Annotated in this window: 106 protein-coding genes, 1 pseudogene, 1 riboswitch and 1 other annotated feature; of the genes and pseudogenes, 84 read left to right on the forward strand and 23 right to left on the reverse strand. The window is 29.7% G+C overall.

The features are described 5' to 3' along the window. The first annotated feature begins 53 nt into the window (after positions 1-53). From PTZ02_RS01355 to dapF, 3 genes are all read left to right on the forward strand, one after another. Positions 54-563 (forward strand): hypothetical protein, encoded by a 510-nt coding sequence (locus PTZ02_RS01355; protein WP_274226034.1) that lies wholly within the window; start codon positions 54-56, stop codon positions 561-563. A gap of 143 nt (positions 564-706) precedes the next feature. After that, positions 707-1,210 (forward strand): hypothetical protein, encoded by a 504-nt coding sequence (locus PTZ02_RS01360; RefSeq protein ID WP_274226035.1) that lies wholly within the window; start codon positions 707-709, stop codon positions 1,208-1,210. A 95-nt stretch (positions 1,211-1,305) separates the two neighbouring features. Next, a complete protein-coding gene (dapF, locus tag PTZ02_RS01365; RefSeq protein ID WP_274226036.1) occupies positions 1,306-2,172 on the forward strand; it encodes a diaminopimelate epimerase in 867 nt (288 codons plus the stop codon). Positions 2,173-2,255: 83 nt separating this feature from the next. Here the strand turns inward: dapF and PTZ02_RS01370 are convergent, their stop codons facing one another. After that, positions 2,256-2,501, reverse strand: a complete 246-nt coding sequence (locus tag PTZ02_RS01370) for a DUF3243 domain-containing protein (RefSeq protein WP_274226037.1) — start codon at positions 2,499-2,501, stop codon at positions 2,256-2,258. A 125-nt stretch (positions 2,502-2,626) separates the two neighbouring features. Next, positions 2,627-2,799: riboswitch (Lysine riboswitch) on the forward strand. A gap of 79 nt (positions 2,800-2,878) precedes the next feature. Here PTZ02_RS01370 and dapA point away from each other — a divergent pair. The 16 genes from dapA to PTZ02_RS01450 all read left to right on the forward strand — a co-directional run bounded on the left by dapA (position 2,879) and on the right by PTZ02_RS01450 (position 17,068). Next, positions 2,879-3,748, forward strand: coding sequence for a 4-hydroxy-tetrahydrodipicolinate synthase (dapA, locus tag PTZ02_RS01375; RefSeq protein ID WP_274226038.1), 870 nt, complete (start codon positions 2,879-2,881; stop codon positions 3,746-3,748). Between the two features lie 115 nt (positions 3,749-3,863). Beyond that, positions 3,864-4,598, forward strand: coding sequence for a CAP domain-containing protein (locus tag PTZ02_RS01380; RefSeq protein ID WP_274226039.1), 735 nt, complete (start codon positions 3,864-3,866; stop codon positions 4,596-4,598). Between the two features lie 164 nt (positions 4,599-4,762). Then, positions 4,763-5,290: a dihydrofolate reductase family protein gene (locus PTZ02_RS01385; protein WP_274226040.1), complete on the forward strand. Its 528-nt coding sequence runs from the start codon at positions 4,763-4,765 to the stop codon at positions 5,288-5,290. 220 nt (positions 5,291-5,510) lie between these two features. Further along, entirely contained in the window at positions 5,511-5,993 is a 483-nt protein-coding gene (locus tag PTZ02_RS01390; protein ID WP_274226041.1) for a prolyl-tRNA synthetase associated domain-containing protein, read from the forward strand. 10 nt (positions 5,994-6,003) lie between these two features. Beyond that, a complete protein-coding gene (locus PTZ02_RS01395; RefSeq protein ID WP_274226042.1) occupies positions 6,004-6,801 on the forward strand; it encodes a lipid II flippase family protein in 798 nt (265 codons plus the stop codon). An 8-nt stretch (positions 6,802-6,809) separates the two neighbouring features. After that, on the forward strand, positions 6,810-7,379 hold the full coding sequence (locus PTZ02_RS01400; protein WP_274226043.1) for a metallophosphoesterase family protein: 570 nt from the start codon (positions 6,810-6,812) through the stop codon (positions 7,377-7,379). Between the two features lie 160 nt (positions 7,380-7,539). Further along, positions 7,540-8,172, forward strand: coding sequence for a hypothetical protein (locus tag PTZ02_RS01405; RefSeq protein ID WP_274226044.1), 633 nt, complete (start codon positions 7,540-7,542; stop codon positions 8,170-8,172). A gap of 20 nt (positions 8,173-8,192) precedes the next feature. Then, positions 8,193-9,209 (forward strand): adenosine deaminase, encoded by a 1,017-nt coding sequence (gene add, locus PTZ02_RS01410; RefSeq protein WP_274226045.1) that lies wholly within the window; start codon positions 8,193-8,195, stop codon positions 9,207-9,209. 291 nt (positions 9,210-9,500) lie between these two features. Then, positions 9,501-9,929, forward strand: coding sequence for a GAF domain-containing protein (locus tag PTZ02_RS01415; protein WP_443112619.1), 429 nt, complete (start codon positions 9,501-9,503; stop codon positions 9,927-9,929). A gap of 13 nt (positions 9,930-9,942) precedes the next feature. Beyond that, positions 9,943-10,131 (forward strand): DUF4250 domain-containing protein, encoded by a 189-nt coding sequence (locus PTZ02_RS01420; protein ID WP_274226047.1) that lies wholly within the window; start codon positions 9,943-9,945, stop codon positions 10,129-10,131. Positions 10,132-10,279: 148 nt separating this feature from the next. Next, the gene (locus PTZ02_RS01425; protein WP_274226048.1) at positions 10,280-11,359 is read left to right on the forward strand and encodes an ABC transporter ATP-binding protein; all 1,080 of its coding nucleotides are present in this window, start codon (positions 10,280-10,282) and stop codon (positions 11,357-11,359) included. After that, entirely contained in the window at positions 11,356-12,219 is an 864-nt protein-coding gene (locus PTZ02_RS01430) for an ABC transporter permease (protein ID WP_274226049.1), read from the forward strand. The genes PTZ02_RS01425 and PTZ02_RS01430 overlap by 4 nt, the downstream gene beginning before the upstream one ends. Continuing rightward, a complete protein-coding gene (locus PTZ02_RS01435) occupies positions 12,220-14,064 on the forward strand; it encodes an extracellular solute-binding protein (RefSeq protein ID WP_274226050.1) in 1,845 nt (614 codons plus the stop codon). It abuts the gene before it with no gap. Between the two features lie 225 nt (positions 14,065-14,289). Next, positions 14,290-14,526, forward strand: a binding site (T-box leader). An 81-nt stretch (positions 14,527-14,607) separates the two neighbouring features. Further along, the gene (locus tag PTZ02_RS01440) at positions 14,608-15,132 is read left to right on the forward strand and encodes a tryptophan transporter (RefSeq protein WP_274226051.1); all 525 of its coding nucleotides are present in this window, start codon (positions 14,608-14,610) and stop codon (positions 15,130-15,132) included. A gap of 138 nt (positions 15,133-15,270) precedes the next feature. Beyond that, complete coding sequence (locus PTZ02_RS01445; RefSeq protein WP_274226052.1) at positions 15,271-15,909, forward strand: hypothetical protein; 639 nt, start codon at positions 15,271-15,273, stop codon at positions 15,907-15,909. A 139-nt stretch (positions 15,910-16,048) separates the two neighbouring features. Next, on the forward strand, positions 16,049-17,068 hold the full coding sequence (locus PTZ02_RS01450) for an N-acetylmuramoyl-L-alanine amidase (RefSeq protein WP_274226053.1): 1,020 nt from the start codon (positions 16,049-16,051) through the stop codon (positions 17,066-17,068). Between the two features lie 56 nt (positions 17,069-17,124). On the opposite strand, the gene PTZ02_RS01455 is transcribed toward PTZ02_RS01450, so the two are convergent. Further along, the gene (locus PTZ02_RS01455) at positions 17,125-17,613 is read right to left on the reverse strand and encodes an amidase domain-containing protein (protein WP_274226054.1); all 489 of its coding nucleotides are present in this window, start codon (positions 17,611-17,613) and stop codon (positions 17,125-17,127) included. A gap of 34 nt (positions 17,614-17,647) precedes the next feature. Continuing rightward, entirely contained in the window at positions 17,648-18,343 is a 696-nt protein-coding gene (locus PTZ02_RS01460; protein ID WP_274226055.1) for a polysaccharide deacetylase family protein, read from the reverse strand. A 241-nt stretch (positions 18,344-18,584) separates the two neighbouring features. Between PTZ02_RS01460 and PTZ02_RS01465 the strand changes: the two genes are divergently transcribed. The 4 genes from PTZ02_RS01465 to PTZ02_RS01480 all read left to right on the forward strand — a co-directional run bounded on the left by PTZ02_RS01465 (position 18,585) and on the right by PTZ02_RS01480 (position 25,555). Next, on the forward strand, positions 18,585-18,845 hold the full coding sequence (locus PTZ02_RS01465) for a hypothetical protein (protein WP_274226056.1): 261 nt from the start codon (positions 18,585-18,587) through the stop codon (positions 18,843-18,845). Between the two features lie 33 nt (positions 18,846-18,878). Beyond that, positions 18,879-24,125, forward strand: coding sequence for a diguanylate cyclase (locus PTZ02_RS01470; RefSeq protein WP_274226057.1), 5,247 nt, complete (start codon positions 18,879-18,881; stop codon positions 24,123-24,125). 86 nt (positions 24,126-24,211) lie between these two features. Continuing rightward, positions 24,212-24,790, forward strand: a complete 579-nt coding sequence (locus tag PTZ02_RS01475; protein WP_274226058.1) for a SpaA isopeptide-forming pilin-related protein — start codon at positions 24,212-24,214, stop codon at positions 24,788-24,790. Positions 24,791-24,955: 165 nt separating this feature from the next. Beyond that, positions 24,956-25,555, forward strand: a complete 600-nt coding sequence (locus PTZ02_RS01480; RefSeq protein WP_274226059.1) for a dUTP diphosphatase — start codon at positions 24,956-24,958, stop codon at positions 25,553-25,555. Positions 25,556-25,620: 65 nt separating this feature from the next. On the opposite strand, the gene PTZ02_RS01485 is transcribed toward PTZ02_RS01480, so the two are convergent. After that, positions 25,621-27,540 (reverse strand): ABC-F family ATP-binding cassette domain-containing protein, encoded by a 1,920-nt coding sequence (locus PTZ02_RS01485; RefSeq protein WP_274226060.1) that lies wholly within the window; start codon positions 27,538-27,540, stop codon positions 25,621-25,623. A 162-nt stretch (positions 27,541-27,702) separates the two neighbouring features. Between PTZ02_RS01485 and PTZ02_RS01490 the strand changes: the two genes are divergently transcribed. The 3 genes from PTZ02_RS01490 to PTZ02_RS01500 are packed head-to-tail and all read left to right on the forward strand — an operon-like array spanning position 27,703 to position 30,818. Next, entirely contained in the window at positions 27,703-28,866 is a 1,164-nt protein-coding gene (locus tag PTZ02_RS01490) for an efflux RND transporter periplasmic adaptor subunit (protein WP_274226061.1), read from the forward strand. A gap of 29 nt (positions 28,867-28,895) precedes the next feature. Next, positions 28,896-29,588: an ABC transporter ATP-binding protein gene (locus PTZ02_RS01495; RefSeq protein WP_274226062.1), complete on the forward strand. Its 693-nt coding sequence runs from the start codon at positions 28,896-28,898 to the stop codon at positions 29,586-29,588. 24 nt (positions 29,589-29,612) lie between these two features. Next, complete coding sequence (locus tag PTZ02_RS01500) at positions 29,613-30,818, forward strand: ABC transporter permease (protein ID WP_274226063.1); 1,206 nt, start codon at positions 29,613-29,615, stop codon at positions 30,816-30,818. A 96-nt stretch (positions 30,819-30,914) separates the two neighbouring features. Here PTZ02_RS01500 and PTZ02_RS01505 read toward each other — a convergent pair whose 3' ends face one another. Together PTZ02_RS01505 and PTZ02_RS01510 are read right to left on the reverse strand one after the other, a co-directional pair. Then, positions 30,915-31,571 carry a DUF4397 domain-containing protein gene (locus PTZ02_RS01505; RefSeq protein ID WP_274226064.1) on the reverse strand — a complete coding sequence of 219 codons (657 nt, stop codon included), beginning with the start codon at positions 31,569-31,571 and terminating at the stop codon, positions 30,915-30,917. 10 nt (positions 31,572-31,581) lie between these two features. After that, entirely contained in the window at positions 31,582-32,013 is a 432-nt protein-coding gene (locus tag PTZ02_RS01510; RefSeq protein ID WP_274226065.1) for a hypothetical protein, read from the reverse strand. Between the two features lie 130 nt (positions 32,014-32,143). Between PTZ02_RS01510 and PTZ02_RS01515 the strand changes: the two genes are divergently transcribed. Continuing rightward, the gene (locus PTZ02_RS01515) at positions 32,144-33,439 is read left to right on the forward strand and encodes an aminotransferase class V-fold PLP-dependent enzyme (RefSeq protein ID WP_274226066.1); all 1,296 of its coding nucleotides are present in this window, start codon (positions 32,144-32,146) and stop codon (positions 33,437-33,439) included. Positions 33,440-33,534: 95 nt separating this feature from the next. Here the strand turns inward: PTZ02_RS01515 and PTZ02_RS01520 are convergent, their stop codons facing one another. After that, positions 33,535-34,758: a 6-phosphofructokinase gene (locus tag PTZ02_RS01520; protein WP_274226067.1), complete on the reverse strand. Its 1,224-nt coding sequence runs from the start codon at positions 34,756-34,758 to the stop codon at positions 33,535-33,537. A gap of 281 nt (positions 34,759-35,039) precedes the next feature. Here PTZ02_RS01520 and PTZ02_RS01525 point away from each other — a divergent pair, with 281 nt between their 5' ends. Together PTZ02_RS01525 and PTZ02_RS01530 are read left to right on the forward strand one after the other, a co-directional pair. Continuing rightward, positions 35,040-35,585 (forward strand): manganese efflux pump MntP, encoded by a 546-nt coding sequence (locus PTZ02_RS01525; protein WP_274226068.1) that lies wholly within the window; start codon positions 35,040-35,042, stop codon positions 35,583-35,585. A 140-nt stretch (positions 35,586-35,725) separates the two neighbouring features. Then, positions 35,726-36,142: a Fur family transcriptional regulator gene (locus PTZ02_RS01530; protein WP_274226069.1), complete on the forward strand. Its 417-nt coding sequence runs from the start codon at positions 35,726-35,728 to the stop codon at positions 36,140-36,142. 46 nt (positions 36,143-36,188) lie between these two features. On the opposite strand, the gene PTZ02_RS01535 is transcribed toward PTZ02_RS01530, so the two are convergent. From PTZ02_RS01535 to PTZ02_RS01545, 3 genes are all read right to left on the reverse strand, one after another. Further along, positions 36,189-36,980: a metal ABC transporter permease gene (locus PTZ02_RS01535; protein WP_274226070.1), complete on the reverse strand. Its 792-nt coding sequence runs from the start codon at positions 36,978-36,980 to the stop codon at positions 36,189-36,191. Continuing rightward, positions 36,981-37,640, reverse strand: a complete 660-nt coding sequence (locus PTZ02_RS01540; RefSeq protein WP_274226071.1) for a metal ABC transporter ATP-binding protein — start codon at positions 37,638-37,640, stop codon at positions 36,981-36,983. A 116-nt stretch (positions 37,641-37,756) separates the two neighbouring features. Then, the gene (locus tag PTZ02_RS01545) at positions 37,757-38,188 is read right to left on the reverse strand and encodes a hypothetical protein (RefSeq protein WP_274226072.1); all 432 of its coding nucleotides are present in this window, start codon (positions 38,186-38,188) and stop codon (positions 37,757-37,759) included. A 120-nt stretch (positions 38,189-38,308) separates the two neighbouring features. Here PTZ02_RS01545 and PTZ02_RS01550 point away from each other — a divergent pair, with 120 nt between their 5' ends. From PTZ02_RS01550 to PTZ02_RS01560, 3 genes are all read left to right on the forward strand, one after another. After that, positions 38,309-38,707 (forward strand): DUF6762 family protein, encoded by a 399-nt coding sequence (locus PTZ02_RS01550; RefSeq protein ID WP_274226073.1) that lies wholly within the window; start codon positions 38,309-38,311, stop codon positions 38,705-38,707. A gap of 84 nt (positions 38,708-38,791) precedes the next feature. Beyond that, entirely contained in the window at positions 38,792-40,594 is a 1,803-nt protein-coding gene (gene pepF / locus PTZ02_RS01555; RefSeq protein ID WP_274226074.1) for an oligoendopeptidase F, read from the forward strand. 136 nt (positions 40,595-40,730) lie between these two features. Continuing rightward, positions 40,731-41,627, forward strand: coding sequence for a rhomboid family intramembrane serine protease (locus PTZ02_RS01560; RefSeq protein ID WP_274226075.1), 897 nt, complete (start codon positions 40,731-40,733; stop codon positions 41,625-41,627). Between the two features lie 41 nt (positions 41,628-41,668). On the opposite strand, the gene PTZ02_RS01565 is transcribed toward PTZ02_RS01560, so the two are convergent. After that, positions 41,669-43,414, reverse strand: coding sequence for an ATP-dependent metallopeptidase FtsH/Yme1/Tma family protein (locus PTZ02_RS01565; RefSeq protein WP_274226076.1), 1,746 nt, complete (start codon positions 43,412-43,414; stop codon positions 41,669-41,671). Positions 43,415-43,585: 171 nt separating this feature from the next. Between PTZ02_RS01565 and PTZ02_RS01570 the strand changes: the two genes are divergently transcribed. From PTZ02_RS01570 to PTZ02_RS01590, 5 genes are all read left to right on the forward strand, one after another. Next, positions 43,586-44,587, forward strand: a complete 1,002-nt coding sequence (locus PTZ02_RS01570; RefSeq protein WP_274226077.1) for a DUF1232 domain-containing protein — start codon at positions 43,586-43,588, stop codon at positions 44,585-44,587. A gap of 39 nt (positions 44,588-44,626) precedes the next feature. After that, a complete protein-coding gene (locus PTZ02_RS01575; RefSeq protein ID WP_274226078.1) occupies positions 44,627-45,526 on the forward strand; it encodes a ribonuclease H1 domain-containing protein in 900 nt (299 codons plus the stop codon). Positions 45,527-45,657: 131 nt separating this feature from the next. Continuing rightward, positions 45,658-45,828, forward strand: a complete 171-nt coding sequence (locus PTZ02_RS01580) for a hypothetical protein (RefSeq protein WP_202767788.1) — start codon at positions 45,658-45,660, stop codon at positions 45,826-45,828. Between the two features lie 216 nt (positions 45,829-46,044). Then, positions 46,045-47,346, forward strand: a complete 1,302-nt coding sequence (locus PTZ02_RS01585; RefSeq protein ID WP_274226079.1) for a helix-turn-helix domain-containing protein — start codon at positions 46,045-46,047, stop codon at positions 47,344-47,346. 19 nt (positions 47,347-47,365) lie between these two features. Next, positions 47,366-48,628 (forward strand): helix-turn-helix transcriptional regulator, encoded by a 1,263-nt coding sequence (locus tag PTZ02_RS01590; protein ID WP_274226080.1) that lies wholly within the window; start codon positions 47,366-47,368, stop codon positions 48,626-48,628. Between the two features lie 459 nt (positions 48,629-49,087). On the opposite strand, the gene PTZ02_RS01595 is transcribed toward PTZ02_RS01590, so the two are convergent. Beyond that, a complete protein-coding gene (locus PTZ02_RS01595; protein ID WP_274226081.1) occupies positions 49,088-51,154 on the reverse strand; it encodes a helix-turn-helix domain-containing protein in 2,067 nt (688 codons plus the stop codon). A gap of 154 nt (positions 51,155-51,308) precedes the next feature. Here PTZ02_RS01595 and clpB point away from each other — a divergent pair, with 154 nt between their 5' ends. Together clpB and PTZ02_RS01605 are read left to right on the forward strand one after the other, a co-directional pair. After that, on the forward strand, positions 51,309-53,906 hold the full coding sequence (clpB, locus tag PTZ02_RS01600) for an ATP-dependent chaperone ClpB (protein ID WP_274226082.1): 2,598 nt from the start codon (positions 51,309-51,311) through the stop codon (positions 53,904-53,906). A gap of 136 nt (positions 53,907-54,042) precedes the next feature. Beyond that, positions 54,043-54,948, forward strand: coding sequence for a transposase (locus PTZ02_RS01605; RefSeq protein ID WP_274226083.1), 906 nt, complete (start codon positions 54,043-54,045; stop codon positions 54,946-54,948). A gap of 121 nt (positions 54,949-55,069) precedes the next feature. Here PTZ02_RS01605 and PTZ02_RS01610 read toward each other — a convergent pair whose 3' ends face one another. The 5 genes from PTZ02_RS01610 to PTZ02_RS01630 form a co-directional block, all read right to left on the reverse strand. Then, the gene (locus tag PTZ02_RS01610; RefSeq protein WP_274226084.1) at positions 55,070-55,648 is read right to left on the reverse strand and encodes a response regulator; all 579 of its coding nucleotides are present in this window, start codon (positions 55,646-55,648) and stop codon (positions 55,070-55,072) included. After that, positions 55,648-57,462 carry an ATP-binding protein gene (locus PTZ02_RS01615; RefSeq protein ID WP_274226085.1) on the reverse strand — a complete coding sequence of 605 codons (1,815 nt, stop codon included), beginning with the start codon at positions 57,460-57,462 and terminating at the stop codon, positions 55,648-55,650. The genes PTZ02_RS01610 and PTZ02_RS01615 overlap by 1 nt, the downstream gene beginning before the upstream one ends. 111 nt (positions 57,463-57,573) lie before the next feature. Continuing rightward, entirely contained in the window at positions 57,574-57,765 is a 192-nt protein-coding gene (locus PTZ02_RS01620; protein ID WP_202767782.1) for an alpha/beta-type small acid-soluble spore protein, read from the reverse strand. 211 nt (positions 57,766-57,976) lie between these two features. Then, positions 57,977-58,945: a P1 family peptidase gene (locus PTZ02_RS01625; protein ID WP_274226086.1), complete on the reverse strand. Its 969-nt coding sequence runs from the start codon at positions 58,943-58,945 to the stop codon at positions 57,977-57,979. 53 nt (positions 58,946-58,998) lie between these two features. Continuing rightward, on the reverse strand, positions 58,999-59,580 hold the full coding sequence (locus PTZ02_RS01630) for an ECF transporter S component (RefSeq protein WP_238882366.1): 582 nt from the start codon (positions 59,578-59,580) through the stop codon (positions 58,999-59,001). A gap of 379 nt (positions 59,581-59,959) precedes the next feature. Here PTZ02_RS01630 and PTZ02_RS01635 point away from each other — a divergent pair, with 379 nt between their 5' ends. The 6 genes from PTZ02_RS01635 to PTZ02_RS01660 all read left to right on the forward strand — a co-directional run bounded on the left by PTZ02_RS01635 (position 59,960) and on the right by PTZ02_RS01660 (position 65,300). Continuing rightward, a complete protein-coding gene (locus PTZ02_RS01635; protein WP_274226087.1) occupies positions 59,960-60,745 on the forward strand; it encodes a YhfC family intramembrane metalloprotease in 786 nt (261 codons plus the stop codon). Between the two features lie 78 nt (positions 60,746-60,823). After that, positions 60,824-61,468 carry an HD domain-containing protein gene (locus PTZ02_RS01640; RefSeq protein WP_274226088.1) on the forward strand — a complete coding sequence of 215 codons (645 nt, stop codon included), beginning with the start codon at positions 60,824-60,826 and terminating at the stop codon, positions 61,466-61,468. Positions 61,469-61,718: 250 nt separating this feature from the next. Then, positions 61,719-63,182 carry a threonine synthase gene (gene thrC / locus PTZ02_RS01645; protein WP_274226089.1) on the forward strand — a complete coding sequence of 488 codons (1,464 nt, stop codon included), beginning with the start codon at positions 61,719-61,721 and terminating at the stop codon, positions 63,180-63,182. Position 63,183: 1 nt separating this feature from the next. Continuing rightward, on the forward strand, positions 63,184-64,074 hold the full coding sequence (gene thrB / locus PTZ02_RS01650) for a homoserine kinase (RefSeq protein WP_274226090.1): 891 nt from the start codon (positions 63,184-63,186) through the stop codon (positions 64,072-64,074). Positions 64,075-64,079: 5 nt separating this feature from the next. Beyond that, positions 64,080-64,517 (forward strand): ACT domain-containing protein, encoded by a 438-nt coding sequence (locus PTZ02_RS01655; RefSeq protein WP_274226091.1) that lies wholly within the window; start codon positions 64,080-64,082, stop codon positions 64,515-64,517. Between the two features lie 90 nt (positions 64,518-64,607). After that, positions 64,608-65,300 carry a TVP38/TMEM64 family protein gene (locus PTZ02_RS01660; RefSeq protein ID WP_274226092.1) on the forward strand — a complete coding sequence of 231 codons (693 nt, stop codon included), beginning with the start codon at positions 64,608-64,610 and terminating at the stop codon, positions 65,298-65,300. 151 nt (positions 65,301-65,451) lie between these two features. On the opposite strand, the gene PTZ02_RS01665 is transcribed toward PTZ02_RS01660, so the two are convergent. Beyond that, positions 65,452-65,937 (reverse strand): hypothetical protein, encoded by a 486-nt coding sequence (locus PTZ02_RS01665; protein ID WP_274226093.1) that lies wholly within the window; start codon positions 65,935-65,937, stop codon positions 65,452-65,454. Between the two features lie 299 nt (positions 65,938-66,236). On the opposite strand from PTZ02_RS01665, the gene PTZ02_RS01670 reads away from it, so the two are divergent. The 12 genes from PTZ02_RS01670 to hisE all read left to right on the forward strand — a co-directional run bounded on the left by PTZ02_RS01670 (position 66,237) and on the right by hisE (position 76,238). Beyond that, positions 66,237-67,376 (forward strand): cysteine desulfurase family protein, encoded by a 1,140-nt coding sequence (locus PTZ02_RS01670; protein WP_274228051.1) that lies wholly within the window; start codon positions 66,237-66,239, stop codon positions 67,374-67,376. Beyond that, positions 67,373-68,527 (forward strand): tRNA uracil 4-sulfurtransferase ThiI, encoded by a 1,155-nt coding sequence (gene thiI / locus PTZ02_RS01675; RefSeq protein ID WP_274226094.1) that lies wholly within the window; start codon positions 67,373-67,375, stop codon positions 68,525-68,527. The genes PTZ02_RS01670 and thiI overlap by 4 nt, the downstream gene beginning before the upstream one ends. 184 nt (positions 68,528-68,711) lie before the next feature. Next, positions 68,712-69,854 carry an ATP phosphoribosyltransferase regulatory subunit gene (gene hisZ, locus PTZ02_RS01680; RefSeq protein ID WP_274226095.1) on the forward strand — a complete coding sequence of 381 codons (1,143 nt, stop codon included), beginning with the start codon at positions 68,712-68,714 and terminating at the stop codon, positions 69,852-69,854. A 39-nt stretch (positions 69,855-69,893) separates the two neighbouring features. Then, a complete protein-coding gene (gene hisG, locus PTZ02_RS01685; protein WP_274226096.1) occupies positions 69,894-70,517 on the forward strand; it encodes an ATP phosphoribosyltransferase in 624 nt (207 codons plus the stop codon). Between the two features lie 9 nt (positions 70,518-70,526). Further along, the gene (gene hisD / locus PTZ02_RS01690; RefSeq protein WP_274226097.1) at positions 70,527-71,813 is read left to right on the forward strand and encodes a histidinol dehydrogenase; all 1,287 of its coding nucleotides are present in this window, start codon (positions 70,527-70,529) and stop codon (positions 71,811-71,813) included. 1 nt (position 71,814) lies between these two features. After that, complete coding sequence (gene hisC / locus PTZ02_RS01695) at positions 71,815-72,885, forward strand: histidinol-phosphate transaminase (RefSeq protein ID WP_274226098.1); 1,071 nt, start codon at positions 71,815-71,817, stop codon at positions 72,883-72,885. Next, the gene (gene hisB / locus PTZ02_RS01700) at positions 72,866-73,459 is read left to right on the forward strand and encodes an imidazoleglycerol-phosphate dehydratase HisB (protein WP_274226099.1); all 594 of its coding nucleotides are present in this window, start codon (positions 72,866-72,868) and stop codon (positions 73,457-73,459) included. The genes hisC and hisB overlap by 20 nt, the downstream gene beginning before the upstream one ends. A gap of 11 nt (positions 73,460-73,470) precedes the next feature. Further along, positions 73,471-74,079, forward strand: a complete 609-nt coding sequence (gene hisH, locus PTZ02_RS01705) for an imidazole glycerol phosphate synthase subunit HisH (protein WP_274226100.1) — start codon at positions 73,471-73,473, stop codon at positions 74,077-74,079. Beyond that, positions 74,079-74,792, forward strand: coding sequence for a 1-(5-phosphoribosyl)-5-[(5-phosphoribosylamino)methylideneamino]imidazole-4-carboxamide isomerase (gene hisA, locus PTZ02_RS01710; RefSeq protein WP_274226101.1), 714 nt, complete (start codon positions 74,079-74,081; stop codon positions 74,790-74,792). Before hisH ends, hisA begins: the two co-directional genes overlap by 1 nt. Positions 74,793-74,807: 15 nt before the next feature. Beyond that, complete coding sequence (hisF, locus tag PTZ02_RS01715; RefSeq protein ID WP_274226102.1) at positions 74,808-75,569, forward strand: imidazole glycerol phosphate synthase subunit HisF; 762 nt, start codon at positions 74,808-74,810, stop codon at positions 75,567-75,569. A gap of 10 nt (positions 75,570-75,579) precedes the next feature. Beyond that, entirely contained in the window at positions 75,580-75,915 is a 336-nt protein-coding gene (hisI, locus tag PTZ02_RS01720; protein ID WP_274226103.1) for a phosphoribosyl-AMP cyclohydrolase, read from the forward strand. Then, the gene (gene hisE, locus PTZ02_RS01725) at positions 75,912-76,238 is read left to right on the forward strand and encodes a phosphoribosyl-ATP diphosphatase (protein ID WP_274226104.1); all 327 of its coding nucleotides are present in this window, start codon (positions 75,912-75,914) and stop codon (positions 76,236-76,238) included. Before hisI ends, hisE begins: the two co-directional genes overlap by 4 nt. A 60-nt stretch (positions 76,239-76,298) precedes the next feature. Here hisE and PTZ02_RS01730 read toward each other — a convergent pair whose 3' ends face one another. Beyond that, positions 76,299-76,766, reverse strand: a complete 468-nt coding sequence (locus tag PTZ02_RS01730; RefSeq protein ID WP_274226105.1) for a GtrA family protein — start codon at positions 76,764-76,766, stop codon at positions 76,299-76,301. Positions 76,767-77,082: 316 nt separating this feature from the next. On the opposite strand from PTZ02_RS01730, the gene PTZ02_RS01735 reads away from it, so the two are divergent. After that, on the forward strand, positions 77,083-78,267 hold the full coding sequence (locus PTZ02_RS01735) for a DegT/DnrJ/EryC1/StrS family aminotransferase (protein WP_274226106.1): 1,185 nt from the start codon (positions 77,083-77,085) through the stop codon (positions 78,265-78,267). A gap of 57 nt (positions 78,268-78,324) precedes the next feature. Here PTZ02_RS01735 and PTZ02_RS01740 read toward each other — a convergent pair whose 3' ends face one another. Then, positions 78,325-79,089, reverse strand: a complete 765-nt coding sequence (locus tag PTZ02_RS01740; RefSeq protein WP_274226107.1) for a histidinol phosphate phosphatase — start codon at positions 79,087-79,089, stop codon at positions 78,325-78,327. A 287-nt stretch (positions 79,090-79,376) separates the two neighbouring features. On the opposite strand from PTZ02_RS01740, the gene PTZ02_RS01745 reads away from it, so the two are divergent. The 19 genes from PTZ02_RS01745 (at position 79,377) to PTZ02_RS01835 (ending at position 99,569) form a co-directional block, all read left to right on the forward strand. Then, positions 79,377-79,700, forward strand: a complete 324-nt coding sequence (locus tag PTZ02_RS01745; protein ID WP_274226108.1) for a hypothetical protein — start codon at positions 79,377-79,379, stop codon at positions 79,698-79,700. Positions 79,701-79,715: 15 nt separating this feature from the next. Continuing rightward, positions 79,716-80,942 carry a TcaA 3rd/4th domain-containing protein gene (locus PTZ02_RS01750; protein ID WP_274226109.1) on the forward strand — a complete coding sequence of 409 codons (1,227 nt, stop codon included), beginning with the start codon at positions 79,716-79,718 and terminating at the stop codon, positions 80,940-80,942. A 156-nt stretch (positions 80,943-81,098) separates the two neighbouring features. Beyond that, positions 81,099-81,620 carry a peroxiredoxin gene (locus PTZ02_RS01755; RefSeq protein WP_274226110.1) on the forward strand — a complete coding sequence of 174 codons (522 nt, stop codon included), beginning with the start codon at positions 81,099-81,101 and terminating at the stop codon, positions 81,618-81,620. A 198-nt stretch (positions 81,621-81,818) separates the two neighbouring features. Beyond that, the gene (locus PTZ02_RS01760; RefSeq protein WP_274226111.1) at positions 81,819-82,301 is read left to right on the forward strand and encodes an NADH-quinone oxidoreductase subunit NuoE family protein; all 483 of its coding nucleotides are present in this window, start codon (positions 81,819-81,821) and stop codon (positions 82,299-82,301) included. Positions 82,302-82,315: 14 nt separating this feature from the next. After that, positions 82,316-84,208: an NADH-quinone oxidoreductase subunit NuoF gene (locus PTZ02_RS01765; protein ID WP_274226112.1), complete on the forward strand. Its 1,893-nt coding sequence runs from the start codon at positions 82,316-82,318 to the stop codon at positions 84,206-84,208. Between the two features lie 15 nt (positions 84,209-84,223). Continuing rightward, entirely contained in the window at positions 84,224-85,957 is a 1,734-nt protein-coding gene (locus PTZ02_RS01770) for an NADH-dependent [FeFe] hydrogenase, group A6 (RefSeq protein WP_274226113.1), read from the forward strand. 386 nt (positions 85,958-86,343) lie between these two features. Next, positions 86,344-87,543, forward strand: coding sequence for a murein hydrolase activator EnvC family protein (locus PTZ02_RS01775; RefSeq protein WP_274226114.1), 1,200 nt, complete (start codon positions 86,344-86,346; stop codon positions 87,541-87,543). A gap of 429 nt (positions 87,544-87,972) precedes the next feature. Beyond that, positions 87,973-88,134 (forward strand): hypothetical protein, encoded by a 162-nt coding sequence (locus PTZ02_RS01780; protein ID WP_274226115.1) that lies wholly within the window; start codon positions 87,973-87,975, stop codon positions 88,132-88,134. A 178-nt stretch (positions 88,135-88,312) separates the two neighbouring features. Beyond that, a complete protein-coding gene (locus tag PTZ02_RS01785) occupies positions 88,313-89,140 on the forward strand; it encodes a hypothetical protein (RefSeq protein ID WP_274226116.1) in 828 nt (275 codons plus the stop codon). A 148-nt stretch (positions 89,141-89,288) separates the two neighbouring features. After that, positions 89,289-90,578: a trigger factor gene (gene tig / locus PTZ02_RS01790; RefSeq protein ID WP_274226117.1), complete on the forward strand. Its 1,290-nt coding sequence runs from the start codon at positions 89,289-89,291 to the stop codon at positions 90,576-90,578. A gap of 175 nt (positions 90,579-90,753) precedes the next feature. Then, positions 90,754-91,353: an ATP-dependent Clp endopeptidase proteolytic subunit ClpP gene (gene clpP / locus PTZ02_RS01795; protein WP_202767751.1), complete on the forward strand. Its 600-nt coding sequence runs from the start codon at positions 90,754-90,756 to the stop codon at positions 91,351-91,353. A 27-nt stretch (positions 91,354-91,380) separates the two neighbouring features. Beyond that, the gene (gene clpX, locus PTZ02_RS01800) at positions 91,381-92,673 is read left to right on the forward strand and encodes an ATP-dependent Clp protease ATP-binding subunit ClpX (RefSeq protein WP_274226118.1); all 1,293 of its coding nucleotides are present in this window, start codon (positions 91,381-91,383) and stop codon (positions 92,671-92,673) included. 301 nt (positions 92,674-92,974) lie between these two features. Further along, positions 92,975-94,657, forward strand: coding sequence for an ATP-dependent protease LonB (gene lonB / locus PTZ02_RS01805; RefSeq protein ID WP_274226119.1), 1,683 nt, complete (start codon positions 92,975-92,977; stop codon positions 94,655-94,657). A 178-nt stretch (positions 94,658-94,835) separates the two neighbouring features. Next, complete coding sequence (gene lon / locus PTZ02_RS01810) at positions 94,836-97,163, forward strand: endopeptidase La (protein WP_274226120.1); 2,328 nt, start codon at positions 94,836-94,838, stop codon at positions 97,161-97,163. 1 nt (position 97,164) lies between these two features. After that, positions 97,165-97,773 (forward strand): ribosome biogenesis GTP-binding protein YihA/YsxC, encoded by a 609-nt coding sequence (gene yihA / locus PTZ02_RS01815; protein WP_274226121.1) that lies wholly within the window; start codon positions 97,165-97,167, stop codon positions 97,771-97,773. 171 nt (positions 97,774-97,944) lie between these two features. Continuing rightward, positions 97,945-98,349: a hypothetical protein gene (locus tag PTZ02_RS01820; protein ID WP_274226122.1), complete on the forward strand. Its 405-nt coding sequence runs from the start codon at positions 97,945-97,947 to the stop codon at positions 98,347-98,349. Between the two features lie 54 nt (positions 98,350-98,403). Next, positions 98,404-98,622 (forward strand): ground-like protein, encoded by a 219-nt coding sequence (locus tag PTZ02_RS01825; RefSeq protein WP_202767745.1) that lies wholly within the window; start codon positions 98,404-98,406, stop codon positions 98,620-98,622. 52 nt (positions 98,623-98,674) lie between these two features. Next, positions 98,675-98,929, forward strand: coding sequence for a hypothetical protein (locus PTZ02_RS01830; RefSeq protein WP_274226123.1), 255 nt, complete (start codon positions 98,675-98,677; stop codon positions 98,927-98,929). Between the two features lie 118 nt (positions 98,930-99,047). Beyond that, positions 99,048-99,569 (forward strand): hypothetical protein, encoded by a 522-nt coding sequence (locus PTZ02_RS01835; RefSeq protein ID WP_274226124.1) that lies wholly within the window; start codon positions 99,048-99,050, stop codon positions 99,567-99,569. Positions 99,570-99,703: 134 nt separating this feature from the next. Here the strand turns inward: PTZ02_RS01835 and PTZ02_RS01840 are convergent, their stop codons facing one another. Next, a complete protein-coding gene (locus PTZ02_RS01840; RefSeq protein ID WP_274226125.1) occupies positions 99,704-100,639 on the reverse strand; it encodes a VCBS repeat-containing protein in 936 nt (311 codons plus the stop codon). Between the two features lie 114 nt (positions 100,640-100,753). Between PTZ02_RS01840 and PTZ02_RS01845 the strand changes: the two genes are divergently transcribed. Beyond that, complete coding sequence (locus PTZ02_RS01845; RefSeq protein ID WP_274226126.1) at positions 100,754-101,974, forward strand: ABC transporter substrate-binding protein; 1,221 nt, start codon at positions 100,754-100,756, stop codon at positions 101,972-101,974. Between the two features lie 32 nt (positions 101,975-102,006). Here PTZ02_RS01845 and PTZ02_RS01850 read toward each other — a convergent pair whose 3' ends face one another. Further along, positions 102,007-102,420, reverse strand: a complete 414-nt coding sequence (locus tag PTZ02_RS01850) for a Fur family transcriptional regulator (RefSeq protein ID WP_202767740.1) — start codon at positions 102,418-102,420, stop codon at positions 102,007-102,009. A gap of 307 nt (positions 102,421-102,727) precedes the next feature. On the opposite strand from PTZ02_RS01850, the gene PTZ02_RS01855 reads away from it, so the two are divergent. Then, positions 102,728-103,054, forward strand: coding sequence for a hypothetical protein (locus PTZ02_RS01855; protein WP_274226127.1), 327 nt, complete (start codon positions 102,728-102,730; stop codon positions 103,052-103,054). Positions 103,055-103,203: 149 nt separating this feature from the next. After that, positions 103,204-103,413 carry a hypothetical protein gene (locus tag PTZ02_RS01860; RefSeq protein WP_274226128.1) on the forward strand — a complete coding sequence of 70 codons (210 nt, stop codon included), beginning with the start codon at positions 103,204-103,206 and terminating at the stop codon, positions 103,411-103,413. 24 nt (positions 103,414-103,437) lie between these two features. Here PTZ02_RS01860 and PTZ02_RS01865 read toward each other — a convergent pair whose 3' ends face one another. After that, entirely contained in the window at positions 103,438-104,907 is a 1,470-nt protein-coding gene (locus tag PTZ02_RS01865; protein ID WP_274226129.1) for a nicotinate phosphoribosyltransferase, read from the reverse strand. A gap of 179 nt (positions 104,908-105,086) precedes the next feature. Here PTZ02_RS01865 and PTZ02_RS01870 point away from each other — a divergent pair, with 179 nt between their 5' ends. The 4 genes and pseudogenes from PTZ02_RS01870 to PTZ02_RS19680 form a co-directional block, all read left to right on the forward strand. After that, the gene (locus tag PTZ02_RS01870; protein ID WP_274226130.1) at positions 105,087-107,066 is read left to right on the forward strand and encodes an ATP-dependent helicase; all 1,980 of its coding nucleotides are present in this window, start codon (positions 105,087-105,089) and stop codon (positions 107,064-107,066) included. A 267-nt stretch (positions 107,067-107,333) separates the two neighbouring features. Next, positions 107,334-113,930, forward strand: a complete 6,597-nt coding sequence (locus PTZ02_RS01875; RefSeq protein WP_274226131.1) for a DNRLRE domain-containing protein — start codon at positions 107,334-107,336, stop codon at positions 113,928-113,930. A gap of 12 nt (positions 113,931-113,942) precedes the next feature. Then, positions 113,943-114,599: a hypothetical protein gene (locus PTZ02_RS01880; protein ID WP_274226132.1), complete on the forward strand. Its 657-nt coding sequence runs from the start codon at positions 113,943-113,945 to the stop codon at positions 114,597-114,599. A 177-nt stretch (positions 114,600-114,776) separates the two neighbouring features. Beyond that, a pseudogene (locus PTZ02_RS19680) lies at positions 114,777-114,863 on the forward strand (3'-5' exonuclease); the annotation flags it as partial. Positions 114,864-115,343: the final 480 nt, after the last annotated feature.

Raw genomic sequence — 115,343 nt, forward strand, 5'->3', positions numbered from 1 at the left:
GATATAATTTAATAAATAGATAATTTTACTTATATTAAGGCGAGGTGATTGTATTGGATGTTAACAGTGTTATGAACAATTATACCATGTCCTCCTTATGGAAAAGTATTAATCCAAATTCAAATACTGTATCAGCTACAGTTCCATTAATTGAAAATGTTGATTCAAGTGTTAATAATAACTATCTAAAAAATAATTATTTCGGTGGAACAACAGATTCGGAATTGACGAGTATTTATAAGCAAGTTGAACCTGATTATGGTATTCCTTTGGTATATAGTAAATCGGGTGATTTAAGTATTCCAAATGATGTGGCACCAAATACAAATGGTGTATCCATAGAAGATTCAAATATACTAGCTCTTCTTCAAAGCAATTCATCTAATGGAGATCCTATAGATACAAATATTTTGGGACAATATGAATCAATAGAAAATGGTACATATAAAAATTCTGTTTCAAGTATACTAAATACAAACCCTTATGATATGTATAGCAGTGTGGATACCCTTACTTCAGGAACATCAGATAATTCAGGCAACTACATAAATTCTAACGTATAACATATTTCAATAAGTAACTAAGATATAAGAAAGATTTTCTCGTATTTTAGTTACTTTTTTCTTAATTATGTCAAAAATAAATGAATGTATAAATTATCATGATATAATACATAGGTATATTAAAATAAATGGAGGCAATAACAATGGGATTAAGCGCTGATAATATTATAATAGCCTTGGTAGCTATCGTATTTTTATTTTTGGCAATAAAATTTATAAGAGGAGTAATAAAAGGAATTATAGTAGTATTATTGATATTAACCTTAGGTGTAAGTGCTTATAATATTTTTATTACAAAAAAATCTATAGGCTACGAAGTAAACAGATATAAGACAGATTATTTATATTTTAAGAGCATTAGCTCAATTTCCTCTCATGCAATAGAAAATATAGATGCTATTAAAGAAGGAAAAAACATTAAAGAAAATACTGATGAACTTATAATACTTAAAAATCATGCAGAGACATTAGAACATAGTAGTGAAATAAATGGAATACATAATAACTATATTAGGGGACTAGATACGGTGATTGTTGCAGCAAAAGGATATAAAACTGCTAATGAAGCTAAAGAGCAAGCAGATAAGTTACAAGAGGCTTCAAACTCACTGAATATAAGTTTGAAGGATATATTAAGTGGACAATAGAAACGTTGAAGAAGTTAAAATTATGGAAATGACAGTTTTATTAATTTTTGAAATTTGATATAATTTTAATAATATTTAAGAAAAGGAAGATGAAGATGAAAGATAATTTTTTTGTTAAAACTCATGGCTTGGGGAATGAATACATAGTTTTAGAAGAAGATAGAATTGATTTCACTCTTATTGATAGGGCTATTAAAAGAATTTGTAATGTTAATTTTGGTATAGGTTCTGATGGAATTTTACTTAAAGTAAAATCAGAAAAAGCTGATTTTGGATTAAGAATATATAATCCAGATGGCTCAGAAGCTGAAAAAAGTGGCAATGGTTTAAGAATATTTTGCAAGTATATTTATGATTATGGTTTTACTAATAATGAAGTTTTCACAGTTGAGACAAAAGGTGGAATAGTTAAGGCTAATATTGTTGAAACATCTAATTCAAAGGCCAAATTAATTACAGTTGATATGGGAAAAGCAATTTTTAAAGCAAGTGATATTCCTACAAACTTTAAAAGTGAAGAAGTTATAGGTGAAAAAATCACACTTAATAATAAGGAATTTGAAATAAATTGTGTTTCCTTAGGAAATCCACATTGTGTAATAATAAAAGAGGAGTTAGACATTGATGAAATAAAAACCTTTGGGCCATTAATTGAGAATTACAAGGAGTTTCCAAATAGAATTAATACTCAATTTGCAAAAGTGATTTCTAAGGATGAGGCTCAAATACTAATATGGGAAAGAGGAGCTGGATTTACGCTAGCTTCAGGAAGTTCTTCTTGTGCAGTTGCCTCTGTTTTAAGAAAAAGAGGATTAATTAATGATAAAGTTAAAATAAAGATGCTAGGTGGAGAACTAATTATTGAAATTGATGACAACTGGAATGTAAGAATGACAGGGGAAGTTAGAGAAATCGCAAAAGGAAATTTAAGTTCAGAACTTGTTGAAGATTTAAATAAATAATATATATTTAAAGCATTATGTAAGTAGTGGGAAAGAACTATAAAAATAGTCTTTCCCATTTTTTGTATAAGAAGATTGATTACTTATTTATCAGAAATTTTTACAACAAGTTTAGCTAATGTATTTCTATCATTTTCATCAGCTGCATCCCACAATTCTTTAAGAAGCCTTTCCTCATGATTTCGTGGATCTACGTTATTTGAAAGAAATGTACCTACCTTTTCAGCAACTCCAGTAATAGTTTTATCAGAAAGTCCTACAGTTTCGCCAGCATCAATAGCTTTACCTAAGGTAGCTTTCCAAGAATCCCAGTCTTTTAATGTATCCATGTTATAAAACCTCCCTAAACTATTATTTACTCTATTATTATTTATAATTTTCAAATAAACTATGTAAAAATAAACCCTTGATAAATGTTAAATATAAAGGTATAATTAACAAAAAAGTTAATATTTTTTGAGATAGAGGCGCGATGTTTAAAAGTACCATTACTGAGGTAAGCACATAGATGTTTTGGAAAAGGAACCATCGCCGAAGTGTATAGCTGATGCTTTAAGGCTATATTGCTGGTTTTGTATAAAATATATGCAAGACTGTCACAAGTTTTTGTGGAGTGCTATACATGGAAATTTATTCGATTAAATAAATTAAGAATAATTTAACCTTGGTATTCTCCAAGGTTTTTTTTAATTTTAGGAGGTATATTATGTCAGTTCAAGGAGTTTTTGTCCCATTAATAACGCCATTTAAAAATGATGAATTAGATTTAGTATCATATAAGAAAATGGTAGAGTATTATCTAGCTAAAGGTGTTAGTGGTTTTATGCCATTAGGAACAACTGGAGAAAGTCCAACTATTGAGGATAAGGAATATGAAACTATAGTAGAAAAAACAATGGAATATGTTAATAATGCAGTTCCAGTATATTTTGGTTTAGGTGGAAACAATACTAAAAAGGTTAAGGAAAAATTAAAGATAGTTGAAAAATATAATGTAGATGGTATATTATCAGTTTCACCATATTATTCAAGACCTGATCAAAGGGGAATATATGAACATTTTAAGAGTATTTCTGAAGCAACTGATTTAGATATAATTTTATATAATATTCCATATAGAACTGGTAGAAATATTGAGAATAGTACTATTTATAAATTAGCTGAATTAAAAAATATTGTAGGAATAAAAGATGCATCAGGAGATATAAAGCAAACTACAGATCTTCTTATTAATCCGCCAAAGGATTTTTCAATTTTGACAGGTGAAGACAGCTTTTTCTATACTACACTAACCCTTGGAGGACATGGTGGAATATTGGCTTCATCTCATCTTCATACAGAAAGCTTTATAGAGGTATATAATAAGGTTAAAGAAAATAACCATGAAGAAGCTTTAAGAATATGGAAAGAACTATATCAATTTGTTCCTATGCTATTTGCGGAACCTAATCCAGCACCACTTAAATATATTTTAAATAAGATAGGATTAATTGAATCCCCAGAACTAAGACTTCCACTCACTCAAATAAGCGATGAATTAAAAGAAAAATTAAACGAAATTTTAAAATTAAAATAAAAAATTAGGGAGATCAAAGAAAATAACTTTTTGCTCTCCTTTTTTTTACTCAATTACCTCTAAGTTATTATTTTATTATTCTTAAATTTGCTCAAAATAATCATGAGGTGATTATATGAAAAAGTTTATTTCAGTAATATTAAGTTTTTCAATTTTAAGTTTTACTGTAATAGGTTGTCAAAAAGGAACTTCTCCAATTAAACCACAAGTAGTTCCTAATCAATCTGGCGGAAATGATACAACAGGAGATACAACTGGTACAACAGGAGATCAAAATAATACAAATGGTACATTGAATCAGCCTAATACAAATCCAGGGGATGGAAATGTACAAAATACAAATCCTCCAAACTCAAATAATAATCCAAAACCTCCAACTAATAATAATATTCCTGAAGGAACTAATCCATCAGGAAACCCTAATACTCCTAACAGTGGAAACCCAGGTGTTACTACTGGAGATGTTGTAAATGATATATTAACAAATACAAATGCAGAAAGAACAAAACAAGGACTACAACCACTTAAGCTTAATGCAGGAGTATCAAAATTAGCAGCAATGAAAGCTAGAGATATGTATGATAAAAACTATTTTTCTCATACATCACCAACTTATGGAGATCCAGGACAAATGCTTACTAATAATGGATTTAAATATGCAACTATGGGTGAGAATATATACACATCTACAGGAATGACACCAAATGGTGCAAATACTGTAACTCAATGGATGAATTCTCCTGGACATAGAGCAAATATACTTAACAGTGCATTTAAAGAAATAGGAATAGGAATATATTATAGTAATGGTAGATACTATGCTACTCAAATGTTCTATACACCTCAATAGAAGAGGAAAAACTCGAAGTCTTCGAACTAACTGAGGTATTTAATAATATATTTTTAGCTAAAAGTAGAAAACAGATAGAAATATCTGTTTTTTACTTTTTATAAAACACATCAGGTAATTTGTGGTATAATCTTATAAATATTATTAACTAAGGAGGAAATTACATGAGTGACAGAAACGTAGTTTTATATATAGCAATGAGCTTAGATGGCTATATAGCAACAAAAGAAGATGATATTAGCTGGCTATCACAGGTTGAAGTGGATGGAGAAGACTATGGATATGCAAAGTTTATAGACAGAATAGATACTGTAATAATGGGCAGAAAGACTTATGATAAAGTATGTTCTTTTGGAATTGAGTTTCCTCATAAAGATAAAAAATGCTATATAATTTCTAGAAAGAAAAAAGAATCTAATGGGGTTGAATACTATTCTGGAGATATAAAGAAGCTTATAGAAGAATTGAAAAATAAAGATGGAAAGGATATTTTTGTTGACGGAGGAGCTGAAGTAGTAAATGAAATTCTTAGGGAAAATCTTTTTGATGAATATATAATATCTATAATTCCAATATTATTGGGAGATGGAAAGAGGCTATTTCAAGATGGGCGTCCTACTAAGGAAGTTCTATATGTAGGAAGTAAGTCTTATTTTTCTGGGCTAGTACAAGTACATTATAAAAATAAGTAAAATAAAAATAACCTAAGGTTATCTTTTAGGTTATTTCTCTAGTCAACGGTTTCTAAACATTCATTTATAAGTTCAGAAGAATATTTAATTTGAACTTCCATAATTTTCACTCCTTTCAGTATCCTACAGACTATTCTATCACTTATAAATAAATTATCAACCAAAATTTAGCTATTTTAACATAGATATCAAAAAATAAATAATTAAAGAAGGGAAGAGTATGAGCAAAATATATGATATATTAAATAATTTGAATATTACCTTTGATGAATATAAGCATAAAGCAGTATTCACAGTAGAGGAAACTAAGGAAATACCAATGAAAATTCCAGGCCAGCATTGTAAGAACTTATTTTTGAAGAATAGAAAAGGGGATCAATATTATTTACTTATAGTTGATGATAGTAAGAGAGTTGATATAAAACATATAACAAATGAGATAAATGAAAAGTCACTTTCTTTTGCGTCTGAGGAAAAATTAAAGTCAATACTTGGGCTAACACCTGGATCAGTAACTCCCTTTGGATTAATAAATGATATAGACAAACATGTTAAGGTACTAATAGATAAGGATTTAGAATTATGTAATTATATAACATTTCACCCAAATGTAAACACTTCCACGCTACTTTTAAGTTATAATGATTTTATTAAATTTTTAGGATATTGTGGTAATGAATTTACGTATGTAAATATTACTTAGTGGAGGATTTATGGATATTAGAGTAATTATTGTATTAGTAATGAATTTTATCATTACATTAATTGGGACTTTAGGATACTCAGTAAGGCTTGTGGGAGTAAGAACTGGTAAAATTGCAATTTCATTTGCTCTTTTCAATATTGTTATGCTAGTTTCTAGAATTGCAGTTTCTATACAAACGCCAGTCTTAACAAGTTATGTAGAATTTAGCACAAATAGCTTTGAGGTACTCAAGGTATTTTATATAATTATTGTGATTTCAACAATAGCTACAATTGTAGGTGCATTTCTTATTCCTACTTTTCAAAAGATATTAGCTAAAGGTGTAATTGCATTTTCTGTAGATAAATCAGTTTCTAAAATAGTACTACATGGCTTTTCAAAAGCTGGGGTTAAACATATAAAAAATTCAATTGCTATACCAGTTAAGGAGAGCGTAACAAGTATTGAGTTTAAAAAGTTACCTAAAAAGTTATTGCTAACTAATGCAATAATAGTAGCTATTTCTACAGCAGGAGCACTATCACCAATTTATGCTGGTATGTTAGCACCTAGTTATGGGAGAACTTGTCTTGCATTAGCTGGAATTATTAATGGAATTGCTACACTGCTATTGACCATGTTTACTGATCCACATTTATCAATAATGACAGATGACGTTATTGATGGTAGAAAATCACCAGAAGAATTTAGAACTTGTGTTATTGGAATGGTAGGAAGCAAAGCTATTGGTACTCTAATGTCAGTTACATTACTAGTTCCAGCAGCATATATTATAGTATATGTGGCTGGAATAATAAAAGGTTAGGTGAAATTATGAAATTTGCTATAGTTTCAGATATTCATGGAAATATAAAGGCACTAGAAGCATTTATAAAATATATAGATGATGAAAATATTGAGAAAATACTTAACCTTGGAGATATTTTGGCAGGGGAGTATCCTAGAGAAGTATTTGAGAAGGTTTTTAGTGATAAAAGATTTATAAATATTAGAGGGAATCATGAAAATAAGTTTTCAGCATACCTATATGAGCAATATGGGGGAGAAATAGTAAGAGAATTAAATAAGCTAGAAATAAAAAAGATTATAGATATAAATGGTAAAAGTTTTTTAATGGTACATTCTAGAGAAACTTCTAATATAGATATACCTCTTTTATATAACGGGGAATCTTTAGAAAAGTTTTTAAAGGATTACGATGATTCTGTAGATTATGTCTTAATTGGTCATACTCATTTACCATTAATGGTGACAAGTTATGGAGAAAAAACAATCATAAATCCTGGCTCTCTAGGGTTGACTGTCGATGGATATGCTTACTTTTGTATTGGAGAATTTACAAATGAAGAAATATCCTTTAATTTTAAAAAAATAAAAGTTTAAATATGAAATAATTTAGATAAAATAGGAATTTAATTTCAAAAATTAACCACACTAATAATGTAACTATAGGGTTTTAAGTGCAACTAATAATTTATTTGTTTAAGAATAAATTAAGTTTCCTATAAAAACCATGTATATATTGCATTAAGGGGTGAGTTTTTTGAAAAACAAATTAATCCTCATATTATTAATACTTTTACTTAGTTTAATTCCTGTTACAGTTATGATTAACTATAAAAAAGAAAATGAAGCGATTAATAATGAAGAAACTCAGGAGATATTCTGGCCCTTTGAAAATATAGAAAAGAGAAATAAAGTTTTAAATGAAGAAAATGAATTCAACTACAAAGAAATATTAGAGCAAAAGAGAACTTTAAAGGAAGGTATTGATAAGGCTTGGGAACAAAAGTTAAATAATAGAAGTAAATCTAGAGAATTATTAAATAAATATATTAATGATGTAGCTGAAAAGGTTAAAAAAGGGCTACTATCTAATAATGATGCAAAAAACCAAATAGATAAAACTAAAAAAGAAGAGGAAGAGTACTGGGAGAATTCAAGTAAGTATATTGAAGCTAGTTTAAAAGAAATTGAATCTAAAATGGACTTAAAGCAAAAAGAAATAGATGTTCTAAAGGGAGAACTAGACACCTTAATAGATATTGGTAAAGAACAAGAAGTAGAAATAAAAGCAAAGGAATATATCAAAGCTTTAAAAGACGAAAATGAATTATTAAGTAATAAGGAATATGTTATAAAAAAGGGCGGCGAATTGCCAACTATTTTTAATTAATTATAGAAGAGGTAGCAATAATGAATATAATAAAAGATATACAAAAAATACCTAAAATTGAATTACATCTACACTTGGATGGAAGTGCAAGAAAAGAGACAATATGGGAACTACTTAATGAATTAGGTGAAAATCCCTTCAAGAGCTATGAAGAATTAAATAATATATTAAGTATTGAAGGTAAATGTGAATCACTAAAAGAATATTTAAAAGCATTTTATTTCCCAGTAAAGGTAATGCAGACAAAAGAGGCATTAACAAGAGTAAGTAAAGAGTTGGCTCAAGATCTTGCAAAAGAGGGAGTTATTTATAGTGAAATAAGATTCGCTCCATATTTCCATCAAGAAAAAGGATTGAGTATAGAAGAAGTTATAGAAGCTGTGCTAAAAGGATTCTCCGAAGGGGAGAGAAAATATAAAGTTAAAAGTAGGTTAATCATATGTGCCATGAGAGGTTTTCCTATTGAAAAAAATATAGATTTAGTTAAAAGAGCAGCTGCTTTTTTAAACAAAGGTGTTGTTGCTATAGATTTGGCAGGGAATGAACATGATTTTCCCCCTGAAGAAAGCAAAGAAGTTTTTAAACTCGCAAAAAGTTTAGGCTTTCATATAACTGTGCATGCGGGGGAAACCGGAAAAGAAGAAAATATAGAAAAAGCAATAAATATACTGGGAGCTGAAAGAATTGGACATGGAGTGTTTGCATATAAGAATCCTAATATATTAAGACTTATTAAGGAAAAAGATATTTTCCTTGAAATGTGTCCAACCAGTAATTTAAATACTAATGCAGTAAAAAGCTTATCGGAACATCCTATAAAAACATATTATGATAATGGGTTAAAAGTTACTATAAATACTGATAATAGAACAGTTTCTAATGTGAACTTATCAATTGAAATGAACAATATAATTAATGAATTAGGATTTTCTTTTAAAGATTTTGAGAGGATTACTCAATATGCAGTGGAAGCAGCATTTTGTAGTAGTGAGGATAAAGAGTGGTTAAAAAATAAAATTGAAAATTATTATATTTAATAAAATAGAGTAATTAGTTTAAAAATATTTTTTTATTGTTAACTTTATAATGAATAATACTATAGCAATATGATAAAAATATCAAAGGAACTAATAAAACATAGCTTTGCCATAAGCCTGTTATAAGTATCCTCATTAAACTCCTGGTATCAGGGGTTTTTTTCTTTTGAAAACAAATGCTTTTTTTATAAATAACTTTAAGTTAATATAATAATAGAAGAGTAAATTAAAGGAGGAGTTATTTTGAAGGAACTTAAGAACTCAGAAAAAACAAGCGAAACTTTAGGATTTATGGTATCAGCATGTATAGAACAGCTAAAGGATGAGAAAGATGTAATAGCTAACCTTTCAAATATTTCATCATTTATTAATTTTTATATGGATAGATGTAATTGGGTAGGATTTTATCTATTTAAAGAAAATGAATTAGTTTTAGGACCATTTCAAGGATTGCCAGCCTGCATAAGAATTCCATTAGGAAAAGGTGTATGCGGAACAGCCGCATTAGAAAAGAGAACTTTAAGAATTGAAAATGTACATGAGTTTCCAGGTCATATTGCTTGCGATGCAGCATCAAACTCAGAAATTGTAATCCCAATAATAAAGAATGGTGAAATTTATGGAGTTTTAGATATAGATAGTCCCGAATTATCTAGATTTACTGAATTAGAGGAAGAATATCTTACTAAAATAGTAAAGGAAATTGAAAAATATATTTAGGAGATGAGTAGTTTTGGATAGAGAAGAAATATTTAATAGAGATCCTATTATACTATTAAGTATGGTTAATATGAAATTGAGAGATTTTTATAGTTCTCTAGATAATTATTGTTATGAAGAAGAAATAGATCAACAAGCATTAATTGAAAGATTAAAAGAAGCTGGATACGAGTATAATTCCAGTAGAAATGCATTTGTATAAAAAAAATTTTAAATAATGGAAAAAAATATTTGAATATATAAATATATTATGGTATATTTTTCTTGACCTAAAAACGAGACTCTTTCTATCTAGCAAATTGGATAGGAAGGGTTTTTAATTTTTAAAATTTGGAAGGAGTTGTTAAGGTGTGACCGTGAATGCATTTGTTCAGCTAGTGAATGTTTCAAAGAGGTTTGATGGAGATAAAAAGTTAGTTCTAGATAACCTGAATCTAACAATTAATCAAGGAGAGTTTCTAACGATGCTAGGACCTAGTGGCTGTGGGAAAACCACAACACTAAGAATAATAGCAGGCTTTGAGAAACCAACAAATGGAGAGGTTATAATTCAAGATGAGAATGTAACTTTAAAAGATCCAAATGAAAGATGTGTAAATACTGTATTCCAAAACTATGCACTTTTTCCTCATATGAATATTTATGATAATATTGCCTTTGGTCTTAGAATGAAGAAGGTAAGGAGTGAGGAAATAGATGAAAGAGTTAAAAAAATGCTTAAAATGGTTAAGATGGAGGAATACACAAATAGGATGCCTTCAGAATTAAGTGGAGGGCAAAAGCAAAGGATTGCTATAGCCAGAGCGGTTATCAATAATCCAAAAGTATTATTGTTAGATGAGCCATTAGGAGCTCTAGATCTTAAACTTCGTAAACAGATGCAGTTTGAACTAAAGCATTTGCAAAAAGAGTTAGGGATAACATTTATTTTTGTTACCCATGATCAGGAAGAAGCATTAACAATGTCAGATAGAATAATAGTAATGAATGAAGGAGTTGTAGAACAAATAGGAACTCCTTATGAAATATATGAAAAACCATCAACAAAATTTGTAGCAGACTTTATTGGAGAGGCAAATATTTTAGAAGCTGTAGTTAAGGAATTAAAAGATAACCAAGCTTTACTATCAATTAATACAGGTGAGGAAATATTAATAGAGAATAAAAATTATGAGGTTAACGAAAAGTTATTTTTAGCTATAAGACCAGAAAAATTAAGCCTATCCAATTATGAAAATAAACTTATGTCTTTAAAGGTAGCATATAAAGAAAAAGTTTATACTGGTGTAACTCAAAGAACCATAGTTACTCTTGAAAGTGGACAAGAAATACAAGTTCTAGAATCAACAGACGATAATTTTGATTTTGATAATAAAACCAATGTATATGTTACTTGGAAGCAAGATAATCTAGTGGTGATGAAGTCATGATAAAGAAGAGAAAAATAAATATTGGTGCACTTGCTACATTAAGTCCAGTAACTTTTTGGATGATAATTTTTTTCTTAATACCAGCCCTCTCAATACTCGTTATTAGTTTTTGTGTTAGAGGTGAGGTAGGTGACATACAATATAAATTTACTTTAGATAACTATAGAAAGTTATTTAATCCACTTTATATAAAAATATTCTTTAACTCCTTAATGATTGCAGTTTCATCAACAGCTTTATGTTTAATTTTTGGATATCCATTTGCTTATATAATTGCAAGAGCACATAAGAAGTTGAAACCTATTCTTGTTATGCTTGTTATATTGCCATTTTGGACTAACTCCTTAGTAAGAACCTATGCAATGATTATATTGCTCAGATCAGAAGGTATCTTAAATACTATTTTATTAAAATTGCATATTATAAACGTGCCGATAGAGATTATGTATACCAATGTTGCAGTAATGATAGGTATGATTTATATGATGATACCATTTATGGTGCTTCCGCTCTATTCCTCAATTGAGAAGGTTGATGAGTCTTATATAGAGGCCGCAAGAGACTTAGGTGCAAGCAAAACCAGTACTTTTATAAATGTTATATTACCATTAACTAGAGCAGGTATAGCTTCAGGTAGTCTATTAGTATTTATTCCGACCTTAGGATTATTCTTTATAAGTGATCTTATGGGAGGAAGTAAGGTTGTTTTAATGAGTAATCTTATTAAAAATCAGTTCCTAACAGCAAGAAATTGGCCATTAGGTTCAGCTATTTCAGTAGTACTAATAGTAGTAATGTTAATTTTTATGGCTTTATCAAGACGTGGAAGCGGTGAGTCCATAAGAAAAGAGGTGCTATAGATGAAGAAAAATAGGGGTGGAATTCTTAAAATAATTTACGGATTACTTATGTATTCATTCTTATATATACCTATTATAGTTTTAATTGCTTTTTCTTTTAATGAATCAAAACTTAACGTAACTTGGACAGGTTTTACCTTAAAGTGGTATAGAAGTTTGCTAGAAAATCAAGGAATACTTGTAGCGACTAAAAATAGTTTTATTATTGCATTGGTAAGTTCAGTGTTTGCAGTAATTATAGGAACCTTGGCAGCTGTAGGTATGTATAAATATAAATTTAAAGGAAGAAATCTTTTAGAAGGATTATTATATATTCCAGTTATTATACCTGAGATAGTGTTAGGTATATCACTACTTACATTTTTCTCATATACAGGAATACCTCTTGGTATGGTAACATTAATACTTGCACATATAACATTTTCAATAGCCTATGTAGTAAGTACAGTAAAAACAAGGTTAGATGATTTTGATAAATCAGTTGAAGAGGCAGCAAGGGATTTAGGGGCTACAGAAACCCAAACTTTTTTCAAAATCACCCTTCCGATAATAATGCCAGGTGTTATGGCTGGAGCACTTTTAGCCTTTACATTATCTTTAGATGATATGATAATAAGTTTTTTTGCAGCCGGGCCAGAAAGTGTCACCTTGCCACTTAAGATATTCTCAATGGTGAAATTCGGAGTAACTCCAGAGATAAATGCTCTTTCAACACTGATGCTTTTATTTACTATAATTATAATCTTATTATCTGCATTACTTAGAAATAATCAAATAAATATGAAAAGGGTAGGAGCAATACTTTTAAGTATTACAGTATGCGTGTTATTTATAAGTGGAGGAATATTTAGGTTTGTTAAAGGCCCAAGTGAAGAAAAAAGAGAATTAAATGTATTCAACTGGTCGGAGTATTTACCACAGTCAGTTATAGATAAGTTTGAAGAAAGATACAATTGTAAAGTAAATTATAGTACCTTTTCTTCAAATGAAGAAATGCTTGCGAAGATTATGGCAGGAGGAGCTAATTATGACCTTGCTGTAGCCTCAGATTATATGGTAGAAATTCTAAAAAAACAAAATTTAATAGAGCCAATTAATAAGAATAAGTTATCTAATATAGGGAACTTAGGAGATGAATTTATGAATCTTCCTTTTGATAGGGGAAATGAATACTCTATTCCATATATGTGGCTTGCAGGAATCATAGGCGTAGACTCTTCAAAAGTTGATCCAAGCACAATAACTAGCTATGATGATTTATGGAAACCAGAGTTTAAAAATTCTCTTGTAGTATTGGATGATGAGAGAGTAATCATTGGCTTAACCTTAAAATCTTTAGGTTATTCATTAAATGAGACTTCACCAGAAGCACTTGAAAAAGCTAAAGAAAAATTAATTAAATTAAAGCCTAACATAAAGGCCTATGATAGTGATTCACCTAAAACTATGCTTATAAACGGTGAAGCAAAAGCCATATTTGCTTGGGGGGCTGAAAGCAGTTTAGCAAAAAGAGAAAATAAAAATATTCAAATGGTATTGCCTAAGGAGGGGTTATTTTTACAACAAGATAACTTTGTTATTCCTAAAGGAGCTAAAAATAATGATTTAGCACATGAATTTATAAACTTTATTTTGGAACCAGAAATAAGTGCTGAAATATCAGAAGCGTTTCCATATGGAAATCCAAATAAGGCAGCCTATCCTTTAATTGACCCAGACATTATAGCAGATAAAGCAGTATATCCTCCTAGTGAAGAAGTTAAAAAAGGAGAATATTTAAAAGATATTGGAGATAAAATTAAGATTTTTGATGATATTTGGACATCAGTAAAACAAGAAAATTAACTTTTCATTGAATTACAGTTATTTCATATTTATAATAGAAATAAGTAAAATAGATGGGAAGTGATCTTTTTGGCACTAAAAAATAAAGGAAAAGCAACAATATTATCATTAGCGGTAGCAGCATTAATTGCGTCATTAATAAAAGATAAAAAATCTAATGAGGATAAGATATAAATATATTGACTTTAGAAATTTGTTAGTATAATATAAATACAAAGAGAATATTTAAATCCTTTGATAAGGAAGAGTAGTTATAATAAATTGTTAAAGAGAGTTGAGGGTGGTGGAATCTCAACACATGGAGTTATAATGAATGGGCCTTTGAGGAATAAGGTGAAATCTAGTGAGAGTAGCTGAATCGTAGTTTCTACGTTAAGAGAAATAAGGTATGTTAGTACCTGATTTAAGTGGCGTTTTATACGCAATTTAGGTGGCACCACGGATTTAATCTCCGTCCTATTAATATAATAGGACGGAGTTTTTTTATTTTCTTTTAATTATAAAGGGCTATTTTAAAAATTATTTATTAAGGGGGAGTTCGTAATGAACACAAAAAAATTAACATTAAATGCAATTCTTTTAGCAATAGGCTTAATGCTTCATCAATTTACACCAGCTTTAGGATTTCCAATGCAACCGGATTTTGCTTTAGCAACACTATTTATAATAATGATGATAAATAAAGATTTTAAAACTGTATTAACAGCTGGAATAATAACTGGTATATTTACTGCGTTAACAACAAAATTCCCAGGAGGACAAATTCCTAATATTATTGATAAAGTAGTAACTGTTACTATAGTTTATGGCTTGCTAAGTTTAATAAGAAATAGATTAAATAAAAATATTGTACTAGCATTAATACTTCCAATAGGAACATTAATCAGTGGAACTATATTTTTAACAGCTGCTTTATATATTGTAGGATTACCGGCTCCATTTAGTGCTTTATTTATTACAGTAGTTTTACCTGCTACAGTTATAAATTTAGTTGCTGGGCTTGTATTATTCAAAATATTCGAGGCATCATTAAGAAGAAGTGGCGCTGCTAAATCATTTGATTTATAAGATTATAATTTTAATCTTATGAAAAAGGCTGGAGAAAAATCTCTCCAGCCTTTTCAATTTGTAACACATGTTACTGATAAATATATATAAAGTGTTTATAATAAGAACATAATAGAAAAAACGAAAGAGGTTGAAAAAATGAGTTTATTTTTAGGAAAAATACATTACTGGTTATTTAATAAAATTACATGGTTTGAAGGCATAGAAGAAGAAATTCAAAATATGCTTGAGAGTAAAGGTTATAAAGTAGATGAGTGGGTAGCTGAAATATACAATAAGTATGGGGAACCAACAGAAAAGAAACCATTAGAAGATATGATAGATACATCTAACATTCATGGGTGGCTACAAGAGAAAATAACTTCTGCTGAGAGCAGACAGGCAGCATTAATTACTAAGGGAGTTAAGGAAATTGGAGATTCTTTCTTAGAATCAGTAAAAGAAATTTACATTGAAAAAGGAAAGAAGAACGCAGAAGAATATTTAAATGAAGGAAATAGTATAGAATCACCAGCAGAAGCATTTACAGCTGTTAATAATTTTATACTTGATGGTATGCCTTGTGATAGAGTAAATGAAATAGTAGAAAATTCAGAAGAACATATTGTATGGCAATCAACAATGGATATTCATGGACAATATTGGAACGTTGTAGGCGGCAATGTAAATAGCTTTTATGAATTAAGAGATGAATGGATAAAAGCTTTCGTTGAAAATTTAAGAGCAGATTACAAATTTAATAAAATATCCGAAGACACAAGAGAAATTTCACAATAAGAAAAAATAGAACATATACATATCAAAATACAGCTAGAAAGTTTGTATTGGATTATGTATATGTTCATTTTTTATTTCATAAATTCCTTTGTCTGCATATTATATAGAGATATAACTTAGGATAAAGGAGTGATAGGATATGTTAAGTAAAGGAAGTATCATAAGCGGAGATGCTGGGCATAATGCTTATCCAGACACTGGTGCCATTGGTATAAGGATTGAAGATAATTGTACTAAAGATGTATGGAAAGCTATAATGCTTAAGTTAAATGATTTAGGATATTTGGTGAAAGATTGTACTCCTTGGGATCAAAAATTTACATCAGTAAATGGTTCACTAGGATATAGGGTAAAAGAAGCTAATAGTAGTGGTTCAGCTCTTCATTTATGTATACATTTTAATATAGGTGGAGGAACTGGAGTAGAAGCTTGGATATCCGGAAGAGGCGGTCAAGCAGAAGTTTATGCAAATGAAATATGCAGTGAGATGAATAAAATAGGATATTATAATAGAGGTGTAAAAGTCGGAAATCTTTTTATCCCGAAATATACTTCTATGCCATGCGTTCTTGTTGAATGCGCTTTTTTGGATTCTAAAGAAGATATGAATAGATATAATGTTAATTCAATTGCAAATGCAATAGTTAAGGCTGTAACTGGAAGCACTTCCAATGCTAATTATGATCCTTCAGGTTCAAACCCTTCAACCCCAACATCTCCTTCGACACCTGGAGATTCAGGGAATACAAATAATTATACGCCGAATGCAAGAGTTAGATATGATTGGTTGTATGTAAGAGATGCTAAAGGAGAAATTATTCCGAATAGAAGAGTGGATATTGGGGACAAGATAAAAGTTTTAGATGTATCTTATTCTAGACAACTTGCATATATAATTTATCCTACACCAACTGGAAGTAGATATGCATATGTTAAAGTTGGAGGTTGGATTCAATATTTAAATCCATATAACGCTACTATTCTACAAGATTTAGACGTTTATTCAAATGCAAATGGAAGTGTAATTGGCAGAGTATTTAAAGATGAAAAAGTAACAATTTTAGAAGAACAAGATTCATGGTTAAATATTGTGTATACAACAGATAAAGGAGAATTTACAAAGTCTGGATGGGTTAAAAAAGAATTAGTTAAATATTAGTTAAGTTATATTATATTATATAATGAGGTGACTATAATATAAACTATAGTCACCTATTAAATATAAACTTCAATAAAATACATATTAAGAAAGTAATAGTTAGGGTTTATCTCTTTATTTAGAGCATCTACACTATGCTGAGAAATAAGTGGCTCACCACGTTTATTAAAAGAAGTAACAATTGCAGAATGAAAAATAAAATTGTTTTTCTTTTGGAAGAAAACTAAATTTCCTGGAACAATTTCACTTTTATCAATTATTCTCCCTTTAGGTCCTTTTAGGTTATGTCTATAGTTTTCTAGTAAGAGCCAATATAAACCATGAGCTGTAGCCCAGGATATGGAATAGTCATTTTTATTTCTATAGTACCACAAAGGATTATTAAAATTCATGGGTGAGCCGGCATAATGAATACTTTGAGAAACAAAATTAGCACAGTCACTTCCTCCAGAAGATATATTACCTAAGTAGCTAAAGGTTTTATTTCCATAAAGAGCATATTCATAGGCATAATCAACAATTTTGATTTTATCTACTTCTATCATAAAATCTCCAAAATAATATTATAAAATTAGTATACTATTTTAGTACCCTAAATTGTTCATCAGTATTAGAATCTATTGTTTTAAAGGTATATCCTTTTTCTTTATAATACCTTATTATAGATGGAAGCGCTTTAACAGTATTTTTGTTATTAGTACTACAGTGAAGCAGTAATATTATTCTATTTTTATCACTTTTAGAATTTTTAAGAATGTCATATGATGAAAGACCTTGAATTGCTCCATCTTTACTATCAACATTCCAATCATATATCTTTAAACCTTCACTATGAAGCATATCTACCATTTTAGTATCAATTTTATACATATTATTGTTACATCCAAAAGGAAATCTTAATATTGTAGACTTATAACCAGTAAGTTCCTCAAGCTCATTTTGAGTTTTTTTCATTTCACTTAAAAAAGAACTTCTGCTGCTATAAATCTTATCTCTTTTATGACTATAAGAATGTAATCCAATACTATGGCCATTCTCATACATTCTGAATACAACATCTCTATTTCTTTGAATTTGTTCGCCAATTAGAAAAAAGGTTGCTTTTACTCCATTTTCATCTAAAACATCAAGAACCTTATTACTCACCTTAGTAGGCCCGTCATCAAAAGTAATATATATTACTTTTTCTTCACTTTCTATTCCATAGCAAGGAATAAAATTTAATGTGAATAATAAGAATAAAGTTATAAAAAAAGTAAATTTAGACTTCGTCATTTCAATCAGCTCCTTTTCACAAGTATTATTTGCTATAAAACAAAAAATATTAAATATTTATTAAGTAATAAAAGGAGTTAATGCAATATTCTACTAATTTGTAAAATATAAAAGTGTGAGTTTACTCGATATTTTATGAAGATAAAATTATAAAAAATAAATAAAAATTAAGAAGTTAAGAAATTGAAATTATGTTATAATGTATGTAATTAAAAAAAAGCTTATGAAAAGGATGAGTAATATGGGAAAAGGTTTAAATACATTGATTTATTTAGTAGTAACAATATTCATAATTGTTGGTGTAATAGCCTTATTATCTTGGATTTTACCTTATGTGTTAATTGTACTAGTTATATTCTGGGCTTATAGATACATAAAGAATAATATGTTTAAAAGTAGAAAGCATAATAATGTTAATAGATATTCAACTACTTATAAAGAACAGGAAGATTATGCAGATGGGAATGTTATAGATGTAGATTATGAGGATGTTAAAAAGTAGAGGGATTTATTTGATATAGGTAGGAGAAATAAAATGAAGTTAATTAATTCTAGGTATAGAATAGAAAAAACTATTTCTATGGGTGATGAAATTAATAGTTACTTAGTTAAAGATTTAGAAGATTTAAAAGTATATGTATTAAAAGTAATTGAAACTAAAGTCTTAAATGAAAGAATAAAAGAACATATTTTATCAAATATAACCTGGATTAAAAATTTAAACTTTCCAGGTTTAGTTAATGTACATGAATTTTTAACTATTGAGAATATAGATGGTATTGTTTTGGAAAATAGAAAATATGCGTATCTTATAGATCCAATATACGAAGATGTTATTAAATCAAAAATTTTAGTGAAAAGCACTTTTGATTTTAAGCTGAATCTATTTGCAAAGGTACTGAATATAATTAATACATTAAGTATTAAAGGATACAAGTATAGAAACTTATCTTTGGACAATGTATATTATAGTGAAGATGAGGTTAAGTTAACTGATATTTTAACTATGGAAATAGAAAAAATAAGCGTTATAAATAAAAACAGAGAAGTGGACATACTTGGAAGTAGTCATGAAATTCAAGAGTATGATTTTAATCATATTGAAATTTCAAATATTTATCATGGAATTTTTGAAGATGAGTTAGAAAATAGAAGTATTAATAGTAGTAAAATTTTAGTTTTATATAAAAATATAAGAGATAAAATGTTTATTTCTCTAAATGAGTGTATAGATTATATAAATATACATTTTGAAAAAGAGTATAGTAGGTTCGACTATAATTCTTTAAATAAAATAATAGAAGATGTTGAAGTTATAGGAAGAGATTATGAAATTAAGAGATTTTCTCAAGTTGTGGATAATTTAGTTTCTAAAAGAAATAAATTTTCTATAATAGGGATTGATGGAGATGAAGGTAGCGGAAAGACAAAATTATTAAATTATTTTAAAACCTTAATCTATAATAAATTTGATTATAATGCGAATTTAATTGTTGCAGATGATATAAAGAGAAATTCTGGTGGACAAATTAAGCAAAAGGATATTTTTGAGTATTTTTTGGGCTTTATAGATAAAAACTTAATAGAAAAGTACGGACAGTATTTGGAGGAATTTTGTAGGTTACTAGCTCTCCCTCATGATGATAATGAGATAAGTAAAAGCAATAGGGAATTACAAACAATTAACAGAGTTGCAAAATTACTTTCTGAAATAACTAGAAATAAATTCACTGTTTTATTTGTTGATAACATAGAAAGCAGTAGTACAATTTTTAAATTACTTTTAAAATATTTATTTCTTTCAGAATCTCAGTTTGAAAACCTGCTTATTGTCATAACATATAATCAAAATAAATTAAAGAAACATGAGGATATAGAAGAATTAATATATAATTGTAAATTAACAGAGCGTTATGAAGAATACAAAATATCCTATTTAAATGAAATTTTATCTAGACAATTAATAAGAAATATTATGAATACATCATCTGAACTTTATGATTTTTCTAATAAGATATATAAAGAAACACTGGGAAATCCAATGTATATAATTGCAGTTGTAAAGAAATTATTTGAAGATAAATTACTTTTTGTATCAGAACAGACAGGAAGATGGAAATTAAACTTACAACAGCAAGAAATTGCACTTCCAAGAAACATCGAATTAGAAATTGAGAGAAGCTTAAATCAGATTTCAACTAAGGAATATGAAATCATGAAGAAGATGTCTGTTATAAATGGTGCAGTTGAAGAAGATTTCTTATTTAAAGCAAATGTATTAGATAAAAATAATTATGATGAATTTTATTTATTGCAAAACAAAGGTTATATTTCTGAAAAAATTTCTGATAGGGCAATACTCTATGAAATAAATAATAATCTTGTGAAGAAGATTGTATCTAAGAGTATAGATGAAAAAGAGAAAAAAGAACTACACAGGGAAATCTCAAAATTATTAGAGCATGAAATTGAATTAGGACATGACTATAATGATGAACTTATATATCAATTTGATGTTTTAGGTGAAACAAAAAAACTTATATACTTTTGTAAAAATAGAGGTAGACAAAAGTTAGAGTCTTGGGACAATACCAGAGCGATTTATTACTATAAAAAGGCATTAGAAGCAGAAGAAATTTCTAATGAAGAATATATTGAAATTGCTTTAATTTTAGCAGATTTATACTATAGACAAGGGGAAATTAAAGAGTCAACAAACTATTATTTTAACGTAATAGAAAAAACTGATAGTCAAGAGGATAAATCCCTTTGCTATTCAGGTTTAGCTATAGTTGGATATAGAATTGATGGAATAAAAGAAACAGAATATTATTTGAAGAATTCAAGAGGTATTTTAAACAACCTTGATTATAAGTATGGTGAAGGTATATATAATTTAGCCTTACTAAAACATCTTTGCTTTATTGGTAAATATTCTGAAGCTATTGAAGCAGGAGAGAGTGCACTTGAGATATGTAGAAGTGAAGATTTTGACCTAAAAGGCTATTTAAACCTATATATTGGATATTGTTATCTCAATATTTCTCAAGGTAAAGAAGCTATTGATTGCTTAAATAAGGCAAAAAATCTATTCAATAAGACTTTTAACCTTAGAGGAGTAATTTCATCGAACATCTATTTAGGAACAACACTATTTGAAATAGAGGAAAATCTAGAGGGTGCTTTGAGCTTTTTTATAAATGCTCAGAAGGCTTCAGACAAATATCAAATTAAGGATTTAAATTTACTTTCGGAAATAAATGTTGCAGCAGCTTTAATGTCTCAGCGAAAATTTGCTGAGTCAGAAGATCTCTTATTAAAAGCATTAGAAAAGGCTAACGAATGGAATCATGAGTTCTATAAGGGAATAGTCCTTTCCTATCTTAGCAGCTGTTATTTACACTTGGACAAGCTTCAATTAGCACATAGATATTTAGAAGCATCATTATTAGTAACTTCTAAGTATAATATTGGCGAAGTTTTCAAAAAGTCATTAAAGAGTAATGAGGCTAGATACCTATACAAAATTAAAGATTATCATATGGCTTTAGATATAATGTCCTCGGTTATTGAAGAAAGTTCTGGCCTTACAGGACAGTTACTAAGTAAATTAAGATGTCAGTATCATTTCTATAATCTAAGAAGTTGTAAGAACTTAGAAGATATAATAAGTGAAATAAATATAATATTAGAGGAAGTAGAATTAATAAGAGATGAATACTTTAAGGTTGAGTTAACCATTGATACAATACTTGAACTTAATGATTTAGCTTATGAAGACTTGGGTAGAGAGTTATATAAATCTTTAAGCAATGTTTGTATTGATGAAAAGTTAATTTTGAAGCTAAATTATATTAAGTTGCTATATGAGAAAAATGGAAAGTTATCTATAGTAACTGAGCTCCAAAGGCTTTTAGAAAACGTGGATGATGAAAGCTTAGTTGGCAAGGTAGCAATTAGGATAGGTGAGACTTATGAAGAGCTTAACATTCCGTTTAATGCTATAGAGTGCTATTACATGGCTTTAAGTCTAATTGTTAATAATATAAATTCATTACCAAATAAAAGTAAGTTAAACTATATCAATTATGGACGCTTTCTATATGCATATAATAAGTTTGCAAGTAGCCTAGAAAATATAACTGGAAAGCAACTATTAAATAAAGTAGAATACATTGGTTCTTTAGAAGAATTTGAAGATTTATTGCATGTATTAGAAATATCAAATTTAATTAAAAACAAAGAATTTTTATATGAGTTAGAAGAAAATTATGATAAGTGTTTTTATAACTTTTATAAAAATATGTATGATGTATTTAATGTATTTAAAAGCGATATAGTAAGCAATATAGATGTTTTAACAAAGTATTTATGCAAAATTACCTTAGCAGATGGAGCTATTGTAACTATGCAGGATGCAGATGGGGTTGAATCTATAATTCATACAAATAGAGCAATAAACCCGAAAAGAAATGTTGAATTTTTTAAGAGCAGATTAAATATTGATGAAGGCACTAAAATAATAAAAAAAGCTTTAGATTCAGAAAATAGGTTTAATGAAGAGCTATTACCTAAAGGAATGAAAGCTGCAATATGCTTAAGGATAAAAAATAGGATTAGGATTAAGGCAGCTGAAAATACTCAAGGTACATTAATCTTATATTCTAATAAGTATTTAAATAATATAAATGAAAAAACTCTTGAAAAATTGGAGAAATTAATTCCGCTATTTGGCTTTCTGTTAGATAAACAATATCTAACAATAAATTCAACTATAGACAAGTTAACAAGAGTTTATAATAGAAAATATTTTGAAGAAACCTTTGCTGATTTACTAGAAAGTTCTAGACTAGAGCATAAAGAATTTTCAATTGCTATCTTTGATGTAGATAATTTCAAAGGAGTGAATGATAAATTTGGACATGATCTAGGAGATAAAGTTTTAAGATCAGTTGCAGCAACCGTAAAAGATAGCTTAGAACCTGACAACATATTATGTAGATATGGAGGAGAAGAGTTTGTAATTATTTTCCCTAATAAGAATAAGGATAAGGCTTTATTGGAATGTGATAGATTTAGGGAAAAGGTTAGGGAAAGTAATATACTAGGGGGAAGACGTGAGCTTACTATAAGTATAGGGGTTTCTAATTTCCCACTTGACTCTACAAGAGCTGATGAACTTATTAAAAGGGCAGATGAAGCATTATATGTTGCAAAGAATACAGGGAAAAATAAGACTGTACTTTGGGATCAAGAGTATGGAAAAGTAAGTCAGGCTAACGATAAATTAGCAGGAATACTATCAGGAAATACAAGTAACGACTATAGAAAAGTTAATGCTATTATGGATGTAATTGAGATAATAAAAAATAGAGGTAATTTATCAGAAAAGATATATGAGCTTTTGTCTAGAATAAATGAAATAGTAGAATCTGATGAAATAACCTTTTTCCTGATTAAAGGTGATAAAGTTAAAGAAAGATATTCGAGAAAAAGGTATGAAGATGGTTGGTATGATGTTTCTAGATTTAATGAAGATTTAGTAGAAGAAGTAATAACAAATAAAAATGGCAGATATTTAGTAGATTGGGACAATGTATATAATCAAAATGGCAGTACATGGATGCCAGACTGGAGATCACTTTTAATAGTTCCTTTAATAAAAAATGGTGAAGTCAAAGGAGTAGTATATTTGTCTGTTTCTATAAATGAGAAAGAATTTAGTTATAATGACTTGAATTTTGTAAGTTCATTAGTAGGTATATTTTCGGCTATGCTTTAAGCATAGCTTTTTTCTTTATAATGTGACACAAAAACCTCCTATCGAACATATTATGTTATAGGAAATACATCGAAGGAGGTATTTATATGTTTCAAAGTAGTCAAGAAGAAACTAGATTTCCACTAGAAGGAAATGAAAATAATGATATATTCGAGAGTTATCTAAGAAATGATGATGGATACGAATATGATTGTCAAAGTGAAGGTGATATATGCAATGATTTTCATGAAGAGGATTGTGATGACCATCATGAAGACCAACATCACGAGCATCACCATGGAGAAAGAGGCAGTATCGTTGTTTATTCGAAATTTAGAAGTGCAAGCGGAGAACCTTTATCTGGAGTAAAAGTTAATCTATATAGACTAACTGGAGGATGTCCTAGACTAATAAGTTCCAAGATTACTGACTGTAATGGTAGAGTGATTTTTGATAATCTTCCAAACGGATTCTATAGAGTAGTAGAAGAAATAGATAAGAGATTCTTCCAAAGACCAACTTATATACCTTGGAATGAAGTTGAAATCAATGATGCAGTAGAAACAGCTACTATTATAGTTGTAAACAGATTACGAAGAAGAGATTGCAGAAGAAATGATTGTGGCTGTGAATTAGCAATAATTTTACTTCTATTCTTCTGTGGAGGTTGGGGCTTCTGGTTTTAAACTTAATTAATTTATATATATTTTTGTAAAAAAATTTATAGGTTCTTAAAATTAAGGGGGAATAAAAATAATCTATTATGAGTTTTTATTCCCTTGAATACTATTGTTTAATTTATTATTTTAATATAAAATTTTAGTATATTTTTATATAAGGAGAAATTACAATTGAGTGAAGAGATAAATGTATACATAAAAGTAAATGAAGAGGGGGCTATTCCTACATATGGATCTTTGCATGCTGCTGGCTGTGATTTATATGCAAGCATGGATTTAGTAATAAGACCTGGTGAAGTAAAAATAGTTCCACTAAATTTTAGTATGGCAATACCAAATAACTGTGAAGCACAAATAAGACCAAGAAGCGGGTTATCACTTAAAACAAACATAAGAATTCCTAATTCCCCAGGGACTATTGATGCTGATTATAGAGATGTGGTAGGGGTAATAGTGGAGAATAACTATAATAATGCAAACTTAAAATATGAAATTTTAAGAAATCCAGAAATAATAGATGAACTTAAAGAAAATTATGTTGAGACGAGCTTATCTAAATATTTAAAAAAAGGCCAAGAATTAAAGATTCTTGAGGATATTATCTATTTAGATAAAAAGGGCAATCCTTATGGAACAATTTATATTAAGAAAAATGAAAGAATTGCTCAAATGGTCTTTTGTGAATATAAAAAGGCAAAATTTATTGAACATGATAATCCAGCCGCAATAGGAGAAAATAGAGGCGGCGGATTTGGACATACGGGTGTATAGATAAATGCAATTCTAAATTTAAAAGCAGAAACCATAGAATAATCTAAGGTTTCTGCTTTTCTAATTTAGTTCTCAACTAAGGATTCCCACTCTTCATATAGTGAATCAATTTTATTTTGAATTTCAGAAATCTGTTTATTTATAGTTTCACTCTTTTCTGGATTAGAGTATACTTCTGGAAGACATTGTTGTTCCTGAAGTTTCAAGAGAGTATCTTCAGCATTTGCAATTTCTTTTTCCATATTTTGAATTCGGAGTTTAGAAGCTTTAGCCTCTTTTTCTGATTCTTTTTGCTTACGCTTTTCTTCTCTTATTTGGGTCTTTGTTTTTCCTTGAACTTCGTTAAGTTGTTCATATCTAGTAGGGTTCTTTTTCTTCTCAGAATAATAAGTATAGTTTCCTAAGTATTCTTTGATTCCATCAGCATTAAGTTCATAAATTTTATTTATTACTTTATTTAGAAAATATCTGTCATGTGATATTACCATAAGAGTTCCGTCATAGGATAAAATAGCATCTTCAAGAGCTTCTCTTGATAAGATATCTAAATGATTAGTTGGCTCATCAAGTAATAATAAGTTTCCTTTCGCTAGCATTAATTTAAGAAGATTTATTCTGCATTTTTCACCACCACTTAGTAAAGAGATATTTTTAAATACATCTTCTCCTTTAAATAAAAAAGCCGCTAATGCACCTCTAACTTCAGAAGTAGTTAGTTCAGGAAAAGCATCCCATACCTCAGCTAAAATAGTATTGCTTAGATTTAAATCTGATTGCTCTTGATCGTAATATCCTAGCTCAACATTTCTTCCTAGTACCTTTATACCACTATCAGGCTTTATATTATCTAATATTATTTTAAATAATGTGGTTTTTCCTCTTCCATTTTCACCAATTAAAGCAACTTTATCTCCTCTTTTTAAATCAAAAGATAGATTATCAAATAATACGTTGTCTCCATAGGATTTTTTTAAATTTTCAATATGTAGAACATCATTTCCACTTTTTAGTCTGGTTTCAAAAGAAATTCTAGACGCAGCTTTTTCTTTTTCAGGCGAATCTAAAAGTTCCATTTTCTCGAGAGCTTTTTCTCTACTTTCTGCAGCGCGTATACTTTTTTCTCTATTAAAAGATCTGAATCTATCAATTATTTCTTTCTGTCTTTTAATTTCAGCTTGTTGAAGATTATATGCTTTAGTACGTGCTTCTATATCTTTTTTTCTTAATTCTAAAAATTTAGTATACGGGGCACTATAGCAATATATTGAACCTTGTATTAACTCAAAAGTACTTGTTGTTACTTTATCTAAGAAAAATCTATCATGAGAAATTACTAGTACGCTTCCTTTATAGCTTAATAAGTATTCTTCAAGCCATTCAATTGCTTCCAAATCTAGATGATTTGTAGGTTCATCTAGTAGTAAAATATCAGGATTTCTTAATAGTAATTTAATTAGTGCAACCCTAGTTTTTTGACCACCACTCAAGTTAAATATATTCTTATCAAAATCCAGTTCAGTAAATCCAAGGCCTCTAATTACTCTAGATATTTCACCTTTATATGTATAGCCGCCTCTATGGGAATATATATCTTGAAGGGTAGTGTAATCAGTTATTAATTTTTCGTGATATGAGGCCTTGTTTTCATCATAAGGTTCCTTTAATTTTTCCTCTAATACTAGTAGGCGATCCTCTATATCAAGTAATTCTTGAAATACACTTAAAGCTTCACTGTAAATTGTACTATCTTCATCTAAAGCCAAATGCTGAGATAAGTATCCTAATGTTTTGTTTTTATCTAAAAAGACGTCACCTGAATCTTGAGATAACTCACCTGTTAATATCTTAAATAAGGTGGATTTCCCTTCACCATTTGCCCCTATAATTCCCACTTTTTCACCCTCATTAACTGAGAAGCTTAATTTATTAAGTATTACTTTTGTACCATAACTTTTTTCTAAATCCTTACATCCTAAAATAATCATTTTACTACTCCTTATTGGGGATAAAAATTCAATTTTATTATACTATATATAATTGTAAAATTCTAATTTAATCTATAATAAAACAATTGTTTAGTGAATTGAAAAAAGGTATTATTAGTATATTATAATTATGGAGATTTATTGAGAGGGGAAAAGATGGCTATGAAGAATAAAAAAATAATTAGAAATATTTCAATCCTGTGCGTAATTGCAATTGCTGCATTTGGAGTATATAAGTTATCAGTTGGAAAGAAGAAGGATATAAGTGTACGAACTTCAAAAGCCAATGTAAAGGATTTAAAATCATATTTAAGTACTACCGGAAAAGTGGAGTCAGCCAATACTAAGGATTATTATACATCACAGCTAAAGGTAACAAAAATATATGTTAAGGTTGGAGATAGTGTAAAGAAGGGGGATACCCTTGTTTCTTTCGATACAAGTGATTTAGATTTAGCAATTAAGCAAGCACAAATATCTTATAATAATGCGCAGCTTCAATATAATGATTTAATCAGCAAAAAAGGTACTATAGATAATAACATTAAGCAGCTGGATGATACAATAAAACAATTAGAAGGTAAAACAGATCCTGCAAGTGCTCAAGCATTAGCTTTAGCAAAATTAAACAGAAACCAATTAGTACCAATTAGTGATACACAAATAAAGCAAGCACAAAGTGCGGTAGATCTTGCAAAAATTCAGCTAGATAGTGCTAAGAATAAAGTATCAACAATGGGAGGAAGTATTGTAGCAGATTTTAATGGTACAGTTACAGCACTTAATTTATCTGAAGGCTCAGTAGGAAACCCTACTATTAAAGCTTTAACTTTACAAGATTTGAGTGCTTTAAAGATTAAAATATCATTAAACAAGAATGATTCAAGTAAAGTAACAGTGAATTCAAAAGTAGTAATACATGGACCTGAAGGTGATATTCCTGGAGTAGTTTCATTTATAGACCCTGCGGCAAAACAAGATACTTCAAATCCTTTGGCGGCTGGGGAGGTATCTTTAGGTGGTGAAATAAAACTTACGGAAGATATAAAAGGATTGAAGGTAGAATTTGATGTAGATGTAGACATTTTATTAGGAGAGAAGAGTGGGGCTCTTTCAGTACCTGCTGAAGCTTTAAAGGCAGCAAAAGGGAATAAGTATTATGTTTATGTAGTTAAAAATGGCGAGGTAAAAGAAGTTGAGGTTAAAGTAGGATTACAAACAGAATCTGATGCTGAAATATTATTAGGACTTAATGCAGGAGATGAGGTAATCTTAAACCCAAATGAAAACATAACTAATGGTACAAAAGTTACAGTATCATATTAGTAAAAATTCTGTGTAATGGGGGAGTTAGAGTGCTTCAAATAAAGAATGTAAGAAAAACGTATAGGACGGGAGATATTGTATACGAAGCTCTTAAAGGGGTGTCATTAGAAGTCAAGAAGGGAGAATTTACTGCAATAATGGGCCCTTCTGGTTCTGGAAAAAGCACACTTATGAATGTGCTTGGATGTTTAGATAGGATGGATGAAGGAACATATATATTAAACAATCAAGATGTTTCTAACCTTACAGATAATCAATTAGCCTTAATTAGAAATAAAGAAATAGGATTTGTATTTCAGAATTTTAACTTATTACCTAGAATGAGCATATTAGAAAATGTTGAACTCCCAATGGTATATGGGGGAATCGGAGCTAAAGAAAGAAGAGAAAGAGCATTAAATGCATTAGATAGAGTTGGATTGACTCCATGGATTAAACATAGACCTAATGAAATTTCAGGAGGACAAAAGCAAAGAGTTGCTATAGCAAGAGCTATAGTGAATAGTCCATCTGTTATTATGGCTGATGAGCCTACAGGAAATTTGGATTCAAAGGTTTCAGAAGAAGTAATGAAAATATTTCAACAACTTAACGATGAAGGAGCAACAATAATAATGGTAACTCATGAACCAGATATAGCAAAGTATACAAAACGAATACTTAAAGTAAGAGATGGTAATATTGTTGAGGATGATGTGGTTAAAGATAGAATAGTACTATGAAATGATCTGAAAAGAGGTTAGGATATGGGATTGTTAGAAAACTTTAAAATGGCAAAGGAAAGTATAGTTTCTAATAAATTAAGAAGCTTCTTGACAATGCTTGGAATAATAATTGGAATAAGTTCCGTTATAGCAATATTATCATTAGGGGCAGGAGGCAAGGCAAGTATAACTGGAGAACTAGAAAAAATAGGTTCCTCATCAGCTCAAATTAAAGTAGATACTCAAGAAGCTTCAAAAGGAGATTATTTTACCTTAAAAGACGTAGATTATTTAAAAGAAAAAGGTGAAAATATTAAATATGCATCAGCTTCAGCTTCAAGGCAAAGTACAATAAGGTATAAAGATAAAGGCAAAAGAGCATATATGACAGGTAGTAATGAAGATATGAAGTATGTGCAAAATTCTGAGATATTATATGGTAGATTCTTTAATGAAAAAGAAGTCGAAGATGGAAAAGATGTCATAGTAATCGATGATATTACAGCATCTTATTTATTTGGATATAAGGATGCAGTAGATGAGACCATAACTTTAGGTAAGGATGCCAATATTAAAAAATTTAAAATAGTAGGTGTTACAAAAAGTGCTTCCTACATGGGAGGATCGTTTAATGATCAAATGCCTGCAATGGTAAATGTTCCAATTACTGCATTAAGAAATATGTATGATGATTTATCTATTGATAATATATATATTGTATCAAATAGTAAGGAAACAACTGAAGATGCAATAAATGAGTCATTAAATATTCTAAGCTCAAAGCATAATAATCGTGGAGAAGATTTATATAGTGGAGAAAAACTATTAAAGCAGGTAGATCAAGTTAATAAGATAATAGATATTTTTACATCTTTCATAGGCGCAGTAGCAGCTATTTCTCTTGTAGTTGGAGGAATAGGAGTTATGAATATTATGTTAGTTTCAGTAACAGAAAGAACTAGAGAAATTGGAATAAGAAAAGCAATTGGAGCTACTACTAATGCAATACTCATCCAATTTTTAACTGAATCAGTAATTATATCACTAATAGGTGGACTTATAGGTATGATTTTTGGAATTATGGGAGCTTATGCTATTGGCAGCTATGCGGATGTTACGCCTGTATTATCACTCAGGGATATTATTTTAGTTATTCTTTTCTCCTCTTCTGTTGGTATATTTTTCGGTATATATCCTGCGAGAAAAGCTGCTAAGTTAGATCCAATTGACGCATTAAGATATGAATAAATTTAATTTAATTAATACTGAGTAAAAGCAGGAACTCTATAAAAATATAGAGTTCCTGCTTTTTATTATTAAATTAACTTATTTATATGTTCATTTTTACAAACCATCTTTCACGATAAATGTCTCCATTTTGGGGCAGTTATTGAGCAGTCCAACTACATAAAGTGTATAAAAATTATTTGCAATTAAATTTATTGGTTGAACTCTAAGATAAATAACATTATTTGTTGAAGAACTAATAGTAAAGTTGTATTTTCCTGGTGTCAATGGTAAATATCCAGTACTTTCTTCAAATTCTATATACTTAAATAATTTCTTGTCTTTCTTATTAACAAGATTAAGTAGTGGTGCTTCCGGTGATAGATGGATGAATCTAAAAAAGGCAGTTCCAAAGCTATAGGATTTATTTCCATCTATTATAGGGATTAAATCTAATACATTTAATTTGTTTATTATAGCTATAGTGTAAATAGAATGAGGCGATAGTTCAATTATTTTAGATGCTATTGGAAGCTTATTATCTCTAGATAAAAATATAGAGATTTTATGTTCTCCGGTAATTAAAGGGACGTAAATTGAATACTCCTTATATTTAATATTACTAAAGGCTAATATATCATCAATATAAACATCTATTGATGATATATTAGGAGACGTATTAAAAAAGCGTACGAATATTTCCATTTGAGGCAAGGTATTTGTGAACAATTCCCCTAAACCATTTTTTGAAGATTGATTTTGAAAATAATTCATTTAGTATAACCTAAAGATTTTCAAAGGGAATTACTCTATTATTTTCATTATATTTTAGTGAAAGAGCTATAATTCTCTTTACAATCATTTTATATGTTGATTTCGGAATGTTATATGCTCTTAAGGAACTTACTAGGCCAGGATTATTCTGTTCAATTTTATTTAGCACGTCATCAACTACTTTTAGTTCTTCAATAAATAAACTATCATCCTCATCCTCATCTATAGTTCTTATTAGAGTTAGTGGATCAGGTGGATTAATAATATTTTGACTTTGGGTGCTTAGGAAAAGGTTGTTATTTAGGTCGCTTTTAAGCTTACTTGATTTAATTAAGCTTTGTGAATTAACACCTGGCTCAAAGCCATTTGGAAAAGATGATAAGTTTAAGGTGTCGTGGAATACCCTAAAAGTTAAATCCTTTTCGTTAATAGATTCATACATATTTAAACCTCCGTTTATATTGTTAAATTAAATAATTTATTAATAAAAATTATGAAAAAAATGCTTTTATTAGAACTTTATTTAACAAAAACTTTTAAGTTTGAGTATTATACATAGGGAGGTAATGCATATGTTTCCTGAGGATGAGAGAATAAGAAATAAATTTATAGGGGTAAACTCTGAAATAATGCTTTTCAATGGAAAAAAAGCAAATTTCATTAATTTTGATAATGCAGCTACTACCCCAGCATTTAAAAGAGCATCACAGTATTTGAATAATTTTTTGCCCTGGTATGGAAGCGTTGGAAGAGGGGCAGGATATAAATCTCAAATTAGTACAGACTTATTTGAAGGGTCAAGGAAAAAAATACTAGAATTTTTCTCTCTTAAAGATAGAGATGATTACGAAGTTATATATGTTAAAAATGCCACAGAAGGTATAAATAAGTTGGCTAGTAGACTAATAACTTCTGAGGATGATTTAGTTATAACAACAAGAATGGAGCATCACTCAAATGATTTACCTTGGAGAGGAAAATGCAAGCTAGAATATATTGATGTAAATGAATATGGAAAGATATCCTTAGATGATTTAGAAGAAAAGTTAATAGAGAATATGGGTAGGTTTAGGTTTCTTACAATTACTGGTGCATCTAATGTTACTGGATATATAAATCCTATAAATAAAATAGCAAAGTTAGTGCATAGGTATGGAGGACGCATAATAGTTGATGGAGCTCAATTAGTACCTCATAGAAAAATAAACATGGCAGGGGCAAGAGCTGGGGAAGAAATAGATTACCTTGTTTTTTCTGCCCATAAAATATATGCACCATTTGGAGTAGGAGTTATTATTGGAAAGAAAGATGGTTTAATCCATGGAGAACCTGAACTAAAAGGTGGAGGAACGGTTGAGTTAGTTACAGATGATAAAGTTATTTGGAAAGAGACTGAGGGAAAAGATGAAGCTGGAACACCAAATATATTGGGAATTGCAGCATTACTTGGAGCCTTGGAGGAAGTTTGCGATATAGGTTATGAAACCATAGAGAGAAGAGAAGAAGTATTATTGAAAAATCTGTTTGAAGGACTAAGAAGTATAAAAAGAGTAAGAGTATATGGTATTCCTATTGTTCAAAACGATAGGCTGGGTATAGGCATATTTAATATGATTGGAATAAATCATACTGAATTAGCACAACTATTATCTACCCTAAGTGGAATATCAACCAGAAATGGATGTTTTTGTGCACAACCATATGTTCAGAGACTTCTTGGAATACCTAAATCAGAAATTCAGAAACATTTGGAAAACCCTAAAATGATAAAGGATGGAATGGTTAGGGTTAGCTTTGGAGTATATAATACGTTAGATGAACTTTGGACATTCCTTAATACTATGGAATATATATCAAAACGATATTAAAAATATTCAAAGAAAAAGGTAGTTCCTTTTTATTATAAATAGGAACTACCTTATATTATAGGGTTTTTATAGGAAACTTAACTTAAAACCCTATATTATTTTTGGTTGAAGACCTTAAATTTTGGTAGAAAGTTTTCTAATGTAAAATTTGGATCTCCAGCTATTAATGGTCTTAAGTATTCAATAGCTTCCTCAGTTATATGATTTCCAGCATCATTAATCCATTCTTTAGGGAAATACTTAACCTTATTAGCTATTTCAGTAGTTGGTACGGTAAAGGTTGAATATGTATAAGGAGAATTTGATTCTCTTTTTATAGCAACCATAAATCCTGACTCGTTTTCTAAGGAATATCTTAATGCATCATAACCAACTTGGTAAGATTCATCTATGTCTGTTTGAGATGCTGAGTGCATTGAACATCTTTGAAGAACTCCTAATTCTAAAGCTTTTACCCTGTCTGTTATTCCAGCTTTTATTATTTGAGCTCTAAGATAATTTCCAACACCACCAAGTTGAGCGTGTCCAAATCTATCGAGGGATTTAATTCCATTAATTAATGAAAGGAATTCACCGTTCTCATTAACAAGTCCTTCAGAAGCTACTATGTAAACTTTATTATTTTCTTCAAATTTTTTCTTCACATCTTCTAAAAATTTATATAAAGAAAATGTTTTTTCAGGAAGATATATAAAATCTGCAACAGGTTTTCCGTTCTTTTGAGCTAATGCAGCTGAAGCAGCAAGCCATCCAGTATCCCTACCCATTGTTTCCAATATAAAAATACCATTATTTATATAAACAGAAGAGTCGTAAAAAGTCTCTAATGTTGTTGTTGCAATAAACTTACCTGCCGAACCGAAACCAGGTGTATGATCCGTACACATAAGATCATTATCAATAGTCTTCGGAATTCCGATGAACTTAATATCTATTCCAAATTCTTTTCCGTAGGCAGTCAATTTGTTTGTAGTATCCATTGAATCATTACCACCTACATAGAAGAATGCAGTGATATCTAATTCTTTTAATATAGTCATTAACTTTTCATATTCTTCAGGGGAGGTTGAGTGATCCTTTAATTTATATCTGCAAGAACCTAATCCAGAAGATGGTGTGTATTTAAATAAATCTAATTGGTCTTGAGGTATATCACTTAAATTCACAATGTTTTTCTCTAAAATTCCTTCAATACCATTTAATCCGCCATATACATTATCAAAGGCTTTAAACTCTTTATTTGCCTCAATTAACCCTACAACACTTGAATTTATAACAGAGGTTGGACCTCCGGATTGTGCAATAATACAATTAGACATGAATTATCTCCTTTAAAACTTATTACATTAAATGTGCTATACTATTTAATGCTTTAAATACTCCATATACTAATATACACCATGTAATTAATATGTCAAAGGTATTTTTTACAACATATAGGACAAGAAAACGATTATATAATAAAAAAATATTAAATGTGCTATACTATTTAATTGATTAATATTTTTATTGTTAAAATCATATAAATTAAGTAAGAATAATTATGTTACTTTGTAATAAAATATATAGAACTCATTATAAACTTAAAGGGGAAGTATAAATGATAGGAGTAGTTATTATTGCATTGGCTTTAGCTATGGATGCCTTTGGTGTTGCACTAAGTATAGGCATTAATTGTGCTGTTAAACGAAAAAATAAGGTGTATTTTGCAATTTCATTTGGATTTTTTCAATTTTTATTATCTCTTATAGGTGCAATAGGAGGATATTATTTTAATAATTATATAGCAAATATACCTAATATAATAGGGGGAGCTATAATTGCAGTTGTTGGAGTTTTAATGATAAAAGAAGGTATGCAGCAAAAGGATGAGTGTATACTATTAAACCCCAAAATGTATTTTGTACTAGGCATATCTGTAAGCATTGATGCCTTAGTTGTTGGGTTTACAGCATTACATGACACGATAAATCCACTAGTTGTAATTTTATATACCAGCATTATTGGGATTACTACGCTATTTTTAAGTTTATTATCTTTTTATATATCGAGATATGCTAAAAGAATAAGCTTCATAGCTAAATATGCTGACTATATAGGTGGAATTATATTGATGATTTTCGGATTTAAAATGATGTTTTTATAATGTATTAATAACTAATCAAAGTGCAATTTTTATAATGTATTAATAACTAATCAAAGTGCAATTTTTATGATATAATATATAATGTAGAATAAAATTTATGTATTTGATATAAAATCAATATTTATTTTTAGAGGCAAAGTATGAAATATGAAGAACTATTAAAAGAAAAGAAAATGAAAATAACAAAGGGTAGAATGGCAATTTTAAATATACTCGAAGAAAATAATAAAAGTTTAACTGCAGAAGAGATATATTCATTATTAGGTGAACAGGATAAGGATGTTAATCTATCAACAGTTTATAGAACCTTGGAGCTTTTTGATGATAAAGATATAGTTGATAAACTTTTCTTACCGGAAGGGTGTTATGGATATTCTTTAAAGAGAGACGACCATAAACATTTGTTAAAGTGTGACATGTGCAGCAAAGAAGTTCTTGTTCCATGTCCTATTAAACAAATTCAAGAAATAATAAATTCGGAAGCAGGTTTCAAGATAACAGAACATTCAATTAAGTTACATGGAATTTGTGATGAATGTAATAAGAAAAATAAGTAAATATAGAACCCCTTACTTCAATAATGAAGTAAGGGGTTCTAGTATTTTAATAATTATTTTTATTGAATATAATTACTAGTATTAAAGTTATAACACTCATTAAAGCAATGGTTCCACCTGGAGCAGTATTTCCATAATAAGATAATATTAGCCCACCTAAAACATCAATCATCCCAAATATAATTGAAAGCAATAGAGTGGTTTTAAATCCTTTCTTTATAACCAATGCAGTAGCAACTGGAACTACTATTATTGAGGAAATCACTAATATTCCCATTATTCTAATAGATACAGAGATAGTTGCTCCAATTAGTAAGGTGAAAATATAGTTTATTACTTTTACCTTAACACCAGAAACTTTTGCACCTTCTTCATCGAAAGTAATATACACTAGTTGGTTATATAAAAAATAGAGAACCACCATACATATTATGGATACAATAAATATCAATAATAACTCACTAGAGTTTACAGTTAGTATACTTCCAAATAGATATGAACTTACTTTGGCAGTTGTTTTACCAGAACTTACAAGAATAATTGCAAGACCCAAACTTAAAGTAAGAACAATTGACATAACAAGTTCAGCATATTTTTTAAAATATCCTCTTAAAAATTCAATTACAACAGCACATAAAGTTGTAAAAGCAAGAGAGGTAAACAATGGATTAATACCACTTACAAGGCCAATGGCAACCCCTGCAAAGGAGGAGTGAGAAAGTGTATCTCCAATCATAGAATAGCGGCGAAGTACAATAAACAATCCAATACTAGGACAAAGAATTGAAATCATAAGTCCTGCTAAAAGAGCTTTTTGCATAAATTCATATGATAGCATTTATAAAACCTCCCTTTCTCTTTGAGTTTCATATTCACTTAATTCATAAAGAGAGGCTTTAAAATCTTTAACATCTATAACATGAGTAGAATACTCTAAAGCTCTTGTAATATTATGATCAACTGAAAGTATTGTAAGTCCTTTTTCTCTGTTTAATCTTTGTAATAAAGCATAAAGTTCTATCTGATTTTTTTCATCAACTCCAGAGGAAAGCTCATCTAACATTAAAAGGTCTGGTTCTCCAAGCAAAGCTTTTGCAATAAATACTCTTTGTTGCTGTCCACCAGAAAGTGAACCAACTAAGGAATTTTTAAAATCTTTCATATTTACATAATCAAGAATACTATCAATAGAACTTGAACTTTTAATACCAATAGTTTTGCAGTGAACCTTAAGCAATTCATAGACAGTTATAGGAAAACTGCTATTAAATCCATCAACTTTTTGAGCCACATAACCAATAGAGCATTTTTCTATAGTTATGTCACCTTTCAATGGAGTTAATATACCGAGTAATAGCTTTAACAACGTAGTTTTGGCACTTCCATTCTCACCTATTATTGAGGTAAAGCTTCCTTTCGGGATATTTAAATTTATATTATTTAATATATAAGGCATACCACCTGAATAGGAAAATGTTAAATCGTTTATTTGTATCAAATTAAATCAGCTCCTGCAGTTGTTAATAATTAATGTATTTGAAATTCAAAATACATATTAAATTATATAACTAATTGCAAATGGTTTGCAACAAAAAATATAATACTATATTATTTTTACTTATCATTATTAACGGGAGAGATATTATCTATTTGCCAATAACCGTTAGGAGTTTTTTCAAAAGAAACTTTATATGAAGAATATTTATGCGGGGATGTATCCTCTAAGCCAGAAGCAGTAACTTGTGCTATTTTATTATCTTCATAAGTCAAGTTAACTTCTTTTACCCTAAGGAGCTTATATTCTTTCGCATATTTAGAAGTCATATAATAATCCACTGCATAGTATATGTCTTTGCACTTATAGTTAACGTATAAAGTCCTCCCTATGATGGATAGGGGAATAAGCAGTAAAGCTATAATTATAGTTCTGGAAAGTATTAGTTTAATTTTTCTTTTCTTACGAATATTAAATCGGTATAAACGACTATTTTTATCAATGGTTTTTTTGTGAATTCTTCTATTATCTAATCTTCTTGCAGTACTCATAAATACACCTCCAAATAATATATTACCAAAAAATGGTAAAGATATAAAGAGTTATTGCATGTGAAGCTTATAAAAACATATAATAGGTATATAATAATTATGTGAAAGGATGGAACTTAAATGGATTTTTCAGCATTAGTTTTAATGGAGAGAGATGGAACAACAGGACATTTAATAAGAGAAGTAGGCAGTTATGCAGTAAATGAAGGTGCAATATATGTAACAAAGCTATATTTACAGGATGGAGTAGTAAATTTATTTTTTGGAACTAATAAAGATGTAGAAGATTGGGAGTTCTCAGCAATTTATGATTTGTTTGATGTGGATGCATTTGAAAAACTTGGATACAATATTGAAGAAATAGATACTGAATTTAATCCACTTTGGAAGATTACATTTGATTATGAGGATGATCACGAGGAAATTAGAGCAATCCTAAATGAACTTTGTACAATTATTAATGAGTGTATTTCAAAAGTACTAGAGGATATAAAAGACAAAGAAAGTGAGTATATATAGGCATTTTAAGGGCACTTAATTGGTTCATACATAATGGAGTTATTAATTGAACTTAAAACCCTATATAAACAAAGAGGTGAAAAAATGAGTGAAGATAAAAAGTTGAAAAATAGAAATGAAATTGATGAAACTTATAAATGGGATATATCTAAGGTTTATAGCTCAGAAGATGAGTGGGATAAAGAATTTCAAGAACTTAAAAATGAGGCACCAAAACTAAAGGAGTATTCTGGCCAGCTTAAAACAGGAGAAAAGATATTAGAATATATGAAGTTAAGCGAAAAAACTTCTAGAAAAGCTGAGAAGCTAATGATTTATGCACATTTAAGAAGTGATGAGGATACTGCAAATTCTAAGTTTCAAGTGTTAAAGGATAAAATTGATGCTTACTTAGCTGAACTAGGAAGTTATAGTGCATTTTTTGTTCCTGAAATTTTGGAATTAACTGAGGAATTTTTAATTAAAGAGATAGATAGAATACCTGAACTTAAGATATATGAATTTTTATTTATGGATATATTAAAAGAAAAACCACATGTACTTACTAAGGAAATGGAAGAGTTAATGGCATCTGTATCTGATTGTTTAGATGCTCCTTCAAATATTCACAATCTTTTAACTAATGCGGATATGACCTTTGGAACAACAAATGATGATGAAGGAAATGATGTGGAATTAAATGAAGGTAACTATTCTACATTTGTAAGAAGCAAGAATAGATCTGTAAGAGAAAATGCATTTAAAAAGCTATATGGTGGATATAAAGCATTAGAGAATACTCTTGCAGCAAGTTTAAGTGCATCAATAAAAAATGATATATTCTCAGCTAAAACAAGAAAATATTCAAGTGCTTTAGAGCAAGCCTTGAAGCCAAATGATATTCCATTAGAAGTATATAAAAATTCAGTAAAAACAATAAACGAAAAATTACCGTTATTACACAGATATATTGGGCTTAAGAAAAAGTTATTAAAGCTAGATGAAATGCACATGTATGATTTATATGTGCCTGCAATAGATGTTCCTAAAGAGCATATAGAATATGAAAAAGGAATTGAAATAATCAAGAAAGCTTTAAATCCTCTAGGAGATGAATATTTAAGTATTTTTCAAGAGGGAATTGATAACGGATGGGTAGATGTTTATCAAAATAAAGGAAAGAGATCCGGAGCATACTCATGGGGAAGTTATGATACTATGCCTTATGTTCTTTTGAATTATAATTTCCAACAACATGATGTATCTACCTTAGCTCATGAGATGGGACACTCAATTCACTCTTATTATTCAAGAAAAGTTCAACCATATTTTTATGCAGGGTATACAATTTTTTGTGCAGAAGTAGCATCAACAACAAATGAGGCTCTTCTTATTCATTATCTTATAGAAAATGAAAATGATAAAAATAAAAAGTTGTATTTAATAAATGAAGAACTTGAACAAATTAGAACTACAGTATTTAGACAATTAATGTTTGCAGAATTTGAACTTTTAACTCATGAAAGCTTAGAGAATGGAGAACCTCTTTCTGCAGAAGCATTAAATAGTATTTGGTTAGATTTAAATAAGAAATATCATGGAGAACATATGATAGTGGATCAAGAAATAGAAAGTGAATGGAGTAGAATCCCACATTTTTATAATGACTTTTACGTATATCAATATGCAACTGGTTATGCAGCAGCATCATCCTTTGCTAATTCTATATTAAAAGGAGAAAAAGATGCAGTAGAGAAATATAAGGGATTCTTAAAAAGTGGAGGCTCAGACTATCCTATTAACATACTAAAAAATGCAGGAGTAGATATGACATCTCCAAAGCCACTTGAAGCAACACTAGAAAGATTTAATGAATTATTGGATATGTTAGAAAAAGAAATTAAATAATTATTAGGGGACGGTTAACATTTAATCGTCCTTTAATTATGCAAATATATGGAAAGAAATAAATTTCATTTTTATCTAAATAGTGTTAAAATATCAATTAATGCATAATATTTTGGCAAACTTAAGGAGGATTTTTATGAAGAGTTTTGAACAACTCCTGTTAAATAAACTGATAAAGGAATTTGGCTTCTATATTAAGGAGGTTAATCAGGGAGATTTAAAATGGATAGCTAAAATGAAAGTTGACAATGGAGAAATATTTGTAGGGGTAGTATCTAAGGACAATAAGGATATTACATTAGAATCTGAAGAGGGTTCATTTATTAAAGTAATTGAGGGGAATTATAATGGAGAGGAATTAAAATCAGGCGAAATTTACTTTTCACCAGACGAAAAACAAGTAGTAGCTGCTTGGAATGATAAAACACCGCTAATTGATATAATAAATTCAATATATAGAAGATCTACACCGAGTACTTTATCATATATAACAATGGGAATCATAGCAATTAATATTTTTGTATTTATATATAGTGCGTTCCTGTCAGGAAGTGTTATGGATATAAAATCTACTGTGCTTTATGAGCTAGGTGCGAAATATACTCCAGCAATTCAAGCAGGAGAATATTGGAGATTAGTAACATCTGCCTTTTTACATGGAGGTTTGGTTCACATAGCAGTTAATATGTATTCATTATTCTATACTGGTAATCAAGTTAATAGAATTTATGGAAATAGAAACTTTGTAATTATATATTTCTTAAGTGCAATTGGTGCATCAGGTGCATCCATGTTCACTAACTCTCTTTCTATAGGAGCATCAGGTGCTATATTTGGGTTATTGGGGGGATTATTAGTATTTGCATATATAGAAAGAACTAGAATAGGTAAAGACTTTTTAGTAAACTTGGTTTCAATTATTGCAATGAACTTAGTTATTGGATTTATGCTACCAAACATAGATATGTTCGGACATATTGGAGGATTGTTAACAGGAATAGTTTTAGGTTTTATATTATATAAAAGGAAGTAAAAAGAAAGACGTTTCTCAACCTTTAAGTTGAGAAACGTCTATTAATTTGTCATTATTGATTCTAAGTCTTTATTTGATAAGGTTTCTTTTTCAAGTAGCTCTTTTGCAAGTAAATGAAGAGTATCTATATTTTCATGCAAAAGATTTTTTGTATCTGTGTATAGATTCTCCAATAATTCTTTAGCTTCCTCAATAATTAGATTTCCATAGGAATTACCTAGTGAGCCTAGTGAAGACATCTTTAACAAACCAAGATTTGCTCCCATTCCGTATTCAGACAACATAGAAATAATTATTTCAGTGGAAGATTTTAAGTCACCATATGCACCTGTAGTTATGTTATCTTTTCCAAAAATGATTTCTTCAGCAGCCCTTCCAGCAAGAAGAACCATGATTCTATTTTTTAAATGAGATATAGTTTGGTAAGAACTATCCTTTGGTATTGTCAATGTGTATCCACCAGCACCTTTAGTGGTTGGAATTATTGTTACCTTTGATACCTTATCCTCAGGAATTCTAATTAAAGAACAAAGAGCATGTCCACCTTCGTGATAAGCAGTTATCTTTCTATCTTTTTCACTTAAGTAATCCCTGTCTTTCTTTTCATAACCAGCTACAACAATGTCAAAAGCAGCACCAATATGTTCCATTGTTATAAATTCTGTGTCTTTCTTTGCAGCAAGTATTGCAGATTCATTAACTAAACTCTCAAGTTTAGCACCTGAAAAATACGCAGTTTTTTCAGCTATGTCTCTTATATTAATATCACTATAAGGTTTATTGTCTAAATGTAGTTTAAGTATTTTTTCTCTTGCATTGATATCTGGTAATGAAACCTCTATATGTCTATCAAATCTACCAGGTCTAAGTAAGGCTGGATCCAAGATATCAAGTCTATTTGTAGCAGCAATTACAACTATACCTTCTTTTTCAGTAAAACCAGACATTTCTGTAAGCAATGCGTTTAAGGTTTGATCCCTTTCATCAGAGCCAGAAGACTGCTTTCCTCCATCTCTTTTTTTACCAATAGCATCTATTTCATCTATAAAAATAAGAGCTTTTCCATTTCCAGCTTCCTTTGCTTTCTTAAATAAATCTCTGATTCTTGAAGCTCCTACTCCAACATACATTTGCATAAAATCAGAACCGCTCATGGCATAGAAAGGAACATTTGCTTCTCCAGCTACAGCTTTAGCAAGAAGAGTTTTACCTGTACCTGGTTCCCCGTATAAAATAACTCCTTTTGGGATTCTAGCACCATATTTCACGTATTTATCTGGATTGATTAAAAAATCCACAACATCTTTTAAGCTTTCTTTAGCTTCATCGTTTCCAGCAACTTTATCAAAATCATAATTAGTTTTAATATTGTCGGATACAACTTTTGGTGAAAAACCATTGCTGGTAGAGAATCTTTTATTATTCATGAAGTAAAACGCTAGCCAAAATACTGATATCATCATACCAAGTGAAGGTAAAACAGTTGATAGAGATTGCGGCTTTTCAGTTTCAATTATAACGCTTTTATTAAGTAAAGATTCTTTAAAGTTAGGCGTTTCAGGATTCTCAGTTAAATATTTATCGCCAGATTTCAAGGTTACTAAGATTTTATTATTTGTAGAAAAGTAGACTTTTAATATGTTGTTGCTTGAAAAATCATTTTTAAAGTCTAAGTAAGATTTATCTTTATGAGCTCTGTAGCTTAAGTTAGTATACGCAAGAAAACTTAATGATGAAATAAAAATAATTATTGGAATTATTAAAAGTTTACTTTTTAATATTTTCATACATCCCTCCAAGATTTTTATTTAACTAATATACATTACAACTATGATTATACGGGTTTAAAATTTCTTGTCTAACGAATCTCATAACTTTTGGCAATGTAAGTTATGGATAATTGCCCAATTATGAGTTATACTTAAGTGGTTATTACTAGATATTTTGGAGGGGGAGCCATGAGGGTATCAGAGATTTGTGTGAAATTATCAAAAGAAGATATATTAGGTCTATTGGAAGAGGTAATTACCTTTAAGGGACTTAAAATAGATGATATTGAAATAGATAGAGTAATTAGAATTTCAGGAAGCTTTAAAAGGATATTAAGGGTTAAATTCAGAGTCGCAGTTGAGATAATTGAAGTTAAAAAAGATGAGTTAGTATTTAGACTAAAAGAGATAAAAGTTCTTGGAATTCCTGCAATAAAGCTTATTAGAAAGTTTGTTCTGAAAAATATATTAAAAGATTTAAAGAATATGGGCGTTGTTCATAATGAAGATAAGGTTATTATTAACTTTAATAAATTAATGAAAGATATTAAAAACTTTGAGATGGATATAAAGGAAATACAAGTAAATAAAAGTGGAATAAATGTTACTTTACATAATGTAGTTATAGATATTAAGGATATTATTAAAAAAGGTAATAAAGATAAAATAGAAAATGAGATATTAACAACAGAAGAAGATAGGACAACTTTAATTGAAAATAATGAGACATTATTATTAGAAGAAAAGACTGAAAATATAGAAAAGGTACAAGATGTTTATACCGATGGTAGAAGCTTTTTAGAGGAAAAAATACCAGATAATATTAAGCCAATGGAAGAATACTTATTTATTTTACCAGATATTATAGCCTTAATAGTTAGGCTATTAAAAGATAGTAGAGTTAGTAAAAGTACAAAAATTGCTGTAGCATCTTCTCTTGGTTATATTATAATTCCAAAGGATATAATAAATGATAAGATTCCTTTGCTGGGGAAGATTGATGATATATCAGTAGTATTTTTTGCATTAAATAAGTTGATTAATGATGTGCCTTTAGAAGTTCTTTTAGAAAATTGGCAAGGAAGCAATAAAAATATATTAGTACTTAAAAATGCATTAGAGTATTTAAAATCATTTTCTAATGGGAATAAACTAGATAAGTTTTATGTCTTGATTGATTCATTTGTTTAATAAGAAAAGTTGATTATTATTTTAAGGAGCACATATATTATGGGAAAGAAAGTTTATGCTATAAAAGAAGGATTTGATTCAGAAGCCAATATGAAAATAGAAAATAAGATTGTTGATACATGGGCAGAATGCTTGAAATATGTTAAGGGAGTTAAAGGAGCAAAATATAAGAGCTTTGAAGACATAAATGAAGCTAAAAGATTTTTAGAAGAAGGAAGCAAATTGCTAAAAATGGGTGTTGATGAATATCCAAAAGATTGCTTACATATATACGTTGATGGAAGCTATAATATAAGCACACAGAAATACTCATACGGATTGGTTGCAGTAAGGAATAATGTTGTTGAATATATTGATAGTGCATCAGCAGTAGATACTTCAAAGAGTAATATAAGACAGATTGCTGGAGAATTAGAAGCAGCAGTTAAAGGTGTAGAATATGCTTTGAGTAGAGATGATAAGAAGGTAGTTATTATTCATGATTATGAAGGAATAGCTCACCATGCTACAGGTTTTTGGGAGAGAAGAGAAGAATCATCTATAAGATATTTTAATAGAATGAATGAACTTATGAAGTTAGGAATAGAAGTTATATTTGTTAAAGTAGATAGTCATACTGGGGAATTTTTCAATGAACTTGCAGATGAAAAATGTAAAGAAAAATTAGCTATTGATTCGGATAGAGTTGTAGATAAATGGTTGGCTAACAATATTCTATATGTAAGTAATGAAAAAGTAAGAGATGAAGTAATAAGTATAACTAACAATAAGGAAGAAAATATTGTAGTTGTAGGTAATCAAAAAAATTCAAGTAGTGAAAGTAAAAAGGATGGAGTAGAAAGAGATATTCCTGAAGAAATAAATAGAATTCTTATTAAGTTATCTAAAGAAAAACAATTAAGAGTTTTAGAGGTTATTAAAGAAATAAGCGCTGAATAAAAAATGATAGCAAACCCATATATTTCAAAGAGTATAAAAATAATTACTACACATAATATATTTATAAAACATTATGTTAATTCTAATATGAATGTTTTGTAAAATAATAATTGAGTAAGAGGTGTAGTTTTATGAAAAAATATCTAAGTGGAATTACAACAGGTGCAATAGTAGGGGCAGCTTTTGGAATGATGATACTACCACAATTAGACAGAAGAACTCAAAAGACATTTAGAAAAGTTGGAAGAAAAGTAATAGATATGGCTGAAGATAAAGTGGATATTATGGGATGGATGAAATAACTCGAGATATTTTCTCGAGTTATTTCATTAAAAAAGAAAATAAATGATTATATGGAATACTTATACAAAAATAAAAAAATTGTAGAAAACTACTGCGCAAATAATGAAAATTTCAAAAAAATGTATTAAAATTTGAAAATTCGTGTTATAATTTAAAATAATTAAATCATTTTAAATAATTTTTAAAACATGATACATAGAAAAGGAAGATTAGATATGGAAATACTTTCATTAGGGGAAAAAATCAAAAGAAAAAGAAAAGAATTGAATATGACCTTAAAGGATTTAGCAGGAGATAGAATAACTCCTGGACAAATTTCTTTAGTTGAATCAGGAAGATCTAATCCATCTATGGATCTGTTAGAATATTTAGCAGATGCGTTAAAGACTTCTGTTGAATATTTAATGGAATCTGAAGAAACCCAAGCAGAAAAGATATGTATTTATTATGAACAAATCGCTGAATCATATATTTTATCAGGAGATTATTTTGGAGCTGAGAAATACATAGAAAATGCTTTATATTATTCTGAAAAATATGATTTAGAATATAGAAAAGCAAAAATATTATTTCTAACAGGCGAAATACACATGCTAAAGGGTGAATTAGTGGCAGCACAACAATATTTCCTATCTTCTAATGTTATATTTATAAAAAACAACAATTTTGAAGAAATTGTAAAAACCTTTCTTAATTTAGGAAAAATTACATTACAACTTAGGGCGTATCATTCTACTAGTTCATATTTAAAACAAGCAGAAAAGGTGTATTTAGACAACAATGTTGGAAATGATCAGCTGCTAGGAGAAATCTATTATTATATGGCTACAGCTTTATTCAAAACTGAAAATATTAGTGAATCAATAAACTATTCATTTTTAGCAACTGAAAAATTTAAACGAATCCATAACAAAAAAGAATATGCTAGAACTCTATTATTATTATCAGAAGAATATAATAAAAAAGGGGACTTGGCAAATGCAATAAAATATTCTGAAAAAACACTAGATGTTTATAAGGAATTAGAAGACACAAAAAATATTGGAGAAATAGAAAATAATTTAGGGAAGTTATTTTATGAATTTGAGAATATAGAAGAGTCTTTTATGCATTATGATATTGCCAAGGAAATAAGAAGTAAAAATGCTGATAACAAATTAATAGAAACTCTTATAAATATATGTGAAAACTATTTGAAATTAAAAGATGTTGATAAGAGTGAAGAAATTATACGTGAGATATATGAAAAGATTGAAGACAATGATATAGTCAACCGAATTGAGTGTAATTTATTAAATTATAGACTTCGTTTAATACAAGAAGAATATGAAGAAGCTGAAAATATATTGGTAGAAACATACAATTATGCAGTTAATAATGAATGTAGTAAAAAGGCAGGACAAGTAGCTATAATACTTGGAAAATTCTACATAGATAATAAAAGAGACAAAGAAGCAGCACAATATTTAGATTATGGGATTAATATATTTAGCGACATAGGGTTATTAAGAAATTAATAATAGATTGGGTGATATGATGGAAATACTATCAACTGGGGAAAAAATAAAGCGTGCAAGAGTTTATAAGGGAATTACATTAAAAGAACTGTGTGGGGATAAAATATCCATTTCAAAAATGAGTTGTATAGAGAACGAAAAAATTAAAGCAGAAAAAGAAGTTCTCGAGTATATTGCCTCAAAATTGTATTTGGATTTAGATTATTTATTAAAAGATGTTAAAGAACAACTTGTCGATAATATAGAATTAATTAGAAAAAATCTTTTTTCAGGGGAAGATATAGAAGAAAATATTAAATATAACTTAGAATATGCAAATGAATATGAGTATTTTGATTTATCTTTTGAATTAATGCACTTACTATTTCAATACTATCTTGAGGAGTCAAAGTATGAAAATATTCAATTGATAGTATCTCAGTACTATTATTTATCTCAAAAAAACATTGATAAAGAAATTGTTATAAAGTATTTTCATGACATGGGCAAGTATTTCTGCCAAAACAAGGAATATACTGAAGCTATAACATATTATGAACGACTTATAGAAGTACTTAGTAACAGTAAATTTAAGGATAGAGGCGAATATGCATATACGTTATATAGTAAGGCATTATGTTACTATAAGTTAAAAGAAATACATAAGGCTTATGATGATATGAAGTGCGTAGAGAAATATATTAAATATGTTGAAGATCCAATAAATAAGGGTAAAATGTACAACCTGTTAGCAACATTGTGCATAAAACTAAAGAAACCTGAAGCAGAGGCTTTAGTAAAAAAGGCATATAGTTTTCAAAAGGACAATCCTATATCATTAGCACTTTCAAAGTGGAATTATGGAGAATGTTATTTTGGAATTGGAGAAAAGGGAAGAGCTATAAATGAGATAGAAGAAGGATTGAATATCTTCCCAAAACATAATAGGATAAAATATGTTGAATTCATGAATAACTGCATAAAGCTATTTATAGATTATGAAGAGTATGATGAGGCATATAACATATGTGATGAAGCTCTTAACCTGGCAATTGATTGTGATAATATAAGATTAATTGAAAGATCATATTATCTGAAAGGGACAATATTACAAAAGCAAAATAAGGTTCAAGAAGCTGAAATGTATATGAATCTTTCATTAGATGCTATCTTGAAAGTTGGTAATAAGGAAGATAGGTATCAAAGATACATAGACATGGGACAAATGTACTATAAACTGGGTGAAATAAGAGATGCTTTAAAGTATTTTTCACTAGCTTTATCTTTAGAGAAAACTTTATAAACTAAATTTTGTTAAAATTATAACATTTTAGGTCGGAATAATAAGAAAGAGTTGCCCTTAACTTATGAGAATTCATATTAAGGACAACCCTTTTTATTTGCAATATAAAATTAATTTATGTCCAAATAAATATATAGACTAATCAAATTATTTTTATCAATAAAATGAAAAGTATATATACTAATATTTTTTAATTAAGTCAAAAGTTATTTCAAATAAGCTCAATTTAGGACTGAAGGAGCTTATTTTTATTGGCTTAAATATTCTTTTTAATATTTTCATACACTCACGCTCCCTTTAATATTTCTTAATATTATTATAGAGGTAAGTTTTGTAAAATTCATTGACAATTAAGGCTATAAAATGGTACATTTGCGAGAAGTTATTCACAAATCCAGTACTAGTAAAAACAAAAAAACACCTTAATTAAGGTGTTTTTGTACTCTTTTATTATTGGTTTTACACTTTCTTTATTATTATTAAATGTGCACCATACCCTTTTAGTTTAGGGAGCAGGTTTAAAACAGAACTTTTCTTTGTATATCTAAAATTAATTCCTGGGAAAGAAGCCTTGTGAAGAATTTCCCTTTCCTCTTTGTTTAATCTAATTGGTTTTCCCATACCTAACCAATAATTATAGGAAGAACCTATTTTTTCATTTAATATATAAGTAGTTATTTGTGCATTACTATTTATGTTTACTATATTTAAGGATATCTTCTTTTCGGTTGTATTTTTAATACCTCTTCTTTTTTCTAAGGTTTCATAGCTAATTAAATTATTAAGTTCTTCACCGTAATTATAAAGAAGAATTTGATACTCATCTTCGCTTTTTGTTACTAAATAGCCATCGCCTTTTTGGACAAGAATATCTCCTAATTTACCAAGTAAATAGTAGGCATAATAAGAAGGTTTTTTAATTCCCATATCATTTACCAATCCAGAAGAACCAAAAAATACTTCATTAGTAAGTACTACCTCTTTCTCTAATACGTCAAAAGCTCTAATAAAATTTAAGGATATGTTATTATTAGCTACTTGGTGAATAATATAAGGTATCATATAGGCTGAGTCGTATATTTTGTTTATTTCTAGGTGATTTCCTATATAACCTTCATCTTCATACTCCAATGAGTTTTCCTCCAAAATTTTAATAATCTCATTTTTAAGTTCAGAAGGAAAGTCACTATGGAATTGATACTTTATATTATAAAAATCGATACTCTCAATTTCAGAAAAATACTCTACATAACTATGGAAGGCATTTATTAATTCCTCATCTGTAAGCTCTAATTGTTCCAATAAAACTAGTGGAATAAGTTCAATATATTCCATGAATTCAAAAACAGTCTTAGTTTTATTCCAGTTATAAAAACTGCTGCCAGGGAAAATTCCCATATCTCTGTGGAAAAGATTAAATATTCTTCCGTACCTAAATGAGATTTCTTCCTGAATTTCTTCAAGGTTATCTTTATTATCTTCAATTAGAAGGTCGAAGGCATCCCCTACATTAATTACTTTTCTAAAATCATCTGAGAAAGGAGAAATTTCTTCATCCATGTTAATATGAATTTTATGAATTCTGTTCTCATAGTTAAATCTGTCATAATCCTCAAGATAAGGGTAAAGAAATTTAAGTGCTTCAGAAGTTTCTAAATAAGTTAGTTTTTTTGCTTTCTCATAAGATTTCTCATCTAGTTTATACTTCTTTTTATATTGGAGTGGAGTACACTTGTAGTAAAATTTAAAATTCTTATTATAATATCTTGTATGAGAAAAACCAACCTCATCAGAAATTTCTGAAATGCTCATGTTGCTATCTAAAAGCAGCTTTATAGACTCTTCAACTCTTGTAAGATTTAATAAATCAGTAAAACTATATCCAGTTGCGTTTTTTATCTCATGTGAAAGATAGTCTGCGCTTAAAAATTCTTTTTTAGCTATTTCTTGAAGACTTATTTTATTATTGTAATTATTGAAAATATATTTTGCAATTCTATGATATCTTTCTAACTGTTCTTCATTGTCCTTTAGTTCTTCTTTCTCATAGGTTAGATAGTGAAAGTTGTTAATTAAATGATATAGCATATCTATTAAAGTACTTTCAATTTCTTCATCATAGTCTTCTCTTTTTTGTATGGCTTCGCAGAGAATAATTGAAAGAAAAATTCTAAGATCTTCATATTCCTGACTTTCTTGAGCACCTTCGTCTGAACTATTAAGATAGAAAAACATATTTTCGATGTCATTATAATATTTTTCAAAAAAACTTGAGTCCATATGGAAGATTAAAACTCTATTATCAGGATCCTTAGAAAAAATTCTATGAGCTTCGTTGTTGTTGATTACTTCCATCTCTTTTTCTTCAATTTCATAAGTATCTGAATCTATGGTTACATTTATGGTACCTTTAAGTACAAATATTATCTCAATAGCGTTGTGCCAGTGAATAGGATAATCCTCAATTGAGCAATATGAAATTGTTACTGGCATATCTAGTGGATAAATTATATGCTCTCTTCTCAAGTTCTCACCTCAAATTATTTTATTATAAATATATTATATCATAAAGGACAAAAAGAGATAAAAGGAAGATTGAAATAGACTTTGACTTTCTTTGACTTTTATATTATTATTTAATTAAAGCAAGATACAAGGAGAATTTTAATGAGGTGATAATATGAATATTGAAAAAATGACTTTAAGGGTGCAGCAATCATTAAATGATGCACATGAAATAGCGGTTAAGAACAATCATCAAAGCGTAGATTCAGTACATCTTTTTGCTGCTCTTATTAATGCAGAAGATGGACTTATTTCAAATATTTTAAGTAAGATGGGAAAGGATATAAAGTCACTAAAATCGGACACTGATTCACTCTTAGCGGGTATGCCTAAGGTGCTAGGTTCAGCAGCATCTTCATCAGGGGTTTATGCTACTAGAAAAATAGAAGAAATACTTATAAAGGCAGATAAATATGCTGAAGATTTTAAAGATATGTATATAAGTGTAGAGCATGTATTCTTGGGGATTATTGACATAGAAAATAAGAATGTAATAGGAAATTTATTAAATAAATATGGTATTACAAAGAATGAATTTTTAAAGGTTTTAAAAGAAATAAGAGGAAGTCAAAGAGTCGAAACACAAGATCCAGAAGGAACATATGACGCTTTAAGCAAATATGGAGTTAACTTAGTTGAATTAGCCAAGAAACATAAGTTAGATCCTGTTATAGGAAGAGATGAAGAAATAAGAAGAACTGTTAGAATTCTTTCTAGAAGAACTAAAAACAATCCTGTACTTATTGGGGAGCCTGGAGTTGGAAAAACTGCCATAGTTGAAGGGTTAGCAGAGAGAATTGTTAGAGGAGATATTCCAGAGGGGTTAAAAGATAAAATAATATTCTCACTAGATATGGGTGCATTAATTGCAGGGGCAAAATATAGAGGAGAATTTGAAGAGAGATTAAAAGCTGTATTAAAAGAAGTTCAGAGTTCAGAAGGTAGAATAATATTATTTATTGATGAAATTCATACAATAGTTGGTGCAGGTAAAACTGAAGGTGCAATGGATGCTGGGAATTTAATTAAACCTCTTTTAGCAAGAGGAGAACTTCACTGTATAGGTGCAACAACCTTTGATGAATATAGACAATATATTGAGAAGGATAAGGCTCTTGAGAGAAGATTCCAGCCAGTAGTAATTGATGAGCCAACAGTAGAAGATACAATATCAATTTTAAGAGGATTAAAGGAAAGATTTGAAATACATCATGGAATAAGAATTCATGATTCTGCAATAGTTGCAGCTGCAAAATTATCAGATAGATATATTCAAGGAAGATTTTTACCAGATAAGGCCATAGACTTGATAGATGAAGCGGGTGCAATGATAAGAAGTGAAATAGATTCCTTGCCAACAGAACTTGATGAGGTAAGAAGAAAGATTTTTCTATTGGAAACTGAAAGAGAAGCATTGCTTAAGGAAAAAGACCCAGCATCAATTGCAAGAGCTCAATCAATAGATAAAGAACTTGTAGAGCTAAAAAGCAAAAATGACGAGATGAGTGCAAAATACGAAAAAGAAAAGTCTCATATATCAGAGATTAGAGAGCTTAAAAAGCAGCTAGATGATGCTAGAGGAATGATTGAAAAATATGAAAGAGAGTACGACTTAAATAAGGCGGCTGAACTTAAATATGGACTTATTCCATCCCTTGAAGAGAAAATAGCCGAAAAAGAAAATGAAGTTAAAGAAAACTATGAGGGAGCTCTTTTAAAGGAAGAAGTTACAGAAAATGAAATATCAAATATAGTATCTAAATGGACTGGAATTCCTGTAACTAAGCTAGTAGAAGGTGAAAAGAAGAAACTTCTAAGATTGGAAGAGGAATTAGGAGAAAGAGTTATAGGCCAAAATGAAGCTATTCAATCAGTTACAAATGCAGTTATAAGAGCAAGAGCAGGACTAAAAGACGAAAATAGGCCAATAGGATCATTCATTTTCTTAGGTCCAACTGGTGTGGGTAAGACTGAATTAGCTAAAACATTAGCAAGAACTCTTTTTGACTCAGAGGAGAACATTATAAGAATTGATATGTCAGAATACATGGAGAAATACTCTGTTTCTAGATTGATAGGAGCCCCTCCAGGATATGTAGGGTATGAGGAGGGTGGTCAGCTAACAGAAGCAGTTAGGAGAAAACCATACTCAGTTATCTTATTTGATGAGATTGAGAAGGCTCACCAAGATGTATTTAATGTATTCCTACAAATTTTAGATGATGGAAGACTAACTGATAATCAAGGTAAAACAGTAGACTTCAAAAATACCATTATAATAATGACTTCAAATATAGGAAGCTCATACTTACTAGATGGAAGCACTGGTGGCAAAGTTTCAGAAGAGTCAAAGGCTAAGGTTATGAATGAAATGAAGGCAAGATTTAAACCGGAATTCTTAAATAGAGTTGATGATATAATAACCTTTAGTCCATTATCATTAGAGAATATTAAGAAAATAATTGATATATTCTTGATTAAGGTTAAAAATAAAATGAAAGAAAAGAATGTAACCCTAGAAATAACCGATGAAGCTAAAAAACTAATTGCTGATGAGGGCTTTGATCCTGTATATGGTGCAAGGCCATTAAAGAGATATATTGAAAATACATTAGAAACAAATCTTGCAAAAAGAATTATTTCTGGAGAAATCTATGATGGAGTAACAGTAATTATCGATGAAAAAGATAATTCTTTAGTTTTTAAGGTTTAATAATTGGGGACGGTTAACATTTCTTATACCTAAATTAGATATAAGAAATGTTAACCGTCCCCTTTTAAAATCAGCTTATGTGTTGAATAGGCAAGCAGATTATGGCAATAATTCAAGAAATAAGGAAGGTGAATTTATGCCAAGAACAGCAAGAATAAAAGTAAGTAACGGAATTTATCATGTAATGGTAAGAAGCATCTCTGAAATAAAACTTTTTAAAAATGATTATGATAAAATTCAGTATTTAGAGTTTTTAAAAGAATGTCAAAAGTTTTATGTTTTTAAAATTTATGCTTTTTGTTTAATGAATAATCATGCCCATTTCATTATTGATTCTTGTGGAAGTGATATATCAAAAGTAATGCATAGAGTTAATTTAAAGTATTCAAGATATTATAATCACAAATATAAGCGGCATGGACATCTGTTCCAAGACAGATTTAAGAGTAAATTAATAAATAGCGATAGGTATCTTATAAACTTGTCATTATACATACATAATAATCCTAAAGATATTAAAAAATACAGGAGATTTCCTGAGAAATATAGATTTTCAAGCTTAGGTTCTTATTTGAATTTAAAGGATGATGAATTTCAAATAGTTGATAAATCTTTTATAAATTCTTTGATAGCAGAAGATTCATATATGGCATGTAAAAGATATTCGGAGAAGATTAGAAGATATTCAGGAATAAATATTAATGAAGGTGAATTTAAAGAAGAAAAAAGTCAATATATAAGTGGAAGAAAAATTATAGATAGAAATTTCACTTTAGACTCCATTTTTAAATATATAAAAAATAAATATGGTTTTGGACGCGATATGCTTAATATTAAAAATAGAAGAGAAACACTAAAAGCAAAGGCAATTGTGGTAGTCTTAATGAGAAGTTTAGGTAACTTTAAAGGTAGTGAGATTTCTGAAGTTTTAGGGAATATAACTTATTCAAGAGTATCAAAGCTATGTGGAATAGGCATTAATTTAATTATTTCCGATAAAGAATACAATGACGAAATTTATAACTTTTTAAAGATGGCATAAATTAAAAAATTCACTTGAAATTTTGGTTATAAAATAGGTAAAAGATAGACAAGCTAATTTGTCTATCTTTTTTTTATTAAGAATAGCTAAATATTAATATAGAACATAGAATTAATTAATGTTAACCGTCCCCAAGTATTTCAGCCATAGAAATAAACTTTTTCGCTTTTTCAAAATTTCCTTGAAGCTCAGCAATCTGACTTATTAATAGGTAGATTTCTTTATTTTCCTTATCTATAGATAGAGCTTTATTTAAAACTTCTTCTGCTTTAAAATAGTCACTTTCATCTATCAACTTTTTAGATAAAACTAAGTATGAGTTAACATCTTTTTTTATAGTATGTTTTCTTAAAACTTCGTCTAAAACTGATTTAATTCTTTTAGTTGTGAAAGGTTTCTGAAGATAAGCAGCAGCCCCGAATTTAGTGCATTCTACAGCATTCTTTATTGTTCCAAATGCAGTCATCACAATAACTGTTGTTGATTTATTCATTTTTTTAATTTGTTTTAAAAGCTCTGTTCCTGATACATTTGGAAGTTTTATATCTGTAAACATTAAGTCAATTTGATGGTTATTAAATATTTCTATTGCCTCTTCAGCATTTTTTGCCTCAAAAACCTTATATCCTTCTATTTCTAAAAAGGTTTTTAGCATTTCTCTAATATTTTTAGTATCATCTACTACTAAAATAGTTTTCATTATATGCCTCCTATTATTGGAAGTGTAACCTTAAAGATACTTCCTGATCCATATACACTATTACAAGTTATTGTACCGTTATGAAGTTCAACTATTTGCTTAGATAGAGGTAGTCCAAGTCCGGTACCATTTGATGTATCGTTGCCTCTATAGAATTTATCAAATATTTTATCTATTTGCGATTTGCTAATACCAATACCTTGATCCTGTACGGTAAGAATTATTGATTTATCATCGGAATATAAAGAAATAAATACTTGTTTGTTATCTAATGAGTATTTTATAGAATTAGAGATAAGGTTATTAACAACCCAAGAAAACTTCTCCTTATCAATAGAAATCATTGGTAAAGCCCCTATTCTTTCAAAATTTAATGTTATATTTCTAGCATGAGATATAGTACAAAAATTCTTAATCGAATTTTTAATAATATCAGAAATATCTGCAATCTCAAAATTTAAGTAATTTTGATCAGTTTCTAATTGAGTAAGCTTTAAAAAATTATCAATCATATTAAGTAAGTTTTCTGCATCTTCTTGTATTGTGTTGATAACTCTATATCTTTCATCAACATTTTCAATTATAACACTTTCTTCAAGCATTGATGAGCCCATCATAATTGAAGTTAATGGAGTTTTTAACTCGTGTGAAAGAGTGCTAATAAAGTCCTGTTTTAATTTATCAAGTTTTTTAAGTTCAGTAATATCTTGAAAATACACTATTATTCCATTTAGGTTTGAATCTCGGTTTTTTATAGTTGAAACAGATACATTAAAACTATGACTATCTTTATGAAAATTCATAACTTTAGATGCACCACTAAAGTTAACCTCTTTAGCCTTTGAAATAAAATCAAATAAATCTCCATCTGTAATAAAATCTAATATATGTTGTCCTATTAGTGAGGCTTCACGAAATTTAAAGAAATCCTCACAAGCATCATTTATTAAGATGCACTTAAAATTGTTATCTAAAACAATTAATGGGTTTGATATACTTTTAACAATTGATAGTGACTTGTTTTTCTCTTCCATAAGTTGTCCCAAAGTTGAGTCTTTAAACTCCTTAATCCTTTTTGACATATTGTGAAATTCTTTATATATTTCGCCTATCTCATCTCCTGAATTAATAGGTCTATTAAATGAAAAGTTTCCATCTTTAAAGCCACGTATTGCATTCTGAAGGTTTACTAGAGGGAGTAGCAGTTTATCTAAGTATTTATTTGATAAAAGAATACTTAGAAATAAGACTATCAAAGAAGATATGAATAAAAATTTCGAAGAAAGGATTATTTTTTCTTGAGAATTTAGTATCTTTACTTTCATAGCATTATTATTAAGTTCATATATAGCATCTAAATTTTGCTTAAGTTCATTATAATTATTTTGTATTTCATTATAATAACCTGAGATACTATTTCCTTTATCGTAAGAATCAAAAGTAGTTTTACCTGTATTAAAAAATTTAATAAATAGTGCTTTTGTTTGATTATTTAAGTCAAGTTCCCCGTTTTCAGAGGTTCTATCAAGCTGAATAGCATAATTATCATAAAACTTTTTTTCTAAATCTAAAAAATTGTTCTTATAAGCTTCATTTTTAGTAGAAATATAATTTAATAATGCAAAATGCTGGTTTTCTGTGATATCCTGCATATTTTTAACAGCATTAATACTATCAAAATTATATTTATAAAAACTATTAATAGAATCTTTTATATAGAAAAAGTTATATAGCGAAATAATTACAATAACTGCATTGACTGATATTAATAGAGTAATAAGTATTTTAAATTTTACCCGAAGGCTATTTTTCAAGTTAAACAACTCCTTATGTTGATTATATTGATATTAATAAAATATATTATATGACAAAATTCTTAAATAAAAAAGATGTCTCCTATAAGGAGACACCCTTTTGTTTACTAATTATTTTATATTGTTTTCATATTGTTCAACCATTCTCTTTACCATTTCTCCACCGATTGAACCTGCTTCTCTAGCAGTTATATCTCCATTGTATTCTTTTAAGTGAACGCCTAATTCACTAGCTACCTCATTTTTAAATTTAGATAGCCCATTTTTTGCATCTGGTACTAATGTTCTATTACTTCTTGCCATAACAGTTTCCTCCTTTTATCCCTTATGGGATTTTATATTTTATTTGCTAAGCTTTATTTGCTTTGCATCATTATTTTGTGCACTCTTGTTTTTAATACACTATAATATCAGAGGTAAAAGAGGAAATGTGTACATGTCTAACCAAAAAATAGGACAAATTGTTATAATAATGCACTTTTATATTTTTATAAAAAACAAATAAAAAAATACATCATTTATTAAATTCTTTATAGGAAATTAATCCATGAACTGAATTAGCTTCTTTAATCCCACGAACAATAGCCTTTTCCATCACTTGAGCAGCTAAAAGTCCAACAACATTTATGTCAGCATTTACTTTGTTTGTAGATAAAGCAAATATAGTATCACCATCAAACATTGTATGAGCAGGTCTAATTGCTCTTCCATAGCCATTATGACTCATAGATGCCACTTTATTAGCCTGAGCCTTAGTTAGTATTGCATTTGTAACAACGACTCCTATTGTTGTATTTCCACTAAAAACATTTTTACTTTTATCATATTGTGAAATCATAAAGTCTTCAGTGTTTACAAAAGTTTTTTTATCATCAGATAGAGCACCAGCGATAATAGTATTAGTTTCCGTATCAACTATATCACCTAATGCATTAACCGCAACGATTGCACCTACTTGAAGATCTCCAACTTGTACTGCATAAGTTCCAAGCCCACCTTTCATGGAAAATTCAGGTCCTTTAAATTTCCCAACAGTTGCTCCTGTACCAGCTCCAATATTTCCATTTATATCGCCCTTATACTCCTCAGAATTAATACAGGCTTGAAGGCCCATTAATTTATCAGGGCGAATATCTGAACTACCAATAACAAGGTCAAATAATACAGCACTACAGACAATCGGAACTTTGGTAACACCAACATCAAAACCTATTGAGTTTTTTTCTAAGTATTCCATTACGCCTGCAGAAGCATCTAAGCCAAAGGCACTTCCACCAGATAATACTACAGCGTGAACTTTATCAACAAGTTCCATAGGATTTAAGAGGTCAGTTTCTCTTGTTCCTGGAGATCCACCACGGACATCAACACCTCCAGAAGCACCTTCTTTACAAATAACAACAGAACAACCAGTGCATCCTTCTAAATTTTGAGCATGACCAAGCTGAATTCCATGAATATCGGTAAATTTTATCTCATTCATAATAATACCTCCATATCATAAAAGCATCCAAGAACCTTGGATGCTTATAATAATTACGATCTAATTTTATTTAAAATACTTATTACAGGAACTGCAATTATTGCTGAAACCAAAGCTTCTGGAATTCCATTTGAAAGTCCTATAGTGAAAAGGGCTTTTCCAACTGTTGATGGATTGATACCAATAGCTTGTGCAAATTTTGCCGCATAGAAAACATATGTTAGTCCTAAAACAAAAATCGTATTTGTTAGTGTTCCAATAACAGCAGCAACACCAATACCTGTCTTAGGAAATTTCTTTCTTATTGAAGCATAAGCATAATAAGAAAATAAACCGATAAGTATTCTAGGCAATATAGCGATTATTGGGTTCCAGAATATAAATGAAGTTGGCGTAGGTGCTGTAAATGCTTGGTACATTGAGAATAATCCAAAACAAAATCCTACTGCAGCTCCAACTACTGGTCCTTCAACAATAGCTCCAATAATTACGGGTACGTGCATAATAGTTGCTTTAACTGGTGGGATGTTTATAAATCCAAGCCCTGTTAACCCTAAAAATAATGTGATACCAGTTAGCATACCTGTCACTACAAGCTTTCTAATACTCATAGTCATAGTTGTTTTTCTTTCCATTTTGATAGCCTCCGTTCTTACTCTTTAAATTAGATATAATTCGGAAAAAATTGTGAATTTGTTCCTAGTTCAGTTTCTAAAAATAGAATACCGACAATAAGATTTTAACATTTTTAATTATAAGTGCAATAGTATATTGTTAAAAAAATATCTAACTTTTGCATTTAAATTGGACAAATGGCTTTATTATTAATGTTTGGAACATAAAAAAAATTAATTCTGAAAATTCTTTCTTTTACGGGGACGGTTAACAACTATTTGTACTTTTTAAGTATAAATAGTTGTTAACCGTCCCCGGTACTTTTAGAAGAATCTTAAGCATAAATTAGATTATTAGTATTATAATTTTATTTATAGGATATTTTTAAGAGGTGAAAATATGGTAAGTACAGTTTCAATTATTTTTATGGTTATAACAATAATTATTTCTATTATTTTACCAATAGCTTTAGTAATCTATTTTTATAAAAAAGAAAAAATATCAATAAAAACTGTGTTAATAGGGGCAGTAGCTTTCTTTGTAGCAACGCAGGTATTAGAAAAATCAGTTCATATAGCCGTTTTAACAAAGATAACAGTTACAGCCGAAGTTTTGAAGAATCCAATCTTATATATGTTGTATGGTGGACTAATGGCTGGGATTTTTGAAGAAACTGCTAGGTTGATTATTTTTAAATTTATACTTAAAGACAAAAAAGAATGGAAAGATGGGTTGGCATATGGTTTAGGACACGGAGGAATTGAAGCTATCTTGCTAGCTGGTTTAGGATTTTTAAATAATCTTATTCTAGCAATTATGATAAATTCAGGAACTTATAATAAATTAGTAGATACTTCAGGAGTGGCTGCAAATACACTAGAAAGTGCAAAAAGAGCATTAATTGGTATGCAAAATTATTATTGGCTTTTAGCAGGGATAGAAAGAATATTTGCATTAGGAATTCAAGTAGGACTATCATTACTTGTCTTATATGCGGTAAAAGAGCGAAAATATAAATTTTTCTTCTTAGCAATTATATTCCATGCACTAATTGATTTTCCAGCAGTTCTCTATCAAATGGGACAAGCTAATATACTTATTGTTGAGGTAAGTGCGTTTGTTTCCTTTGTTATAGCATTGCTATTTATTAAAAAATCTAAGGTATTGTTTACTAGAGATGTTTAAAAATGAATAGAATAAAAAATCATCATAAACAAACCATATATATAAACATTTATAAAGCTTTATAAAGAAGGTGTACAAATGAATAATCAAGAAATTTTTAATGAAATTGATAAACATCTATTGGAGGACCAAAAGCCTTCAATATTTTTAAAAACTCTCTTTAACAATAACTCATTAAAAGGAACAGTATTTCACCAAATTGAAAGATTAGCTACTATTGAGCAATCTCCTAAATATCACCCAGAAGGAAATGTATTAAATCACGTGATGCTTGTAGTAGATGAAGCTGCAAATCTTAGGGATAGAAGTTCTGATAAAAGAGCTTTAATGTGGGCGGCACTTCTTCATGATATAGGAAAACTAACTACAACTAAAATGAGAAATGGTAGATGGACATCGTATAATCATGATAATGTAGGAAGCGAGATGGTTGGTGATTTTATAATGCCATTTAATAATGATCGTCAATTGGTAGAAAAGATAAGCAATTTAGTAAAATATCATATGCATTATTTGTATGTTGAAAAAAATCTCCCATTTGCAAATATTAAGGGATTAATAAATGATATTTCAATAGATGAAATTGCATTATTATCATATGCTGACAGATGCGGACGAGGAGAACTTTCAGAAAAGGATAGAATTAACACAGAAAAAGCAATTAATAATTTTAAAAGCAAATTAAATAGTAAAAAAGAAAAGATGAGCCTGCAAACAGTGTAGGCTCATCTTTTAAAATTTAGGGGACGGTTAGCAACTAAATGAACTAAATTAGCGTGAATTTAAGCAATTCTGACTGCATAATATCCATAAAAAAGAACAAAAAAATGTTAACCGTCCCCTAAAGAGTCCCTTAAAGATACTCTAAAGAAAGTCTTTCGAGAAAAAACAGTTGTATTCTCCGAGTAGACAAGGTATAATTTTTTTATTATATATTACTATATAATGTAATATGCAAATTTGGGGTGATTTTATGTTGTTTAAAAGTACAAGAGGCGGGGAAGATAATGTATCTTCTTCGGAAGCAATCTTAAAAGGAATAGCAAAAGATGGGGGGCTATTTGTTCCATCAAGTTTTCCAGAAGTTTATTCAAAATTAAAAGATAAAGTTGATTATGGATATGAAGAATTGGCTGAAAAAATCATAGGCCAATATTTTACTGACATACCAAATGAAGATTTAGTTAGGGCTATTAGTGACGCATACAAAGGAAGATTTAATGTAGAAGTAAAGAATGGATTCCTAGAACTATACCATGGACCTACCTCTGCATTTAAAGATGCAGCACTTCTTTTTCTTCCACAAATAATGAAGAAAGCAAAGAAGGTAATTAATTTCAAAAATGAAATAGTTATATTAACTGCAACTTCAGGTGACACAGGGAAGGCAGCTTTGGAAGGGTTTAGCGGTGTTGAAGGGTTTAAAGTAGTTGTTTATTATCCTAAATCTGGAGTATCAGAGGTTCAAGAAAAGCAAATGAGAACTCAAAGAGGTAATAATGTTTATGTTGTAGCAATAGAAGGAAATTTTGATGATGCTCAAAGAGGGGTAAAAACAATTTTCAGTAATAAAGACCTGAAAGAAGATCTTGAAAAGAGCAATATATCATTATCTTCAGCAAATTCAATCAATATAGGAAGACTAGTTCCTCAAATAGTATATTACTTTTATGGATACTTTAAGTTGATTAGACAAGGGGAAATAAAAGAAGGAGATAATATCAATGTAGCAGTTCCAACAGGAAACTTTGGGAATATACTAGCAGCTTACTACGCAAAACAAATGGGGCTACCTATCGATAAATTAATATGTGCATCTAATGAAAATAATGTATTAACGGACTTCTTCAAGGAGGGGACCTATGATAAAAATAGGGAACTTATCTTAACAGAATCTCCATCTATGGATATACTAGTTTCTTCAAACCTAGAAAGATTATTATATGAACTTTCAGGTAGAAACAGTGAAAAAGTTGAGGAATTAATGAATTCCCTTCAAAGTAGTGGTAAGTATTCCATCACTCAGGAAATGAAGGAGAAGTTAAGTGATTTTTATGGGGATTATTCAGAAATTGATGAAGTATATAAAGTAATAAAGGATGTTTATAATAAAGAAAGTTATTTAATGGATACACACACAGCAGTTGCCTATAGTGTATATAAAAAGTACCAAGAGAAAACTGGTGACAATAAAAAGGTATTAATAGCTTCAACAGCAAGTCCATTTAAGTTTAATAGAAGTATAATAAATGCCCTAGGAATAAAAGTAGATGAAGAAAGTGATTTAGAACTATTAAATAAACTTTCGGATTACACATCTCTAGAAATTCCAGCAGGATTAAAGGAACTTAAGGATCTTCCTATACTTCACAATTTAGAGTGTCCTAGTGATAAAATGGAGGCTACTCTAAAAGAAATATTAAAAGTAGGTGTGTAGTATGGTAAGAGTTAAGGTTCCAGCAACAACTGCAAATATAGGGGCTGGGTTTGATTGCATGGGTTTAGCTTTCAAGCTATACAATGAATATTTCTTTGAAGAAATTCCAGAAGGGTTAGAGTTTGTTGGAGTAAAAGAAGAGTTCTGTAATGAACAAAACATTATATATGAAGCGATGATACGCTGCTTTAATAAGGCGAATTACAAAAAAATAGGTGTAAAAATAGGAATAATTAAAGAAGAAATCCCTATATCCAGGGGCCTTGGAAGTAGTTCAAGTTGTATAGTTGCTGGCTTAATAGGTGCAAATATTTTAATGGGAAGTCCTTTTAATAATGATGATTTATTTGATTTAGCAGTTGAAATAGAGGGACACCCTGATAATGTGGCACCAGCATTCTTCGGAGGGATAGTTGTTTCTTCAATGGAAGAGGGAAAAGCATATTATAATAGAATTGATATAAAAGATGGAATTGAGTTTTTAGCATTCATCCCTGAATTTACACTTTCTACTGAAAAGGCTAGAAAAGCTCTTCCTGAGGTTATACCTTTTAAGGATGGTGTATATAACATTGGAAAAGCTGCACTAACACTAAGTTGCTTTTATTCAGGTAATTTTGATTTGCTTAAGGTAGCTTGCAAAGATAAACTTCATGAAAGTTATAGAAGTGATTTAATACCTAACTTTGAAAATATAACAGACAAGGCTAGAGAACTTGGCGCTCTATGTGTATTTCTCAGTGGAGCAGGTCCCACAATAATGTGTATTATTAAAAAAGGCTCTATCGATATAAAAGAAGGCATTAAAAAGTATTTAGAAACACTTGATGGAGGATGGAAACTTTTAGAACTAGAAAAGAATAATATTGGTCCAGAAATAGTTGAAGGGTGAGAAGATTGAAAAGTGAGTATTTAGTAATTGATAAGAAGGTTTTACCGGAGATATTTGAAAAAGTAATAGAAGTGAAAAGATTGTTAAAGGGTGGAAAAGTAAAAGAAATAACTGAAGCTACGAAGACAGTTGGTATAAGTAGAAGTGTGTATTATAAGTACAAGGATTATGTTTTTGAGTTTTCAGAGACCTCTCAGGGGAAAAAGTTTACTTTTAATATGATTATTTCACATAAAAAGGGGATACTTTCAAGTATATTAAATTTTCTTTCGGAAAAAGGTGGAAACATACTTACAATAAATCAAGGTATTCCAATCAACAATTCAGCAAATCTTAGTATAACAATGGACATAAGCTCACTAGGGGAAGATATCTGGAATATTTTAGATGAGATTTCGTCCCTTGAAGGTGTGCAAAAAGTCGAATTTGTGGCTATGGAATAGAATTAAGAATATTTTAAGAATATATTAATAGTATTATTAATTAAAGCACAGTACAATAAAGATATAAACTAACATATGGAGGCGGAATCCATGATAAATAGTATTAGAAGTCATTGGAAAAAAGCTCTATCAGTTTTAACTTTATTAGTGCTTTTTTTATTTATATATAATTACAAGGATGAATTGCTAAATTTCATGCAGTTACTTAAGAATACTGATGAAGTAAGTAACTATATTAAATCCTTTGGTCCTTTGGCGGGGATAACATTCATTTTATTACAAGTTCTACAAGTAGTTATATTCTTTATTCCAGGTGAATTTATTCAAGCTGCAGGAGGATATGCATTTGGAACTTGGATTGGAACCCTATATTCAATCATTGGAATTAGCATTGGATCATCAATACTATTCTTTGCAACTAGAAGATTTGGGCATAATTTCGTTGAAAAGGTTTTACCCAAAAAAGTAAAGAAGTCTTTCAAAAAAATATTTAATTCCAAGAGAATTAATTTAATTGTTTTTTTAGTATATTTAATTCCAGGGTTTCCAAAAGATAGTTTAGCATTTCTAGCTGGGTTATCAAAAATAGATTTTAGAAGTTTTATTATATACTCGACATTAGGAAGATTACCTGCATTATTCTTATCAAGTTATTATGGAGCGAATATAGCAGGTGGTAAAAAGTTTATTATAATAATGTTGTCAGTAGTATTTGTTCTTATAATTGGTGTAGGAATAAGATTTAAGAGTCACTTCTTTAGTAAACTGGAAGAAATAGAATAAGCTTAATAGGAAAATGCTTTATTATTTTTACGGATAATAATCTTTTTCCTTTTTTTATTTTGCAGAAACAAGAAAGTTAGTAGCAAAAAAAGTGACTTATCAATCAAAGATAAGTCAAAAGTCTAAAGCTTATATGATATTATGAACTACTCTAAATATCTTTTTTCAAAAGAGTGTAGTTTGTATAATATGAAACAATTAGCATAAACACTCCCAATAAGTTTGGAATTATTAAGTTATGATTATTAAATGTATTTTCATAATGTAGCAATGGTGTCAAGTATATGGCAATCAGTGCGGAAGATACCATGCCAATAGCAGGCAGTAGTATAACAAAATTTCGAATTTTTGCTATTTCAATTGTTATGTAATAGAAAATAACACTATATATCCAAAAGTTTACTACAATCCAAGCATGTGATAGCCTAATATAACCTTTTGATTTAAAGTATGTAAAAGTTAAAATAAGAATTATACATAAAACTAAAATAGGCGCAAAATAGATAATCTTTAACATCTTATCTAATGAATTCTTTATTTTTAAGTTGATTTTACCATAATTCCTATAAAAAATACTTTTAGAAAATACTAATAATAATGCTAATAAAAAACCTGATATTAAAAATAAATATGACATATATGATTTCCCCCTTTATATAGTACAACATAGTGTTTCTATTATATTGTAATAAAACCATAATAATCAAGAAAAGTAGAGAAAAGTTAACTAAAAATTTCCACTTTATAATGTAAATTTAATAGTTTTTTATTTTTTTATAAACTTTCCTTTGACAGATAATAAGTTTTTAATTAATCTTAAAGTTAGGGGTTTTTTATAGATCTTTAAGTTTCCTATAAAAAACCCTATAACAAGAATATTATAAGCAATTTAAAGTTCTTTAAATAAAGGAAACAGAATTGAGAAAGGATACAGAAATGATTGTATATTTTGATAATGCTGCTACAACAAAACCAATAGATGAAGTAATTGAAGCAGTTAATTTTGGTATGCGAGAATACTTTGGAAATCCATCTTCTTTACATAGACTTGGGTTAGAAGCAGATAGAAAGTTATTAAGTTGCAGAGAAGCAATAGCAGGTACTATAAATGCAATTGCAAGCGAGATTTATTTTACCTCAGGTGGAAGCGAGGGAAATAATTTTATACTTAAATCTTTTGGCAAAAAAGGAAGTCATATTATAACAACAAAATTTGAACATCCTTCTGTACTTAATACTCTTAAAGAATTAAAGGATATGGGTGCTGAAGTTACTGAATTAGCATTAGATTCAGAAGGAAGAATTGATATAGAGGAACTTAAAAATAGCATAAAAAAGGAAACTGTATTAGTATCAATTATGCATGTTAATAATGAAGTAGGTACAATACAAAATTTATTAGAAATAGGGAAAACTATAAAAGAATTATCTAGTAGAGCAAGATTTCATGTTGATGCTGTTCAGAGTTATGGAAAAATTGAGATAGACGTAAATAAATATAAAATAGACTTTTTAACAGCAAGCGGACATAAAATTCATGGTCCTAAAGGTGTTGGTTTTTGCTTTATTAGAAAAGGACTTAACCCTAAAGCACTAATTTCAGGTGGTGGACAGGAAAGTGGATTTAGAAGTGGTACTGAAAATGTTCCATCTGTTATGGGAATGACTGAAGCAGCGGTAATAGCTCATAAGTCAATAAAAGAAAGCTTTGATAAGGTAAAAGAACTTAAAAGGTATTTCATTAGTTTGATAGATGATTTAGATAATAAAATAATAAATTCTAAGGAAGAAGAATATATAAGTCCATATATTTTAAATGTTTCATTTCCTGGAATTAAAGCAGAAGTGCTATTGCATTTGCTTGAGGAGAAGGATATTTTTGTTTCTACAGGATCAGCTTGTTCTTCTAGAGGTGGTAAAGGCAAATATGTACTAAAGGCTATTGGATTAAATGAAAAGGAAAGTGAAGGAGCAATTAGATTTTCTTTTTCAAGATTTAGTACAAAAGAGGAAATAGATTATACAGTAGAAGAGCTTAAAAAAGCACTTACATTTTTAAGGAGAGTAAGAAAATGAGAAAATTGATATTAATAAAATATGCATCAGAGATATTTCTAAAAGGTTTAAATAGAAATAAATTTGAAAGAAAATTAAAAAAGAATATTGCAAGAAAGTTACATGGGATTGAATTTGAATTTGTAGAAGATATGAGCAGATGGTTTATAGCTTCAGAAAATTTAGATGAAGTAGCTAGAAGAGTAAAGAAAGTTTTTGGAGTTAAAGAAATATGCTTTGTTACTGAAATAGAAAGTGATTTTGATAAAATAAAAGAATTAGCTTTCGAAAAAGTAAAAGCATCAGGAGCAAAAACTTTTAAAATAGAGACTAATAGAGCAAATAAAGATTTTAACATGGAGTCAGTTGAAGTATCTAGAGAAGTAGGAGCACATGTTCTAATTAATTATGAAGGCGAACTTTCAGTAAAAATGAAAAATCCTGAATGTATGGTAAAAGTTGAAATAAGAAAGAAAGCTTATATATGGACACTAGGAGATGTTGTAAAAGGTGAAGGTGGTATGCCATATGGTGTTAATGGAAGCACTATGCTTATGCTTTCAGGTGGAATAGATTCACCAGTTGCTGGGTATATGATGGCAAGAAGAGGTGTTGAATTACACTGCGTATATTATCATTCTCATCCTTATACATCAGAAAGAGCTAAGGATAAAGTTAAGGATTTAGCAAAAGTCTTAGCAACATATACAGAAAAAGTTAATCTATATGTAGTTCCATTTACAGATATTCAGATGTCAATAATTGAAAAGTGTCGTGAAGATGAGCTTACTATCATAATGAGAAGATTTATGATGAGAGTGGCATGTACATTAGCAGAGGAAAAGGGAATTCAATCAGTAACAACTGGAGAAAGTATAGGTCAAGTTGCTTCTCAAACAATGGAAGGCTTAATTGTATCTAATGATGTAGCAGATAGACCGGTATTCAGACCATTAATTTCAATGGATAAAGAAGATATAATGGATATATCAAGAGATATTGAAACTTATGATATATCAATAAGACCTTATGAAGATTGTTGTACTATTTTTGTTCCAAAACATCCAAAGACAAAACCAGTACTTGAAGAAATAAAAAAATCAGAATCTAGTTTAGATTGTGAGGCATTAGTTAAAGATGCAATAGAAAATATGGAAGTTTATACATTTTAAAATTATTAAAGATATCCTAAAGGGGGTATCTTTTTTTTATTAAACAAATATAATTACTAGCATATTTTAAATAAATAGTGGGAATATATATTAAGTTGACAATTGCGTATAAATGTGTATAATTAAGGATATACTTTAGTAATTTATCAGAATAAAGTGATAAAGTGAATGACGGAGGGATAAAATGGGGGCTATTAATAATTTTCTTCCTGAAGGGGCAAGAGATATAATCTCTGAAGATTGTTACAAGAAGGAAGAAATACGAAAATCTTTAGAAGAAAATTTAGAAAATTGGGGATATGAACAGATAATTACACCTACCTTAGAATATTATGATACTTTTAATTCTCATCCTGAAGCTTTTAAACAAGAAGAAATGTATAAGTTTTTTGATAACAAAGGAAAGATTCTTGTTTTAAGACCTGATATGACAATTCCAATGGCAAGAGTAGTAAGTACAAAGTTAAAAGATTATAAAAGACCAATTAGAGTTAGATATACATCAAATGTATACAGAGTAAATGAGGCATTTGGAGGAAAACCAAATGAAATCACTCATTGTGGAGCTGAATTAATTGGGAGAGAAACTTTAGAAGGAGATTTAGAGATAATATATCTATCAATTAATCTTCTTAAAGCTTTAGACTTAAAGGAATTTAAAATCGAGTTAGGTCACATGGGGATAATCTCAGGAATTTTTGAAGAGTTAAATCTTGAGGATGAGGTTAAAGAAAAAATATCATTTCTAATAGAAAAAAAGAGGCTTGGAGAATTACAAGGACTTTTAAATAAGCTTAATATATCAAAAGAAATCAAAAGTTTCTTAGAAAAGTTACCATGGCTTTTTGGAAATGTTGAAGTTTTAGATTCAATAAGTGAACTTGAAATATATGAAAAAATAAAGGAACCAATACTATATTTAAAAGCTTTGGCAGAGGGGATTAAAAAACTAGAGTTACAGGAATATGTATCTTTAGATTTAGGGATTATACCTAAAATAAATTATTATACTGGGGTAATAATTAGAGGATATGTGCAAGGAGTTGGAAATTATGTACTCCAAGGTGGACGTTATGACAAACTTATAAATTCTTTTGGAATAGATAACGGGGCAATTGGTTTTGCTATAAATATTGATTCATTAATTGAGGTATATAAAAGTAGTAAAAAAGAAAAGATTACTAAGATAATATATTCTAAAAAAGATTTTATTGAGGCATTAGCAAAAGGGAATGAATTAACAAGTAAGGGCTATAAGGTTAATTTAATAGAAAAAAAAGATACGAATGCAGAAATAGAGAGTGATGAAAATACAATATTAATCTAATCTTTCTAAATTATTATGATTCAATTGGGGGGGAAGGATATGACAGTAAATATTGCACTAACAAAAGGGCGTTTAGAAAAAGAAAGTGTCAAGATCTTTGAAAAAGCTGGGTTTGATGTATCTTCGTTAAAAGATAAGGGAAGAAAACTCATTTTCAAGGATGAGAAAATGGATTATAACTATTTTTTAGTTAAGAGCGTTGATGCAATCACCTATGTTGAGCACGGGGTAGCAGATGTTGGTATTGTTGGGAAGGATACGCTTATTGAAAGTAACTTGAACTATTACGAAGTTTTAGATTTGAAGATAGGACAGTGTAAATTCATAGTTGCATCTCTTCCAGATTCAAGATTATTTAAAGATTACGGGCACATTAAAATAGGAACTAAATATCCCAATGTAGCAAAGGAATATTTTTATGACAAGGGAATGGATGTAGAAATAATAAAGATTGAAGGTTCTGTTGAACTAGCACCACTTCTAGGGTTATGTGATGGGATAGTAGATATTATGGAAACGGGAACAACTTTAAAGGAGAATGGATTGGTTGTCCGTGATGAAATCTGTGATATAAGTGCCAGGGTTATTGTTAATAATACTGCCTTTAAGTTAAAAGAGAAGGAGATTAGAGAATTTCTTTCAAAAATAAGTAATGTAATATAGGGGGCTATAATGTTAAGAATATTAAAATACAACGAAGAAAATAGAAATAAAGTTTTAGAAGAACTTAAGAATAGGGAAGTTAAGGAAAGTGAAGAAGTATTAAAATCAGTAAATGAAATACTAAACAAGGTTAAAGCAGAAGGCGATAAGGCACTAAGCTATTTTACTAATTTATATGATGGAGTTCAATTAGAATCTATTTTAGTTTCAAAAGACGAATCAGAAGAAGCTTTTTTGAAAGTTGAAAAAGAATTCATTGAGGCGTTAGAAAAAGCTAAAGAAAATATAAAAGTATTTCATGAAAAGCAAAAATTAAATTCTTGGATACAGACTAATGATAGTGGAGTTTTCATGGGGCAAAGAGTAATTCCACTTGAAAGAGTAGGAGTTTATGTTCCTGGGGGAACTGCTGCATATCCGTCTTCAGTATTAATGAATGTTATTCCAGCTAAGGTGGCAGGAGTTTCATCAGTTGCAATGATCACTCCACCAATGAAGGATGGAAAGGTAAACCCGTATATTCTTGCAGCTGCTAAAATTGCTGGGGTGGATGAAATTTATAAAGTTGGAGGAGCTCAAGGAATTGGAGCCTTAGCTTTTGGAACTGAAAGTATAAAAGCTGTTGATAAAATAGTTGGGCCCGGGAATATATACGTAGCTACCGCTAAGAAATTAGTATTTGGTACTGTAGATATAGATATGATAGCAGGACCGTCTGAAATATTGGTTATAGCAGATGAAAAAGCTAAAAAAGAATATGTTGCTGCAGATATGTTATCTCAAGGAGAGCATGATGTCTTAGCTTCATCAATTTTGCTAACTACTTCTGAAAAGTTATTAAATGAAGTGTGTCAAGAAATGGAGAAGCAAACTCAGAATTTAGAGAGAAAAGATATCATAAAAAAATCTATGGAGAAGTTTGGAATAGGGATACTATGTGAGAGTATTGAGGAATGCGTTAAGCTTTCTAATATAATATCACCCGAACATTTAGAACTCATGATTGAAAATCCAATGGAGTTATTAGGGAAAGTTAAAAACGCAGGAAGTGTATTTTTAGGATACTATACACCAGAGCCTGTTGGAGATTATTTTGGTGGTCCTAATCATGTACTACCAACATCGGGAACAGCAAGGTTCTTCTCAGCATTATCCACTGATAGTTTTATTAAAAAATCTTCGTTTATATATTACACAAGAGAAGAACTAATAAAGGCATCAAAAGACATTATAACGTTAGCGGATAAGGAAGGGTTAACCGCCCACGGAAATTCTATAAAAGTGAGGTTAGATTAAGATGAAAAAAATACACGCATATACATCAATGGATACATCAAAGGAGATTAGACTTAATGCCAATGAGATATCTAATAATCTATACAAGGATGCAATATTTTCTATGACATCAATATTAGCATCTACTCAGTTTAATAGATATCCAGAGGATGAGGCCTTAGGTATAAGAAAAGCATATGCTAAATATGCTGGAGTTAAAGAAAAAAATATTATTGTTGGAAATGGTTCTGATGAGATGATAAACCTTATTATAAGCTCAGCAATATCACAGGGGAAGAAACTACTAACCTTGGATCCAGACTTTTCTATGTTTGATTTCTATACTTCAGTTCAAGGTGGAGAAATAGTTAAGGTTAAAATTGAAGATCAAGGGAAAATTAATGTAAAGAATCTTATAGAAACAGGCAAACGAGAAGAGGTAAGTTTGATAATATTCTCAAATCCTAATAATCCAACAGGAACAGTAATAGCAGAGAAAGATATAGTTAAGATATGCGAAAGCTTTAGTGATATTCCAATAGTTGTTGATGAAGCTTACTATGAATTTTACGGTGAATCAATGATTAAGTATATCAATAAATACAAAAATCTAATAGTGACTAGGACATTATCTAAGGCATGGGGATTAGCAGCTATTAGAGTTGGCTTCCTAATCTCCAATGAAGAAAAGATAAATGAACTTCTATCATATAAGGTTCCTTATAATGTAAACACTCTTTCACAGACATTAGGAACTATTGCATTAGGATATATAAATCTATTAAAAGAAAATACAAATATAATAATTTCAGAAAGAGAAAAGTTATTAGAAGAACTTAAAGAGTTAGAGATTGAAAGTTCTTTAGATATATGTTTTTATCCATCTAAATCAAATTTTATATATGGAAAAACATCTCATAAGGATGCTCTTGTAAATGGGCTTAAAAATAAAAATATTTTAATTAGAACCTTTGAAGATGATAGTTTCAGAATAACAATTGGATCACCTCAAGAGAATAAGAGACTAATGGATACTTTAAGAAAGATTTTAGTCTATGAAGGAGATGATGGATATGACATTAAGAGTTTATAAAGGTAAAAGAGATACAAAAGAAACTCAAATTGAACTGGAACTTAATATTGATGGAAATGGTAATTCAGAAATATCAACAGGAGTTGGATTTTTTGACCACATGCTAACATTATTATCATTTCACGGGGATTTTGATTTGAATATTAAAGCAAAAGGTGATTTATATATTGATGATCATCATTTAGTTGAAGATACAGGTATTCTGCTAGGAACAGCAATAAAAGAAGCCTTAGGAGATAAAAAAGGAATAAGAAGATATGGAACCTTCTTTTTACCTATGGATGAGGCATTATCTACAGTTTCTCTTGATATATCTGGAAGAGGATTTCTGCACTTTGAGGGAGACTTTTCAAGAGAGAGTATAGGAAACTTTTCAACTGAAATGGTAAAGGAGTTCTTTAGAGCTTTAGCTATGAATGCAGAGATAACTCTTCATGGAAGAGTTTTATATGGGGAGAATGATCATCATAAAATTGAAGGTTTATTTAAGGCTTTAGGAAGAGCTTTAAAAGAAGCTGTTACAATAGATGAAAATAATATAAACCGAATTCCTTCTAGTAAAGGAGCTCTTTAAGGAGGGTCAAAATGATAAGCATCATTGATTATGGTATGGGTAATCTTAAAAGTGTATATAATGCTTTTAAGTTTCTTGGAATAGAAAGTAAAGTCACAAGAGATTATAAAGAAATTAAGGCGTCAAAAGGAATATTATTACCTGGAGTAGGTGCATTTCCTGATGCTATGAAAAATCTAAAAGAATATAATTTAGACCAAATAATACTGGAAGAAGTGGACAAGGATAAACCTATGCTTGGAATATGCTTAGGTATGCAATTGCTATTCTCAAAAGGATATGAAGGGGAAGAGTGTGAAGGGTTAGATATAATACAAGGAGAGGTCAAAAAACTTAAAGAGGGCAATATTAAGATACCTCATATTGGGTGGAACTCTTTAGAAATAAATAGGAAAGATGAAATAATGAAAGGGCTAGAAGTTGAGAGTTATGTATATTTTGTCCATTCATTTCAAGGAGAAAATTTAAAAGATGAAAATCTTATTGCCTACAGTAATTATGGAGAAAATAAGATACCAGCTATAGTTAATAAAGATAAGGTGTACGGAGCACAATTTCATCCAGAAAAAAGCGGGGAAGTAGGACTTAAGATATTAAAAAACTTTAGGGAGTTGATTTAATGATAATATTACCAGCAATAGACATTAGAGGTGGAAAAGCTGTTAGATTATATCAAGGAGATTATTCTAAAGAAGAAATCGTAGCAAAGGATATTTTCGATCAAGCTAAAGAATTTCAAAGCTTAGGAGCAACTAATCTTCATTTAGTTGATTTAGACGGAGCAAAGGAAGGGACAGGAATAAATGAGGAAATTATTCTAAAGCTTGCCAAAACATTAGATATGTCTATTGAAGTAGGTGGAGGAATAAGAAACCTTGATAGAATAGATAAGCTCCTAACAAAGGGGGTAGATAAGGTTATTCTAGGAACAGCAGCAATTGAAAATAAAGAATTATTATTAAGAGCATTAGATAAATATGGAGATGCTGTTATAGTGGGAATTGATGCAAGAGATGGAAAAGTATGTGGAAATGGATGGCTTAAAGAAAGCAATTTAGACTATATTGATTTCAGCAAGACTATGGCAGACTACGGTGTAGATAATATCATTGTTACTGATATAAGCAGAGACGGAACACTTCAAGGAGTTAATCTTGAAATGTTAAAGAAGCTAAAAGAGGAAGTAAATATAAAAATTACAGCTTCTGGTGGAGTTAAAAATATAGAGGATATTGAAAAACTAAAGGATCTAGATATATATGGGGCGATAACTGGAAAGGCTATTTATTCAGGAGAACTTTCATTAAAAGCAGCATTGGATTTAGTTAAATAACCTAGGAGGGATATTATGCATACTAAAAGAATAATTCCCTGTCTAGATGTAGATAAGGGAAGGGTAGTCAAGGGAATTAATTTTAAAGGACTTATAAATGTTGGAGATCCAGTAGAACTGGCTGAATACTACAGTAATGAAGGTGCTGATGAGTTGGTGTTTTTAGATATTAAGGCAACTCATGAAGGAAGAGGAATAATGGAGGATGTGGTTAGAAGAACTGCTGAAAAAGTATTTATTCCCTTTACTGTAGGAGGAGGATTAACTTCTGTAGATGACATTAGAAGGATATTAAGGGCTGGGGCTGATAAGATATCTCTTAACTCTGCTGCAGTGAGAAATAAGGAACTAATAAAAGAAGGATCCTATTACTTTGGATCACAGTGTATAGTTCTTGCAGTAGATGCAAAGAGAAGAGCTGACAATACTGGGTGGAATGTATTTGTAAATGGAGGAAGAATAGATACTGGCTTAGACGTTCTTAGTTGGATTGAAGAAGGGGTAAGGCTTGGGGCAGGAGAAATACTATTAACATCTATGGATAGAGATGGAACAAAGGAAGGTTTTGATAATAACCTTCTTGCAAAGGTTGATGAAATAGTTAATGTTCCTGTTATAGCCTCTGGGGGCTGTGGGAGCCTGGAACATTTTTATGAAGCCTTTAATAGTGGAAAGGCTGATGCTGCACTAGCGGCTTCTCTATTTCATTATGGAAAACTTAGAATAAATGAAGTTAAAGATTATTTAAGAGAACGAAAAATTCCTATGAGAAAATAAAGGAGATATTATGTTTGATATAGATAAAATTGATTTTGACAAAGGTAATTCTCTTGTACCAGCAATAGTTCAAGACTATAAAACAAAAGAAGTGTTAATGCTAGCATATATGAATAAAGAAAGCCTTAATAAGACTTTAGAAAGTGGAACCACTTGGTTTTATTCAAGAAGTAGAAATGAATATTGGAATAAAGGAGCAACTTCAGGTAATTTACAATTTGTAAAAGAAATGTATTATGATTGTGATGGAGATACAATCTTAGTGCTGGTTGAGCCAAATGGGCCTGCATGTCATACTGGAAAAAATAGTTGCTTTTTCAATAATATATACGGGGGAAAAATATGAAAAGTGAATTAGAAAGCTTATATAAACTTATTTTATCTAGAAAAGAAGATGGCGAAGAAGGATCATATACCAAATATCTATTTTCAAAAGGAATAGATAAAATATTAAAGAAAATAGGTGAGGAAAGTACAGAGGTGATTATAGCCTCAAAAGGAGATAGCAGAGAAGATCAAGTGGCTGAAATATGTGATCTAACCTATCATTTATTAGTTCTAATGGCAGAACTAAATATACCACTAGAATCAGTAGAAGAAGAATTGAAAAAAAGAAGTGAGAAGATAAGCAATTTTAAAGGTGAAAGAAAAGAAGTACAAGATTTATAAAAAAATTAGAAAATCCCTCCTATAATAAAATATGGAGGGATTTTTTAAATATGTAAAATCTTAGTGAAGTTCACCTATTTCATTTGGATGTTCATTGTGTGACTTCTTTCTAAATATTATAAATTTATTAATTATAAAACCAATCAGTCCTGTTGCCATGGCAGCAGTAAAAGCTGATAAGTTTGCATTTAGTCCTCTATGTAAGTGGAAAGGGTTTAATCTTGTTAATTTAACTAAAATAATGGCATCCATTAAACTTAATACAGCTAAAAGGGAAATATAACTAAAGTAAGATTTTATTGATGCCTTTGTTTTAAATGTATATTTTCTATTAAGTAAATATCCTGTAGTAGAATAAACTGCAAAGGAAATTAACTTAAAAAGATAATTAATTCTACCTATATACATTCCGGAAGCAAACCATAGTATATTAAGTACAATCAAATCTATTATTACATTGGATGCTCCAACTAAAGCATAAGTAATGAATTGAATAATGGATTTATAATTAAAGCTTTTGTTTATCAAAAATTTCCCCTCCAAAGCATAGTATTAGAAAATGATTACAATCAAAATACAAACTAAAAACATTTTAACATAATAAAAATAGAATAGCATTAAAATAATTCTTAATTTTACTAAGAAAAAGTATTACCAAGAATGTAATCTATTAGAATATAACATAATGAGTATTAAAATCCAATAAAACTTAATGATATTAACTAAAATAGTGGTATTTAACCTATTTTAATTAAATACATGAATGACAAATTTATCGTATTGATATAAAATGGATTTGTTTAGTAAATTAAATTGAGATCTAGAATTAAAGGAGAATAATAAGATGGATAGCAGAAAAAGTATACCATTTTCACCACCTGATATAACAGAAGCAGAAATTGAGGCTGTTGCAGAAGTTTTAAGATCAGGTTGGATTACATCAGGCCCAAAACTTGTGAAGTTTGAAGAAGAAATACAAAAATATTTATCAGTAAATAAAGCTGTTGCACTAAATTCAGCTACTGCAGCAATGGAATTAGTTTTAAAAACACTTGATATAAAATCAGGAGATGAAATTATCTCAACACCATATACATATACAGCGACTTCAAGTGTTGCAGTTCATAGAGGAATTACTCCAACTTTAGTTGATGTTGAAAAAGATTCATTTTTTATGGATTTAAATAAATTAGAAGCGGCAATAACACCTAAAACTAAGGTAATAATGCCAGTGGATTTAGGCGGTTTTCCTTGCGATTATGACGCAATAAAAGAAATATTAAAAGCTAAAAAGAGGGGAGATATAATAATTTTATGTGATTCAGCCCATTCTTTTGGAGCAAAATATAAAGGCGAGAGAGTTGGAGGACAATGTGATTTCCATAGCTTTTCTTTCCACGCAGTTAAGAATTTAACTACAGCAGAGGGCGGAGCTCTAACTTTTAATAATAATAATTTTTATGGAAAAGAAGATTTATTTAAGGAATTTAAGACAACATCGCTTCATGGACAGACAAAAGATGCGTTATCTAAAACAAAGCTAGGTGGATGGGAATATGATATCGTAACTGATGGATTTAAATGTAACATGACAGACATGAGTGCAGCTATTGGACTTGTTCAACTTACTAGATATGAAGATATGCTAAGAAAAAGAGCAGAAATATTTAATATCTACACTAATATACTAAAAGATAATGAATGGGCTATCATACCTCCAAGTAAAAATGATGAGGGGACAGAATCTTCATATCATTTATACACCCTAAGAATTAAAGGCTTTAATGAAACTAAGAGAAATCTATTAATTCAAAGATTAGCTGAATTAGGTATTGGAACAAATGTACACTATAAACCACTTCCAATGCTTACACTTTATAAGAATTTAGGATTAGATATTAAGGATTATCCAAATGCATATGCTCAGTATGAAAATGAAATAACACTTCCAGTATATACAACATTAAAATTAGAAGATGCTGATTATATTGCAAAAGAAGTTGTAAAAATAGTAAATGAAATAAAGTAACATAATGTAAAAAAGACATCCTAAAATGATTTTATATCTTTTAAGGATGTCTTTTAATTAATATTCTAATTTGCGGTCACTAAAGTGAACAGCCTTAAGTCCAATAGATGTAATTAGCTCATTAGCTTCTTTGAAATTAACACCAATTGCTGCCTTTCCGTGAGCATCTGAACCTAAGGTTACATACTTACCACCTAAATCTTTATATCTTTTGAAAATTTTATATAAAGAATTATATCTTTCTTTTTCATTTAACATTCTTGTATTTAGTTCTAATAACTTATCTTTTGATAAGAGCTTTTTAATAACATTATCAATATATTCACCATATAACTCTATATGGATTTCTTTATCTTCATAAGGGGCATAACGGCACGCATAATCTATGTGCCCAAGTGCATCAAAGCAATCAAAAGAGTCAACAAGTTTCTCCATAGCGACTAAATATTCTATATAAAGCTCATCTTTACTTTTTTCAGGAGCATAAAAATCTACATAAATGTCTTTACCATTTACCATGTGGACAGAACCGATAACATAATCAAAGGGATTTGAATTTATTATGTTGTTATAATCACTAACAAATGAAGAATTAAGTCCTATCTCAATCCCTAGTTTAAGAGTTTCTGATTTATAAGGCTCATAGGTTTTAAGATACTTAGGTACATCGCACCTAAATAGTGCAGGATCAGGAAAATCTAAATCAATATGTTCAGTAAGAGTAACAGCTAGATTTTTATTTTTACTTTCTTCTATAACTTCTTCAATTTTCATTTTAGAGTCGCTAGAGAAAATAGTGTGCATATGGTTATCAAAAATCATTATTTTCCTCCTTAATTCTTAATAATTAGATTATATCACACTAATTATATATTTTTATACAATAAAAAAAGCTCCTTTTGGGAGCTTTTTTGAGTTCTGAGAGGGGACTCAGAACTCCATTAAATTATAGGGAAAATTAAATCTTATATACATATTATACATTGCATACCTTATAAAAAGGTTACAAAAACCTTAAAGGTTAGTTAAAAAAAACTTAAGAATATATAAAGATTGATGAAATTTGTGGTATTATAGATAATAAATTAGGAAAGAAAGGCAGTGTAGAAATGTTGTTATTTGAAATTGATGGAGTAAAATTTTATAAAGAGGAATTTCAGGATGATTATTCAGAATATATGGATATAATACCAATAATACAGGAATTCCAAGAGGCACTAAGTTTAGAAAAAATAAGTTGTGTAGATGATAATGACTGTTGTTTCCAAACAAAAGAGAATTATTTTGCTGAAATAAAAGGATTCATTAATGAAGAAGATGAATTCTTATTAACAGAAGAATTGGATTCTGAGCCTGAAAATTTAGAGTTATTTGTAATAAGAATATATAAATGTGTTGCGTGTGAAAAATGGATGATAGATATTTTAGAGTAAGTTAGGGAGAGTTTAATGAGGAAGTATTTAATAAACTTTAAAAATTATATACAACATGTAAAAGACATAGGTATAGTAGTTTTTAGAAAATATTATAAGGTGATTGTTCCAGTTGTAGCTGTAATTTTAATAGCACTTATTTATGTAGCTCAGTATAGCAGAAGTACAGAAAAGTACTTTCTGAGTTCCTTGCAAAAATCTATTGCGAGCAATGATGCAAAACAATTTTCCTCATTAATAACGGTAAATGGTAAGAAGGTTACTAGTGAGGAAGTAAAGCCACTGTTAGATTATTTATCAAGAGAAAAGAATGGGGAAACATTTATTAAGAATATTAAAGATAATGGAAAAGCCTTAGGAATTACATTGAAGAGTAAGAAAAAATTAATTTTTGAAGGATATTATTTGGAGTCAGCAGGATTTCAAGTTAAAATAAGAACAAACTACCCTTCAGAAATTGATATAGATAGCAAAGAAGCTGGCAATACGAAAAGTGATGAGCCATTAATCATTAAAGATAAGCTCCCAGGAATATATAAGATTAGTGCAACAGCAGGAGATGATTATGGAAAGGCTAAGAGCAGTAAAGAAATATCGCTATTTAAGGATGAATCAGTAGATTTTGAACTTCAAGGAAATGCAATAACAATAATAAATTCCCCATATCAAGAAGGAGAAGTATATATTAATAATAAAGATATTAATAAAACAGTTAAGGATATTAAAAATTATAGTTTTTTCCCAATTGATGAGAAGAATAAATTGTATTTTAAGTATACATTCCCTTGGGGAGAGATTCAAAGTGAAGAAATTGAAGTTGGAAAATTTCCTGAAATAACACCAAAAATTCAGGTGATAAATGATAAGGCAGAACAAGATATAACTAAGAGCGTAACTAGTTTTTATGAAAGTGTTATTAATGCATTAAATAAAGAAGACAGCAGCCTTATAGAAAATGTTTCAGAGGATCAGAAGTTTTTATTATATTCAGATTTAACGAAGAAATACTTTTTATTAAAAAATATATATAGCATGGATAACATTGATTGTGAAATAGAGAAGGATTCCTTTAACTTTGATGGTAAAATCTACTCTGGAAATGTAAAAGTTAAAATAGAATACAGTACAGGAAAAGATTTTATTGGAATATCAATAAATAAAGAAAAGAAAGAAAAGACATTCTTGACTACATGTGAGTATAAAGATAATAAGTGGATAATAAAGAGTATAAGTAATATATGATATTAATTAATAATAATTATTAATAAGTATTATTATGGAGTATACGGTATCTACAGGAAGGTATATTGCTATAATCAGGAATTTTGCTGTTTAACAAAACTAATAATATGTGTTTTAATTGTGGTAGACAATTTTACAGTTTTAGGAGGTATTATTATGGAAAGATTAGTAGGCAGAGAGTTACCTGATTTTAAGCTTGAAGCAGTTAAAGGCGATGGAAGCGACTTTATTAGTGTAAGTAAAGAGGATTATAAAGGAAAGTGGTTAGTATTATTTTTCTATCCATTAGATTTTACTTTTGTATGTCCTACAGAGATTACTGGATTCTCACAAGCTATAGAAGAATTTAAGTCAGAAGATGCAGAAATATTAGGAGTTAGCGTTGACAGTGTTCATTCACATAAAGCGTGGATAGAAAGTAGTCTTGGAAAGATTAATTTCCCAATAGCATCTGATATCACTAAGAGCCTATCTAGAGATTTAGGCGTACTTATTGAAGAAGAAGGAGTAGCTTTAAGAGGCTTATTTATAATAGATCCTGAAGGAATTGTACAATATGCACTTTATCATAACAAGAACGTAGGAAGAAATACTAAGGAAGCTATTAGAGTACTAAAAGCACTTAAAACTAATGGACTTTGCCCAATTAATTGGGAAGAAGGACAAGATACTTTATAATATATATATATTTTGAAAGAAAAGGTAATTATAAAAATACCTTTTCTTTTTTTTTCTTTTTTTAAAAGTTTATTCTATATGGAGAAGGCTTAAAATAAACTGTAAAGTGAAAAAGTTTGAAAATTCAAATAATTGTGAAAAAATTAGCAGGAATTATCTGGTAGATGTCAAATATATAGTTATGGAAGGAGTGAGTATATGTGCTGTTCAAATGAATTATCAGAAAAAAAATATAATGAACTTGACGAATTTATTAAATCTCAAGGTTCTAGCAAATCACAATTAATCGCTATCTTACACAAGGCTCAAGAAATCTTTGGGTATTTACCAAAAGAAGTGCAGATGTTTGTAGCAGAAAAATTAAACTTACCATATTCAAAGGTATATGGAGTTGTTACTTTTTATTCATTCTTCTCAACAACTGCAAAGGGTAAATATGTAATAAATGTTTGTACTGGAACTGCATGCTTTGTAAGAGGAGCTGGAGAGGTATTAGAGGAATTTGAAAAGAAGTTAGGAATTCATGAAGGTGAAACTACAGCTGATGGTAAATTTACCATAGATACACTAAGGTGTGTAGGTGCCTGTGGTTTAGCTCCAGTAGTTTCGGTAAATGGAAAAGTATATGGACATTTTAATAGAAAAGACGTTGATAGATTAATTCAAGAATATGTTGAATAGGTGGAGGATATATGATGGATAAGATAAAATCATATACGGAATTAAAGCTATTCCATGAAGACTGTAAAAAGCTTTTAAGTTTAAGAACCTCCGATGAAAACAGTATTGAAAAGCACAAAAGTGAACATGAAATTGATATATTAGTATGTGGAGGAACTGGTTGCAAATCTGCAAGGGCAGATGAAATAATTAAAAATATTAAGGAAGAGGTTGAAAAAAACAATCTTTCTAATAAGGTAAATGTAGAAATGACAGGGTGCTTTGGATTTTGTGAAAAAGGACCTATAGTTAAGTTTATGCCAGACAATACATTTTACGTTCATGTAACACCAGAGGATGCAGCAGAATTAGTCAGAGAACATATCATAAATGGTAATGTTGTAGAAAGATTATTATATGAAGAGCCAACTTTAAAACAAAAAGTTAAAAGACAAGATGAAATGAGTTTTTATAAAAAGCAAAAAAGAATAGCACTAAGAAATTGTGGAGTAATAAATCCAGAAAATATCAATGAATATATAGCTGCAAAAGGCTATTTAGCACTAGGAAAAGTACTCACAGAGATGACTCCTGAGGATGTAATTAAGGAAATCACTGATTCCGGTCTAAGGGGAAGAGGTGGTGGAGGATTCCCTACAGGAAAGAAGTGGAGTTTTGCAAGGGCATCTAAGGATGAGGTAAAATATATAATTTGTAATGCAGATGAAGGGGATCCAGGCGCATTCATGGATAGATCAATATTAGAAGGAGACCCTAACAACATAATTGAAGCTATGGCTATAGCAGGTTATGCAATTGGTGCATGCAAGGGTTTTATCTATATTAGAGCTGAATATCCATTAGCAGTTCATAGACTTATGATAGCAATAAAACAGGCGAAGGAGCTTGGGTTAATAGGAGAAAAAATACTAGGTAGTGATTTTAGTTTTGATATAGATATAAGGTATGGAGCAGGAGCTTTTGTATGTGGAGAAGAAACTGCATTGATGCATTCAATTGAAGGGTCAAGGGGAGAACCTACTACAAAACCACCTTTCCCTGCTGAAAAAGGACTTTTTGAGAAGCCTACTTCTGTTAATAATGTTGAAACCTTTGCTAATGTTCCAGCAATTATTAACAATGGAGCTGCTTGGTTTAGTTCAATAGGAACAAATACATCTAAGGGGACTAAAGTTTTTGCATTAGCTGGGAAAATTAATAATGTAGGGCTTGTGGAAGTTCCAATGGGAATAACCCTAGAAGAAATTATTTACGAAATAGGGGGAGGAATAAAGAATAATAAGGAGTTTAAAGCAGTTCAAACAGGAGGACCATCAGGAGGCTGTATTCCATCTGTTTTATTAAACCTGCCCATAGATTATGAATCATTAAATGCAATAGGATCTATGATGGGATCTGGTGGAATGATAGTAATGGATGAAGATAACTGCATGGTTGATATTGCAAAATTCTATCTAGAATTTATTGTTGATGAGTCCTGTGGAAAATGTACCCCTTGTAGAGTAGGAAATAAAAGACTTCTAGAGATGTTAAATAAAATAGTAGAAGGAAAAGGAACTAAAGATGATTTGAAAAAGCTTAAAGATCTTTCAAAAATAATAAAAGATACTTCTCTTTGTGGCCTTGGGCAAACTGCACCAAATCCAGTATTGAGTACTATGACATATTTTATGGATGAGTATGATGCTCATGTTAATGATAAGAGATGTCCTGCAGGAAAATGTAAAAAGCTAGTTAGATACAAGATAACAGATAAATGTATAGGATGTACAAAATGCAGTAGATTATGTCCTGTTAAGTGTATATCAGGAAAATTGAAAGATGTACATTTCATAGATGAAGATAAATGTATTAAATGTGGAACTTGTTTTGAAGGGTGTCCAGTAAAAGCCATTGATTTGGTTTAGAGGGAGATGAGAGATATGGAATTAGTTCAATTAACTATAAACGGAAAAGTTGTTGAGGTACAACCGGGAGCTACTATTTTAGAAGCTGCAAAAAAATTAAATATTGAAATACCAACACTTTGCCATTTGAGGCTTCAAGATGGAGAACATGTAAGTTGTACTTCATCCTGCAGAGTTTGTGTTGTAGAGGTTGATGGAAGGAAAAACTTAGCCGCAGCATGTTCTACACCAGTTTCACCTTATATGTCTGTTAAAACTAATACTCAAAAGGTGGCAAATGCAAGAAAAACTATAGTTGAGTTACTATTATCAGATCACCCTCAAGACTGCTTAAAGTGTCAAAAGAACTTAAAATGTGAACTTCAGAAAATAGCCTCTGATTTAAATATAAGAGATATTAGATATGAAGGGGAAATGAATAGAGTTCCAACGGATTACTCTTCAGTTGCTATAACAAGAGACGTTGATAAATGTATACTATGCAGACGATGCGTAAGTGTATGTAACAATATTCAAACGGTGAATGTTTTAAGTCCTGTTTCAAGAGGTTTTGATACAATTATGTCTACTGCCTTCTTAGAACCGTTAGCAGATACAAATTGTACTAATTGTGGTCAGTGCGTAGCTGTATGTCCAACCGGAGCATTGAGAGAGGCAAATGATGAAGACAGAGTATGGGATGCTCTAGATGATGAAGATAAGTATGTAATAGTTCAAACTGCACCTGCTATTAGAACCTCATTAGGAGAGCAATTTGGATTTAAACCTGGAACAAATGTAACTGGTAAAATGGTATCAGCACTTAAAGCTTTAGGCTTTAAAAAAGTATATGATACTGATTTTGCAGCAGATTTAACTATTATGGAAGAGGCTACAGAGTTAATTAATAGAATAAAGGAAAATAAGAACTTACCACTTTTAACTAGTTGCTGTCCTGGGTGGATTAAATTCCTAGAGCATAATTATGGAGATTTTTTAAACTTACCATCAAGTTGCAAATCACCACAACAGATGTTCGGAGCCATTGCAAAGAGTTATCTAGCTGAGAAAATAGGTGTTGATCCTAAAAATATGATAGTAGTATCAGTTATGCCTTGCACAGCTAAAAAGTTTGAGGCAAGCAGAGAAGAACTAGAAGTTAATGGAATTAGAGATGTAGATATAGTTATAACTACTAGGGAATTGAGCAGTATGATCAAGAGTGCTGGATTAGATTTGAAGGAATTTGAAGATGAAGACTTCGATAATCCATTAGGTGAGTCAAGTGGTGCTGGAGTTATTTTTGGTAACACTGGTGGAGTTATGGAGGCAGCATTAAGAACTGCACATGAATGGGTGACAGGTGAAACTTTAGAAAATATAGAATTTAAAGCTGTTAGAGGATTCGTGGGTATAAAGAGTGCCAAAGTAAAAATAGGGGATTTAGAGTTAAAGGTAGCAGTAGCAAGTAGTTTGGGAAATGCAAGAAAGCTTATGGAAGCAATAAAAGATGGCAGTAATGAGTATTCAATGATAGAAGTTATGGCGTGTCCTTTTGGTTGTATTGATGGTGGGGGGCAACCTTTCATAAGGGGAAATAGAGATATCTTAAGAAAGAGAGCTGAGGTTCTATACAGTGAAGACTTGGACAAGAAAATAAGAAAATCTCATGAGAACCCAATGATAAAGAAGGTATATAAGAATTATCTGATTAAACCTAATAGTGAAAAGGCACACGAATTATTGCATACACATTATATTAGTAGATAAATAAATGTAAATAGGAAATTCTCTGAATTTGATATCAGAGGATTTCTTTTTTTTTTTTTTAGAAAAAAGAGAGGCCTACATATAAGTAGAGCCTCTGTAAAATGTATGTGATAATTAAAAAGTATGGAAATTGCACCTAGGGTGCTACAGATAGTATAAGGTAATTACATTAAGAATGTATTATAAGTATATTAAGAAATGATTAACAACATTGATTTTGGACGGCTATATACCTTGATATAAAGGAAATAACACATTTATAAAAGACCTAATTAGACAAAAAATCATATAAAATATTAAATTTAATTAAAATTTATCGAATAATGTGAAAAATATAAATCTTTTTGTTATAATATATAAAGAGTGAAATGTTTGGGGGGTAAAGAATGGCAAAGAAAATAGTAGCATTAAGTATTAGTTTAATTCTAGGAGTAGCTATAATCCCTATAAATTATGTACATGCTGAGACTGTAAATTCATTGCAGCAACAAAAAGATGCAATAACAAATGATAAAAATAAAGCATCTCAGGATTTAGAAAATGTTAAGGATCAAATTGATGCGAAAAATTCTGAATTGAGTCAAACTGAACAAAGTGTAAACTCGTATCAAGGTAAAATAGATAACTTGCAATCACAAATCAATTCAATTCAAGGTAACTTAACTAAAGTTCAGAATGATATTGATTCTAAGAAACAAGATATAGAAAAAAAGACAAAAGAGAAGGAAGAAAAAGAAAAGCTTTTGGCAAGCAGACTTAGGAATATGTACAAGAGTAATTATGAGGGTGAACTATTAGTAGTTTTACTTCAAAGTCGAAATGTTGGGGACTTTATTTCAAAATTCATGGCAGTAAGTAAGATAATAGAAACTGATAAAAATACCATTGAAGAAGTGGACAAGGCTAAAAAAGCTCTTGCATCAGAGCAAACTGACTTAGAGGAAAAACAATCTGTTTTAGATGATCAAAAACAACAGGTGCTTACAAAGCAGCAAGAGGTTGTTGATGCTCAAAAAGTGTATATAAATGAAAAAAATAAGTTAGAAGCAGATAAAAGTTCCTTACAAAATTTAAAGAATCAAAAACAAAAGATGTATAATGATCTATCATCAAGAGAACAGGATATTCTAAGGCAACTTGATAATGCAATTGCTAATTTGAATAAAGGCAATACTGGAAATGTGGGGTCAAGCAACTCACAAGGTTTCGTAAGACCTACTTCAGGGCCTGTTACATGTCCATTTGGACCAAGAATACATCCTGTAACTGGAAAACCAAGTAATCATACGGGGGTTGACCTAGGAGCATCATTAGGAACTCCTATAGTAGCTGCAAAAGACGGTACAGTAGTAGCGGCAGAGACAAATTCAATTTATGGAAATATGGTAGTAATAAATCATGGAAATAGTCAACAAACCATGTATGGACATACAAGAAATTACATAGTATCTGTAGGACAACAAGTAAAGCAAGGACAAGTTATAGCCTATGTGGGAAGTACTGGACTTAGTTCAGGACCACATCTTCATTTTGAAATTAGAATAAATGGTGTACCTGTTAATCCAGCAAATTATTTGAGTTTATAATAACAAACCCCAAAATGAACATGCATTTTGGGGTTTATTTATAAAAAAATATAAGATTATTTAAAACCTTAAAATGTATTAAATTCTTTAAATGAGAAAAAAAATCCTGCACAAACTAATGCACAGGAAAGCTAAGTTCATTTAAGAAAGGGAATAAATGAACTGTGTGGGGTTTAATAAATTCTAATGCAAATCATTAGATTGGTGTGGGTTATTAAACAATTGTAGATATGTATCTTTAGGGTTAGTATAATATCCATTAACAAGTGTTTAATTATAATTACAATTTTAATTATACTAACTTTTTTATTAAAATCAATAATTTAAATAAAAAAATATGAATTTATATGAAATTAGGGTAAAATATTTAAAGAAAGGTAATGAATTTAAAGTATTAAGTTCAAAAAAACTAAAATTTTAGGAGGAATTATGATAAATATCGATAGAAAATCTCTGCTTAAGGATACTCCAGATTATGAAGAGATGACTGAAAATGTTGTAAATCTATCTTTAGAAGAAATGAAGGAACTTGGATTATCTGCTTCATGCGGTTGTTCTTCAGGTGGTTGTTGCAAAAATAAAAAGAGATAGATTAAAATATATATAGATAAGAAATGATAAATTTCCAATTATCATTTTAAGATTAATTCAAAGCTAGAAAGCTTTGATATTGCTATTAAGGAAATTAATAATATCAAAAACATTTAGTATTTCTATATCTATGAGGTATAATATACATGTTAGTAGTAACAGCTAGGAGGGAATAACTTTGGGAAAACCAAGTATTTTTAGTAGAGAATATGAAAGAAAAATGAAAAGAAGAAGAAATACAATTATCTTTTCAATAATTATAATATTATTAGTGTCAGTAGGTGTTGTTTTTAACACTAAGGCAATTAAGTTTTTATCCTATGCAAAAAATAGCATAACTTCAATTTTTGCTAAAGATAAGAATAAAGAGGCAGATAAGAATTCTACTAATGAAGATACAACAAAGAAGGAAAGTACTACAGCTGAAACAAATCAGCCGACTAATACTAAAAAAGAAGAAGCTGTTCAAGAAAAATCAATGGATATTAAACTTTCAAATGGAGAAGTATTAAAAGCTATATATGAAGGGGATGGAAGCAGTAGAGTATACAAATTTGTTTCAGGATCATCAAATGCTGGAAATGCTGAAATTAGCCCATCATCAAAGTTAATACTTGTTATGGATAATCTAACACAAGATATTAAAACTTATAATACAGATGGTCAGGAAGCTGTAATAACAAAGGCAGAATATGTAACCAGTAAGGGTGAGTCATTCCCAAAAGATAAAATGTTATCTACCTACAGTGGATATGTATGGTGCAAAGATGCTAGATTTATAGATGATTCACATATTGCATACTTAAGTCAACTACCTTACTTTGGAACAGGCGAATTGGATACCTATGTCTGGATAATAGATTTAGGCACAGGCGAACATAGAGCCGTTTGGAACCTAAAAGGTAAAAATGTTTCACTTGGTAACTTAAAAGATGGTGGAATCCAAGTAGCTATTGATAATAATACATCACTATTGATGCCAGATGGAAGTGTAACACCGCAATAGGAAATAAGAAATAATATAGTAAAAGATGATTAAATATTTAATTATAGAAAGTTTTTCTAAAATATTTGATAATTTAAAAGTATCTATGATATAATAACCTAGTTAAAATAACTATTTTCTAAAGGTAAGAAAATCAGGAGGAAAAGTAATGGAAGTTAAAATGGAAAAAATAGAAACTAATGTTGTTGAACTTGAAATAAGAGTTGAGGCTGCAAAGTTCAACGAAGCTTTAAATAAAGCGTTTAAAAAGAATCAAAAGAAATTCAATGTACCTGGATTCAGAAAAGGAAAGGTACCAATGCAAATAGTAAAAAAATACTATGGAGTAGAAGCATTACTTGAAGATGCAATAAATATTGCTATGGATGAATCATATCCAGAGGCATTAAGAAATAATGAAATTTCACCAGTTGATTATCCAGAAATAAATGTTGTTGAAGTTGGTGAAGGAAAAGATTTAGTTTATACTGCAAAAGTAACTGTATATCCAGAAGTTGAACTTGGAGAATACAAAGGTGTAGAAGTTGAAAAAGTTTCTTACCCAGTTTCTGAAGAAGAAGTTGATAAGAGATTAGCATCTATGCAAGAAAAGAATGCAAGAGTAGAAACTAAAGCAGAAGGAACTGTTGAAAAAGGAAATATAGCAGTTATTGACTTTAAAGGATACATAGACGGAGTTGCTTTTGAAGGTGGAGAAGGAAAAGACTATTCATTAGAAATAGGTTCAGGAACATTCATCGGAGATTTCGAAGACCAATTAGTAGGTTTAGCAGCAGGAGAAAGTAAGGATGTTAATGTTTCATTCCCAGAAAACTACGGAAAAGAAGATTTAAATGGAAAGCCTGCAAAATTCGAAGTAACTGTTAAAGAAATTAAAGTAAAAGAATTACCAGAATTAGATGATGAATTTGCAAAAGAAGTTTCAGAATTCGATACAATTGCTGAAGTTAAAGAAGATGTTAGAAAGAACATAACTGAAGCAAATGCTGAAAGAGAAAAGAAAGAATTCGAAGAAGCTGTAATTAATAAAGTAGTTGATAATGCTAAAGTAGAAATTCCAGAAGTAATGATTACTAAAGAATTAGAATCTATGATTAAAGATTTAGAACAAAGATTACAATACCAAGGATTAACTTTAGAACAATACTATCAATTCACTGGTAATACTGAAGAATCAATGAAAGACTATATGAAAGAAACTGCAGCTAAGAAAGTTAAAACTGATTTAGTATTAGAAGCAGTGTCAAAGAAAGAAGCTATAGACGCTACTGAAGAAGAATTAAAAGAGAAAGCTATGGAAGTTGCTAAGATGTACTCAGCTGGAGAAGCTGAAAAAATGGCAGATTTAATTTTAAAATCTCAAGCTTCAGCTTTAAAACATGATGCAGTAATTGAGAAAACTGTTAAATTATTAGTTGAAAATGTTAAAGTAAAATAATAAAATAATAGTAAGATGAAATTGCCAGAAGTTTTTTTCTGGCAATTATTTTCACATAACTAATTAACAAATGAGGAAAAGTTATATATAATTTAATTATATAAATATAATTACTTTTCTTAAAAATTGGATATATTAATAAAAGGTGATTGAACAAAGAAAGAGAGGGATTAAAATGAGTTTAGTGCCATATGTTATTGAACAAACAAGTAGAGGAGAAAGAAGTTACGATATATTCTCTAGATTATTAAAAGATAGAATAATAATGCTTAGTGGTGAGGTTAATGATACTACATCAAATTTAATAGTATCACAACTACTATTCTTAGAAAGTGAAGATCCTGATAAAGATATTTATTTATATATAAATAGTCCAGGAGGATCAATTACAGCTGGAATGGCTATTTATGATACTATGCAGTACATTAAGCCAGATGTAAGTACTATATGTATAGGAATGGCAGCATCAATGGGAGCATTCTTACTATCTTCAGGAGCAAAAGGAAAAAGATTTGCTCTACCTAACAGTGAGATAATGATTCACCAACCTTTAGGAGGATTCCAAGGTCAAGCGACTGATATAGATATTCATGCAAAGAGAATCTTAAAGATAAAAGATACTTTAAATGAAATACTAAGCGAGAATACTGGTAAGTCTTTAGATAAAATCAAACAAGATGTGGAAAGAGACTACTTTATGACTGCTCCAGAAGCTTGTGATTATGGTTTAATCGATAAGGTAATTAGAAAAAATGAAGTAGTTAAAGATAAATAATTTAACTGCCGCAGTGAGGTGTATTGGATGGCAAAATTTGAAGACAAGAAGCAATTAAAATGTTCTTTTTGTGGTAAAAATCAAGAACAGGTAAAAAGGCTAATAGCAGGACCTGGAGTATATATATGTGATGAATGTATAGAACTATGTTCTGAAATTATTGCAGATGAATTTGACGAACCAGTTCCTTTTACTGCTACTGAATTACCAAAGCCAGTAGAGATTAAAAATCATCTTGATCAGTATGTAATAGGTCAAGATAGTGCAAAAAAATCTCTTTCAGTTGCAGTATATAATCATTATAAAAGAATAAACGCTAAGGATAAAGATAGTGATGTAGAACTTCAGAAGAGTAATATTCTTCTTTTAGGACCAACAGGTTCAGGTAAAACATTATTAGCTCAAACTCTTGCTAAATTTTTAAATGTGCCATTTGCAATTGCAGATGCAACTACATTAACTGAAGCTGGTTATGTAGGTGAAGATGTTGAAAATATACTTCTAAAGCTAATTCAAAATGCTGACTATGATATTGAAAGAGCTGAAAAAGGAATTATCTACATCGATGAAATAGATAAAATTGCAAGAAAGTCTGAGAATCCTTCTATAACTAGAGATGTATCTGGTGAAGGAGTTCAGCAAGCCTTATTAAAAATTCTTGAAGGCACTACTGCTTCTGTTCCACCACAAGGGGGTAGAAAGCATCCGCATCAAGAATTTATACAAATTAATACCTCTAATATCTTATTTATATGTGGAGGAGCTTTTGATGGAATAGATAAGCTTATAGAGAAAAGAACAAGAAGAAGTTCTATAGGTTTTGGAGCAGAAATTTCATCAAAATCAGATAAAGATGTAGGTAAACTACTTAAGGATGTTATGCCAGGAGATTTATTGAAATTTGGATTAATTCCAGAATTCGTTGGAAGACTTCCTATAGTTGTGACACTTGAGTCATTAGATGAAAAGGCATTAATAAGTATATTAAGTGAACCAAAAAATGCTTTGGTTAAACAATATAGAAAGCTTTTTGAATATGATGATGTTGAATTAGAGTTTGAAGAAGAAGCACTTAAAGCAATTGCGCAAGAAGCTATTAAAAGGAGCACTGGTGCTAGAGGCTTAAGAGCTATCATTGAAGATACAATGACAAATATAATGTACGATATTCCATCGCGAGATGATATCGCAAAAGTTGTTATTACAAAGGAGTCAATCGCTGATAAAAAAGATCCAATTGTTATCTTAGGTGATGAGTCTGAAAAGAAAGAAGCAAAAGCTAAGAGAGTTAAGAAAAGTAAGGATATAGAAACAGCTTAATATAGTTTTTAAAATTTCCACATTGTGAGTTAAAAAGCTTCACTGCTAAACAGGTTCGACCCCGGGAAGCTTTTTAACGAAGAATGGTTTGAAATTTTTAAACTATATTATATAATCTGTTAATTAAAATTTTTAGATTATATAGTATAAGTGAAGTTAATGAGTCAAGTAGATAATCTTTTATAAGATGTCTGCTTGGCTCATTTTTTACTATTTAAATTAACAATAAATATGAAAATAATATGGAATAATAAACCATAATGAAGGAGATAATAACAATATTAAGAAGGGAGGGTAATTTATGTCAGCAATTACTGTTATGGTTATTTTGCAGGTAGTATTAATACTAATGCTTTTCATGTATATGATAGCAAATACAAAGACTACACAAACAAATAGGGTCGTTGTGGATAGAGAGAATAAAAAAGAGATGGAAAAGTTGGAAAAGATGAGAAGTATTCAGTTGACAGAACCATTAACTGAGAAAAGTAGACCAACAAATTTTGATGAAATCATAGGACAGGAGAAAGGAATTTTAGCCCTAAAAGCGGCACTCTGTGGTCCTAACCCACAACATGTAATAATTTATGGACCACCTGGAGTAGGTAAGACTGCTGCAGCAAGACTAGTATTAGAAGAAGCTATTAAAATGGGAAAAACTCCATTTAAAAAAGAAGCAAAATTTATAGAAGTTGATGCAACTACAATAAGATTTGATGAAAGAGGAATAGCAGATCCGTTAATTGGTTCTGTACATGATCCAATATATCAAGGTGCAGGTTCACTAGGTGTTGCAGGTATACCCCAACCTAAACCGGGAGCAGTAACAAAGGCCCATGGAGGACTTTTATTTTTAGACGAAATTGGCGAATTACATCCAATAGAATTAAATAAGTTATTAAAAGTACTTGAAGATAGAAAAGTATTTTTAGACTCATCGTATTATAGTTCTGAAGATCCAAACATGCCTGTTTATATTAAAGAGGTTTTTGATAAAGGGTTACCTGCAGATTTTAGATTGATAGGTGCAACGACAAGAAGCCCAGAAGAGATAGTTCCGGCAATAAGGTCAAGATGCGTAGAAATATTCTTTAGAGCATTAGATGAGGATGAAATTAAAATAATAGCTAAGAATTCAGTTAATAAAGTAAATTTACATATTAGTGAAGAGGGACTAGATTTAATTGCAAAATATTGTACAAATGGTAGAGAAGTAGTAAATATTATTCAGCTATGTTCAGGATTAGCAATAAATGAGGATAGAGAAGAAATATTAGTAGAAGATATAAACTGGGTAATAGAGAATGGTCAATATAATGCAAGACCAGATAAGAAGATAGGAGATAGACCAGAAATTGGGGTAGTAAATGGATTGGCTGTTTATGGTGCTAATCTTGGAACTATTTTGGAAATAGAGGCAACTGCGAGAAAGACAACTAAGAATAATGGTAAAATTAAAATAACTGGTATAGTAGAAGAAGAGGAAATAAGTAGTAACAACAAGAAAATAAAACGAAAGAGCACAGCATACTGTTCTGTACAAAATGTTTTAAGTATACTAGATAATATTTTTGCTATTGATTCATCTATGTATAATATACATGTTAATTTCCCTGGGGGTACAATAGTTGATGGTCCTTCAGCAGGGGTAAGTATAGCGTCTGCAGTATATAGTGCCATAAAAAACATTCCAATAGATAATAAAGTTGCTATGACTGGGGAAGTATCATTAACAGGTAAAGTTAAGGCAATTGGGGGTGTCATTGCAAAAATTAATGCTGGCAAAAAATCAGGTGCGAAAACTATTATAATACCTAAGGAAAATTATAATGAGAGTTTCAAAAAAATAGAGGGGATACAGGTTGTTCCAGTTGAGACTATTGATGAGGTATTAAAGGTAGCACTTACAGGAGATAAAATGAATGAAATTGATGATAAAACATCAGTAGAAGTCTTATATGCAGAAGGAGAAAATAAGTTCTGATTTTTAGTTTTTGGTGTAAATAGAAGGGATAACGATGTACAGTTTATCATTTCTATTTACATCCTTTTACTTTAAAGGATAATATCAGGGAAGAAGTGTTAAAATTATTGAAAAGTACCTGCTTTATGTGTATAATTATTTAACTAGAGTAGATTAATCTTAAAGGAGGAAATATATAATGGGCGAGAATGTGAAGCTTCTTCCTCTAATTCCCTTAAGGGGAATAACAATTTTCCCAAACATGGTTATTCATTTTGATGTTGGTAGAGAAAAATCAATTGCAGCTTTAGAGGAGGCAATGTTAAAAGAGCAAGAAATATTCCTAGTTTCACAAAAAGATGCAAAAGTTGAGGAACCAGGTGAAAATGATATATATGAAGTTGGTACTATATGTATAGTAAAACAATTACTTAAGTTACCAGGTGATGTAGTTAGGGTTTTAGTAGAGGGAATAGAAAGAGGAAAGATATTAAAATACTTAGAAAACGAAGAATACCTACAAGGAGAAATACTAAGTATTGAAGATGATTATGACAAATATAAAGAAGATCCAGAATTCATTGCAGCCTTAAGAAGCTTAAGAGATGAATTTGGAGAATTTTTAGATATATCTAATAGTAAATCTTCGGATGAGGTTCTTGATTTTGAAGAGGATGATGAACCAGGTAGGTTTGCAGATATAGTTGCATCTTATTTATTGTTAAAGCAAAAGGTTAGACAAGAAATCCTTGAAGCAATAGATTTGAAAGAAAGAATTGAAAAATTACTAATAGTCATAAAAAATGAAATTGAAGTATTAAAGTTAGAAAAGAAAATAGGATTCAAAGTTAAAAAGAAAATAGATAAATTGCAAAAAGAATACTATTTAAGAGAACAATTAAAAATCATCCAAGAAGAACTAGGCGAGAATGAAGAAGAAAAAAGAGAAATAAATAAATATGAAGAGTTAATTAAAAAGGCTAAGCTACCTAAAGAGGTTAAGGAAAAAGTAAGTTATGAGTTAACAAGACTAAAAAATTCCTCAAGTTATTCTCAAGAAGGAAATGTTATTAAGACATATTTAGATTGGGTATTAGGATTGCCTTGGAATAAGTTTACGAAGGATAATTTAGATTTAGTTAAGGCTAAGGATATTCTAGATGAAGACCATTATGGACTTAAAGATGTTAAAGAAAGAATAATTGAATATTTAGCAGTTAAAAAAATGAGTCAGAGTTTAAAAGGTCCTATATTATGTTTAGTTGGACCACCAGGAGTAGGAAAGTCCTCTATTGCAAAATCAGTTGCTAGAGCCTTAAATAGAAATTTTGTTAGAATATCTCTTGGAGGCATTAGAGATGAAGCTGAAATTAGAGGACATAGAAAAACTTATGTAGGTGCAATTCCAGGAAGAATAGTTTATGGTATGAAAAATGCTAAATCTAATAATCCATTATTCTTATTAGATGAAATAGATAAGTTGAATAATGATTTTAAAGGAGATCCTTCAGATGCTCTATTAGAAGTATTAGATTCAGCGCAAAATTCAAGCTTTAGAGATAATTACTTAGAACTTGATATGGATTTATCTAAGGTAATGTTTATAACTACAGCAAACTCTTTAGAAACAATTCCAAGACCTTTATTAGATAGAATGGAAGTAATTGAAGTATCAGGATATACTTTCGAAGAAAAGTTTAATATAGCGAAAAAATATCTAGTTCCAAGAGTATTAGTAGAGCATAATGTTAAGAAAAATTCTATCAAAATTAGTGATGGAGCAATACAGGATATAATTGAATATTTTACAAGAGAATCAGGAGTTAGAAATTTAGAAAGAAGAATAAGTACAGTAATAAGAAGGGCTATAAGAGAGATGATGGAAAAAGATAAAAAAACTATTTCCATTACTTCAAATAACCTGCAAAAGTACTTAGGAACTAAAATATATACCTATGATAAAATAGAAAAAACTGATAGAGTTGGGGTAGTTACTGGCATGGCGTGGACTGCCTATGGTGGAGATACTCTTCCGGTAGAAGTTATGGTTATGAAAGGTTCAGGTAAGCTTGAATTGACAGGACAACTTGGAGATGTAATGAAAGAATCAGCTAAAGCAGCATATTCTTATGTTAGAGGAAATACAGCAAAGTATGGTATTAATGATGATTTCTATAAGAAATATGATATACATGTACATGTACCAGAAGGTGCTGTTCCAAAAGATGGACCATCAGCAGGAGTGACATTAATTACTGCGCTAGTAAGTGCATTAGCAAATAAAAAAGTAAAACATAATGTAGCAATGACTGGGGAGATAACTTTAACAGGTAAGGTTTTAGCAATAGGTGGATTAAAAGAAAAATCACTTGCAGCATATAGAGCTGGAATTGATACTGTAATAGTTCCAAAGCAAAATGAGAGAGATTTGGATAAAATCCCTAAGTCGGTAAAAAATAAGATTAAATTTATATTTGCATCTAGAATTGAAGAAGTTCTGGAAAATGCTTTAGTTGGAGTTGAATAATATGGATATAAAACAATCAGAATTTATAATCTCTGCTGTAAAAAGAGAGCAATATCCTGTAGATGGGAGAGTAGAGGTTGCTTTCGTTGGAAGATCAAATGTTGGAAAGTCATCAATTATTAATGCTTTAACTAATAGAAGAGGTTTAGCAAAGGTAAGTGGTACGCCAGGAAAGACAAGGCTTATAAATTTCTTTTTAATAAATAAGGATTTTTATTTGGTGGATTTACCTGGGTATGGATACGCTAAGGTTTCTAAAAAAGAACTAGCTAGCTGGGGAAAAACAATTGAAACTTACTTAATGCATAGGGAACCACTGAAAAGAGTTGTACTTTTAGTTGATTGTAGGCATAAACCTACCAAAGATGATATAGATATGTTAAATTGGATTAAGCATTTTAACTATGACTACGTTATAGTTGCAACAAAAAGTGATAAGTTATCTAATAATGATTTAAGAAAAAGTGAAAAAGTTATTAGAGATACTTTAGAGTTAGGAAATACTAATAAATTATTTTTCTTTTCTTCCTTAAATAAAAAGAAGAGAGAAGAAGTAATAGATTTTATCTTCAAAGATGTAGTTGAGAAAGAAGAAATAGAAGAAATATAGTAAAAAGCTTGTAAGAGTTGGAACTCTTGCAAGCTTTTTTCATTATATATAGATATGTGCATGTATACCATTTAATTCATGTTATTACAATAAATTGTATCATTTTTTTACGTTAAGAATAGTATATACTATAAAATTTAAACAATACAAAAAAATGAGAGGAGGATTTCCATGGATATTAATGAGATCATAAATGGCTTATCCAATGCAGAAAGAAGAGATTGTGATTGTAATAATAATGGTTTCTTTGGTGGCAGCTTTATTTGGATAATTATCTTATTCGCACTATGTGGCTGCGGTGGATATGGTGGCTTCGGAGGCTACGGTGGTGGCGTAGGAGGCTATCCAGGGTTTGGATATGATCCAGGTCTTTATAATTGCACTGTTAAGTGTAAGAGAAATAAATGCGGCAATATAGGTGGTTATGGAATGCTACCTTATGGTCAACCAGGCGGATATGGCTGTGGTGGATTTAATTCATGGTGGTGGATAATTCTATTAATCTTCGTAGTTTGTGGTTGCGGAAGAAATGAAAGATTCTGTGACGATAGACACCATGATGACGATGTATGCTAATTTTATCAATTAACTTTAAAAATAATAAATTAAAAATTGAAAGGAGAATTATAAATGAGTAAAAAATGTTGTTGTCCTAATTATGGATTTATGCCAGGACCTGGAATGGGTTATCCAGGAGGATATCCAGGTGGATTTGGTGGCGGATTTGGCTGTGGCGGATTCGGCGGAAACTGTTCATGGATTTGGATTATAATTTTACTATTCTGCTGCTGTGGAAATCGTGGATTTGGCGGATTTGGCGGCGGATGTGGAAGAGACAATTGCTGCTAATATTTTAAGATAACTATAGATATGAAGTAGTTTAGCGAAAGGAGCGTTGTGTATGAGTAGACATCACCATAAATGTGATGAATTTGAATATTGCTATGAAACTGCTGTAGCTCCAGCATATGGTCAAGGAATAGCACCATATGGAGCAGGAGTTGGTGTAGGAAGTAACAATATTTGGTCATTAATAGTATTATTAATTATACTTTGTAAACCAAACGTTCTATGCAATGACAGAGCATTTATATTAATATTATTGTTCTGGCTCTGTGGCTGTGGTTGCGGAGGAAGAGGCGGATTCGGTTACTAAGTATGGTAGTTGGAGGGCGATGCCCTCCAAAAAAATATATTTTATTACATATAACATAAAATATAAATACATAAATACATAATTACATAATTACATAGTAATATTTGGGAGGAAGGTAATGTCAAAGAGACATAGAAATAGATCAGAAAATATTAATGGTTCTCCTACTGGAAACAATGCCCCATATGGAAACAATGCTCCTTTTGGAAACAATGCACCTTTCGGAAATAATGCTCCTTTTGGGAATAATGGACCAATGGGCTTCGACCCAAGTCAGCTAATGGGGCTATTAAATGGAAATTTTGATATGGGACAAATGATGAATATTTTAAGTGGAATGGGTACAGAAGGATTTAATATGAATAACATGGGAGAAATGGCAGGACTTGCAGCTCTACTAAATCAGATGAGTGGAAATAATCAAGGAAATCAAATGAACGGAAATAATCCTGGAGGTCAAATGGATCCGGGTATGTTTAATAATTTATTTAATAATGTAAATAATACCTATAAAGAAAATCCAAATGATGATAGGAATATGCAAATGTTAAAAGCTCTAAGAAGTATAGTAGATACTCAAAGAGCTAAGTTCCTAGATAAGGTAATAGACATGTATGAAAAAGGAAAATTTTATGACTAAATACTAAATAAAATGAATAAACTTATTGTTTAGGGTAATAATAAAAATGTAAGGAGAGATTTCTCCTTGTTATAAGAGCATAGCTTTTTATAACAAACCCCCCATCCCCCTTTTTGGGCCGCATTAGCGGCCTTTTATTTTTCATATAAACTTACTGAAGATACTTTATAATCTTTGTTTGAGGGGATAACCTTTGCCTTAATAATAATAGAGTCATTTTTGGAGGTTGATTTATTTGTTCGTTTAAAATTAATCTGCCATATAATAGAAGTTATATCACCATTCTTATCCCATTTATCATCTAAGAAAAATGCATCCTGAAACTTATAGCTATAGACATTTTTATCTAGTTTCCATAAGAGAGCAGCATCACTTTCAGTAGTAGAGTCGCAGAAAAAACTTGGAAGTTCATATGGAACTGAAGCAGCCTCTATTGCATCAATTAGTTCAGTGACAGATTGTCTACCAGGAACTGTGTACTGATCGTAGGAAGTGTTCTTGAAATTGTTACCAATTAGCATATAACTATCAAAGGTTAAAAGTCCATCTACAACTTTTCCAGAAAAGAACTTTGGAGTTTTATTGTTTTGTGAGTTTAGTATACCAATAACATTATTGGTTGAACAAAAGTAATCCTTAAATTCAAGCCCAGTCCATGAAAATATATGAGAAATTGCGGAACCTTCTTGAGAGGACTGTAAGAAGATTTCAGGAATTCCATCCCTAGAAATGTCTTTCATAAATAATCTAATTCCCCAATAAGGATATTCTTTTCCTAAAGAAGCAAGTTTAGTATCAGGGGAGAGCATATAACTTTTATTATTTATAGTAGCTCCAACATAGTATTTATCATCTTTTGTAGTAACATTGATAACATCTTCTTTTCCATCTGCGTTCAAATCTTTTTTCAGTCCCTTCTCATAGTCTTCTTTAGCAAAAACTGATAAGGAGTCTCCATATTCTTTTTGGGAAAAAAGATTAAAAAGTATAACAGAAATAAAACATAAGATTAAAAACATTAATAAAAAAAATATTTGTTTTTTATGTAGGAATAATACTCTTAATTTCATGCATATCACCTCTATAAAATATATGAGGGGAATGAAAGATTATACTATTTATATATTAAAAATGGTATGAGTACATAATAATTGAGCAAAATAACATTAAAAGGAGGAGTACAAATGAAAAAAATAGTATCAACTTTACTTATAATATCAATATCGTCCAGTTTTTTTCTTGGATGTAAAAAGCAAACTCTTAGCGCTGATGATAATATTAAGATTTTGATGGAAGAAAATAAAATTACCACCCCAGAAAATATAAATAAATTAATTGAAGGATATAAGCAGAAAAACTCAAAGATAAAGGTAGATATTATTAGTAAGTCTAATATTTATGGGAGTTTAAAAAATAAAGAAGTTGAACCAGATATAGTGATTTCCTCAAGGGATACATTTATTGACATTGCTGAAGATAACAATTTTAGATTTATTGATGAAATATTTGAACAAGAAAAATTCAGTGATAATTTTAATAATATCAATAGATCTAGTGGAAGAGTTAATGATAGATACTATGGTCTAGGATTATTTCCATATACCTTTGACTTTATATATAATCCTGATGCACTAGGGAAGCTTGGTATAAAAGTTCCACAGAATTCTCAAGAAGCTTTAGGCTTATTAAAAAAGTTTAGAGATAGCAATATACAGATTCCATATATATTACCAAAGGATATTACAGTGGAGTTAGCTTTATCTACATATATTGCAAATTACCTTTTGCTACCTAGTGAATTAAGGGAAAGCTATAAATCAGGTAAAGAGGATTATCAGAAAATAACCAAAATGGAAACCTTGTTTAGTACAATGAAATCCTTTGTTGATAGTGGTTATTTTAATAAAGGGTTATTTAAAGAGACATCTATCGATGGAATAAAAGAACTAGAAAAAGGCAGCATACCTATTATATTTGGAACATCATACCTTTCAAAAAATATTAATGAAAATAGTCCACTTAGAAGTTATTCAAATATAAATCTAAGTGAAAATATTAACTATTCACCAACTGGAATAAGTGCAATGGTTTCTCTATATGCTAATGGGAAAAATAAAGAAGGTGGCAGAAAATTTATAGATTATTTAATGAAAGAGGAAGCATATGAAACCCTATCAAAAGAAGGTATAATAACAGGTAATAAGTCATTAGATGAAAAGCTTAAGGGAACGCGAGCAGAAATGGCTTTAGAGCTTAAAAATGCAAATGAAAATAATTTATTCTACTTTTATAATTTGCCTTCAAAATATGTGGAACTAATAAAAAATAAATTGAACGAAATAAGTTCAGGAAAATATTCTGGAGAAGCTTGGAAAGAAGTTATAGATGCAGCTAATAAATCATAAGTAGAATAAAAAAATAAAGCTACCAGGTAGCTTTATTTTTGTTGGCAATCATCACAAACGCCATAAAAATATACTTTGTTTGAGAAGACTTTATATTTTGAATGTTTTTCAGCTTCAACATTTAGAGAAGTAAGATCTAATTCAGAAAGATCATCTACTCTAGTACAATTAATACATTGAACATGAGGATGTTCTGAAACTGTACCATCATATCTAAAGTTTCCCTCTCCAACATTTATTTCTTGAACCAAGCCTACTTCAACTAAAGTCTTTAATGCTTTGTAAACAGTTGCAAGGCTCATAGTTGGGTATTCAGTTTGAAGTGCTTTATAAATTACTTCAGCAGAAGGGTGCTCCTTTGTTCCTTTAAGATATTTATAAACTGCAATTCTTTGGGGAGTAAGCTTTAGTTTCTTTTCTTTAAAAATAGCGGTTATATTATCCATTTTCACCATCCTCGTATATTAATACCTAAAGTATAAAATAATAATTCTCCTTTGTCAATAGTTATTGATTAATAATGAGTGTGTATTTTTATTAAATACAGAAAATTTACAAAAAAACTATTGAATTATATCTAGTATTTTGGTAGAATGAACCTAGAGGTTGTTAAACAATTAACAATGCTTAAAATTCCATGTTCATTTTATTTCATTTTTCTTGAGAACAGTTTTTTCTGTTCTTTTATTTTTTATCTAAAAGTAGATAATAATATAAACGTGGTCTTTACAAAAGAAATAGGAGGCAATATTTATGGCTAAGTATAAGGTTGGAGATGAATTAATAATAGTCAAAGATCCTAAAAAGGAAACAAAAAAACTAAAGGAATTAACATATCTTAAATATGAGAATGAGTTTGCTCAAATGTCATGGGGATTAAAAATAATAGATGTGGAATATGATAAGCCAAATGTTACTCTTACTTATAGTAATGTTGATGGAGAAACTAATAAAGTTTTTGCAGTTTGTAATGATATTGAAAATTTTGATCAAGAAAAGGTTCTTGAAAAAGCTCTTTTAAAGGCATTCCAAAATGAGATTATAAATATATCGGTAGTAAAAAACAAGAAAATCAAGTAATTAATGGAAAAATATACAAAAATAATTACGAAAATCTTAAATTTTAACCTATAAATAACAAAAATTTACTCATTTAGCTTTATTTTAATTATACTTTGGATTATAATGGTGTTATTATGTAGATATCCTTTACATCTGGGGGGGAGTTTATGAGTCAATGTCCATTTTGGTCAGTTAACGGAGAAAAATTTGCATGTTATTCTGAATGTCCTATGAGTGCTGGGGCAAAAGAGAATGAAATATGTCCATTTAAAGAATTTTCTACAGCTAAAACAATATCGTTGAAAGATATTGATAGCTACGGTTATGATGAAGAATTTACGCTTTTTCATTTACCTAAATTATCTGCATATAAATAAAAAGGATGATAATTCATCCTTTTTTCATTTATAAATATTAGAATATTTATGAAGTAAACTTTGCTTTAGAGTCCATAGGTTTTCAGATAAATCAACATAATAAGTATGAGGATTTTCAAATCTAAGTACCTCAGGCCATAATTTTTCGGTTTCTCTTGCAGCAAATTCTTTTATATCCATTACAGATGGAGAATCATATACGCATTTTCCATTGTCAAAAATTTGAGTCATCATATCTTTTACATAAAAATTAGTTATTTTCTTTCTCTTCCAGGTATGAATTGGATGGAAAATCTCTAGTGGCTCATTTTCATCTATTATTTCATTATTAAGTGTAATTAAATCCGCTATTGCCATATGAGAATCTTTATCAAAAATTCTGTATAACTTTTTAAAACCTGGATTTGTAATCTTTTCATTGTTCTCACTTATTTTAATCTTAGGTATTATACTATTTTCACTATCTATAGCAACTAGCTTGTATACTCCTCCAAAAACGGGTTCACTTTTAGCTGTAATAAGTCTTTCACCTACTCCAAAGCTATCAATAGTTGCACCTTGCTTTAAAACATCACTAATAATATACTCATCTAAAGAATTTGAGATAATTATATTACAGTCAGAATAACCTGCATCATCAAGCATCTTTCTACATTTCTTAGTTAAATAAGTTATATCACCAGAGTCAATTCTTATACCTTTAGGTCTATATCCCATTGGAGTAAGTATTTCATCAAATACTTTTATAGCATTTGGAATTCCAGACTTAGTAACATTATATGTATCAACTAGGAATACAGCATTATCAGGGTATGTTTCAGCCCAAGCTTTAAATGCATCATATTCAGTAGGGAACAACTGAACCCAACTGTGAGCCATGGTTCCAGTTGCAGGAATGTTAAATAGTTGCTCTGAGATTGTACATGCAGTAGAAACGCATCCACCAATTAAAGCAGCTCTAGCCCCGTAAATAGCTCCATCATAACCTTGAGCTCTTCTAGAACCTAATTCAATTACAGGTTTACCATTAGCAGCTCTGCATATTCTATTAGCCTTAGTTGCAATTAATGTTTGATGATTAATTGTAAGAAGCACCATAGTTTCAACAAATTGAGCTTGAATAACTGGACCTTTAACAGTAACTAGTGGTTCATTTGGGAAAACAGGGTTTCCTTCAGGTACAGCCCAAACATCACATGAAAATTTGAAGTCTTTTAAATATTGAAGAAATTCTTCCGTGAAAATATTTTTACTTCTTAAATAATCAATATCTTCACTTGTGAATTTTAGATTTTTAAAATAATGAAGCAGTTGTTCAACACCAGCCATGATACAATAACCACCGCCATCAGGAACACGTCTAAAGAACATATCAAAATAAGCTATTTGATCCTTTAAGTTATTATTAAAGTAACCATTTCCCATAGTTAGCTCATAAAAATCCACAAGCATAGTAAGATTTCTTTCGTCTCTAACATCAAAGAATTCTGTCATAATAATACCGCCTTTATGTAAAATATTATAAAATTATTGTAACCTTATTAATTAATTATTACAATGGGGATAGTTGTTTTTAATTATGAAACTTGATATTATTTATAGATAAAAATTAAAAGTTCAAGTTTGTGTCAATAATTAATGAATATAGGAAAGCTAGTAATTAAGGGGATAACATGTCATATAAATTAGATAAATTTCAAAACGAAGCAGTAAAAGCAAAAAGTAGAAATACATTAATTGTTGCAGCTCCAGGAAGTGGAAAAACAACAGTAATAATAAATAGAGTCAAGCATTTATTAGAAGAGTTAAAGGTTAATTCAAACAATATATTTGTTATAACATTCACAAAGGCAGCAGCTAATAATATGAAGGATAGATTCTCAAGGGATAATTCTAATCTTAAGGCTCCTTTCTTTGGAACTTTTCATGGATTATTTTATAAACTTCTAATGAGACACTTAGGGAGCATTAATATAATTTCTACTAGTGAATCCTATAAAATAGTAGAAAATACCTTGAAAGTTTATATTGATGAAATTTCTGAAGACAAAGTAAAAGAAATGCTAAATGAGATTTCTAGATTTAAAACCTCTCTTGGAGAATATAAAATAGATGATATTATAACAAATAAATGCATTGAGAACTATGAAGGCTATAAGATGGAAAAGAATCTTATGGACTTTGATGATTTGCAGATTGAGATGTATAAACTACTTTCAGAGGATAAAAAGGTACTTGAATATTACTCAAATGGACTTAAGTATATCCTAGTAGATGAATTTCAAGATTGTGACCTTATACAATTAAAAATCTTAAAATTATTAAATAGTAGTAATTCCCTATTCTGCGTTGGGGATGAAGATCAATGTATATATGGTTTTAGAGGCTCAAGACCAGAGTGTATGGTTAATTTTAAAGAGGAATTTGGAGGAGAGAAGGTTTATTTGTCCTATAACTATAGAAGTGTATCCAATATAGTTAAGCTTTCAAAGAACTTAATTAAAAATAACCTAGAGAGAAATCCAAAGGAAATTATAAATTACAGGGGAGAAGAAGGAAATATTAATATATCTAAGCCTTATAATGAAAAATTTCAAGGGGAGGATATAGTAAACAGCATAGTAAAAAAGAATGGTCAAGGGATTCCACTAAATAATAATGTAATTCTTTATAGAACTAATATAGAATCTAGAAGTATAAGTGATGAACTTATAGCAAGAAAAATACCCTTTAGATTTTTAGATAAGGAGTATAACTTCTTTGAACACTTTATATGCAAAGATATATTAGCCTATTTAAAACTATCTATAGATCCCTATGATAGAGAAGCATTTAAAAGAATAATCAATAAGCCCTTTAGATATATAAGTAAGAATAATATAGAAAGTCTAAGCAAACTTAGGGAAAGAAGAAATGTATTTGATGACTTAATAATAAATGGAGATTTTAAAAGCTTTCAATTAAATAACTTAGAAAGACTAAAAAAAGATATATCATATTTAAATAAATTATCACTCCCCTCAGCAGTAGACACTGTACTTAATGACCTTGAGTATAGAGAATACCTAAGAGAATATGGTGAAAAGTTTAGGGTAGCAAGTGATGACTTTGAAAGAATAATTGAGGAATTTAGAACTATAGTTTTAGATTTTAAAAGCATAACAACGCTGCTTGTGCATGTAGAAGAGGTAAAAGAAAAGTTATCTAATAAAGAGAGAGACTTTAAAGAAGATGGGGTCCTCCTTAGTACAATACATGGAGTAAAAGGAATGGAGTTTGAGAATGTATATATTCTAAACTGCTGTGAAGAGGTAATCCCCCATGCAAACGCAACAGACATAGAAGAGGAAAGAAGATTATTTTATGTAGCCATTACCAGAGCTATAAATAATCTAAATATATATGCACCCAAAACCTTAAGAGGAAGATTTACAGAAACATCTCCCTTTATAAAAGAGCTTGAATTTAAAGGTGAACCGGAAGAAAAAAGCAAGCTAAATAAAGGTGATAAGATATTTCACAAAAGTCATGGTGAAGGGGAAATAGTATCCTTAAAAGATGACGTAGTTGAGATAGAATTTGAAGATGGAGTAAAGAGAAAGTTCTCCTTAAGTATATTGTTTTTAAATAGACTTATAGAGGTGAAGGAATAAATAAAAATCATGAATGGTTTAAGAGAAATCTTAAGCTGTTCATGATTTTTTTTTGTTAGTGGGATAAAAGAAGAAATTAGTTAGATCTATATTAAATTTTTAATAAAATAATTGGGGAGGGTAGATAAATATAAATTTATTGTTTAGAACTTGTAGAAATTTGATGAACGAAACTAATCATACAGCAAAGGATAGGCATGGGAATATGTGGAAGTATATAGTGCTGGATAAGTAATGCTTTACAATAAAAAAATAAGGGGGATTTTTATGAAAGGTAGTATTAAGAAGATCGCTGGGTTTCTTGTTGTAGCTTTTTTATTTACAATGGTTCCAATTACAGCAAAAGCAGAGGAAAAGACTCCAGCATCAGCAGCAGAAACAGGTATTTCCACTAATGAAGAAACACAAATAAAAGAAGCTTCTGTAGTAAAGGAATTAGAAGATAAAAGAGAAGAAAATAAAAAGTACTTTTTGATGGATGATGGCACATATCAAGCAGTTATGTACAATGAGCCTGTACACTACTTAAAGGATGGTAAGTGGGAGGATATAGATAATACATTGGTTGATGCATCTGAAGATAAGGATGTTAATGATATGCCAGTGCAGACAGAAGATTTTATAAATGGTGCAAAGGAACAAGTAAATAAAGATTCAGTTTATACTGAAGATGAAGATGGAGAATATGCAAAGGATGAAGAAGGAGATAATAGTAGATATTATCAAAACACTGAAAATGAAATAAGCGTAAAAATAGCTAAGAATGTAAACGATAAGAAACTTGTATCCATTAAGAAAGATAACTATGAAGTATCATGGAATATAAAAGCGCCTAAAAAATCAAATGGTGAAGAAAAAGAAAGAGATATAGATAGTGAAATTGAAGAATTCACTAAAAATGATAAGTCAAAAGATAAAGAAACTAAAAAAGAAAATATAAAAAAGATTATTGCTGGTAAAAATGATTCACAGGTAGACTTCAACGAAATAAGTAATGGGGTAGATCTTCAATATTTACTCAAAGGAAAAACATTAAAAGAAAACATTGTAATAAATAAAGCAATTGATAGTAATGTCTTTAGTTTTAATTTATCACTAAAGAATTTAATACCAGAAATAAAAGATAATACAGTTAGATTTTTAGATAAGAAAACTAAACAAGAGGTATTTAACATAGTGCCTCCGGTTATGTATGATGCAAATGGAGAAAGTTCTAGTGATGTTAAAATAGATGTTAAAGAGAATAAAAAAGGGTATACCTTAACCTTAACGCCAAATAAAGAATGGATAAATGATAGCAAGAGGAAATATCCAATAGTAGTAGACCCAGACGTAACATCAACTTTATCAAGATATGATGTTATTGGTACATGGGTAGCATCAATAGATACATCTAACAAAAATGATAACTTGTTTTTAAGAGTAGGAAATGTTCCTGGAAATGTAGGAACAGCAGAAACTTATTTACAATTTAATAATTTACCCCAATTGAAAACAGGTGATATGGTTGTAGGTGCACAATTATATTTGCTTAAAGAGAGCGGATATAGTGGAACTGATGGAGAAATCGAGGCTCATAGAATATTAGTCCCATGGGATCAAAGTACATTAACCTGGTGGAATAGACCGTCAGTAGAGAATGGTAATGCAGAGTATAGAATAACAGACACTCAAAAAGTTTCAGGAGATACGTACTCTTGGGATATAACCAACATGGCTAAATATTGGTATAACTATGGCACTAATTATGGATTAATGTTAAAAAGGACAAGTCCATCCTCAGGGCATACAGCATTTCTTTCCACAGATACTTCAAATACTTATAGTGGAGGGTGGCCTCAAGTAGTTATATCATATAGAAATAATAGTGGACTTGAGAATTACTGGACATACCATTCTCAAAGTGCAGGAAGAGCTGGAACTGGGTATATTAATGATTATAATGGTAACTTAATTTTTACTCATGATGATATTACTAATACAGGAAACAGAAATCCATTAGCTATAACACATGTATATAATAGCAATGACAGAGCTTATACTTTTGGTTATGGGAATGGTTGGAGAACAAATATCAATCAAAGAGTAATAAGAGAAGTTATTAGTGGAACTCAATATTATTATTATATAGATGGAGATGGAACTAAGCACTATTTTAAATATGACTCAGCATCTAGCAGCTATAAAAGTGAGGATGGGTTAGATGTAACATTTAAGATAAATTCTGACAATTCCTATAATATTACTTATAAAGATGGCAATGATTTATATTTTGTACCTAGTGGATATATAAACAAGATAACGGACAAGAATGGGAATACAAATACTATTAACTATAATGGTATAGTATTAGATCGTATAACTGATGCTTCTGGAAGAGTGACTAAATTTGAATCAACTCCAGAAGGATATCTACTTAGTATTACAGACTTTGCTGGCAGAAAAACACAATTTATGTATGGCGGTAGTGACCTTACAAGAATTATTTATCCAGATGGAAAGATTAATTACTATTACTATGACGATAATCATAATTTAACTTACGCAATAAATTTTGATGGATTACAGCTAGCTTATGGATATAATACAGCAGCACCTTATAGAACAAGTATTGTTGAACAAACAGGAGCTGATGGAACAAGAGGCGGACAATTAACTATTAATTATGGATGTAATGAAACTAAATTTACAGACGCTAAAGGAAGAATAGAAACTTATCAGTTTAATAATTGGGGAAATACAAAAAGCATAACTGACCCTAATGGCAATGCAACTGCATATGAATATGGAGCTAAAGGAAGTAATACGTTTAATAAACTAGAGCTAGATTCAAAGCTTCAAAGCAGCAATAGAAATTATTTGAAAAATCACAGTGCAGAAACTATAAATTCTAATTGGAATCTTGGGTATTTAGGGACTTTAATTAAAGGTAGTGGAAGCTTTACTACTGAAGCAGCTTTCTTAGGTGCAAATTCATTAAAGGTTTCCAAAACTGACTATGGTGATAGAATATTCTACAATCAAAATGTTAATTTAACAAAAGGAAAAACATATGTATTTTCAGGTTATATAAAAACTACTGGAGTAACTAGTGATAAGGGTAAAGGAGCAGCCTTATTTGTAAATTATCAAGATAATACTGGTGCATGGAAAACTGTAGAAAGTAACTATGTAACTGGAACAAATGATTGGGAGAGGTATTCGGTATCCTTTACACTTCCAGCAGATTCAGCATCCAATTTAGTATATATAAGAGAAGGTCTTTTAGAAGACAAAGGAGTAGCATATTTTGATGCACTTCAACTTGAGGATGGAAATATAGAAAGTAGATATAATCTACTTGAAAATTCAGAATTTGATTATGGAGCAGTAACATCAGAAAAATGGACATATAATTTAGGCGATTCAAATGGTATTGCAACGACCGTTGATAATCGCTCTAGTTTTAGAATTAAGGGTGATATAGGTAAAATTAAAAGTGTATACCAAACTTTAAATGTATCAGGAGCAGCCAATGATTGTTTCGTTATGTCAGGGTGGGCTAAAGCAGATGCATTACCTAAAGAGTCTGGAACAGATAGATATTTTTCATTAGATCTTCAATTTAATTATACTGATGGAACATATGGATGGGTAGTAGTTGATTTTAATGATGATACAGGAAATTGGCAATTTACCTCAGGACAAGCAGTTGCTGAGAAAGCTTATAAATCTTTGATGCTCTATGGCTTGTATTATAATGAGGAAAATTATGCTTGGTTTGATAATCTACAATTATTTAAAGAAGAATTTGGACAAAGTTATGTATATGATTCTAAGGGTAATATACAATCTACTAAAGATTTATCAGGAAATGGGAGTAAGTTCGAATATAATGCCAATAATGATTTAATAACTGCGACAGATGCTAAAGACAATAAATATAGTTATACCTATGATGCAAACAGAAATGTAAAGACAGCAACAACGCCAATGAATGTAGTAGGCACTTTTGATTACGATGCTTATGGAAACCCAATAAAATCTACAGTTGGTGATACTACAACATTTATATCAGCTTCAGCTACCTATACATCAAATGGAAATTATCTAGCAACTAATACGGATGCTTTAGGGAATACAGTAAATTATAACTATGATCTTAATAAAGGTACTTTGTTAACTACAACTGATCCAAAAGGAAACACAACCACAAACACTTATGACCCTAATACTGATAGCTTAAATACAATAACAAAAAAAGTTGATGGTAAAGATGTAACTAATGGATATCAATATGTAAATGATAGACTAGATACAATAACTCATAATGGATTTAACTATAAATTTTCATATGATCCAGTGGGCAGAAATACTGGAGTAAATGTAGGAACTCAAAATCTTATAACCAATGCTTATGACCCGATTACAGGTAATTTAACTAAATCAACCTATGGAAATGGGAAAGTGATTGAAAATTTATATGATAATTTAGATAGAATAACTTCCAAGAAGGCAAATGGTTCGGAAATAGCACATTATAGTTATGATTCTAATGGAAGCCTTGGGTTACTAGAAGATAGAGTTAATAATGTAAGTTATAAGTATACCTACGATTTAGCTGATAGATTAGCTAAAGTAACAGATAGCAAAGGCAATATTTTTAGAAATGATTTTGATGCTAATAACAATGTAAGTAAACAAAGAAGTATAATAAATGGCAACACATATAGTACAGGATATAATTATGACAAAGATAATAGAATAGATACTATTACCTTAAATAGTACAAGTGAAAACGTAAAATATCATTATGATACATTAGGAAGAAATGATAGTAGAACAGTAGCCTTTGGGAATGGAAAGACTTATTTAACATCATATGGATTCAAAGCAGGAGCAAATGGTTCACAAAGTACAAGGGTAGAAAGTGTAAATAATAACGGGAGTATATTAAACTATACCTATGATAAAAATGGAAACATAGAAACTATAAGCCAAGGCACAACTCTATTACAGAAGTTTTATTATAATGAATTATCAGAGCTTATAAGAGAAGATAATAAAACATTAAATAAAACAATTGCTTATAGCTATGATGCAGGGGGAAATATAATTTCAAAAACTGAATATCCATATACAAATGGAACAATTTTAAATACTGATCCAAACAAAGACCTTGGTAATAATTTATATTATGATGGTAGTTTTGAAACAGGAAAAGTAGATTTGGGTGCAAGAGGAGGTTCAGGATATAACGCTATTGTAGGGCCTGTTTTTGATTTTAATAGCACACCTAAAACAGGTGATAAGTGCTTTTTTATGGATGGACAAGCAGGAGATAATTATATTTATTTTAATCAGTTGGTTCCAGTTATTCCAGGAAAAACATATAACATTAGTTTTTATCATAAGGAAGCAACTGGTGGAACCTATATTACGGATTCTAGTTGTATTTGGCTAAATAATGGAACATATATTCTATTTGCTAGTCAGTTAGTTTCTGATAAGGGTTGGAGAAAGTCAGAAAAGCAATGGACATGTCCTGAAGGAATTACTTCATTACAAGTAAGAGTTGGATTTATAAGTAATTCATATGCTTGGATGGCTGTAGATGATATTAAGGTTGAGGATGCAGTCGTATCTAATCCAACAGTAACTAAGGTCTATCAGTATGGGGATGCAAATTGGAAGGATAAATTAACAAGTTATAACGGAAAAGCAATAACTTATGATGCAATAGGAAATCCACTAACATATGATGGAAATACTTTTACATGGGATAGAGGAAGAACCTTAACAGGAATTACAGGCAGTGGAAAGACGATTTCATATAAGTATAATGATAGTGGAATAAGAACAGAAAAGAATGTAAGTGGAGTAGTAAGTAAGTATACACTAAATGGTGATAAGGTAGTATATGAAGAAGTAACTAATGGAAGTACAGTAGATAAGATTTACTATACCTATGATGCAAGTAGTAACCTAATAAGTATTATATTAAACGGAACAGAATATTTCTATGTAAGAAATGGACAAGGTGATATAATTGGATTAGTAGATACAAATGGAACACAAGTTGTAAGTTATAGCTATGACTCATGGGGCAAACTAGTATCAATAGATGGAACACTAAAGGATACATTAGGAGTAAAGAATCCATATAGATATAGAGGATATAGATATGATACCGAGACAGGAATGTACTATCTAAATTCAAGATACTATAGCCCTGATTGGGGAAGGTTTATTAATGCTGATGCGTTAGTAGGACAAACTGGTGATTTACTATCATGTAATATGTTTGCTTATTGCAAGAACAATCCTGTAAATGCATATGATCCTAATGGATATCAGGATATAGTTGGTACTGGTGGGGGAGGTATGGCAGGCCCTGCGTATGCTCTTGCTAGTGTTTGGGCAGCAGTAGCAATCGCAGCACCTACATTAGGAAGTGAAATTGCATCAATAATAGGTGATTTTGGATCTCAGTTAGCATCCGTGGCAAGTGATTTAATGGATCAAATAGGTAGTCATTCTAGTGGAGGTAGTAGTGGTGATCCAGGAGGAAAACCACCGAAATATACTAAAAATAATTTTAGAAATAATTTAGAGAAGGAAGTCGGAAAAGCATCTAAGGACATGATAAAACCTGAAGCACATCATATTTTCCCACAAAAGTTCATAAATGTATTTAAAAGCAAGGGAATTGATATTCACGATCCGAAATTTGGATCTTGGGTAGATAAAGCTTCACATGGCAAGTGGAGTAATCAGTACAATAAGGTATGGGATTCATTTTTAAGAAATAATCCAAGTACAGAAGAGATTTTGAATTATGGTAAAGAATTAGGTAATAGGTATGGATTTGAAGTACATTATTAGGAGGAATAAATCTTGTTCTATAGATTATTTATTGATGAAGGAAAAAGAAAAAAATATGCTTACGGAATTTTACTAAATGATTATCCTGTACAAAGAATAAATTGTGGAGTTTGTAACAGAGTATGGGATAAAGATATGTTATTAACTTTAAAACCTGAATTTGAGTTAGTGTTATCAAACGATAATTTGCCAGACTTTTTGGGTCTCTTAATACTAGATTTAATATCAGAGAAAACAAAACAAGTATTTGAAGAATCTGAGATTACAGGTTATAAACTATTCAAAACTAATTGTTTAAAAAAAGATGAAATTAGTAAAGAAAAACTAAAAAGTTTGGCTGAAGATGGATTCAATAAGAATAAAATATCTAATTTAGTACAAAATTATTATTTTCTAGACGTATCAATTGGCGCTGAATTGGATAGTAAAACTGAAATAATAGTCCAGGAATATTGTAATAGCTGCGGATATGTCAAGTATAGAACTGAAGGCAAAACATTTATAGATCCTGCTCATCCGATATATATTAAAAAAGCTTCTTGGAATGGAAATGATATTTTTAGAATAAAAGAATTGGGAAATACAATATTTTGCACACAAAAAATTGTTGATTTATGCAAAGAACATAAATTAATGGGAATAGGATTTGAGAAAATAAACTTTTGTTAATATTATTAAGATAGTGTAAATGAAAATGGACGACTTGAGAGAAATCTTAAGTTGTTCATTTTTTATTACAATCTATATAATATGCTATAATCAAAGTAAGTTTAATGTATGGAATGTTCTATAAAATTAAATATGGAAATGGCTTTATCACTATATCTCTAAGACCTCTTGTAATTCATACATGGAGTAAAGGGAATGGAGTTTGAGAATGTATATATTCTAAACTGCTGTGAAGAGGTAATCCCCCATGCAAATGCAACTGATATAATAAGAGAGAAAACATATTTAATTTGTGATTTAGGTAAGGTGAAAGTAATGAAACTTAGACAAAAGCTATTAATAGGATATATTATTATAATGTGTTTGGTCATTTCAATCGACTCTTTTTATCCAGATTTTGATTTTGATTGGAATTTTATTTTTCCAGCGGTTATATTTTTTTATACAGGAGTTTTTATGTTGATAAAAAGAAGAGAAATAAAGAAAAAATGTTATAGTTATTATAATGATGATGAATTCACAAAACTTGCTTATAAGTGGATCATTCTAGGAGTGTGGACTGTTTTATTAGCTGGACTATCCATAATTATATATGATGCATTAAAAAACATAAGATTGTAGGAAATGAAATTTAAGAATAATGAAATCGTGGATGGTTTTAAGAGAAATCTTAGGCTGTTCATGATTTTTCTTTTTATTTCGGAAAAAGCGAATTTTTATATGAGACGATAGATATGCTAGAGA

This window comes from Clostridium sp. 'White wine YQ', from assembly GCF_028728205.1.
Classification (GTDB): domain Bacteria; phylum Bacillota; class Clostridia; order Clostridiales; family Clostridiaceae; genus Clostridium_T.

What these genes read in the sequence shown, in the direction of transcription:
- PTZ02_RS01415 (WP_443112619.1), top strand. Translation starts at nt 9,501, where the DNA reads ATGGTATCAGCATGTATAGAACAGCTAAAGGATGAGAAAGATGTAATA.
- PTZ02_RS01630 (WP_238882366.1), bottom strand. Translation starts at nt 59,580, where the DNA reads ATGGAAAGAAAAACAACTATGACTATGAGTATTAGAAAGCTTGTAGTG.
- PTZ02_RS01500 (WP_274226063.1), top strand. Translation starts at nt 29,613, where the DNA reads ATGGGATTGTTAGAAAACTTTAAAATGGCAAAGGAAAGTATAGTTTCT.
- PTZ02_RS01610 (WP_274226084.1), bottom strand. Translation starts at nt 55,648, where the DNA reads ATGAAAACTATTTTAGTAGTAGATGATACTAAAAATATTAGAGAAATG.
- PTZ02_RS01445 (WP_274226052.1), top strand. Translation starts at nt 15,271, where the DNA reads ATGAGTTTATTTTTAGGAAAAATACATTACTGGTTATTTAATAAAATT.
- PTZ02_RS01395 (WP_274226042.1), top strand. Translation starts at nt 6,004, where the DNA reads ATGGATATTAGAGTAATTATTGTATTAGTAATGAATTTTATCATTACA.
- hisG (WP_274226096.1), top strand. Translation starts at nt 69,894, where the DNA reads ATGACAGTAAATATTGCACTAACAAAAGGGCGTTTAGAAAAAGAAAGT.
- PTZ02_RS01530 (WP_274226069.1), top strand. Translation starts at nt 35,726, where the DNA reads ATGAAATATGAAGAACTATTAAAAGAAAAGAAAATGAAAATAACAAAG.
- PTZ02_RS01660 (WP_274226092.1), top strand. Translation starts at nt 64,608, where the DNA reads ATGATAAATAGTATTAGAAGTCATTGGAAAAAAGCTCTATCAGTTTTA.
- PTZ02_RS01490 (WP_274226061.1), top strand. Translation starts at nt 27,703, where the DNA reads ATGAAGAATAAAAAAATAATTAGAAATATTTCAATCCTGTGCGTAATT.
- lonB (WP_274226119.1), top strand. Translation starts at nt 92,975, where the DNA reads ATGTCAGCAATTACTGTTATGGTTATTTTGCAGGTAGTATTAATACTA.
- PTZ02_RS01640 (WP_274226088.1), top strand. Translation starts at nt 60,824, where the DNA reads ATGAATAATCAAGAAATTTTTAATGAAATTGATAAACATCTATTGGAG.
- PTZ02_RS01505 (WP_274226064.1), bottom strand. Translation starts at nt 31,571, where the DNA reads ATGAATTATTTTCAAAATCAATCTTCAAAAAATGGTTTAGGGGAATTG.
- PTZ02_RS01865 (WP_274226129.1), bottom strand. Translation starts at nt 104,907, where the DNA reads ATGACAGAATTCTTTGATGTTAGAGACGAAAGAAATCTTACTATGCTT.
- clpB (WP_274226082.1), top strand. Translation starts at nt 51,309, where the DNA reads ATGAATATTGAAAAAATGACTTTAAGGGTGCAGCAATCATTAAATGAT.
- hisA (WP_274226101.1), top strand. Translation starts at nt 74,079, where the DNA reads ATGATAATATTACCAGCAATAGACATTAGAGGTGGAAAAGCTGTTAGA.
- PTZ02_RS01840 (WP_274226125.1), bottom strand. Translation starts at nt 100,639, where the DNA reads ATGAAATTAAGAGTATTATTCCTACATAAAAAACAAATATTTTTTTTA.
- lon (WP_274226120.1), top strand. Translation starts at nt 94,836, where the DNA reads ATGGGCGAGAATGTGAAGCTTCTTCCTCTAATTCCCTTAAGGGGAATA.
- PTZ02_RS01585 (WP_274226079.1), top strand. Translation starts at nt 46,045, where the DNA reads ATGGAAATACTTTCATTAGGGGAAAAAATCAAAAGAAAAAGAAAAGAA.
- PTZ02_RS01780 (WP_274226115.1), top strand. Translation starts at nt 87,973, where the DNA reads ATGATAAATATCGATAGAAAATCTCTGCTTAAGGATACTCCAGATTAT.
- PTZ02_RS01820 (WP_274226122.1), top strand. Translation starts at nt 97,945, where the DNA reads ATGGATATTAATGAGATCATAAATGGCTTATCCAATGCAGAAAGAAGA.
- hisB (WP_274226099.1), top strand. Translation starts at nt 72,866, where the DNA reads ATGACATTAAGAGTTTATAAAGGTAAAAGAGATACAAAAGAAACTCAA.
- PTZ02_RS01455 (WP_274226054.1), bottom strand. Translation starts at nt 17,613, where the DNA reads ATGATAGAAGTAGATAAAATCAAAATTGTTGATTATGCCTATGAATAT.
- PTZ02_RS01670 (WP_274228051.1), top strand. Translation starts at nt 66,237, where the DNA reads ATGATTGTATATTTTGATAATGCTGCTACAACAAAACCAATAGATGAA.
- PTZ02_RS01875 (WP_274226131.1), top strand. Translation starts at nt 107,334, where the DNA reads ATGAAAGGTAGTATTAAGAAGATCGCTGGGTTTCTTGTTGTAGCTTTT.
- PTZ02_RS01440 (WP_274226051.1), top strand. Translation starts at nt 14,608, where the DNA reads ATGAACACAAAAAAATTAACATTAAATGCAATTCTTTTAGCAATAGGC.
- PTZ02_RS01525 (WP_274226068.1), top strand. Translation starts at nt 35,040, where the DNA reads ATGATAGGAGTAGTTATTATTGCATTGGCTTTAGCTATGGATGCCTTT.
- PTZ02_RS01465 (WP_274226056.1), top strand. Translation starts at nt 18,585, where the DNA reads ATGGGAAAAGGTTTAAATACATTGATTTATTTAGTAGTAACAATATTC.
- PTZ02_RS01515 (WP_274226066.1), top strand. Translation starts at nt 32,144, where the DNA reads ATGTTTCCTGAGGATGAGAGAATAAGAAATAAATTTATAGGGGTAAAC.
- PTZ02_RS01855 (WP_274226127.1), top strand. Translation starts at nt 102,728, where the DNA reads ATGGCTAAGTATAAGGTTGGAGATGAATTAATAATAGTCAAAGATCCT.
- hisD (WP_274226097.1), top strand. Translation starts at nt 70,527, where the DNA reads ATGTTAAGAATATTAAAATACAACGAAGAAAATAGAAATAAAGTTTTA.
- PTZ02_RS01625 (WP_274226086.1), bottom strand. Translation starts at nt 58,945, where the DNA reads ATGAATGAGATAAAATTTACCGATATTCATGGAATTCAGCTTGGTCAT.
- thiI (WP_274226094.1), top strand. Translation starts at nt 67,373, where the DNA reads ATGAGAAAATTGATATTAATAAAATATGCATCAGAGATATTTCTAAAA.
- hisI (WP_274226103.1), top strand. Translation starts at nt 75,580, where the DNA reads ATGTTTGATATAGATAAAATTGATTTTGACAAAGGTAATTCTCTTGTA.
- PTZ02_RS01400 (WP_274226043.1), top strand. Translation starts at nt 6,810, where the DNA reads ATGAAATTTGCTATAGTTTCAGATATTCATGGAAATATAAAGGCACTA.
- hisE (WP_274226104.1), top strand. Translation starts at nt 75,912, where the DNA reads ATGAAAAGTGAATTAGAAAGCTTATATAAACTTATTTTATCTAGAAAA.
- PTZ02_RS01450 (WP_274226053.1), top strand. Translation starts at nt 16,049, where the DNA reads ATGTTAAGTAAAGGAAGTATCATAAGCGGAGATGCTGGGCATAATGCT.
- PTZ02_RS01665 (WP_274226093.1), bottom strand. Translation starts at nt 65,937, where the DNA reads ATGTCATATTTATTTTTAATATCAGGTTTTTTATTAGCATTATTATTA.
- pepF (WP_274226074.1), top strand. Translation starts at nt 38,792, where the DNA reads ATGAGTGAAGATAAAAAGTTGAAAAATAGAAATGAAATTGATGAAACT.
- PTZ02_RS01385 (WP_274226040.1), top strand. Translation starts at nt 4,763, where the DNA reads ATGAGTGACAGAAACGTAGTTTTATATATAGCAATGAGCTTAGATGGC.
- clpX (WP_274226118.1), top strand. Translation starts at nt 91,381, where the DNA reads ATGGCAAAATTTGAAGACAAGAAGCAATTAAAATGTTCTTTTTGTGGT.
- PTZ02_RS01775 (WP_274226114.1), top strand. Translation starts at nt 86,344, where the DNA reads ATGGCAAAGAAAATAGTAGCATTAAGTATTAGTTTAATTCTAGGAGTA.
- PTZ02_RS01765 (WP_274226112.1), top strand. Translation starts at nt 82,316, where the DNA reads ATGGATAAGATAAAATCATATACGGAATTAAAGCTATTCCATGAAGAC.
- clpP (WP_202767751.1), top strand. Translation starts at nt 90,754, where the DNA reads ATGAGTTTAGTGCCATATGTTATTGAACAAACAAGTAGAGGAGAAAGA.
- PTZ02_RS01590 (WP_274226080.1), top strand. Translation starts at nt 47,366, where the DNA reads ATGGAAATACTATCAACTGGGGAAAAAATAAAGCGTGCAAGAGTTTAT.
- PTZ02_RS01755 (WP_274226110.1), top strand. Translation starts at nt 81,099, where the DNA reads ATGGAAAGATTAGTAGGCAGAGAGTTACCTGATTTTAAGCTTGAAGCA.
- PTZ02_RS01470 (WP_274226057.1), top strand. Translation starts at nt 18,879, where the DNA reads ATGAAGTTAATTAATTCTAGGTATAGAATAGAAAAAACTATTTCTATG.
- PTZ02_RS01510 (WP_274226065.1), bottom strand. Translation starts at nt 32,013, where the DNA reads ATGTATGAATCTATTAACGAAAAGGATTTAACTTTTAGGGTATTCCAC.
- PTZ02_RS01620 (WP_202767782.1), bottom strand. Translation starts at nt 57,765, where the DNA reads ATGGCAAGAAGTAATAGAACATTAGTACCAGATGCAAAAAATGGGCTA.
- PTZ02_RS01835 (WP_274226124.1), top strand. Translation starts at nt 99,048, where the DNA reads ATGTCAAAGAGACATAGAAATAGATCAGAAAATATTAATGGTTCTCCT.
- PTZ02_RS01735 (WP_274226106.1), top strand. Translation starts at nt 77,083, where the DNA reads ATGGATAGCAGAAAAAGTATACCATTTTCACCACCTGATATAACAGAA.
- thrC (WP_274226089.1), top strand. Translation starts at nt 61,719, where the DNA reads ATGTTGTTTAAAAGTACAAGAGGCGGGGAAGATAATGTATCTTCTTCG.
- dapF (WP_274226036.1), top strand. Translation starts at nt 1,306, where the DNA reads ATGAAAGATAATTTTTTTGTTAAAACTCATGGCTTGGGGAATGAATAC.
- hisF (WP_274226102.1), top strand. Translation starts at nt 74,808, where the DNA reads ATGCATACTAAAAGAATAATTCCCTGTCTAGATGTAGATAAGGGAAGG.
- PTZ02_RS01380 (WP_274226039.1), top strand. Translation starts at nt 3,864, where the DNA reads ATGAAAAAGTTTATTTCAGTAATATTAAGTTTTTCAATTTTAAGTTTT.
- PTZ02_RS01545 (WP_274226072.1), bottom strand. Translation starts at nt 38,188, where the DNA reads ATGAGTACTGCAAGAAGATTAGATAATAGAAGAATTCACAAAAAAACC.
- PTZ02_RS01580 (WP_202767788.1), top strand. Translation starts at nt 45,658, where the DNA reads ATGAAAAAATATCTAAGTGGAATTACAACAGGTGCAATAGTAGGGGCA.
- PTZ02_RS01850 (WP_202767740.1), bottom strand. Translation starts at nt 102,420, where the DNA reads ATGGATAATATAACCGCTATTTTTAAAGAAAAGAAACTAAAGCTTACT.
- PTZ02_RS01435 (WP_274226050.1), top strand. Translation starts at nt 12,220, where the DNA reads ATGAAGAAAAATAGGGGTGGAATTCTTAAAATAATTTACGGATTACTT.
- PTZ02_RS01535 (WP_274226070.1), bottom strand. Translation starts at nt 36,980, where the DNA reads ATGCTATCATATGAATTTATGCAAAAAGCTCTTTTAGCAGGACTTATG.
- PTZ02_RS01560 (WP_274226075.1), top strand. Translation starts at nt 40,731, where the DNA reads ATGAAGAGTTTTGAACAACTCCTGTTAAATAAACTGATAAAGGAATTT.
- PTZ02_RS01370 (WP_274226037.1), bottom strand. Translation starts at nt 2,501, where the DNA reads ATGGATACATTAAAAGACTGGGATTCTTGGAAAGCTACCTTAGGTAAA.
- PTZ02_RS01485 (WP_274226060.1), bottom strand. Translation starts at nt 27,540, where the DNA reads ATGATTATTTTAGGATGTAAGGATTTAGAAAAAAGTTATGGTACAAAA.
- hisC (WP_274226098.1), top strand. Translation starts at nt 71,815, where the DNA reads ATGAAAAAAATACACGCATATACATCAATGGATACATCAAAGGAGATT.
- PTZ02_RS01475 (WP_274226058.1), top strand. Translation starts at nt 24,212, where the DNA reads ATGTTTCAAAGTAGTCAAGAAGAAACTAGATTTCCACTAGAAGGAAAT.
- yihA (WP_274226121.1), top strand. Translation starts at nt 97,165, where the DNA reads ATGGATATAAAACAATCAGAATTTATAATCTCTGCTGTAAAAAGAGAG.
- PTZ02_RS01745 (WP_274226108.1), top strand. Translation starts at nt 79,377, where the DNA reads ATGTTGTTATTTGAAATTGATGGAGTAAAATTTTATAAAGAGGAATTT.
- PTZ02_RS01750 (WP_274226109.1), top strand. Translation starts at nt 79,716, where the DNA reads ATGAGGAAGTATTTAATAAACTTTAAAAATTATATACAACATGTAAAA.
- PTZ02_RS01565 (WP_274226076.1), bottom strand. Translation starts at nt 43,414, where the DNA reads ATGAAAATATTAAAAAGTAAACTTTTAATAATTCCAATAATTATTTTT.
- PTZ02_RS01520 (WP_274226067.1), bottom strand. Translation starts at nt 34,758, where the DNA reads ATGTCTAATTGTATTATTGCACAATCCGGAGGTCCAACCTCTGTTATA.
- PTZ02_RS01575 (WP_274226078.1), top strand. Translation starts at nt 44,627, where the DNA reads ATGGGAAAGAAAGTTTATGCTATAAAAGAAGGATTTGATTCAGAAGCC.
- PTZ02_RS01770 (WP_274226113.1), top strand. Translation starts at nt 84,224, where the DNA reads ATGGAATTAGTTCAATTAACTATAAACGGAAAAGTTGTTGAGGTACAA.
- add (WP_274226045.1), top strand. Translation starts at nt 8,193, where the DNA reads ATGAATATAATAAAAGATATACAAAAAATACCTAAAATTGAATTACAT.
- PTZ02_RS01635 (WP_274226087.1), top strand. Translation starts at nt 59,960, where the DNA reads ATGGTAAGTACAGTTTCAATTATTTTTATGGTTATAACAATAATTATT.
- PTZ02_RS01605 (WP_274226083.1), top strand. Translation starts at nt 54,043, where the DNA reads ATGCCAAGAACAGCAAGAATAAAAGTAAGTAACGGAATTTATCATGTA.
- PTZ02_RS01430 (WP_274226049.1), top strand. Translation starts at nt 11,356, where the DNA reads ATGATAAAGAAGAGAAAAATAAATATTGGTGCACTTGCTACATTAAGT.
- dapA (WP_274226038.1), top strand. Translation starts at nt 2,879, where the DNA reads ATGTCAGTTCAAGGAGTTTTTGTCCCATTAATAACGCCATTTAAAAAT.
- thrB (WP_274226090.1), top strand. Translation starts at nt 63,184, where the DNA reads ATGGTAAGAGTTAAGGTTCCAGCAACAACTGCAAATATAGGGGCTGGG.
- hisZ (WP_274226095.1), top strand. Translation starts at nt 68,712, where the DNA reads ATGGGGGCTATTAATAATTTTCTTCCTGAAGGGGCAAGAGATATAATC.
- PTZ02_RS01460 (WP_274226055.1), bottom strand. Translation starts at nt 18,343, where the DNA reads ATGACGAAGTCTAAATTTACTTTTTTTATAACTTTATTCTTATTATTC.
- PTZ02_RS01360 (WP_274226035.1), top strand. Translation starts at nt 707, where the DNA reads ATGGGATTAAGCGCTGATAATATTATAATAGCCTTGGTAGCTATCGTA.
- PTZ02_RS01740 (WP_274226107.1), bottom strand. Translation starts at nt 79,089, where the DNA reads ATGATTTTTGATAACCATATGCACACTATTTTCTCTAGCGACTCTAAA.
- PTZ02_RS01870 (WP_274226130.1), top strand. Translation starts at nt 105,087, where the DNA reads ATGTCATATAAATTAGATAAATTTCAAAACGAAGCAGTAAAAGCAAAA.
- PTZ02_RS01825 (WP_202767745.1), top strand. Translation starts at nt 98,404, where the DNA reads ATGAGTAAAAAATGTTGTTGTCCTAATTATGGATTTATGCCAGGACCT.
- PTZ02_RS01845 (WP_274226126.1), top strand. Translation starts at nt 100,754, where the DNA reads ATGAAAAAAATAGTATCAACTTTACTTATAATATCAATATCGTCCAGT.
- PTZ02_RS01390 (WP_274226041.1), top strand. Translation starts at nt 5,511, where the DNA reads ATGAGCAAAATATATGATATATTAAATAATTTGAATATTACCTTTGAT.
- PTZ02_RS01760 (WP_274226111.1), top strand. Translation starts at nt 81,819, where the DNA reads ATGTGCTGTTCAAATGAATTATCAGAAAAAAAATATAATGAACTTGAC.
- PTZ02_RS01860 (WP_274226128.1), top strand. Translation starts at nt 103,204, where the DNA reads ATGAGTCAATGTCCATTTTGGTCAGTTAACGGAGAAAAATTTGCATGT.
- PTZ02_RS01570 (WP_274226077.1), top strand. Translation starts at nt 43,586, where the DNA reads ATGAGGGTATCAGAGATTTGTGTGAAATTATCAAAAGAAGATATATTA.
- PTZ02_RS01830 (WP_274226123.1), top strand. Translation starts at nt 98,675, where the DNA reads ATGAGTAGACATCACCATAAATGTGATGAATTTGAATATTGCTATGAA.
- PTZ02_RS01550 (WP_274226073.1), top strand. Translation starts at nt 38,309, where the DNA reads ATGGATTTTTCAGCATTAGTTTTAATGGAGAGAGATGGAACAACAGGA.
- tig (WP_274226117.1), top strand. Translation starts at nt 89,289, where the DNA reads ATGGAAGTTAAAATGGAAAAAATAGAAACTAATGTTGTTGAACTTGAA.
- hisH (WP_274226100.1), top strand. Translation starts at nt 73,471, where the DNA reads ATGATAAGCATCATTGATTATGGTATGGGTAATCTTAAAAGTGTATAT.